The sequence below is a fragment of the Marinobacter sp. LQ44 genome, from assembly GCF_001447155.2.
GTDB lineage: Bacteria > Pseudomonadota > Gammaproteobacteria > Pseudomonadales > Oleiphilaceae > Marinobacter.
Map to the genome: position 1 here is coordinate 3,035,931 of NZ_CP014754.1, position 113,163 is coordinate 3,149,093.

The window sequence follows — 113,163 nt, forward strand, 5'->3', positions numbered from 1 at the left end:
GCAGGCTGTTCAGGTAACGCTGTCCTTGCTCGGTCGCCTGCAGGCGATCAGGGGTCAGCAGATGTTGTTTGCGCAATTGCTCAAGTTGTACCGCAACTGACGACAAGGGTAAACCTGTACGCTCAAGATACAGTTGTTCCGGTGTGCCCCGTTTCAGGCGTAACGCATTCATCATGAACTCCAGCGGCCGGTCCCCTGGTGCCAGCTCTTCGCTACCGGAGGTGCGCGAGCCGATCCTTTGCAGGTAGGCGTCTGGTTGCCGGGTTTTCCAGTACCGCAGAATCCGGCCGTCAGCCAGGCTGACTTTGCCGTGGGCGCCGGCACCCAGCGCCAGATAGTCGCCAAAGCTCCAGTAATTCAGGTTATGCCTGCTTTCCCGACCAGGTAAGCTCCAGGCCGAGATCTCGTAATCATCGAAGCCTGCTGACCGAAGGTGGGTCGCCCCCTGTTGATATATGTCCCAGAGCCGATCGTCGTCCGGCAGCGCCGGTGGTCGCGAGAAGAATTCGGTGTTCGGCTCAATGGTGAGTTGATACCAGGACAGGTGGGTTGGCCGGTGGGCCAGTGCGGCGTGCAGGTCGCTGACCGCCTGTTCCGGAGTTTGCCCCGGCAGACCGTGCATCAGATCGATGTTGAAATTGTCGAACCCGGCAGCCCGGGCGGATTCGATGGCCCGGTGAGCCATGGCCTGATCGTGGATGCGGCCAAGGGCCTGCAGGTGTTCCGGGTGAAAACTCTGTACCCCGATGGACAGTCGGTTGATGCCGGCTGCGCGGAAATTCTCGAAGCGGCCCGCTTCCAGCGTGCCGGGATTGGCTTCGAGGGTGATTTCCGCGTCGATTGAAAAGGCCAGACGCTGGCGGAGCTCGTCGAACAGCTGTTGATAGAAGGCTCCGCTCATCAGGGAAGGAGTACCGCCGCCGATAAAGACGGTTTCGATAGGTCGCCCCTGGATATAGAGCAGGTCCTGATCCAGATCCTCCAGAATGGCGTTCAGATAGGCTGTTTCCGGAATTTCCCCCTTGATGGCATGTGAATTGAAGTCACAGTAGGGGCATTTGCGCACGCACCAGGGCACGTGGATGTACAGGCTCAGTGGCGGGCAGACCGCAACCGGGGTGGCGGTCATGGGGTCACAGCTCCGCCTGAAGTTGTTCCAGCAGGCTGGCCAGGGCCCGGCCCCGATGGCTGATCCTGCCTTTCTGCTCCCGGGTCAGTTCGGCGGCACTGCAGTTGAATTCCGGAGCCAGAAACACCGGGTCATACCCGAAACCACCATCGCCGCGGGGCTCAGCCAGGATCTGCCCGGGCCAGCGGCCATGACAAATAATCGGTGTTGGGTCGTCGGCGTGGCGCAGGTACACCAGAACACAATGGAACTGGGCTCTGCGTTGTGCCGCGGGGATGTCCCTCAAGGCGTCCAGAAGAGCCGCCACGTTGTCAGCATCGGAAGCACCGTCGCCGGCGTACCGCGCCGAGCGCACGCCGGGTTCGCCGTTAAGGGCATCGACGGCCAGACCGCTGTCGTCAGCCAGGGCCGGCATGCCAGTTTCCCGGGCGGCATGGCGGGCTTTGAGAATGGCGTTCTCGACAAAAGTGACGGCGGGTTCTTCGGCTTCGCTCACACCCAGTTCTCCCTGGGCAATGGGTTGCAATCCCAGGGGGCTGAGCAGCTCTGTCAGTTCGGCAATCTTGCCCTTGTTGTTGCTGGCGATTACGAATCTCTGGCTCATGGCGTCAGTCGTTGAACAGAGTGTGAGAGAACCTGACGGGCAGGTCCCGGTCGTGGCCGGTGGGTCTTGCGGTAATGCTGAAGGTCATCAGGTCGCCAGGCCGGTGCTGGTATTGGGCGATAAAATACACCGCATCGCCCTCCTGAATGCGACGGAAGGCCAGAAAATTAACCTGCTGGATGTCGTTGGTCACCTGGCCCTGTACCTGCCCGCCAACCGGACGGATCTGGCCATGTTCACCTTCGGTCATAATGGAAATGTTGATAATGCCGATGCCACGGCTGCGTTGCAGGTTGTTGGCCCTGGCAACTTCGGGGTCAATGAAGGTGCTTGGAAAAACACTCCAATGTACCTGATAGTCACCGAAGTCCTCCTGGCCTGCCTGCACCTGAAAAGACATCAGCAGGCCAAGGGTGAGGGTCAGTAGGTGAGTGATGGAACGAGTCTTCATCATGGGGTCTCCCGCGTGATTCGATAGATGGCAATCTCCCCCAACAGGTTCGGCCAGAGCCTGGCCAGCCAGCTGTTCTGGTGCTGGCCGTCTACCACCCTGCGGCTCTTGATGCGAATGCCTTTCTGACGGCACAAGGCTTCAAAATCCTTGAACGTGCACAGCCGTATGTTGGGGGTGTTATACCATTTATACGGTAGTGCGTCGGATTCGGGCATACGGCCACTCAAAGCCAGTCCCCAGCGCAGGCGCCAATGGGCGAAGTTGGGGAAGGTGACGATGCCCTCGCGGCCGACCCGCAGCATCTCTTCGATCACTTTGTCTGGTCGCCGCACGGCTTGCAGTGCCTGGGTCATCAGAACCACGTCGAACATGCCGTCGTCAAAATTGTCCAGGCCCTGGGTGTCCAGGTTCTGCTCGATTACGCTCACCCCTTTCGCCATACAGGTGGTGATGTGGTCCGGGTTGATCTCCAGGCCGAAACCCGTGGCGCCTCGTTCGCGCTGAAGAAAGTCCAGCAGGGTGCCATTACCACAACCAAGGTCCAGCACATGGTGGCCCGGCTGAACCCATTGCTGGATGATTTCCAGATCCGGTCTCATGCGCCGACCTCCCGTGCAACCCTGTCCATATACGCGGTGAAAACGTCGGTGTATCTGGGGGTTGGAATCAGGAACGCATCATGACCCCAGGGGGCATCGATTTCGGCATAGCTGACCTTCTTACGGGCAGAGATCATGGCGTTCACCATCTCTTCGGAGCGTTCCGGCGAAAAGCGCCAGTCGGTGCTGAATGACAACACCAGGTACTCGCAGCTTGCCGGTGCCAGAGCCTTGGCCAGATCCCCGCCGGCGGCATAGGCCGGGTCGAAGTAGTCCAGGGCCCGGGTCATCAACAGGTAGGTGTTGGCATCAAAGCTTTCGGAGAAACGTTCGCCCTGATAGCGCAGATAGCTTTCTACCTGAAACTCGGCGTCGAACCCGAACTTGTAGGCCTCTTCCCGGAGCTCCCGGCCGAATTTCTCACCCATGGAGGCGTCAGACAGATACGTGATGTGACCGACCATACGGGCCAGCATCAGGCCCCGACGAGGCACCGCGCCGAAATCATAGTATCGGCCGTCATAGAACTCCCGGTCGGAGGTAATGGCCTGGCGGGCCACTTCATTGAAGGCGATATTCTGGGCACTGAGCCGGGGCGTGGAGGCAATCACCACCGAGTGACGCAACCGTTCCGGGTAATCCAGGCTCCACTGCAACGCCTGCATACCGCCCAGCGAGCCGCCAACCACCGCGGCCCACTGTTCAATGCCCAGGTGGTCAGCCAGACAGGCCTGGCTTTTCACCCAGTCGGCAACGGTAATCACCGGGAAGTCCGGGCCAAAGGGTTTGCCGGTTGCCGGGTTGGTGGAATTGGGGCCGGTGCTGCCGTGGCAGCCGCCCAGGTTGTTCAGGCTGACCACAAAAAAACGATTGGTATCGATGGGCTTGCCAGGGCCGATGCAGCTGTCCCACCAGCCTGGCTTTTTGTCTTCCATGCTGTGATAGCCTGCGGCATGGTGATGGCCACTGAGGGCATGGCAAATCAATACCGCGTTGCTGGCGCTCGGATTCAGGGTGCCGTAGGTCTCCACCACCAGATCGTAACTGTCCAGAAACTGGCCGCACGCCAGTTCGATCGGCGTGTCAAAGCGAATGGTTTGGGGGCTTACAAGGCCCACGGAGTCCGAGGGCAGGGAATCAGGCATGGCGGTGATGAGTTCCTGGTCCGGTCCACAAGTGTCTGGCCATTGGCCTTGGAGTGTTCAGAAAAACGCGACAGCAACGCAGTTTAAAGGCGGGTGGGGGTTGCTGCAACCGGCGCGTGGCTGTGGTGCCGGTTTCGGGGCCCGCGTGATGTTCGAGCGGGCCCCGGCCAGTCAGATGGCGCCTGAAATGTTGACCACTTTTTGCTGAATCATGGTGGGTGCCGGTTTGCGAATTTGCCGCATCATGGCATCGGCCAGTTCCAGCTGTTTACGCAGGTCGGCAATGGCATTATCCAGGCGCTGGCGCTCGGCGCGGCTGTCCCGGTCGCTTCGGACCATATCGCGCAGGCGGCGGATCTGGTGCTCTAGCAGCTGTTTCTGCTCCATGGAATACTGCATGATTGGCAGCAACGCTTCCTGGGGCCAGCGTTCGACATCCTTACGCACCCGGCCGTGAAGGGTGCGAGCTTCACCCACCATGACATTGAAGAAGCGGCGCACCAGCAGGGACTGTTCGGTCAGCAGGTTTTTCGGGCTGATGCGGAAACGCTTGGCCTTCTTGCGCAGTTCCCGAATGGCGATGACATGGCGGCCCGCCCGCAGCGGGATGGGCTCCAGGTGCCTGGCACGGGTGTCTTCGTTATAACGGCGGTAGATGGCTCCGACCATTTTCTCCGCCAGCCTGCCTTCGGCCAGCAGGTTGGTCAGGTCGCTTTCCAACAGTTCAAAGAAATGGTCCATGGCCCGGTTCATGCCGGCCGTCGTCCAGCTCTTGGACATGGTGTGACGAACTTTGGCAGCATGATTTTCAAAACGATCCTCGGCCACCAGGTTCTTCAGCATCTCCCCCTGGGAGTCCATGAGCCGGCGGGAGGAACGCAGGGTAATCAGCTTTTTGTAGTAGAAGTCATAGTCTTTCTGGGCGCGCTCTGCCAGCCGGCTGAGGGCGGCCTTGTCCATGGTGGCGCCGGCACAGGCCTGGCGTTCTTCTTCCAGTGATTCAAGCCGGTATTGCATGGCCGCCTGACTGTTTTGAAGCATGCCCAGAAGATCGTTGATCAGGTTCTGGGTAATCAACTGCTCCTTGTGCATCAGGATGCGCTGAATGATCAGTTGCTCGAGCTGGCCGATGTTGGAACGCCCGAACAGCTCGTTGTCTTTGCGTACCCGGGCCAGCAGTCCCTGTTTTGCCGACAGCGGAATCACGTCTTGCTGGCGTATGCTCAGATGTTCCGCAGTATAGGTGCGTACCCGCTCAATCGCATCGGTGGTGTGTTGCTCGCCCTGCAGGTCGTCCCACAGCACATCAATCTTGTTCAGCACGGCAAACCGGCCGGCCCGGTGGTCGGCGTGTTCGGTATCGATATGATCTTTCCAGATCGTCATATCGCTGGCGGTTACGCCGGTGTCTGCACTCAACACAAAAATGACCGCGTGAGCGCGGGGCAGCATACTGATGGTCAGCTCTGGCTCTGAGCCCAGCGCGTTCAGCCCCGGCGTGTCGAGGATGCGCAGACCACGCTCGAACAGCGGGTGGCGAATGCTGATCTGTGCGTTGCGCCAGGCGGGCACCAGTACGTTGCCAGGGTTGTTGCGATCGTGTTCGAGCATGGCTTCGTCAAAGCCCAGCTGGCGCGCCTCCTCCGGGCTCACGCTTTTGATGCGGGCAACTTCGGCCAGCACTTCGCGCATGACTTCAGGGTTGCGCTCGTCCAGCTCGTGTTTTACCCAGCGCTCAGGCTGCTTGCGCAGTTGCTGCAGGGAAAGTTCGCCGGTTCGGGTCTCGATGGGCAGAAGCAGCAGGTAGTTCTGGTTGGCGCTGCGATCAAAGAACAGCTCCGTGGGGCACATGGTGGTGCGGCCTGCCTGGGACGGCAGCATGCGCTGACCGTACTCCGAGAAAAACAGGGCATTGATCAGCTCGGTTTTGCCGCGGGAGTACTCGCCCACAAAGGCGATGGTCAGCTCATCTTCAATGAGCAGTTCAAGGCCATGGCGAATTCGGGTGCTGACGTCTTCCGAGAACAGATTGTTATCTTGCAGCCAGAGCCGGTACCGGCCAATCTGCCGTATTAGCTCTTTCTTCCAGTTGTGGTATGCCTCAACCTGCTGCGACAGAGTTCCCTGCGGGTTCATTGGATGTTCCTTCTGCGCGACTTCCGAGATTAAATGACGTTAATAGTAGCCTTTTTAATTAGTTGGATGGGGTGCACCAGTCGGCATTTTCTGCGGTAGGCCGGGCTCTGATGCAAAAAAGGCTTCAGAATCATATTGTTGACGCTGAAGCCTTTGGTGTTTCGAATTAGAGAAAACTGTAACTGAATGTATATCTGTGAGGCAGGTTACATTCCAAGGCCGATGGAACCGAGGCCCGCGGCGATCTTCATATGGTCAATGACCACAGAGATGACGTTCAGAATCAGGAATACAATGATTGGTGATAGATCCAGCCCGCCCATGGACGGCATGACGCTGCGCACCGGTCTCATCACCGGTTCGGTAATCTGCGCGACCAGCTGGATAGCCGGGTGGCTGCTTTGCGGGGCAATCCAACTGACCACCACCACGGCAATCACTGACCAGAAGTAGATTTTGACAATCAGGCTGAGCACATTCAAAACGGCCCAGACGAGCAGGGTAATCGGATTGATGCCGGGAATTCCGCCGTTCAGGGCCACCAGGATCAGGAAGAAGGTCATGGCCTGGATAATGACAGCAAGTACCAGCGCTGCCCCATCAATGCCGCCCCAGCCGGGAATGAAACGGCGCAGCGGGCGTAACGGCGGATTGGTGGCCTTCACCACAAACTGGGAAATCGGGTTATAGAAGTCGGCCCGGGCCAGCTGTAGCAGGAAGCGCAGCAGTACGATGGTCATGTAGAAGGTGGACGCGATCAGCAGGATCGTAATCACAATATCTGCCAGCATGTAGCTGTGTCTCCGTTAACGGTTACTGTTTATCTGCCAGTTCTTTGGACATTTCCCGGGAGCGATCAAACGCCGCGCCATAGGCCTTTTTCACAAGTTGCCGCAGGCCGCCGTCCTCAAAGGTATTCACTGCACGCTCGGTGGTGCCGCCGGGGGACATGACGTTGCGTTTGAGCTGCGCCGGGTCATCGTCGCTTCGGGCCGCCATTTCGGCCGCGCCCGCCATGGTCTGAATGGCGAGTGCCCGGGCGGTTTCAGGTGCAATACCGGCTTCGGTGGCGGCGCCTTCCAGGGCTTCAAGCATCAAGAAGAAATACGCCGGGCCGCTTCCGGACAGCGCGGTAACGCCGTGCAGCTGGTCTTCGTCGTCCACCCACAGCGCTGAGCCGATGCTTTCGAACATCGACTGTACCGATGCCTTCTGTGCGTCTTTGACCTGTGCGTTGGCAAACAGCCCGGCGGCACCCTTGCCAACCAGTGACGGTGTGTTGGGCATCACGCGAACCAGCGGCATGCCGCCGCCAAGCCAGGTGTCCAGAGTCTCAGCGGTCAGGCCTGCGGCGATGGAAACCATCAGCGGGCGGGTGTTCTGTACCACCGGGGCGATGTCGTGGCAGACATCCGCCATCACCTGGGGTTTGACGGCCAATACCACAATATCCGCCTGTTGGGCGCAGTACCGGTTGTCTGTGGTCACGCTGACACCAAACCGCTTCCGGATGGCTTGCAGGTGGCCATCGTCAGGGGCGCTTACCCAGATATTACCGGCCTGGTAGCCGTTCTCCAGCATGCCGCCGATGATGGCGCTGGCCATGTTGCCGGCACCGATGAAAGAAATCGTGGGTGATGTGCTCAAGGGTCACTCCAGGGCGTTGGTCAGTTAATTCATTGAATGCGATGATAACAGGAACCAGCAGTTTCAGCTCTGGCTGTGTTTGGGTGGCCGCGCACCGAAAAGAGCCGTGCCCACGCGAACCCAAGTTGCTCCCTCTGCGATGGCGATCTCGAGATCATCCGACATGCCCATCGACAGTGTGTCCATCGGACCGGCCTCAGGAAACCCCTGTTTAAGCTCCCGCAGGGTATTGGCCAGCTTGCGAAAGCTCATTCGCAGATCTGCCTCAGACTGGTCTGGATCGGGAATCGCCATTAGCCCACGCAATTTCACATTGGGCAAATCGCCGATCTCATCCACCAGTTCGGGCAGCTCGGCCAGTGTGCAGCCGGATTTGCTGTCCTCGTCATTGATGTTGACCTGAAGACAAAGATTTAATGGCGGTAAACCGGTAGGCCTTTGCTCGCTCAGCCGGCGGGCAATCTTTAGCCGATCAACGCTGTGTACCCAGGCGAACGTCTCGGCAATTTGCCGGGTTTTGTTGGACTGGATGGGGCCAATAAAGTGCCACTCAATCTGATCGACGTCCTTCAGGGCTTCAATCTTGTCGAGCGCCTCCTGAAGGTAGTTTTCACCAAAGGCGACCTGACCGGCATTGGCTGCGACCCTGAGTTCGTCCGGCCCGCGTGTCTTGCTGACTGCCAACAGGCGCACACTACCGGGGGCTCTGCCTGCCTTCAATGTTGCTTTTTGTATGCGTCGGGTTACGCTCCCGATGTTGTCTGCTATGCTGCTCATAGTGTGAGTTTGCCGCTTCTGGACTAAAAGAAAAAGCCCTCCGAGGAATCCTATGGATATTACTGAACTGCTTGCCTTTTCGGCGAAACAGGGCGCATCGGATTTGCACCTGTCAGCCGGTCTGCCCCCCATGATCCGTGTCGACGGCGACGTGCGCCGCATCAACCTGCCCCCGATGGAGCACAAAGAAGTGCACGGGTTGATCTACGACATCATGAACGACAAGCAGCGTAAGGATTACGAAGAGTTCCTGGAAACCGACTTCTCGTTCGAGGTGCCGGGTGTGGCCCGTTTCCGGGTAAACGCCTTCAACCAGAACCGTGGCGCCGGCGCTGTATTCCGGACCATCCCTTCGAAGGTTCTGACCATGGAAGATCTGGGCATGGGCCAGGTGTTCAAGGATATTTCGTCCGTACCCCGTGGCCTGGTGCTGGTTACCGGGCCCACCGGCTCCGGTAAGTCCACCACTCTGGCGGCGATGATGGACTATATCAACGACACCCGCTATGAACATATCCTGACCATCGAAGACCCGATCGAATTCGTGCACGATTCGAAAAAGTGCCTGGTCAACCAGCGGGAAGTGCACCGGGACACCCTGGGCTTCAACGAGGCTTTGCGCTCCGCCCTGCGGGAAGACCCGGACATCATCCTGGTAGGTGAGCTACGGGACCTGGAAACCATCCGCCTGGCCCTGACCGCCGCCGAAACCGGCCACCTGGTGTTCGGCACCCTGCACACCACCTCCGCCGCCAAGACCATCGACCGTGTGGTGGACGTGTTCCCAGCTGAGGAGAAGTCCATGGTTCGGTCGATGCTGTCCGAATCCTTGCAGGCGGTTATCTCCCAGACCCTGATGAAGAAAATGGGCGGCGGCCGGATTGCCGCCCACGAAATCATGATTGGCACCTCGGCCATCCGTAACCTGATCCGGGAAGACAAGATCGCCCAGATGTACTCGTCGATCCAGACCGGCGGTTCCCTGGGCATGCAGACGCTGGATCAATGCCTGGAGCGCCTGCTGCAGAAGGGTCTTATTTCCCGTGAAGCGGCACGGGCCAAGGCCAAGATGCCTGATAACTTTTAATTGGATTGCTCCTGGCCGTGTCGTTGGTGCCGGGAGCGGAAGGGGAGTTCATCAGACCCCCCGAATACAGTTTGACGGGTGGGGCGGGTGCAGCTTCCCGGGACTGTCTGCAGCATGGATGCTGCAGTCAAGCTTACATGGACGTATTTACAGCGTGTCCCGGGAAGCTGCACCCGCTCCACCCAGGCACCAAACAATGAAGACTGGGTAAAAAAATGGAATTCGAAAAACTGTTGCGGCTGATGGTGGAGAAAGGCGGTTCGGACCTGTTTATTACAGCGGGTGTACCGCCGAGCATGAAGGTGAACGGGAAAGTGCTCCCGGTCACCAAGAACGCGCTGACGCCGGAGCAGACGAGGGAGTTTGTCTACGGCGCCATGAACGACAAGCAGCGCGCCGAATTCGAAGAAACCCACGAATGTAACTTCGCCATCAGCGCCCGTGGTATTGGCCGCTTCCGGGTGTCCGCGTTTTTCCAGCGAAACCTGTGCGGCATGGTATTGCGACGGATTGAAGTGAAAATCCCTCAGATTGACGACCTGGCGCTGCCCGAGATTGTCAAAGACCTGGCCATGACCAAGCGTGGCCTGATCATGTTCGTGGGCGCCACCGGTACCGGTAAGTCCACCTCCCTGGCCGCAATGCTTGGGCACCGGAATCGCAACAGCCGTGGCCATATTATTTCCATCGAAGACCCGATCGAATTCGTACACCAGCACCAGGGCTGCATCGTCACCCAGCGGGAAGTGGGCATCGATACCGAAAGCTTTGAAGTTGCCCTGAAGAACACCCTGCGTCAGGCGCCGGACGTTATCCTGATTGGTGAGGTGCGCACCCGCCAGACCATGGAGTATTCGGTACAGTTCGCAGAAACCGGCCACCTCTGTCTGGCTACCCTGCACGCCAACAACGCCAACCAGGCCCTGGACCGGATCATCCAGTTCTTCCCGCCGGAACAGCACAACCAGATCTGGATGGACTTGTCCCTCAACCTAAGGGCGATCGTCGCGCAGCAGCTGGTGCCCACGCCGGATGGCAAAGGCCGCAAGGCAGTGATCGAAGTACTGATCAACACGCCCCTGGTGGCGGACCTAATTCGTAAAGCAGAGGTGCACAAGCTCAAAGAGTTGATGGCCAAGTCCAACGAATCCGGCATGCAGACGTTTGACCAGGCGTTGTACCGGCTGTACGCCGAAGGCTCCATTACCTATGAAGATGCCTTGGCTCACGCGGATTCCGCGAACGACCTGCGCCTGATGATCAAGCTCGGTGCCGATGCTCAAGGTGCAGACAAGCTGTCATCCTCGGTTGACAAGCTGACCATCCAGGGCGACTGATCAGAATCCGCGTTTTGCCCTCCTTGCAGGCGGCCCATTCAGGGTCGCCTTAATACCAAAGTCGTACTTTGTTAGTGCCTGCAACCAGTAGTTTTGGCATTTGAGGCCATTGTGGTGGCCTGCGTATACTCCGCGCGCGACTAACAAAGGAGACAGCATGCACAAGAACACCAATGCCCTCGTAAAGGCCGTTCGACTGGCAACCCTGGCAGCGATTGCTGCTCCGGTATCCGTTATGGCCGGTGGTTTTGCCCTCAATGAACAAAGCGCCAGTGCTATGGGTACCGCAAATGCCGGCGCGGCGGCCAACCCCGAGAATGCCACTATCGTATTCTTTAACCCCGCTGGCATGAGCCAGTTGTCTGGGACCAATATTTCGTTTGGTGCGGCTTACCTCGACATTGATGCAGAGGCAAAGGAAGGGGCGTCTGCCACTCGGATATCTGGTAATCCTGTAACCCCGGCTGGCCGGGGCGGCGATATTGCCGATGGTGCGTGGCTGCCAAATTTCTACCTGGCCCATGAGGTGAGTGATTCAGTAGACGTGGGTTTCGGTATCCATGCTCCCTATGGGCTGGCCGGTGACTACGAAGACGATTTTGTGGGGCGGTTTTTTGCGGACAAAACCGAGTTAACCGCCATTGCGTTTACACCCTCGGTCGCGGTTAATAATGGTCAGGGCCTGTCCATGGGCGCCGGCCTGAACATCATCTATGCTGAGGGCCGGCTTACCAGGAATCAGGATCTTGGGCCGAGTGCGGAGCCGCTCCCGGTCGGCGCAGAACCCTACGCTGACATAGAAGGCGATGATATTGGTGTGACCTTTCGCGTTGGTTTCCTGTACGAACTGTCTGACAAAACCCAGTTTGGCATGACGGCGCAGACCGGTACAGAACTCAACCTCAAGGGTGATATGGAGGTGACGGGTGTTCCCGTCCCGGGTATGCCTGGAGTAACAACAACTCTGAATGAAAAGGTTGAGGTACCCCTGGCGATTCCCGAGAGTATTACTGTGGGGGCGCGCCATAAACTGACAGACGATGTAACCCTGTTGGCGGGTGCGACATACTCTCGCTGGAGTCGCTTCGAGGAGCTGGACATTATCAGCCGTGACCCTGATGGCGAGATCGCGGGCGTTCCTGGTGCAGTGATTAGCCACACCACGGAAAAGTGGGGTAATACCTGGCAATTCAATGTTGGTGGGATATGGCAAGCTACCCCGGCCTGGGCTTTCAAGGCAGGCTATGCTTATGACGAATCGCCCGTTGGTGAGTACGTTACCGCTCGTATTCCTTCAACAGACCGTCACTGGCTGACACTGGGAACCCAGTGGAAAGACGTCAATAGTGGTTGGACAGTTGATGCAGCAATCGGCACCCTGATCTTCGATGGCAACGCCAACGTTGACGAAGTGTTCTATCAGCATGAGAACCCGACTCAGCAAGATCCGAGCTTTGGTGCATCCAACTACCAGGCCGAATACGACCTGAGCGCCTGGAGCGCCGCCATCGAGTTCAGCAAGGCGTTCTAAGCCGCTGATCCTCGGTGTGACCGGCCCGGCGCGTCCGGGTCAGCCAACGACCTGACCACGGTAGATAACCTGTTTCTTCCGTGGTCGGGCTTCTTCCCCGCCTATCGCCTCCTCTGAACCAGCAATCTCCTGCCCGCGATAAGTTTTGGCGGCTGCTGGCGCAGCGTCTATCTGCCCCAGCTCCGGCACCCTCTGTTTAAGAGCTTCCCATGTATGCACCAGATGTTTCGATCGGGTTTTGCCCGCGTATTCGGCCAGGTGCTCCGCCAAGTGGTCTTCGTTGAGGTGCAGTTTTACCCCGAATTCAGACTGAATCAGCCGGCGGCACTGTTGCACCAGTTTCAGGTGGGAAGGGTCGAATAACCAGTTGCGTTCATTCGCTACGGAATTCATGGAAAGGCCTCGCATTGCTGTCACGGCATAGGGCATCAGAGAGCCCAGACTCTCGGATCGTTGCAGATTTCGTGCCGTGATCGGGAGGCGCTTAAACGTAGCGGGAAGGCCGGGCAATTGGAAAAGGGTGCCCTGCTTTTGTGCCTTTTCGGTGAAAATGAACAAAAACAGGGCGGTATCAGGGAAGGGTGCAGCCCCTTAGTGGGCCTGATCCCAGTTGTCTCCGGTGCCGGCTTCCACCAGTAACGGTACGTCCAGTTTGGCGGCAGCCTGCATTCGCTGCACCAGGCCCTTGCGCACGGTCTCCAGAGCGTCTTCCCGCACTTCAATGATCAGTTCATCGTGCACCTGCATGGTCATACAGGCATCGTCAGCATGCTCCGAGCGCAGCCACTGGTCCACATCGATCATCGCCCGCTTGATGATATCGGCCGCGGTACCTTGCATGGGCGCGTTGATGGCGGTGCGCTCGGCAGCCTGTTGCAGCTGTTTGTTCCGGGCGTTAATCTCCGGCAGGTACAGGCGGCGGCCGAACAGGGTTTCCACGTAGCCATCGTCGTGGGCCTGTTTGCGGATGTTATCCATGTACTTGAGCACGCCCGGGTAACGCTCGAAGTAGCGATCAATGTATTCCTGGGCGGTCTTGCGATCCACTTCCAGCTGGCGGGCCAGGCCGAAGGCCGACATGCCGTAGATCAGGCCGAAGTTGATGGCCTTGGCGCTGCGGCGCTGGTCTGAAGTGACTTCAATCAGGCTGACTCCAAATACCTCGGAGGCGGTGGCCTTGTGAATGTCTTCGCCATGCTCGAAGGCCCTCAGCAGGCCCTTGTCACCGGACAGGTGCGCCATGATTCGCAGCTCGATCTGGGAATAGTCGGCGGCCAGCAGTTTGTAGCCCTCCGGTGCGATGAAGGCCTGGCGAATGCGGCGGCCTTCTGGAGTGCGGATCGGGATGTTCTGCAGGTTCGGCTCGGAGGACGACAGGCGCCCCGTGGCAGTCACCGCCTGGTGGTAAGAGGTATGGACGCGGCCGGTACGGTGATGAATTAGCTCCGGTAGTGTGTCGGTGTAAGTGGACTTCAACTTGCTCAGGCTGCGGTGCTCTACAATCAGTCGGGGCAGTTCGTGCTCGTGGGCCAGTTCCTGGAGCACCGGCTCGGCAGTGGAGGGCGCGCCCTTTGGAGTTTTCTTAATCACCCGCAGGCCGAACTTGTCGTACAGAATCGCCTGCAGCTGCTTGGTGGAGCCCAGGTTGAAGCTTTCCCCGGCCACCTTGTGGGCTTCTTTCTCCAGCTCCGCCATGCGCTCGGCCAGCTCCTGACTGTGCTGGCGCAGGGTGCTGGCGCTGATCAGGGTGCCCCGTTGTTCCATGCGGGACAACACCGGCACCAGCGGTAGGTCGATATCCCGGTACACGGATTCCAGCTTGCCGATTTCTTTCAGTTTCGGGCTCAGGGCCCGATGCAGGCGAAGGGTAATGTCTGCGTCTTCGGCGGCGTAGGGCCCGGCCTTTTCCAGATCAATCTGGTTAAAGGTGAGCTGTTTGGCGCCTTTGCCGGCGATAGACTCGTAGGTGATGGTCTGTTCGCCCAGATACTCCCGGGCCAGGCTGTCCATGTCGTGGCGCGTGGCCACGGAGTTGAGTACATAGGACTCCACCATGGTGTCGTCGCTGATGCCCTCCAGATAGATGCCATGGTTGGCGAGCACATTCTTGTCATACTTCAGGTTCTGGCCGATCTTGTTCACGTCCGGGTTTTCCAGCAGGGGTTTGAGCTGGTTAAGTACGTGATCGCGGTCCAGCTGATCCGGCGCACCCATGTAATCGTGGCCCAGCGGCACGTAGGCCGCCTCACCGGGGGTGATGGCAAAGGACACGCCGACGATTTCGGCGTCCATGTAGCGAAGGCTGGTGGTTTCAGTGTCGAAAGCGAATTGATCCGCAGCTTTCAGCCGCTGTAGCCAGGTATCCAGCTCGGCCTGGTCGGTAATCACAGAATACTGCTTCTCGACCGCTGGTTCGGGTTCTGATTTGGGGGAAGACTGGTTCTCGCTATTTTCTGAACCCGAATTCTCAAGCTCGGCAACCCAGCTACGGAATTCATATTCCTTGAACAGCTCGAGCAGGGAATGGTCGTCCTGTTCCCGCTCCTGCAGGTCTTCCAGTCCGAAGTCCAGATCGACATCCAGGCGGATGGTGGCCAGTTCCCGGCTCAGGGGCAGGGTGCCGGTGGCTTCCCGCAGGTATTCACCGATCTTGCCTTTGATTTCGTCCGCATGTTCTATCAGGTTGTCGAGATCGTGGTAGGTCTGCAGCCATTTCACCGCGGTTTTCGGGCCGCATTTGTTCACCCCGGGTATGTTGTCCACCTTGTCGCCCACCAGGGCGAGGTAATCGATGATTTGTTCCGGGCTCACCCCGAACTTGTCGATCACTCCCTCCCGATCCATGGCAGTTTCGGTCATGGTATTGATGAGGGTCACGTGATCGCTCACCAGTTGGGCCATGTCTTTGTCGCCGGTGGAAACCACCACGTCGATACCCTTGCTGGTGGCTTCGTAGGCCAGAGTGCCAATGACGTCATCGGCTTCCACGCCCGGCACAATTAATAGGGGCAGCCCCATGGCGCGGACGATGTCGTGGATCGGTTCAATCTGAACGGCCAGGTCTTCCGGCATGGGGGGGCGGTTGGCCTTATACTCTTCATACATGTCGTGGCGGAAGGTTTTGCCTTTGGCGTCAAACACCACCACCACCTTGGAGCCGGGAAAGTCCTGCTCAAGGCGCCGCAGCATGCTGATAACACCCTTGATGGCGCCGGTCGGATGGTTTTTGCTGGTGGTCAGTGGTGGCAGCGCATGGTAAGCGCGAAACAGGTAGGACGATCCGTCAACAAGAACCACGGGTGGGGTCTTTTTATCAGTCATATCAAAGCCGGTCCGGAATCTGATTGAAGCGTGGGTTGGCTTGTGCAACTCTAGCCAGAAAGATGAGCGAAAGGGTACCACGAAAATGAAACGAATCGCCTGTTCCGCCATGTTGGCTGGGCTTGTGTCTTTACCGGTGATGGCTCAGCAAGAAGGCTCACTGGATGCCACTCCGGTAGTCACGCCCCAGGAGCCCGTGGTTATTTCCGATTACCAGCCCCCGGAAGGCGGGCCGGAAATTGTGATCCGGCCGGGGGAGAATGAAGTGTTCTATGAATATCGCGTGAATGGCCAGCTTATGGAAATCAAGGTGGTGCCTAACGTAGGGCCCGAATACTATCTGGTGCCATCCGGTGGCGGCTGGATTCAGGACACTGAGTCTGACTTGCTGGTTCCTAGCTGGGTGATCTTCCGCTGGTAACCGACACCTTTGCTGTGCGCTCAGATCAAGTTGACTTCAACCGGGTCTGAACGCCGGCTTTCAAGCCCATCCACATCCACCGTTGTAATCGAGAATTCATAGGCGCCGGGGGGCATGCCCTCAAGGCGGTAACGGGTTGTGCTGGCATCGTTCAGCGGAATGATACTGAAATCATTCTTATGCTTCATCCGGTAATAGATGCGATACCCAGAGATTTGGCCAGGTGCCAGTGATGAGCCGTCTTCGCGGGTCATCGGTGGATTCCAGGCCAGAGTGCGTGGGCTGGCGGCGCTATCCGCAGAGTACTGGCTCTGCTTTGCCGCGGGCGATTGTCCCAGTGTGGCCAGGAGGTTTGATTGTGCCTGTTTCAGCCTGGCATCCGAGACTTCCGAGGCGCGCTGTGGGTCGAGTTTGCTGGCGCGAGTGTCTTCCTGACAGCCAGTGATCAGGGAGGCAAGGGCAATAGTCAGCAGGCAAAGCGCAGCCTGGCCGGGCAAGGGTGGCAGTAAAATTTTCATGGTCAACTCGCATACGGAGCCGTGGCGGGCTCTCTCGTTACTGGTCGTATGGAGCCTGAATAAAACCGGGAGACGGGCTACCTCAAACAAGGTGGGATTATGCCAGCCGCTACCTTTCGATCAAGTGAACTATCCGTAAAAACCGAAGATTGGTTTTAGTATGAACATTCTAATTTTTATCCGTACCTTGGTGGGTGAAAGTCACCAAAGGCACGCAGAAGCAAGGGCTTGTGGTGCCGAAACGATCCTAAAATCAAGGAGAACTACCATGGGTAAATTGAAATCCTACCAGGAACAACTGCAGGACATCGTTGAGAAGGGCATCAACGCCGCCGAAGAGCAGCAGAAGAAGCTGGCTTCCAAGCCGTTTGATTACGCAGAGAAGCTGGAAGCAGAAGCTCGCGAATACAGCGTAAAGACCCTGCGCAAGCGTTACACCGGATACTCCGAGAACCTGTTCGAGCAGCTGCGTAGCCTGAACAGCCGTTTCGGCAATTTTGCTGCCGAACTGGTTGCCAAGCTGGAAAAAGAAGCCGTTGAAGGTGCTGACGCTGTTTCCGGCGCCGCCGAAGACGTAGCGGAAGCTGCCCAGGATGCCAAGAAGTCAGTCACTGCCAAGAAGCCGGCCGCTCGCAAGCCAGCGGCTCGCAAGACGGCAGCCAAGAAGGAAACAGCGTCCGCCTGATCATAATGGCGAGCTCTAACCACAAAGGGCGCTCTGGTGAGCGCCCTTTGTCGTTTGCCCGGCGAAGCCGGCAAACCCGGCCATCTGAAAGAAGGTGGCGTCACCCCGACTGAGGGGAAGACAATCCGACTGGCAAGGGCGCCACTGGCCAACGGTGGGGTCTGAAGGAAGCCATAGGAAGTTAACGGTACACAACGCAAGTGAACCTGCTTCGGCAGGTCAGGTGGGCCAGCGTGCGAAATAACGCGACGCCCGATACTCAGTCAGACCTGGGCTGTGTTTGAGGGTGGCATCGTTAACAGGGAGCCGGTGCAGTAACCGGGGAAGCCTGACACCGAATCCGGCGTTGTCGGAGGCTGTGGCGCAAGGTGAAAGCCGAGGCCGCAGTTGGTGCGAGGTGGCAGATGAAGCCGTAGTAGTGAGGAAGTTCCGGCCTGAGAAGCCTGGTAACAGCGTGGAGGATAAAACCGGAATGACCGCTGACGGAGGTTCAGCGGACCGGTCAGGGTCAAAAGCTCTGATCGGATGCGAAGGGCGGAAGTCATTAACGAGAATGACGGACGACGAGTGAGAGGTGGACGCTGTGTTCACAAGCTGCCCGACGGGGCAGGGACGTGCACTGGGGTACTGCGGGAACGCAGTGGCTCTGGTGTTCTCCGAACAAGGGAGTAGAGCGATACCGTGGCGGCAGATTGCCTGAGCGCTAGCACCCGGGCGGATCGCTTGAAACACACCGGCAGCCAAGCCAACCCTCGAAGCCGTCATCGCGGAGATGAGCAGGCATGAGGAAATACTACAGTCTGTACGGGCAATTGCTGTCAAAACAGCGCCTGTATGAAGCCTTCAGACACATCAAACGCAACAAGGGCGCGGCCGGAATCGATGGGCAGAGCCTGAGTGGGTTTGAGGCGAATCTGGAGGTGGAGCTGTCGTGCCTGTTGCTCGAGCTGAAGGAAAAGCGCTATCGGGCGCAGCCAGTCAGACGCGTAGCCATCGCCAAGGATGACGGCGGTGAGCGTCTGCTGGGCATTCCGACGGTTCGGGACCGGGTTGTGCAACAGGCGCTGCGCCGTATTATCGAACCGATCTTCGAGCCGGATTTCCACCCGTCGAGTTACGGGTATCGTCCGGGACGCAGTGGTCACCACGCCATCGGCAAGGCGGAGTTGTTTATCCGCCGATACCGGCGTGACTGGGTTGTGGACATGGACCTGTCGAAATGCTTCGACACGCTCAACCATGACCTGATCATCCGCCAGTTCCGCCAACGGATCACGGACGGCAGTGTCCTGTCACTGCTGCGCCAGTTCCTGGAAAGTGGCGTGATGGTGGGATACCACCTCGAAGAGACGGAACTGGGAAGCCCTCAGGGTGGCGTGATCAGTCCGCTGATCGCAAACGCCTACCTGGACGCCTTCGACCAGTTCATGAAAGCGCGGGGGCACCGGATCGTCCGCTACGCGGACGACATCCTGATCCTGTGCGGCTCACGAGCGGGCGCGGAGAATGCGTTACGGGTGGCCCAACGCTATCTGGAAGAAGAGCTGAAGCTGACGGTGAACGTCACCAAGACCCACATCGCCCACAGCGATGAGGGGGTAAAGTTCCTGGGCGTGGTGATCTACACGAACTACACCCGCATCCAGGACAAGAAGGTGGTGAAACTCAAGCAGAAGCTGAAAGCGCTGACAAAGCGTAACCGGGGCATCGGGCTTGCGGCGATTATCCGCGAGCTGAATCCGGTGCTACGGGGCTTTGCCAACTACTTCCGGGTGGCGAACTGCGCGAGGGTGCTGAAGCAGGTGATGAGTTGGTTAAGGCGGCGCCTGCGCTGCATCCAGCTCAAGCAGTGGAAAAAGCCGAGTCGGCTGCATCGGAGGCTGAAACAGCTAGGTTACCAACCCCCGTTCCGGCATATCAAGATGCAAAGCTGGCGCAACGCGGCGTCCCCACTGGCCAGTCTGGCCCTGCCCAACACCTACCTGCACAATGACCTGAAGTTGATAGATCTTGCGAAGGTTAAAACCGGCATCACTGTCCCCGAGTTCGGGGTAAGTTAATGGCATGAGCCGTATACGTGGCCCGTATGTACGGTTCTGGGAGAGGGATGAGGCGGTAACGCCTCACCCTACTCGCTATTTCCGCCAGTACAAACGTTTATTCCGGCTCCAGGGGGAGTGTCCGCTCCTGGCCAGTAACGACTTCCAGTCTTTTTATATCCGCCTCAAATTCCTTTTTCATTGCACTGATGTCTTGCTGTTGGGCGGCAATTTCCCGTTCCACGTCGCGGATCTGTGACTCCAGCCGACGAATCCGTTCCAGGGTAGCTTCCGGAATATCCCTGCCGGCCCGCTCCATATCTGCCGCTCGGCTTTGCTCGTTATCAAGCTGGCTGGAAATCACGGAAATATTGCCTCGCTTTAACTGGATAATCCCTTCCAGCTCGCGAATCTTCCGATGCATGGCGCGAACAGCCTGGTCTGGATGGCTGAAGCGCTTCAACAGCTGGCGATCCTGCTGCTGTTGAATCTCGGCCTGGCGTTGGCGCTCTTTCTCCGCTTCCCGGGCAGCGATCTCTTCGGCTGTGGGGGCGGGCGGGATGGTCTCAATAACTCGGCCGTTGGTTCCGAGAATGTCGTAGCCGCGTTTGGTGGCTTCCTGCGGGATGGTATTGCTGATCACCAGCTGACCGTTGTCATCCGTGTAACGATACATATTGGCCTGCACACTGGCGGACAGCAGCAGTCCTGCTACGGCCAGGCTGGCAATAACCGTTGATTTGGACACACGGTGGTGCATGGTCAGACTCCGTAACGGTTCCGGTAGCTGGCCACTGTTTCCGCGTGGCCGGCAAACTCCGGATTGGACTTCAGGTAGTCCAGTACCTGCTCAAGACGAATAATGCTGACAACGGGGATGCCGAATTCCTGCTCCACTTCCTGAATGGCGGATAACTCGCCATTGCCTTTTTCCTGCCGGTCCAAGGCAATCAGCACGCCGGCAGGCTCCGCGCCAGCGGCACGAATGAGATCGATGGATTCGCGAATGGCGGTGCCGGCAGTGATTACGTCATCCACAATCAGTACCTTACCTTTTAGTGGGGCGCCGACAATATTGCCACCCTCACCATGATCTTTCTTTTCTTTGCGATTGAAGGCAAACGGTTTGCTGTTACCGTCTGTTGCAAGGGCCATGGCGGTCACCGTGGCCAACGGAATGCCCTTATAGGCGGGCCCGAAAATAATGTCATAATTCAGGCCGCTGCGTTCGATGGCTGCGGCATAGGCTTTGCTTAGCTGCAACAGGTCGTTTCCGGTATTGAATAGCCCGGCATTGAAAAAGTAGGGGCTGGTTCGGCCGGATTTGAGCGTGAACTCTCCAAAGCGCAGAACATTCCGCTCAATGGCAAACTCGATAAAATTTTGCTGATAGTCGTGCATGGCAAGGCTTCTGGCGGGGTTTGATCTTTAATTAAAGCGTAAAACCGGTATCATACACACAAACCGAATCAGGGAACATGTATGCGGGTAGTGACAATCAGCGTCAATGGTCTTGAACAGGCCGTTGAGAAGGGTTTTTTTGACTGGCTTGCCGAGCAGGACGCTGATGTCGTCTGTGTGCAGGACCACCGCATGCGTGCCTACGAAGTAGAAGACAAAAAACTGATTCCGGAAGGCTATGAGGCCTATTTTATTGATGGTGAGCTGAACGAACACGGTGGTGTCGGTATCTACACCCGCCATTTTCCGAAAGCCATCATGTACGGGTTTGCCAATGAGCAGGCAGACCGCGAGGGTCGTTTCATTCAGGCGGATTTCGACAAGGTCTCCGTGGCTTGCGTGCTGGCGCCCTGCGCCCTTGGCCGGGAGGACGAGCTGCTTGGCGAAGATGACCTGACTGTGCTCGATCACAAAGACGAGTTTATGGAAGCGTTCGGCCTGCATATGCAGAAGACCCTGCGTAAGCGCCGGCAGTTTATTTTCTGCGCCAACCTGCAGACCGCCCACCATGTGACGGACGCCAGCCCGCTGTACCACAAGACGGATTTCTCTGGTTTCCTGCCCCATGAGCGTGCATGGCTTGATCGTCTGTTTGATGAGATGGGCTGCGTTGATGGTTTCCGGGAAATCAACAAGCAGAGCAATCAGTTTACCTGGTGGCCAGAGCAAACCGAGGGTTCCCGCAAGAAGGCGGGTATTCGGGTGGATTACCAGCTGTTGACACCGGGTATTCGCAAGACCATCCGTGATGGCTGGATTGATGAAGACACCCGTTTCTCTGATCACGCGCCGGTGATCATGGATTATGATATTGAAATCGGCTTTTAAGCGTTGAGATAGTCGACCGCGTGTCCGGAGGGGGAAGCCTTTCCGGGACACGCTACGAGCACATCCCTGTGCGCTCCGCTCCGGCCATCCATGGCCGGAGAGGGTCCCGGAAAGGCTTCCCCCTCCGAACCCGCTAGTTCTCAATAGGCCGTCAGGCTTGCGCGCCGAGAGCTTCTTTCTGGATTTCAAACAACTGGTTAATCGCTGTCCTGGCCAGCGCAAGCATGGAGTCCAGCTCGGCCTGCTCGAACGGAGCGCCTTCCGCCGTTCCCTGGATTTCGATGAAGCCACCCTTATCCGTCATGATCACGTTCATATCAGTTTCTGCTTCGGAATCCTCCGGATAGTCCAGGTCCGCTACCGGCGTGCCTTTGTAAACGCCAACGGAGACCGCTGCCACCATTTGAACAAGTGGAGATTTTTTCAGGCGTTTGGTGGCGACCAGGTGGTTCAGGGCGTCTACCAATGCCACGCAGCCACCGGTGATGGCCGCTGTGCGGGTGCCGCCGTCGGCCTGGATAACGTCGCAGTCGATGGTGATGGTGTGTTCTCCCAGCGCTTCCAGGTCTACCGCGGCGCGCAGGCTGCGGCCGATCAGGCGCTGGATTTCCACGGTGCGGCCACCCTGTTTGCCGCGGGCGGCTTCGCGGCCCATGCGGCTGCCGGTAGAGCGGGGCAGCATGCCGTACTCGGCGGTGATCCAGCCTTTGCCTTCACCGCGCAGGAACGGTGGTACCTTGTTCTCAACGGAGGCGGTACAGATGACTTTCGTATCACCAAACTCTACCAGCACAGAGCCTTCGGCATGGCGGGTGTAGTTGCGGGTGATGCGGACGTCTCTGGGTTGCTCGGGCGTTCTGCCACTTGGTCGCATAGTGTGTCCTGTTTATGAAAATACATGTCCGGGCAGTGCCGGGCGGAATCGTTGAAAGGTCGGCGAGTATAACACGTAGCAAGCACGGGGCGGTGGGCTTGCCGGGTGATCTTTGGTCGGGTTCGCCGCCCGGGCAAATACCCTGTTAAACTCGATGCTTCTGTTCATCGGTTATGGAGCCAATATGATCCGCAGCATGACTGCTTTTGCCCGCAAGGATACCCAGGGTGACTGGGGTACGCTCACGTGTGAGATCCGTACCGTAAACCACCGCTACCTGGAGCCGTCTTTCCGTCTGCCGGAGGCGTTCCGGGAACTGGAGAACGGCTTTCGGGAAGAATTGCGCAACCAGGGGCTGAAGCGGGGCAAGGTGGATATTTCCATGCGCCTGCAGTCTGCCGAGAACGAGGTGCACAGCTTCGAGATCAGCGATGAGATGGCCAAGGCGGTGAACGAGGCAGCCAACCACATCAACCGCATTCTGGATAACCCGGCCCATATCAATGCACTGGATATTCTGCGTTGGCCAGGCGTGATGTCTTTGCCGGAGAAAGACTATAGCGCGGCAAAGGAAGCCGCTGCTGGCCTTTTCAAAGACACCGTGAAAGAGCTGATGACCGTTCGCGAACGGGAGGGCGAGCGACTGCGGCCGTTATTTGAAGATCGTCTGGCCACCATGGGCAAGCTGGTAGCAGAAGTGCGTGAGAAAATGCCGCAACTACTGGCCGCCCAGGATCAGAATCTGCGGGATCGCTTCGAAAAGGCAAAAGTGGAGTTGGAGCCGGAGCGCGTGGCTCAGGAAATGGTGATGCTGGCGCAAAAGAGTGATGTGGCCGAAGAGCTGGAACGGCTGGAGGCTCACATCAGTGAAGTGACCGACACCCTGAAAAACGATGATGCCATTGGCCGGCGCCTCGATTTCCTGATGCAGGAGCTGAACCGGGAAGCCAATACCCTCAGCAGCAAAAGCATTGATGCCGTGGTTACCCGCGCGGCGGTGGACCTGAAGGTGCTGATCGAGCAAATGCGGGAGCAGGTGCAAAACCTTGAATGATTGTCGCGGGCCGGAGTAGGCCGGCCCGTTTCTGCCTTATTCCTTCTCGGCCGGTTTAATGGCCACGAGATCGGTCCTCAGGTGAGTCAGAACTTTCTCCGCCGTATTGCCGACAACCTTGGCCGCCAGACCGGTTTTGCCGGTGGTGCCCATGACCACCATATCAGCCTTGATTTTATTGGCGACACTCGGGATCACTTTTTGTGCCGGGCCAGCGACAATGTGAACCTGCTCAGGGTTCAGGTGCCAGGTGTTGCGCAGGTGTTCGATTCTGGGCTTCAGTTCTTCCTCGCGCTTGCGTGTATGGGCGGCGGTATCAATGATGTCCAGATCGGCCAGCACCACCGACGTGTGTAGCGCATGCACCAGGTGCAGTTCGGTATCCATGGCCTTGGCCAGTCGCCAGGCATGATCAATAATCCGGTTGTTCAGGGCCCGTTTGACCGGCTTCTCCGAGCTCAGGTCAATGGCGGCCAGAATCGGGTGTGCTTTCTTCCATTTGTTGTCTGCCACCAGCATCACCGGCGCCGGGCACTCCCGAATCAGGTGCCAGTCGGTGGGTGTGTACAGGAAGGTCTCGGATCGGTGCCCGGTTTTCACTACGGTGCTGATATTCTCGCGTTGGCAATGCTCGTTAATCCATTGGTGAATCTGCTTGGCCCAGACCGTCTGGGCGACCACGCTCAGATCGTCGCAGTCTGCCAGTGCCAGCATTTTCTCCAGCCATTCCTGGCGTGATTCAATCAGTGCCTTGCGTGCATTGTTCTGAACCACCGGGTCGGAGGGGAGGGCGTCGAGATATTCATGCACGAAGGCCACGATTTCAAGGCTGGCACCGGTTGCCCGGGCCAGTTCGATTCCTCGGTCCAGTGCAGTCTGGTGCTTGTGTTTCGGGTCCATGATGATCAGGAGTTTGTCCATTCCGGGATTCCACTAATCGGCAGATTCAGGGAGAGGGGCTGATGGCCCCGGTGTCTGGGTTCAACACGCCATATTATCAGTAGAACGAGGCTCGGGATGCGCATATAAGTCAAACCCCGTATAATTCATCGCTTTCTCGCAGGCCCCTGGGGCTGCGCAAACTGTATTTGGAGTCAGTAGTCATGAGCCAGGCCGGTGAACAGGGTACCCTGTTTGTAATTTCCGCTCCCTCGGGTGCGGGCAAAACCAGCCTTGTCGCGGAAATGCTCCGTCAGGATTCGCAGCTGGGTGTGTCGGTGTCTCACACCACCCGGCCCATGCGCAGCGGCGAGCAGGATGGCGTGAACTACCACTTCGTCAGCCGCGACGAGTTCGAGGCGATGATTGCCGAGGGCGATTTCCTGGAGCACGCCGATGTTTTCGGTAATTACTACGGCACCTCTCATGTGTGGGTTCGCGAGACCCTGGCCACAGGGCAGGATGTCATCCTGGAAATTGACTGGCAGGGCGCCGAGCAAGTTCGCCGTTTGGTCCCCGAGTGCGTCAGTATCTTTATTGTGCCGCCCTCGGCGGAGGTGCTGCGCGAGCGCCTGATTGGCCGCGGCACCGATGCACCGGAGGTGATTGAGCGCCGATTGGCGGAGGCGGAAGAAGAGTGCCGGCACGCTGCTGAGTTTGACTACCTGGTGGTGAACGACGATTTCGGCGTGGCATTGGCCGACCTGTTGGCCATCACCCGCGCCCAGCGGCTGAAAATGTCGGTGCAACAGTTGCGCCACGGCAAATTGCTGGCGGGACTTTCCAGTCGGGGTTGAATCTGGTTTTCCCTGTATACAAATTGAACCGGGGGCAGTAAACTACGCGGTCTGCTAAATCAGTGATTCTTTTTTGTCGGGGAAGATAATGGCACGAGTTACCGTTGAAGATTGTCTGGAAAACGTTGATAACCGCTTCCAGCTGGTCATGCTGGCCACCAAGCGCGCCCGCCAGATTGCCACCAAAGGTTCAGAGCCAATGGTTGCTGAAGAGAATGACAAGCCGACGGTTATCGCCCTGCGTGAAATCGCCGAAGGTAAGGTTACTCGCGATCTGCTGACCGAAGACGACGACGAGTAACATCGCCGGCAGGAATGCGTACATTTACCTGTCAGTGATTGAGACCCATTGAAATCTGTCACCGCAGTTTTATAGTGTAGCTATAGAAACCTGCTGGAAGGACAAGGGAAGGCCCGGATGCATGCATTCGGGCTTTTTTGTTCCTGGCAAACAGAGACCACTGGAGGCGCGGTGTCGGAAGAGGCAACGGTTGAAGAACTGGCCAAAGAGCTCAGTTCGTATCTGGATACCAGTCGCATCAATCAGGTGCGGCGGGCTTACTATTACGCGGAGCAGGCCCATGAAGGCCAGATGCGTAAAAGTGGCGACCGTTATATTACTCACCCTCTGGCCGTAGCCCACATCCTTGCCGAGCTGAGGCTGGATCATCAAAGCCTGATGGCGGCCATGCTCCACGATGTTATTGAAGACACCGGAATTCCCAAAGATGCGCTGACCGAGCAGTTCGGTGAAGACGTCGCTGAGCTGGTGGATGGTGTATCGAAACTGACCCAGATTGAATTCCGCTCCCGGGCGGAGGCTCAGGCCGAGAACTTCCAGAAAATGACCCTGGCCATGGCCAAGGATATCCGGGTCATCCTGGTCAAACTGGCCGACCGCCTGCACAACATGCGCACGTTGGGGCCGATGCCCTATGAAAAGCGCCAGCGCATTGCCACCGAAACCCTGGATATCTATGCCCCGATTGCGAACCGGCTCGGGATGCATGCCATCTCCACAGAGCTGGAAGATCTTGGTTTTTCTTCACTGTACCCGATGCGGTCCAGGTACATTTCCAAGGCCGTCGATAAGCTGCGGGGCAGCCACCGGGAGATCATCGATGAGATTCGGGGCAAACTGCAGGAGAAGCTGGAAGAGCGTGGTCTGCCCGGGCGCATTCAGGGCCGGGAGAAACACCTGAACTCCATCTACAACAAGATGAAGTTCAAACAGAAATCCTTCCATGAAATCATGGATGTGTACGCGTTTCGCATCATCACAGACACGGAAGACGACTGTTACCGCATTCTGGGTGCCGTGCACAGCCTCTACAAACCGCTGCCGGGCCGCTTCAAAGACTACATTGCCATGCCCAAGGCCAACGGCTACCAGTCGTTGCACACAACCCTTTTCGGGATGCACGTCAACATCGAGATCCAGATCCGCACCGAGGAAATGGAGCATATCGCCAATAATGGGATTGCCGCGCACTGGATGTACAAAACCGACGATTCCGGAGTCACCAACATCAATCAGTCCAGGGTTGATCGATGGGTGAAAGGTTTGATGGAAATGCGGGAGCGGGCGGATGACTCCATGGAGTTCATCGAGCACGTTAAGGTGGATCTGTTCCCTGATGAGATCTATGTGTTCACCCCCAAAGGGCGCATCATGGAGTTGCCCAGCGGTGCGACATCGGTGGATTTTGCCTACGCCATTCACACCGATATCGGTAACGCTGCGGTTGCCTGCCGGATCAACCGCAATCTCGCCTCCCTCAGCCAGCCGCTGCAAAGTGGCCAGACCGTCGAGATCATCACCGCGCCCGGCGCCAAGCCGAACCCCGCCTGGTTGAGCTTTGTGGTCACCGGTAAGGCCCGCAGCAGCATTCGACATGTGTTGAAAACCCGCAAACGGGCAGAGTCCATCGAACTGGGCAGAACCCTGCTGAAGAAGTCCCTGAAAGGATTCGGTGCCAAACTGGCGGACATCAGCGACGCCCAGAAGCAGGCCGTGGTCAACCACAATCAGGTCAACAGTTTTGATGATCTGATTGGTGATATCGGGCTGGGCAATCGTATGGCCTACCTGGTGGCCCGGCAGTTGGTATCTGGCAACGAAGCCCTGGATGGTCCGGCCAATCTGGAGAATGTTGAGGTCGATAAACAGGGTGCGGTGACCATTCGTGGCACCGAAGGCATGCTGGTGCGCTTTGCCAACTGCTGCAAGCCGATTCCGGGCGACCCAGTGGTCGGCATGATGGATTCCGGCAACGGCATGGTCATTCATTCGGACACATGCTCCCGCCTGCCGGAAGACGACGAGGGCCGTGCCCGCCTGACCCACCTGAAATGGGCCAAAGACATTACCGATGAGTTCTCAGTGGAGCTGCGCGTAGAGCTGGAGCGCCAACGCGGTGTGATTGCAGAAATGGCCAACGCCGTTGCCATGGCCGATGGCAACATCGAGCGGATTAACGTGGAAGAGCAGAATGCCAAGTTCGGTATTGTCAGCCTGGTGGTTCACGTGAATGGCCGTAAACACCTGGCACGGGTGATGCGCCGGGTGCGCAACATTCGGGCGGTGACCCACATCAGCCGGGTTCGCCACTGACCAGACCGAGGTATGGTTGACAGTAGCCACGGCGAAGGGTGACGATTGGCGTTTTGAACGAGAGGAAACTACAGGTCATGACCAACAAATCTGTCATCCAGACTGAAAACGCCCCCCAGGCGATTGGTACATACTCCCAGGCGGTAAAAGCCGGGGACACCGTGTATTTGTCTGGCCAGATTCCGCTGGACCCGGAAACCATGGAAGTGGTCGCAGGTGACTTCGCCGCCAAGACCCGCCAGGTGTTTGAAAACCTGAAGGCCGTGTGCGAGGCCGCAGGCGGTGAGCTGAAAGACATCGTCAAACTGAACATTTACATGACCGACCTGGCCAACTTTGCCACCGTGAATGAAATCATGGCGACCTATTTCCAGGAACCCTACCCGGCACGGGCTGCCGTGGGCGTGGCAGCGTTGCCGAAAGGTGTGCCTGTGGAAATGGAAGCCGTGATGGTGCTCAGCTAAGGCCGTCGATGAGTTCCCGGTATCCTGCCTGGTAATCGGGGTACCGGAACTCAAAGCCGGTGGCCAGCAGGCGCTGATTGCTGCACCGCTTGCTTCCGGCTCTGCCGCCCTTACGGGCACCCTCCACTGGATCTTTACACGGCACCTGCTGCCGAACCCACGCTACCACGTCATCCAGCCGCACCGGCTCGCAATCACTACCAATGTAGAGATCGTCCAGTGGTTCTCCCTTTATGGCTTTTTCTGTCAGCCAGGCGACCGCCCGGGCCGCATCCTGCTCGTGAATCCGGTTGCTGAACGGCGCAGGGGGCTCTGGGTTCATTCGCCCTTCAAGAACCTCCTCCAGAAAGCGTTGCCGGCTGTGGCCGTAAATGCCGCTGAACCGGACCACGGTGGCCGGGTGAATACTGTTCAGGGCGGTCTGTTCGCCTTCGAGAATGAGTTGCCCGGTAACGCGGTTGGGCTTCGCCTCACTGCGTTCATCCACCCAGCTGTCATCGTTCTGGGCGTACACGCTGGTGCTGCTGATGAACAGGAGTCTGGTTAATGGTTTCGGACCCAGGGCATTGATCAGGTTCTGCAGTCCGGTGACGTAGGCATCCCGGTAACCCTGTTCGTCGTAGCTTGAGGGTGTCAGGCAATAGACCACCGCATCAATACTCTCTGGTAGCTTGCCTTTCAGCGTATCTGGCTGGGTCAGGTCGGCGCCTATGCCGGTAACTCCGGGTGGTACCTTGTGCGGGTTCCGGCGCAAGCCGAACACTTCAGCCGTCTCGGCCAGCAAGGAGGCTATATCGCCGCCCAGCTTGCCACAGCCCGCCACCAGGATGCGCGCTGAATGTTTGCGATCCGTCATTGCCATAGACAATTTCAATCCTTATGCTTTCGCTGATAAAGTATGTGAAACTTCGACCTGCACCCTGTGACCGGAGCTCACCATGACACTCACCGAGTTACGATACGTCGTTACGCTTGCCCGGGAAAGGCATTTTGGCCGCGCGGCAGAACGTTGTCACGTCAGCCAACCCACGTTGAGTGTGGCGGTTAAAAAGCTGGAAGATGAGCTCGGCATTCCGTTATTTGAACGGAGCAAAAGCAGTATCCGCGTGACGGAAGTGGGCCAGCGGATTATCGAGCAGGCCCAGCGGGTTCTGGATCAGGTGGGTGTCATCAAGGACATGGCCCAGGACGGTAAGAATCAGCTGAACTCACCGCTCAAGGTGGGTGCCATCTATACCATTGGTCCCTATCTGTTTCCGCACCTGTTGCCGGAGTTGCGCCGCGCTGCGCCGGAAATGCCGCTCTACATCGAAGAGAACTATACGGCCAACCTGCGCCAGAAACTCCGGCATTCCGATCTCGATGCCATCATCATCGCCTTGCCATTTGAAGAGCCGGAGGTGGTCACGCTGCCGCTGTATGATGAACCCTTCGTGGTGTTGCTGCCGGCGGACCACCCGCTGACGGCGAAAGACCAGATCACGGCGGAAGAGATGTCCAAAGAGCAGCTTCTGTTGTTAGGGCCGGGCCATTGTTTCCGGGACCAGGTGCTGGAATCCTGCCCGCCATTGGTTGATGCCATCACCAAGCGCACTGATAACGGCCAGCCTGAACTGGTTACTGAAGGCAGTTCTCTGGAAACCATCAGGCACATGGTGGCTTCCGGGTTAGGAATCACCGTGTTACCCCTGTCTGCCGCCACCGCCATCAAATACCAGGAAGATATCCTGGCGGTGCGCCCGTTTGCGCCGCCGGTACCCTTCCGTACGGTCGCCCTGGCCTGGCGCGTAACCTTCCCCCGCCCGAAAGCCATTGATGTGTTGTCGCTGGCGGCCAGCCAGTGCCGCGTAATGGAGAAGGCGAAAACCGCAACGCCGGTGGTTGCTGAGCGCGCCTGAGGGCTGTTATGACGTCACTGGACGACATTTCCGTTACCCAGCTCAAGGGCGTAGGAAGCGCCCTCGCGGGAACACTCGCCAAGCTGGGTATCCATTCCATTCAGGACCTCCTGTTTCATCTGCCCTATCGCTACGAAGACCGAACCCGCGTTGTCCCCATGGGCAGTTTGCGTATCGGCGACATTGCGGTGGTTGAAGGCGAAGTCATGAAGGCCGACCTGGTCATGGGGCGCCGTCGATCGCTTCAGGTTACCCTGCGCGATGACAGTGGTTTTCTGGTGATGCGGTTCTTCCACTTTAACGCGGCTCAGAAAAATCAGCTGACGGAAGGCGCTCGGGTTCGTTGTTTCGGCGAGGTTCGCCCCGGCCGGGCCGGTTATGAGTTCTATCACCCCGAGTACCAGGTCAATCCACCACCCATGCCAGCTGCTGGTGAGGCGACACTGACTCCGGTCTATCCACTGACCGAGGGCATTCAGCAGCCCCGGGTGCGAGGCCTGTGCCAGCAGGCCCTGGGGTACCTGGCCCGTTTCCCGATCAAGGACTGGTTGCCGCCATCGTTGTTGTCTGATTACCAGCTGCCGGGTATTTCCGAAGCGGTCAAACTGGTGCACTCCCCGCCTGCCAATGCCCCGGTGCATCTGCTGATGGAGGGTCGACACCCGGCCCAGCAGCGCCTGGTGATGGAGGAATTGCTGGCCCATCAACTCAGCCTGCTGCAGGTGCGTGAGCAGATTCAGGCCCGGGCGGCGCTACCACTGTTGCCAAACGGTGACTTGCCAGAGCAGTTTCTGGAGCAACTCCCGTTCAGCCTGACTGGCGCCCAGAAGCAGGTGATGAAGGAGATCCGGCAAGATCTCAGTCAGCGGGTGCCCATGCTGCGCCTGGTCCAGGGGGATGTTGGCTCGGGCAAGACCGTGGTGGCGGCTCTGGCAGCACTACAAGCCATTGGTTCGGGTGCCCAGGTAGCACTGATGGCACCGACCGAGATTCTGGCCGAGCAGCATTTCCGGAACTTCCAGGGTTGGCTTGCCCCTTTAGGAATTGAGCTTGCCTGGTTGTCTGGCAAGGTCAAGGGCAAGGCCCGGCAGGAGGCGCTGGCAGCGGTTGCCTCGGGCCAGGCGCAGGTGGCCATCGGCACCCATGCGCTGTTCCAGGACGAGGTCCAGTTCCATCGTCTGGCCCTGGTGATTGTTGATGAACAACACCGTTTTGGTGTGCACCAGCGCCTGGCGCTTCGTGAGAAGGGCGTCGGCGGTCAGTTGGCCCCCCATCAGTTGATCATGACCGCAACACCGATCCCCCGAACCCTGGCCATGAGCGCTTACGCCGACCTGGACACCTCAGTGATTGACGAACTGCCGCCCGGCCGGAAGCCGATAGAAACCGTTGTGCTGCCGGATACCCGCCGTAATGATATTGTTGAACGGGTGCGCACCGCCTGCCGTCAAGGTCGTCAGGCGTATTGGGTGTGCACGCTGATTGAGGAATCCGAAGCGCTGCAGTGCCAAGCCGCGGAGGTGACCGCGCAGGAACTGGCGGAACGATTACCGGATCTGAAAATCGGATTGGTCCACGGCCGGCTCAAAGCCGTAGATAAGGCCGGCGTAATGGAGCGCTTCAAAGACGGCGAACTGGATTTGCTGGTAGCCACCACCGTGATTGAGGTGGGGGTTGATGTGCCCAATGCGTCGCTGATCATCATTGAGAACCCAGAGCGCCTCGGGTTGGCGCAACTGCATCAGCTGAGGGGGCGTGTGGGCCGGGGGGAACAGGCCAGTTTCTGTGTATTGATGTACCACCCGCCGTTGTCGAATAACGGAAAAGCACGGTTGCAGGCGCTCAGAGACAGCCAGGACGGTTTCTTTATTGCCGAGAAAGACCTCGAGATTCGTGGCCCGGGTGAAGTTCTGGGTACCCGCCAGACAGGCCTGATGCAGTTCAGGCTTGCGGACTTTGAACGGGACAAAGGCTGGATTGAACCGGTCAAGGCGATGGCGCCGGCGCTCATGCGACAGCCAGCGATAGTATCCGCTCTGATCAGGCGGTGGCTCGGTGAGAATATTCGGTACGGCGAGGTGTGAGGCCGAAACATACTCTGTTGGTACATTGTGGCTTGGCCCACTTTCTGCCCAGAGTTTGCTTGAAATTAGCTGCACAATGCAGCCAAATAGGTATCAAACCTTCTTTTGGAGAAAGCTATGGAGCTCCCTGTTTCGGTTCAGCAAGCGCTTGGCGACAGCGCCGCAGGGGTGTCGCTGAGAAACGCGAACCAGGTTCAGCCGCAGCACTTGTTGCGTATGGTGCTGCTGAACGACAGCGAGGGTAACCTGCAGGCTATTTGCCGGCGGGATGATTTGCTGGATCTGGAAGCGCTGAACAAACAGCTTGGCCGTGATCTGAGAATGATGCAGCGTCGCGAGCAGGTCCGGGTGCGCCAGCGCTCAGGGCTGCAGGAACTGCCTGCCTTGCCATCATTGACCGGTTGGCCGACCGTGGTCGACCAACGGGTGGACGAACTGGAATCCGTGGCCCTGGAATTGGCGGATGAAAAGCTGGCAATCATGATGCCAGCGGTGGATTTTCACCAACTGACAGCCAAGGCCGAACGCCATGACTTTGCAGTGGATACCAGCACCATTTCTGTGAATCTCGACAATCACGGTGCTGATCGGGACCAATTGCATTCTGCGCTGAAAAAATTTACCGGCCTGCGCATTCAGCAACGGCTGGAGGATACCCTGGAATTGCCGCCACTGCCTGAGACCGCCCAGCGCATTATTCACCTTCGGGTAAACCCGAACGCGGTGATGGGTGACCTTGTGGATGTGGTAGAGAGTGATCCCAGCCTGGCAGCCCAGGTAGTAAGCTGGGCCTCGTCCTCGTTTTATGCCGCAGCGGGGCAGGTGCGCTCAGTTCACGATGCGGTGTCGCGGGTGCTGGGCTTTGATCTGGTGATGAACCTTGCCATGGGCCTGGCCCTGGGGCGGGCACTCAAACACCCGAAAGACCATCCGGATGGCTACGTGGATTACTGGCAGCAGGCCATCTGGCAGGCCCAATCGGCTGGCATTCTGGCGAGCATGATGCCCAGGGGCCGGCGCCCCATGTTTGGCCTGGCGTATCTGGCGGGCTTGCTGCACAACTTTGGCCACCTGGTGCTGGCCCAGGTGTTTCCTCCCCATTTCAAGCTGGTTTGCCGCTCCCTGGAAGTGAACCCGCATATCGATTCCAGCGTGATCGAGCATTACCTGCTGGGCATCACCCGTGAGCAGATCTCCGCCCAGCTGATGGAAAACTGGGGTATGCCGGACGAAGTAACCCTAGCTATTCGCTATCAAAAGAATCCCTCCTACGATGGCCCCCACAGCGATTACGCCCGATTGCTTTGGCTGGGGCGTCAGTTGCTGACGGAGCGAGGGGTGGCCCTTGGGGCGGGAAAGCTGGCTGACGCTTCCGTATACGAGGAGCTGGGTCTGGATCGCGAGGCTGTGGAGGAACAGTTCGATGAACTGGTCAACAGCAAAGACAGCATTATGGCCATGGCCGGCATGATGGGCCAGGGCTCGTAAAAAAGCCGGCCTTGAGAGGCCGGCGAATTCAACCGCTTTGCAGAGTCGTCCAAACTTATCAGGAGAAAACAACACAGGTTTCTGCCCCGGATGCATGGGAGCAGCGTCCTTGTTTAAAGTTAGACAAGCTGCGAGAAAAGGAAAGCACTGAACCCTGTTTCGCAATCCATGAGCGCAACGTCAGGTTTTCACGCAAAGCAAAACCGTTGATTTGCTTTGCGATATTATTCTGGGTTCCCGGATTCCGGTTACAAAAAATTACAAAATGGGGCTGCTCAATCGAAACGATGATGCCTTATGGCGGTTGCGGCCCGGCGCACCTCGTCTGAATGAGCCTGTTCGACGGCATGGCGCTCTTTATCCATCTTCTCGACAAACCGGGTGTCGGTGGCCTGCCGGGCCCGGTGAGTCGGCATGTGCTGAATCTTGTCGTGAACCTCCTGAAATACCCGGAACGGCGATTTTTCCAGCAGGTCCGGGGCAACGTGGTCCAACAGACCTTTCAGCCGAAGGCACGCCTCGGAGTACTCCACCTGGTCTTCCTCGACCGCCATAGCAATAATCCGGATGCTCTCGATCATCTCGTCCCGGCGTTTGGCCCGGAACTCCTCAGACTTCTTCTGGCGCAACCGATGTTCCGAAATCGCCCTGGCCTGGCGCCAGATGTAGAACAGCAGAATGCCGATGGCCGCCAGGCCAAGAACGATGATGACCAGCTGGAGCCCTCTGGGCATGATGTGTCTCCCTGTAGTGAATGGTTCAGGCCTGCTTGCGTTGCGCCTCAGTTTGCCAGACTTTGACACTCACTACCTGCCCATTCAACACGGAGGTGCCGGAAACCGGGTCCACATCGGCGTCGTTCAGCACATCGTTGATGCTGGCGCCAGCATGGGCCGCTGCCGTGGACTGGCCGGTGCCCGGGCGATGATGCCCCCAACCATGGGGGATGGACACCACGCCGGGCATGATATCTTCGGTCACTTCCACAGGCAGGACTACCGATCGGCCACCGGAGCCGATTTCCGCCTGCTGGCCATCAGCCAGCCCACGGGCCTTGGCATCGGCCGGGTGTATCATCATCGTACAACGGCTTTTGCCTTTCACCAGGCGCTGACTGTTGTGCATCCAGGAGTTATTACTGCGCACATGGCGCCGGCCGATCAGCTGCAAGTCATTGGTTTTGCCATGCTCCAGCAAGGCTTTCAGTCGCTCCACATCGGCAAGGTATCGGCGTGGTGCCAGCTGTATCTTGCCATCCCGGGTATACAGGCGCTCTGGCAGCGAGGGTTGCAGGGGGCCGAGATCAACGCCGCTGGGATAGTCTTTCAGCAGTGACAATGACAAACCCTTGGGTAAATCCTGCCAACGTCGATTCAGTGGGCTGAGTTTGGCCAGGCCCTTCAGCGGGTGGCGCTTGGGCAAGCTGTCAATGGCCAGGTCCAGTGCCGGCTGAATCAGCTTGCCTGCTTTGCCCAGGTTGGCACCGTAGGGGCCGGTACGCAGCATCGCGTCCAGAATCGGGTCTGGCCCCAGGGCTTTGAATGCCTTCCAGCCCAGCTCGGAGCGTAGCGGCAACCGTCCGCCTTTGCGGGCTTTTTCCAGGCGGTGGGCCAATTCCAGAAGGATCTGCCAGTCGTGGCGGGCGTCGGGTACCGGCTCAAACAGGGCTTCACTGTATTTGGCCACGTTACGCACAGCAAACATGCTGAAAATCAGATCGTAATGGCTGCGTTCAAGCGCGGCGGTGGGCGGCAGTATCACGTCGGCGTGCCGGGTGGTTTCGTTCAGGTAGTAATCCACCGACACCATAAACTCGAGACCTTCGAGGGCCTCGTCCAGCCGTTGGCCGTTAGGGTTCGACAGAACCGGGTTCCCGGCAACGGTTACGAATGCACGGATCTGCCCGTCGCCGGGGGTGAGCATTTCGTCGGCCATGGTGCTGGACGGGTACTCGCCGGCAAACTCCGGCAACCCGCGAACCCGGCTGTGTCGCTTGGCAAAGTGCCCATTCTGGCCGGACAGGGCACCCAGCGCCACCAGATCAACAGCGGGTTGGGTAAACAGAACACCGCCCGGAATATCCAGTTTGCCGGTCAGGATGTTGAGGCAGTAGGCCAGCCAGGTAGTGGTGGCGCCGAACGCCTGGGTGCTGGTGCCCATGCGGGTATACAGAGCGGCCTTGCGGGTGTTTGCCAGATCCCTGGCCAATTGACGAATGTCCTTGGCAGAAATGCCTGTGGCGTCCGAGACAGCCTCGGGGCTGAATCCCAGCGCAGCCAACCGCAGCAGGTCCATATCTTTCACCAGCCGCTCCGCCGCACCGGCATTGACCAGGTTTTCCGCAAACAGGGTATGTACCATGGCCATCAGCAGCAGGGCATCAGTGCCGGGGCGAACAAAGTGGAACTGGTCCGCGAGTTTGGCGGTTTCCGTGCGGCGGGGGTCGATCACAACCAGCTTGCCGCCGCGCTGTTTCAGGGCTTTGATCCGCCCGCGTACGTCCGGCACCGTCATCAGGCTGCCATTGGAAGCCATCGGGTTGCCGCCAATGCAGATGAACAGGTCGGTGTTGTCGATGTCCGGAATCGGGAACAGGATCTGGTGCCCGAACATTTCCAGGCTGGCCAGCATATGCGGAAGCTGGTCGTTGGAGGTGGCCGAGAACCGGTTCTGGGTGCCAATGGCATGCAAAAACGGCATGGTGGTCATCAAGGTGCCGTGGTTATGTACATTGGGGTTGCCCAGGTAAACGCCGATGCTGTTGCGGCCGTGGCGTTTACGAACGTCTGTGAGCCGCTCGGCCACCAGGTCAAAGGCTTCATCCCAGGACATCTCCTGCCAGCCGTCGGCGGTTTTACGGATCGGCTTGCGCAGACGCTCGGTATCCTCATGCAAATCCTGCAAGGCCACAGCTTTCGGGCAGATATGGCCCTGGCTGAGCGGGTCCTGCTCGTCACCCTTGATGGAGGCAATCTTGCCCTCTTTCACCTCAATGGCGACGCCACACATGGCCTCACAAAGATGACAGGTACGGTAGTGTGTGCCGTTTTGCATGGGGCTCTCCCGGAATTGTTGTTTTAGGTTTCAAGTTGCAACCAGATTATCAGGAAATGGCCGCCAGATAAAAGAACGGATGGCAAAGGACAGCTGACCTTTGTTCATAAAAAAGGCCAGTCCGGAGACTGGCCTTATCAGGCAGGGGCCTGGGTTAACGCTGAGCCGGTATTTCCTTTACCGGGTTGGAGATGAAGTTCAGGTAGACGCCTTGCGAGGGAATTTCCAGAGGAATGGATATGTCTCCTCTATCTACGCCCGTTGACGAGTCAGCGATGCAAGAGAATATTCCCTCGAACCCTCTCGCTTCTACACACGCGGCGTAGCTCAGGAAGCCTCCGACAAGAGGGATCTCAACATTGACATTAACATTGATAAGGGGAGCATTCTTGTTTCTCTGCTCCACCTGCATACGTCCATCATCAAAGAACACGATCGGGCCATCCAATTCCAGGGACAACGGCTTGCTATAAAGGTCATGCGAGAGCGCCTGCGCGAGCGGCAGCGACAGATTCGGCGCGTCCAGGGTCAGATCCGCCGTCGTCATGAACGTGGGCTGTCCGTCTTCGCCCTCAACAATCAAACCCTCAACCAGCCCCATCGGGTTGTCTTCGGTGGGCTCGCCGTAGGTCATGCGCAGAATCTGCGGGCCGGTTGCCTGTTCTCCGAAGCCATCCAGGAACACGCTTGCGGAGGTTGTGGCCAGCATGGTCGGATACAGCAGAACCCGAATAGCTTCCTCGCCGGTCTCCTCATTCAATACTACCGTTCCCACGATTTCGGTATTAAGACCGTAGGTCTGATAAATGAATTTGTTCTCCGGACACTCCTCCGAGGCTGAGCAGCCAACGCTGGCACCCACTGGAATACCGAGTGCGCTGGCCTGATTGCCAATAACACCCAACTTGGCAGCGTTTGCCGAGGGCAGGAAGCCGCCATTTGCTTCATCGACTTCATGTGCGAAGGGCTCCAGGCAATCGGTCGCGCCGGGCGAGGTGCAGTCAATCACATAGTTGGAGTTGGTGTCTCGCACGGGCAGGTTACGAAGCGGTGTGAACACAGTATTAACCGCTTCTGTACCCTGGAAATAGATCTCCATATTCGGGCCACCAACATCCTCGGGGTCAACCAGAACGTCGGTTTGCAGCGGATAGCCCTGCTCTGAGCAGATCGCAGACTCGCAATTCATGCCAGTGGCAGACGCCATGGTGTAACGGTAATAGCTGCCGGGCTCCCAACCTTCATCGGGATAGAACCGTATGCGCTGATTGTTCTTTTCCAGTCGACCGGCGACTTCCGCAAAGTCGCCGGCTTCGCCGCGTTTTTCCACTTTGAAAGTGTCACCTAAACGGATGCTGTCCAAGTTCATGGACTGAGAGAATACGACCGTAATCGGCCGATCCTCAGGCATGGTTGTAATCGGTAATATCTGACCAGCCGGGCCGTCGGGCGCTGCGTCCAGACATTGGCCGTGATTCGGGTTAGCTGAATCAAGATCAACGGGTGTAGTGGCACAGGGATAGCCGGGGTAGGTGGTCAGGGCAATCGGTGAGACAAACTCAACAGTGGTCTCGGGGTCATCCAAAGCTTCAAGAGTAAAATTCAGTGGCGCGAGTGCCACAGGGTTGCCCGCAAGGTCAGTGAGGCCGTTCACTTCTACAGAGTAAGGAACTCCGTGTTCAAGACCACCCTCAGGATTAAGCACCAGAGCGGTACCATCAAGACTGTGATCGAAGGCGACGGGTGTTCCGTCGGCTTTGAGCGTTACCCCGTTGCTAATAGATTCGGCATCCAGTGGTTCGTCAAAGAACAGAATCACTGGATCACCCGGCCGCTGCATCGATTGCCGGGTAGATGGGGTGGCGTTCTCAGGGCCTGGCATCCAGCTCACCAGTTGCGGCGGTGTGGTGTCCAGCTCCCGCAGCGTTTCTGCATCCAGGACTGAATCCACGTCTGTGGCGGCCTGCAAGTGGAAGGCAATAGTGGAATCGGTAAACTCCTGGCCCAGCAGGTTGGGCTCGACCATGCCGATGGCGTCGATGGTCAGTATGCCATTTTGTACAAGTGCAATCCCTCGCAGCTCCACACCCATCAGATCCTGTGAAAGCGAGGCATTGGGCTGCGCTTCCTCAGTGTTCATGGAAACGTCCATAAACAGGGTAATGTGGCGCGGGGCATTCTGGTTGTCAGTGTAGGGGTTCGGGCTGAGGTAACCGGAGGCATCCGACAACATGGTGACCTTGATGTTACCGGTGGTCTGCAGTTGTCCGGAGTCCGCATTCAGGATCGGCACCGCACCGCCGATCAGCACATCCAGGCTGGTGCTGTTCAGAACGCTGCCCTTGGGCACTCGCAGGGGCAGGGCCTCATCCGCCCTGAAGGCGGGGGCATAGGCCAGCTCCGCGAACAGATCGCCGGTTTGCTGTGACGGGCCTGCTACGCCTTGAAGCACCGAGTTCAGGGTAACGCCGTTAATGATCTGGCCATTGAGGATTGATCGCTGGGCAGACTCCTCGGATGCCCCTTGCGCGAGCCCGGAATCCACTGCCGCCTGCTGAAGCACCACGGTTGGGCCGGTGTCGCGGGGCTGGAAGCTGAATTCCTGGCTGAAGCGGTCACCCTCCGGGCCGTTGGTGAGGCTGGCCAGGTTGTTGAGTTTGAGTGTGTAAGTCTGGCCGGCTTCGAGAACATCGGCCTTGCTGCCGCAGTCTTTCGGATCTGCTGTGACGCAGGGATCAACCGTAATGCGGTTGCCTTTGACCAGAACGGTGGCCGGCACCGTCTGGTTATCTGAATTCAGCAGCTCAATGGTGCCGCCAAGTTTTTTCCAGTCCGGATGGACAGGGTGGGTCATGGCCAGGCGAAAGGTGGAGAAGTTCATGGCCTGGAAGGCGCTTCCCTGATCCGGCACCTGCCAGGCCACCCGGAAGGTTTCGTCGGTGTTGGTCAGGTTGGCGATAGCGGTAAAGTCACCCCGGGTGTCGAACTGGATACCCGGTTCGCCGACCGCATTAGGGGTAGCGACGGTGCGACCGCCCTCCGCTGCCAGCGGCTGTTCGAAGGTGACGGAATAGCGGGTCAGGATATCTAACCTGCCAGTGGGCTGGAGCTTCAGGCTTTTGCCACCGTCGATTTTCTCGACGGTAAAGTCCTGAGAAGTATCGCCAGAACTGACGCGGATTTTCTCACGGAGTGTGGCTTCATCATCGGTAATCGCATGTGAGAATCGCAGTACCAGCTCGGTTTTCGGACTCACATCGGCTTGTCCGTCCATCGGGAAAGAATACACCACAGAACCGGGCGCGGAGCGCTCACTCATGGTCTGTTCATCACTGCCGCCGCAGGCGGCGAGCAGAATTGCGGGAACGAGTGCCAGTGTCTTATTGTATTTCATGGCCTTCCTCTCCTCAGAACTTCAGGGTGATGGAGCCGCTGACGACGTGAACGTCACCGTCTGCTGTCACATCGGTTTCATTGCCATCAAAGTCGACCAGCGTGAAATCGCGTTTCTGCAGTTGCTGATACTGATAGCCCAGGTCCAGTCGCACCGGGTAAGCCAACAGGCGGGTCCGGTCATAGGTGGCGCTGATGCCAAGGCCAACGATGATTTTGTCGGTGTCCAGGTAGTTGAGTTCGGGATTACGCGTCGTTTTCAGCGGTGATTCTTCATAGGCAACACCACCTCGTACCGCGAAGTTCTTGTTCAACTGATATTCGCCGCCGAGGCGGGGAATGAGGATATCGTCAAACTGGATACGGTTGCCTGGAGCAACAGAGCTCTGGTCCTTGATCGTGTCGCTGGCGAAAATATCTTCGAGTTCCGACCAGTTCTGCTGCTCGATACTGCCGCCCACTCGCCAACCGTCGCCGACATACTGTGTGCCAATAGCGAAGGTTTCCGGCTGGAAGGAGTCGATGGTGGTCACCGCCAGGCTCAGGCCCGGGTCTGGAATGGTCTGGGTAACGATGATGTTGGAGTCCACGGTGGTGGAGGCCGATGACTTGGTGCGATAGGTGAACGCGGTCTCCCAGCCATCCAGGAAGCAGTTGCTGTCCGGGCAGAAGGTGCTGCCCAGATCGACACGGGTGCCCAGAATGGTTTTCATGGAAGGCTCTGCGCTGACCGCCAGGCGCTCACGGCTGGTTTCGCCACCGAGGGTGGAAACCGCATCCAGGTTGGCGGTGGCTTCCAGAGTGATTCTGACCGAAGCGCCGACGGAAATACCGCGCCAAATCGGAGTGGCGCCGCCGATATTCAGGAACAGAGGTTCACGGCCATACTGAAGGTACTGACCGGTTTCGCTGGTTTCGGAGCCGAAGGCCAGCATTTCCTTGCCGTATTTCTCCACGCCGGCCACGAAGCCCAGGTAGATCGGATGCTTGAAACGGGTCAGTGAGCCCAGATTGGTTTTCATGCCGATCAGCACGTGCTGGCTGGGCGAGCTGGAGACAATGTCGCCGTCGGCATTGGGGTTCTTCGAACGCAACTCCTGCTCTGCATGGAGTATGCCGCCTGTCAGCTCGCCGCGCTGGTCACTGGTCAGTGACGCGGGGTTGTAGTAAGTCGCGGACACCTGATCGTTGAACATGGAGAGCGATTGAGCAGTGCCCACGTCGACGGGCATTACGCCGTAGCTGGTACCCAGGTTGCCCATACTGGCGTGAGCATTGAAAGAAAGGCCGGCAGTTGTTGTGACAATGGCCAGGGACAGAGCCCGCAGGGCAAAGCGGTGAGAACCTATCATGTGTAAAGCTCCTTTTATTTTTGTCATTCAGGTGTTCATGCGCCGGCGATCATGCGAGCCGTTTTCGTATCTACACCTCTATACTGGATACTAGCCCGCTTGTCTTTTTAGGACGTTGGCCCGGATGACGTAAATTTACGTCGATTTGAACACACAATTTCCCACTTACATGGTTAGACAAAAGCAGAGGTCTGTGTAGATCAATTCGGGTCAGGTTTGTTGGGGATTTGTGAATGAATGCGACGCTTTGTATAAAAAAGGCCAGCGGGTGGCTGGCCATAAGGAAGGTTTGGTGGGGATAGCCCGCTTGCTTGAGCGGGCTGGCGCTTATTTCTGGGTATAGGGGGACAAGTAGTTCAGGTTCAGTTTGCCTGGCGGGATTTCCAGATGAATCCGGCTGTTGGCATCAACCGCGACATTGGCGATGCCTCCACAGATGTAGGTAAACGGCCAGAGCCCGCAGAGACCGCCAGTGTTCTGGCCGGTGATTTCGATATTACCTCGGGCGTCCACGTTAATGGGTACAGGGTCTGTGTTGCTCAACGATATCTGCATTCGGCCATCGTCAAGGAAGGAGACAGGGCCTCTTAGTCTCAGGTTGTTGATTTCATAACTGCGCAGGTTGTGAGTCAAGTTGGCCGGCCCAATGCTCGGGTTCAAGTAGGGCGCATCCAGGTAAACGTTTAGCGAAGTCTCAAACGTCAGTTGCCCGCTCTCGTCGTTGGAAATGAAACCTTTGGGTGGAGTTCGACCGGCTTCGCTGTCGTTATCGTATCGGATGCGCATCAGCATCGGGCCGGTGGGGATCTCTTCGTTCGGACTCAGGTCGACGCTCAGTATGAAATCCGGGAAGGCATCGATAAAGCTGGTGTCAATCCGGACCCAAACACTGCTGGAGGTTGTCGCCAATATCGACGGGTAGATATCAACTGGGATTATTGGTCCGTTATCGCCGTCATTAGCCTGGGGGCTGCCATAGACCAATGTATCGAGCATCGCGGTAAGATAAATGGATTGGTCGCTGGCACAGTCCAAACCAACCTGGCAGCCAATATTCGCATCAGTTACAACGGTTGTGCTGTTCAGCGGTGAAACGCCCGTTGCCCTCAGCCCCGCCGAATTACCGGTCGTTTCATCACCTGTGGCACCTTGCTCGGTTCCCTTCTGGTAGGTCAGGTCAGAGTTGGCATCTGCGGTTGGCAGATTACGCAAAGGCAAACTGACGGTTTGCGACGTCTCTGCCGTTGCAATGAAATGATTTACCAGGGCCTGTCCACCAAAGGTTCGATTGTTTCGATTCCGTGTGCCCTGGGTAAGCAGTTCGGTCTGCAACGGAAGGCCCGAAACAGAGCGGATGGCTTCGTTGCTGTTCAAGGTATAACGATACTGAACTCCAGGTTCCCAGCCTACGACTGGCGTAATAACCAGACTGCGAGGCGTGCGGGTAACATCGTATTCGCCGACAGGTACTGAAACCCAGATGCCATCCTGGAATGCCTCCAGAGAGAAGCCGGTGCCTGGAATCAGGGTGTCTGGGTCGATGTTCTGTGAAAATCGGACCACCAGAGGCTTATGACTTGCGTGCTCGGGAATCGGCAGCAGGTCGTCCGTTGTCTTGCCACCTGCGCATCGGCCTTGATGGCCCTGGCTCAGGTTGATCGCGGTTTTGGTGCAAGGGAAGCCGGGCATGGTCGCCAGCACCAGCGGTGATTGATCCCCTGGGGTTCCCGGCAGTGTCGGCGCAAGGTTGAAATTCAGAGTGGTAGAGCCAAGGCTGAGCCCGGCTGTGTCCTTGATGTTCTCGAGAATCAAGCTGTACTCGGTGCCATGAGCAAGTGCTACTTCAGGCTGAATAATCAGGACCGACCCGTTCAGAGAACGTTCGGCGGCAAGCTCGTTACCGCCCCCAAACAGTTTAACAGTGTCTTGATTAATGGTTCCCGGCAGTACAGGTTCCGAAAAGTAGACGATTAACGGGTCGCCGGGGCGCAATGTATCGGCGTAATCGTCGCCAGGTACCCAGCTTTTGATGAACGGTGCCTGAGTATCGGCAAAGTTCTCTGCCTTAGGCGCATCATTTGGGTTCCGATAGCCTTCAAGCCGGAAAGAAATCAGACCGGATGCCACATCCACGCCCATAACGTCTGGCTCGATTACGCCAACCGCTTCGATGGTCAGGGTGCCTTGCTCCACAATGGCGGTACCAACCAGATGCACGTGCAGAAGTTCCTGGGCCAACGCAGCATTGGCAACGGTGTTGCCGGTAATGAGCGCCATGTCGATAAAGAGCTCAACCATCCGTGGCGCATTCTCATCATCGGTGTAGGGGTTCGCCATCAGAAAACCATTGGCATCTGACAGGAAGCGCACTTCTATTGCCTCTGATGAAAAACCTGCGGGCAGGGCGCCCGCCACGTTGACATCCACATTGGAGCCGGTCATCAGGGTGCCCCGATCAATCCGCAGCGGTACGCTCTGTTTGTTGGCATCAAACCGCGGTATGTAGCCCAGCTCTGCGAAGACGGTTCCCTGCGCACGGGTACTGTTGTCCTGCCCCAAAAGAATTGAACGCAGGCCCACGGAGTTGAATCCCTCCCCGGACAGTGAAAGGTCTCCCAGCGTGGTTGTTGCGGTTTGTGGCATCCGTTCTCGCTCACCCTTGGGTGAACGGGAATCGAGCGGCTGGAAGGTCAGGGGGGTATCGTCTGAAAGGTTCAACGATGCCTGTGCCAGCATGCTGCGAATGTCGTCACTCAGGTGCAGGGAGTAGGTCTGGCTTGGGTCCAGATCTGATTCAGGGTCAACCGTGACTCGGTGACCACTGATATACAGCTGTGCTGCAACGGTTTCATCCTGGCCATCCAGCAATGCAATGGTGTCCCCGTAACGGACGGTTTGTTCATCCACCGGTTCGGTAAACTGAATCCGCAGGGTCGACATGTCCGTTGCAGGGTACCGATCATTGCCAGCAGGAATAACCCGAGCCAGGTCAAAGCCAGTGCCTTCGGCCTGGTCCAATAACGGGCCTGTAGTGGCTGGCGCGGTGGTGAATTCAATGCCGCCATCAGGCAGCGTCACCACATCACCGCCCACCCTCAGATCCGTATTGATCAGCGTATAACGGGTACCGGGTAACAGCGCCTGTGCAGGCCGCACCGCAAGCCCCCGGTTCTCTGAGGTCATCTTCGCGTCGGTCAGTGTAACAGTGTCACCGTGCTCACTTTTCAACTGAAGGCTTGCAGCGAGTTCAGCTTCCGGAGTGGCGATACCCTGGGTAAAGCGCAGGAAAATGGGGGTGCTGGTGGCGACTGCCGCTTGCCCCGCCATGGGGTAGCTGAAATACAGGTCGGCTTTTGCAATCTCTGATCTGTTGACGGTTTGCTCGTCCCTGCCGCAGCCTGCAACAACAGACGTGACCAGGGCCATTGCCAGAATGGAACGCTTCATACTACACCTCGTCAGAACTTGAAGGTCACAGAGCCCGCGACAACGTGCACGTCGCCATCGGTTTCGACGGTTTCATTGGCGGTTTCGCTACCAAACGGGGTTACCTGAAAATCCCGCTTCTGCAGTTGCTGGTACTGGTAGCCGAGATCAAACCGGACCGCATAGGCAAACAGGCGAGTGCGCTCGTATTCAGCGCTGACGCCCAGACCCACTACGATCTTGTCGTTGTCGAAGTAGTTGACCTCCGGATTCTGGGTGCTGCGAAGGGGCGATTCTTCATAAGAAACGCCCGCGGTGACAGCAAAGGCTCTGGTAAGCTGGTATTCACCGCCAATTCTGGGGACGAGAATGTCGTCAAAAGACATTCTCAACCCTTCACTGACACCGCTTTGATTCTTGATGGTGTCATTGGCGAAGACATCTTCAAGTTCCGACCACTTCTGATGTTCGAGACTGGCTCCAACACGCCAGCCATCACCCCGGTAATGCAGGCCGAAAGCAATGATCTCGGGCTGGAAGGAGTCAATGGTGGAGACAGCCAGAGGCAATCCCGGCTCGGGAATCACCTGGGGCACCACCACATTGGCGTCCACCGTGGTTTTGGTATTGGAGCGAGCGCGATAGGCGAGGGCCGTCTCGAAGCCGCTAACGATGCACGCCTGCTCCGGGCAGATCGTTTCACCAAGATCGACGTTGACGCTGGCAATGCCTTTGATAGACGGTTTTGCGCTCACCCCCAGCCGTTCCTGGCTGGTCTCTCCGGCGAGCGTAGAGCGTGCGTCGAGGCTGGCTTCAGCCTGAAGGGTAATCCGTGCGGCCACACCTGCATCAATTCCGCGCCAGATCTTGGTTGCCCCACCGATGTTCAGGAACAGAGGCTCGCGGCCGTATTGCAGAAACTGGCCGTCTTCCGAGGTTTCCGATTCAAACGCCAGCATTTCCTTTCCGTATTTCTCAACGCCCGCCACAAAGCCCAGATACAGCGGATGGCCGAAACGAGTCAGCGAGCCCAGATTGGTTTTCATGCCAACCAGTACGTGCTGGCTTGGGGAGTTGGACACCACATCACCATCCCGAGTGGGGCTGCTGGCGCGCAGCTCCTGCTCGGCATGCAGCAGGCCGGCGGTGAGCTCACCCCGGGGGTCCTTGGTCAGATAGGCTGGGTTGTAATAGGTGGCAGACACTTGTGTATTAAACATCGACAGTGCCTGTGCTGAGGCTATGTCACTGGGCATCACGCCATAGGTTGTGCCAAGGTTTCCCATGCTGGCAAACACGGGTAACGACAGGGATAGACTGATCGCCGAAACAGAGGCGCAGAGAATCCGCTTACCTGCGAAATCAAAGCCGTGCATTGTAATACTCCGTTGTTTTTTTTAGTCGCTTGTCGGTCTTGTGACCGATTTATCATTATCCTGTGATCATAAGCTGGACGGAGCATTGCGTGGTGTGGCTTTGGTGACAGGTAAAAAGGCGTCTGAGGGTCAAGCTTGATATAAGTTATTGCCTGGCATTGGGTTTACGAGCCAGCCCGAGAAGTGCGAGAGCGATCACGTTGTCCGTTTTGTGATGAGTTTCACGTATTTTGGGGCTTCAGCCGTGTGTTAGTGAGCGCGGTAATTCTGTTTGATGCGTAAAGAAACCTGACAGCGACTTCTATGGTGGGCCAGGATCAGCGTGGTCGCTAAAAACAAAGCCCCCCAAGAGGAGGGCTTTGAAGTGAGGGCAACGTTTCTAGCTGTTTATGCAGTGCGTTGCAGCTTCCGGCGAACCGTCAGCAATCCCAGTATGCCAAGACCAAGAAGGCCCAGCGTGCCCGGTTCGGGAACGGTAACGGTACCGCCGTTGAACTCAGTCAGATGGCTGAGCTGAAGATCTTCTTTGTCCTTGAAGTAGTCCAGAAGCCGGAACACGCCCCAATCCATGTTGGGCTCGTTCTTGAACAGAACGTGTGTGCGGGCGTCTTTCAACAGAAAGTAGGACGGTGTGGTCATCAGCTGAAACGCGACGATACCAGCGTCCTCGAGCGTTACCTGAAAATTGGCAGGCTCTGTTTTTCCAGCATACGTCAACGTGGTGCCCACAACACTTGATGCCCAGGTAGCCTCTGTGGCCGGGTTTGAAGGGCTTAGGCCGTCAATTTGGCCGAGAAACGTATCGACCCCTCCAACGTCTGTACCACCCGCGATGGTGTACGCAAAAGCACTGCCACTGACACTGAAGGCCAGTAACGCACTGAATAATACGGTTTTGATTTTCATGATGACACACTCCTTGAGATCAGCACCTGTCGGTGACCAACGGCACCCTGTATCGATCTTGCACTACCCATTCCTCAAGGGCGTGTAGTGTCGGGTTTCCATACGGATGTCATAGAGGATTAAGCAAGCGGTGGGCCAAGGTTTCAGGGCATTGATCGATATAAGATTTTTGTCTCTGTTCGTGCCAGGTGTGTAAAGTTATCTGACGTTGAGCAAGGCAGGCCTGTTTAGTGATTTGTCACGACGCTCCAACCAGCAGGTTGTCAGCGCCAGCCACGCTTGCCAGGGATCTGTTAGAGCCGTTCGGTTTGCGAAACGGCCAGCGTGAGCCCCTCGCCCTTAATCAGCTCAATGGAAAGATCAGGATTTATGTCCCGAAAAATATTCAGATGAGAAACTGGAGTGCTGGCGTTTTCGCTTCCATGAATGAGTTTCAAGGTCAGGTTCGGAGTTTCCAACAGATGGCCCCAATCCTGAATCATGATCCTGAGGTCCTCCAGGTACCCCGCCCCGAGTTGATTGACATAAAACCCATAGGCTGCAACTACCCCTTGTTTCAGGGAGTTTTTGCGAATCACATGTTCATCCGGCTCCACGCCCTCGAAAATCACTTTCGGCCACTGTTCAGGGCCGAGCTTTCTCATCCTCAGGATCAGCAGGCGAATCAATAACCTGGCCAGCCAGGGCGCGTGGCGGGCAGCTTGAATGAAGATGGCCTGATGAGCTGGCATGGCGTTGATCTGTTCCAGCTCCTTGAACGGTGGCGCGGCAGAGACAGAAACAACGCCGTTTATCTGGATGCCGGAGTGTTGCATGAGCGCAAGTGCCGGTATCAGGGCGACTTCGTGGGACAGAATGGTTACCTTGGAGATCGACAGGGAGCCAAGTACGGCGAGGATATCGTGGCACTGGCTTTCCAGTGGGTCTTCGGTTTTGTCCGATGGTTCGGTCCGGCCATAGCCGGCACGTTCAACGGCTATGACATCCAGACCAAACTGCGCGGCCAGTCGCCGCTCATCCGGAAAATCCCCGGCACCGAAAGACGGACCGTGCAGGAAAAGCACTGGCCGTCCGCCGGGTTTGCCAAATCTTCGCCAGCCAATCTGTCGTTGCTCGCGAAACAGCTCATGGATGCTCATGGGGTAATTGTCGTAGTGAACGGAAAGCAGATCCCCCTTTGTCGTCACGGTATCCATTGCAGTCGCTGCAGAGGCCGCCATAGTGGCGGCCTGCACCTGGCTTTTGGCACCGAGCTTTTGCAACAGACTTTTGATCTGTTGCCGCACGGTGGCCACGGAACTGCCTCGCTCCCCGGCGATCTCTTCTGACGAGCAGCCGCGAGACAGAAGCGCGAGGATATGCCGCTCGCTGGCGGACAGGCCGAACACGTCGGCAAACGCCAAATCGATGGATTCCGGCCAGTGTTGTTGCAAGGCATTTAGCACAAAGGTTTTCAGCTTCTGGTGGTACATGCCCACGAGAATCAAAGGCAGGGCATGCTCATCACTGCCTTTTCGATAGGCCTTAAGCAGCGTGGGACCCTGAGCAGTGGCAAGGCGTTCTTTGAACTGATGGAAAGCCTCCGGGCTGATGCCAAGAGCGACCAATCCATCACCGGATTGCATATCAAACAATTGGGCTGCGCCCACGTTGAGCGCGACCACCTGGCCAGACTCATTGAGCGCCAGGGCGGGCGCTGTGTGGTCGTTGACCAGTTTGTACAGCGGGTCGTGCCCGGTTGCACGCTCCTCTAGGTCATGCAGGGCGGTCGACAGCTCCAGCGCAAGTTCCGTAGGTAGGATGGCTTGCGAGCTGAGATCCGGTGCCAGGGCCACTATCAGGTCCGCAAACTCAGCCTTCCTGGCTGCCACTGCAGACACCAGTTCCTTGAGATTTTGTTTGTCTGGCATCTGTCTCCGCCGGATTTGTGTTATCGGTTAAACGAAACCGGGGCCTTACCGGATCACTTTATACCAGATGGTAGATGCTGCCCTGAGCTAGGCGTATTAATGTTAACCAAAAAATCAGGGGAGTCACGGGCAGGTGATCGCAGACTATGCAGAAATTTTCCAGCACCGGGGCGGCAGCTACCACCGAGCCATGTTAAATGTGCCCCATGCCCGGGTGCGTGAGTTTCAGCGGGCCGTTGAGCCGCTGGCTGCGGATCTCGCTGCTAATCCCATGCTGCGGGTAGCGGATGTGCCCGCCGGTGGTGAGTATCTTCAGTATTTCCTTCCCAATTCCATCATCTATCAGGGCTTTGACCCTGACGGATCCCCACGAAATAGATAAGAAAATCAGGATGATATGATTGAAAAGGCCTGCATGGGTCGGCATGTTGTTAATCGCCAAACCAACAATATGCCTAAGGAGACCCATGCAGGCCCCTCGATTCTTACATACTCTGCTGACCTCATCACTCCCCCTGGTCCATGCCAAGCGCCTGCAGGCGCTGCTCGACACGGTGGGTGCCCTGCTGGGCGAGCGCCGCCTGGGCTTGACCGCCCTGGGGCGTGCCTTGCCAGGGCCAGTGGCTACCAAGCACACCATCAAGCGAGTCGATCGGTTGCTGGGCAACCCTCACCTGCATCAGGAGCGTCCCCTGTTCTATTGGCTCGTGGCCAGCCTGCTGATTGGCCACATGACCCGCCCGCTGATTCTGGTGGACTGGTCGCCGATTGATGACCGTGGCAAACGGTTCTTGCTGCGCGCCGCGGTGCCCTTTGCCGGGCGCTCGCTGCCAATCTTCGAGAAAGTCCACCACAAGGATGGCTGCCAACACTGTGAGGCATACTTGTTGGCCGCTCTGGCCGAGATACTGCCTGACAACGCCACGCCGATCTTGGTCACCGATGCGGGCTTTCGTAATCCCTGGTTCGAGGCGGTTGAGGCACGTGGTTGGTACTACGTCGGCCGGGTGCGTAGCCCGGTTCGCTGCCAGCTGCCAGGGCAGGCGTGGCAACCTGTGTCAGACCTGTTTCCGCAAGCGACATCGGTACCGCGGGCGCTGGGTTCCGTGCAAATTGCTGAGAGCAATCCACTGACCACCCGCATGGTGCTCTACCATCGGCCGCCGCAGGGGCGCAAGCATCGCAACAAGCGCGGACAGGTCTCCCAGGACAGCCGCAGCCGGGCGATTGCCCAGCGCCAGAAGGAGCCCTGGGTGCTGGTCAGTAACCTACCGGCGCGCTCAACGCTGGCGGACAAGTTGGTGGCCATTTACCGGCAGCGCATGCAGATTGAAGAGGGCTTCCGCGACGTCAAGAGTCCCCAGTTCGGGCTGGGCTTCGGCATGCATCAGTCTCGCCAAGGCAAGCGGATCGAAATCCTGCTGCTGATCGCGATGCTGGCCAATGTCGTGGTGATGGTTGCCGGTCTTCAAGTCCGAGACAGCGGGCAACAGCGACGCTACCAGAGCAACACGATCCGTCATCGGAACGTTCTCTCCGTGTGGCGTTTGGGACTGGAGTGGCTGCGACGTCATTGTGTCGGTGCTGTCCCATGGCCCTCTTGGAAGACAGTTCTGACGAGCCTCCAAGGGGAAGTCAAAGAGCAGGCCTTATGCGATGGATAGCAAAGTTCGTGGGGATTCCTCAGGCTTTGACCCCAGCTCGGGCTTTAATAGCGACCTGTACGAAAGCTGCGGGCTGGCCGATTTACCCTTTGCTGATCAATCCATCGATGCACTTGTCAGCCTTGCAGGGCTGCACCATTGCTCGGATAAACGCCCGTTTCTGAATGCCAGTCACCGTGCGCTGGTGCCCCGGGGCATGCTGTCCATTCTTGATGTGCGAGCCGGTTCGTCCGAAGCCCAATTCCTGGATGAGTTTGTGGGTGAATACAATGGTATGGGGCATGAGGGCGACTATCTGGGGCCTGAGTTCGTGTTGCAGTGTGATACACAACACTGGGAGATCCTCTCGGCGGGGATGGTGGATTGTCACTGGCAATTCGTCAGCAAAACCGAGCTTTGTGATTTCTGTCGCGGCTTATTTCGTCTGCAGCGTGTCTCCAACACCATGATTCTGGACGCCGTTGCCCGGTACCTGAACTTCAGGGCAAGCACGGATTCACACGAAACTGTGCTGATGCCATGGCGCCTCTACCGTGTGGTAGCTCGCAAACGGTTTCCGAGCCAGAGGGAGCACTGAATGCCGTCCAGACCCGATTGGAACATGCAGCCGCCGGTTACTCGCTACCCTGGTGGCGCCGATACTACCCGCCAGCCGGGCTTCTGCGTGAATATCCGGCCACCTTCTAGGGAGGCTGAACCGCTGTCGCCGACCTTCGCTACCTTGCTTGAACGCGCATTTCCGGAACCAGCCTTTGGTAACTTACCGAAACCGCCGGCTCACCCGGTTGGGCCCGAGCCCTGGCTGGAATGGCTCGGGTATTGGTATCACCGGATGATTCGATACGCTGGTTTACCGGTATTCGAAATGCCAAAAGCACTGTCATCGCCGGACAAGCCCCAGTATTACCGGATGTATTGCCCGGCCTACGAGGGTACCGAGAACGCAAGCTTGTCACTTTTGAAGTGGCTGTTGACGGTTTCCATGGCGCCGCAAACCGACACCCTGATGCGTGAGGCAATGAACGGCCTTGATTCCCTGATGAAATCGCTGTCGGCCGGTGCACCAACCTCGGCCAATACCCTGCGCTTCCTCTTCGCGGCGTTTGAAGCACGGTTGCCCGTCGTCAGCCTTGGCCACCACATGTTCCAGATCGGCATCGGGGCATCCGGCGTTTGGCTGGACGGTTCGTTTACCTCTGGAACGTCGGTTATGTCGGCCAATCTGGTGCGCAATAAGGCGGCCACCAGCGACTTTCTGGCCAAAGCAGGTATTCCGGTTCCCTGGCAGGCACTGATCACGGAGGAGGCCCAGCTGAAGACCGTTGCCGAGGCTCTTGGGTTTCCATTGGTCTGCAAGCCGGCGGATCTGGACGGTGGCCAGGGCGTTCATCTGCATTTGGAAGACCTGCCTTCGCTGGCGAAGGCTTACCGGCAGTGCCGGGAGCTGAGTAAACAGGTGCTGACTCAGCCCCAGGTGCAGGGCCGGGATTACCGGTTAACGGTGCATGCGGGGGAGTGTGTCTGGGCCATCGAACGGGTTCCGGCTCGAGTGATTGGCAATGGCAAGGACACCGTGGCGGCCCTGATCGACCATGAAAACGCCCGGCCAGAGCGCTCAGGCACCGGTCACAGCCCGCTCAAACCACTGCCAGGTGTGCACTCCGCCAAAGACCTGTTGAAGGCTCAAAGCCTTAAGCCCACCAGCGTGCCTGAAAAGGGGCAGATCGTTGTCCTGTCGCATTTACCGAATGTCGCTGCCGGTGGTCAGCCAGTACCCATATTCTCTGAAGTGCACCCGGACAACGCCGAGCTGGCCGCCAGAGTGGCGCGCCTGTGCCGGCTGGACCTGGCCGGCATCGACCTGATTATGCCAGACATTCGCCGGTCCTGGCGTGATGCCGGCGCCTGGGTGATCGAAGTGAACGCGCAGCCGGATATTGGCCAGACCACCGCCGCCCACCTGTACGGCAAATTGCTCAAAAGGATGCTGCCGGAAACGCCTGTTGAGATTCGCTACGTTGAGGGCCGGGAGAATGATGCCTGGGGCAGGGGGGACAGGGTGAGTTGTCAGGGGCGTTTGTGGAATGGGCTGGCCTGGCAGCCATTGCCGGAGAAACAGGCAGAACGGGTGGCCTGGGCACGGCAGTGCCTTTTGGATGACCAATGCCAGGGTATCTGGCTGGATAAAGAGAGTTGGACGTGGTTCAGGCAAGCCGCCACGGATCTTGCGATCCGGTGACGGCTTTAGAAAGGCTAATGTCAGATCGGGTTGAAGTACTCTGCGCCACCGAGACCGGGTAATGGAATAAATTTGGTTGGGCCATTATTGCCATTGCGACAGGCCGCATCGTGGCTGTCGGTGGATATGGCTGCTGCTGGGTCACGGTCCGTTTGCGTGTTGTTCTCATCCACATGCACGCGAGTCGTTTCCTGCGAATTGCCGTCCAACAGGAAACTGACACCCGCTACCAGGGGTGCGCTGGGTGTAGAGGAATAGCCAATGGTGGCATTGGTTGGGCAATCCAGCCGCGCTTGGTCTGATCTGCCTCGCAAGAAGCTCGCTTCGTCTCCAACAAACTCGAAGTCTGCAGTAATGAACTTATCATTGCCACCGTTCGACAGGGTTTCGATAAAGAGCGTTTCGGCATCCTCACCACTACCGAATACGATAGAGGTAGTTTCGGCATTTTCATCACCGCGGTAGGGTGATTCGACATACAACTTGTAGATGTCATCTGGCGTGTTGTTACCCAACTCAGTCGGGGCTACGAAAACAGACGCAAAGTTGTTGAATTTCACCTGCGATGCCGTGCCACCATTGGGTGTGGTAATGATTCTCAGGCTCGGCGCATCAAAGGCATACATGCCTTTAAAGTTATTATCGGCTAAGCGCTGTTTGAAAAACCGGCTACGATTTGGATTGGCGTACTCAAAACTGTTCAGCGCATTTTGTTGTGCTTGGGAAAACTCTCCAAAGACGTGAGTGTCGGTAAAACCAAACGCTAAATTGTAGTTATTGTTGTTAAGGGTGATGTCGACCGGCGTGCTTTCTTCACGACCGCCGTTGCCGAAACTGAAGACAAGTTACTTGCCAAAACCTACCGAGATAACTTTTCCACTCTTTGGCTCTACCAACAATTCATCGCCATCCCAATTAAAAAGCTTTACGTTATCATCCTTGGCAACGATTGATGTATATGGACTATCATCATACACATGCTTCCGTTTTTCGATCACCCAAGCAATACTCCCATCCTCCCTGACTCCAAATACGTTCTCGTTAAAATACGCACCCGGATCAGGTTCAATTCGGACTACAAGGATAGCGTCAAACACTACCACTTCTGCTATTGGCCATTGAAACGGCACCTCAATACCCGATGGTTTTATTTTCAATACGTTCTTCGTAGCTGAATAATTAATCGTCATGGTAATGGCCTCATGTTTTGGAACGCAGAAGATGGAAGTCGCTGTAACAATTCGTATTGAATTGCACCACCTGAACCCCAGTCAGGTTGCGCCCCAACTGTCCCTACTCGAATATTAGTTCCTGGGGGAACATGAACATCAGACACAAAATTCGGTAGTTCTGGTAGCGCAAACTTATCTTGTATTTGCAGAGGTGTTAACCCTTCGATTTCCTGTTGGCGCATCATCCATGATCTAGCTTGGTTACCCTCGCCATGCACACGTGCAAATACCCTTTCTTGCTCAAGGACAATATCCCTAGCGCGTGTACCTTCCGCATAAGGAGGAAGGTTTCCTTTTGCAAGATGGGGAGCGTTTGCTTCGTCAGCTGACAATGGCCCTGTCAGATTTTTGTTTAGAACACCCTCTCCACCACCAATGCTCTTTTGAAAAACCAAATACAACGGCTCAATCCCACTATCCTTCGGAAAACTTACGATCAGCTCGACCTGATCCTCAAACGGCCGCTGGTATCCGGGTGGCGAGTGTTCCTGGCCATCCTCCTTAATCGGTGTCACCAGAATGCTGTAGGGATCAATACCGGAATCCGCCGGGTATTCGGTGCTCACTACCGGGCGGTGGCCGCTGTCATCCGGGTACCACACGAGGGTGAAGTCGTCATCAACCACCACTTCAAAATTCTCGCCCTTGAGCTCTGCGTGAGCAACCGGAACCCGGTCTTTGTATCCGGTGCTGTCATTAACGTGATAACCAGCCACCCGGAGGTTTCCGGTGGCATCCACGTGCAGATGAAAACGCACCCGAATGGCCGCCTCAGCCATTTCAAGGAGTTCTTCCTCGGTGTACAGGGTGCTGTCGCCCAGCTTGGATGGCCAGAGTGCCAAAAGTACTGTGCTGGCAGCCGTACTCATTACGCTGGCACCAATACGCGCCGCCATAGCCCAGCCTTTTGCCAGTCTCATTGCCGAGCCGGAGATCAGGCCCAGCGGCCGCAAGCCGTTTGCACCGGGGCTGGTGACGGTGGCGGGGGCAAGCATCGCAAGGGTGCCGAAGTTGCTGGCTTTTTCCTCGCCCTCATTACTGTCGGTATCCCCGGAGGGCCGGGTGCAGGACTTGGCAAACACTTTGGGGCCCAAGGGCGGAAGCCCAAAGTTTTCCGAGATCACCACCGGCGGGGGTAGAGGCTCGGGGGGTGGCTCAATCACCGGGCGTTCCGGCGTGTAGTCGAGCTTGGGCGGTGGTGGCAGGCTATCGGAATGAGCGTAGGCGGTGCCTCTGGAAGGAAACGCTTGCCGGTCACCAAAGCGTTTTTCGAAGGCCGTGACGGCATTCTCTGCAATGGCTGCAGAGGTGCTTTCCGTGGGAACAATGCGCCCGGATACCAACCTGAAAACAGGAACCGCAGGGATCTCTTTGAGCAACACCAACTCGCCACTGGCAAGCTGGTCTCTTAATCGGGCAGGGGTGAAACTGGAACTCGGAAGGTAGCTGGCCAGCTCCTTATCGGAGTATTGGTCCCAGCCACCCTCGATCATCAACGCTTCGTGAAGCGCAAGCGAGTGCGGGTCTGCTATTTTGGTCACGTCCGTGTTTCCACAAAGTATTAATCGGCACAATCCATGCCTGAAGTGTTAGTAAATCTACCGGAATTGCCAGTCAAATCCAAGCCAGCATTGAGTAGGTTATGGGGGCAATGGGAGACCGTTCTTACTTATCGATGGGCTCAGGTCGCGATCTGGCCTTCAGCGCCCTTTGGCAGCAATGTCTTGGGGCGCTGTCGTTTGTGTTCGCTGTGGGCTGGCACAGGCGATGACCGGGAGGCCGCCAGCGGCGGTGGTGGGTAATCGTGCCGCTTGCGCCAGCTGCGCTACACCTTGATCGGGCCGAACATTCCGGTGTAGATGAGCGAGTTCCAAATCTTCTTGATGGCCTGCCCAGTCTCTTGGTTGACGAATAGTGAGGAACGGGCACCGTGGGGGCTGCCTAGCAGGTAGTAGCGCATTGACTCCCAGGTTTCTGCCAATTCGGACCACCTCCAGCAGGGAAGCTCCTGTTCAAGTATCAGGGGCATCGCTATGGAGAGGGGTATGGTTCCGTCCATATTGAGCGCCCTATTCCATTCACACTTCACCAGGACGGGAGTTGCGTCAGGCATGTACAGCTTCACGTCTAGCTTTTCGGCCGTGATATTGGCCACAGGGTGGGGTGGTAATGCGTTCACTGACTCAATGACTTTCTCGGCCTTCCCGCTTGCAGTGTAGGGGCAAGTGATGAAGCCGTTGCGGAAGAGCCGGGTATGGTCAAGGCCGTTGTAGCCACATTGGGCGCTTGGTGTGGTCTCTGGGATACGACTGTCGTGGTTACAGACCAGTGGGTGCCAAGTCGGGTAGGTGTCAACAACCGGACCAAGCTCATCCACGATGTCCATGAGCGCTTCCCTACTGCGCATCCTGACGGACTCATCGGAGTCTCTTGGCCTTGGTACAAGGTAGGCTTCTACTTGCTCGTACCCGATGCGTGCTGCTTCGTCTGCTCTAAATGCCATGGTTCACCTCTCAATCATGAGTGCTCTCGCGCGGTATATGGTATCTTTGCATGAAAAAAGAATTTCATGCAAGGCTTCAGTGGTTCGTGTGTCATGACGGCGATGTAATCGCATGTAAGCATGGCGCAGCGGCTTAAATTTCAGGCAAAGAAAAAGCCCCAGACCGCTTGGTGTGGAGCTTTGTGTGGTGGGCCCACCTGGACTCGAGCCAGCGACCAAAATTCAAGTGCGGCCGATTCAACGAATCCGACGCCCCCTTAGTCCAGGGCCCTTCGGCCTAAATGGTATCTTCAGGCAGCGGTTTTATCGAGACCGCGCTTATAGTGCCGGGTTTGGAAGGGGAGTAGGGCTTTCATAAACGGCCTGAGATCGTGATCGAGCCCCCAGGATTGGGCCAGCCCGTCGACACGGGCCCGGGACAAACGTTCAGGAAGGCTCGCCTTCGCATCAGAGGCGACGGTTTGCAGTTCCTTCTTCTGTTCGGCACTCAGGCAGTTGAACCTGGATAAACGGTCAACCAGATAGCCGGCCAGGCGTCGCTCTTCCAGGGGCAACCCTGAAAGCGTCGGGACATAGCCCTGATGCCAGACTTCAAGGGCTGCTTTTACAACCTCTTGGTCTGTCACACGGTCGAGTCCTTTGTGTGCGACGTTAAGTAAGGAAGTCATGAAATGTCCGCGTTGATCACTTTGTATACGTTTTTATAACGTGGGTGATATTCCCTGTCAATCTGTCGAGGTTACCTGGAAAGTACTTACGGGCCTCCTCGGCGCGGTATTTGAACTCCTCGATGGAGAGTCCATGGTCAAACAGCGTGTGTATATCGTCGATGTCCTGGTCTCCATAGCGCCCGAGTTTCGAAATAGCCAGGTCCACTTTTTGAACCAGGTAGACCCAGACCGGTGAGTCTTCCTCGTTCCGGTTAAGCCAAATGGCGTCTTCCTGGTAATCCTCATGTAGCGGCGCGAGGGTCGGAGTGAAATTCGGATCGAATACGATAGAGGAAGGGCCGGTTTCCGGATCATCAAAAAAGACTTCATCCAGGGCAAGAACCAGCTCATTGGGAGAAATCCTGTCCATCGCTTCGAGCTCTATATCCAGGTCACTGCTACCACGAGCGTTAGTATGGAGATGGAGAGCACAGCCGCCGAAAATATACGCCTTACAGCTACCAGGCTTGGCCCCTCGGTCTTCCAGGAAGTCAGCCAGGTTATCGAACATTTCGAAAATGGCCTTCGCCATTGGTGTGTCCCTGTATATTTCGGTCATGGATACCCCCGTATATCAGCCTGGAAGCATAACAGAACCTCAGAGTCGTATCGTCTAGGTTAGCCGTAAAAAGCGCCGCTGACGTTTGGTTGACACCTAACGGGGAGAGGGTTATCGGAAGTGGTAATGACACCATAATGTGGCCGCAGTTTGTCACCATAAATTGGCCGCGTTGAACCGAGGTTGTTTGCTAACGACGCCAGTTCCAACGTGGCGCTTTTAAACAAAAGCGAACGTTCGCGCACCTCGGTTCGATAAATCTGCCTATCTTTTCGTAGTGTCCGCAGTGACGGGGTAGAGCCTCAAGAGGTCGATTGGTTCAGAAGCTAATCCCTTTGGCTTTTTGTTCCAATGTCTCCCTCATGTAGAGATGCAATGAGCGGGCACGCGATGCTGTCCGGCCGTGCGTGGCATTGACTGACCATGTCGCTCAGAGCCTTCTCAATTTTGACCAGCCTTTCGATCTTTTCACGCACATCCTTCAGCTTGTGCTCGGCGAGCGCACTGGCTTCCTGACAGTGAGTGCCATCTTCCAACCTTAAAAGGTCGCCGACCTCGTCGAGACTGAAACCCAGCTGCTGCGCCGTTTTAACAAATGTCAGCCGATCAATATCGGCGGAACCGTAGCGTCGAATACCACCTAGAGGTCGTTTGGGTTCCGACAACAGACCTCGCCGCTGGTAATAGCGGATCGTCTCGACATTTACATTGGCCGCCTTGGCCAAGCCGCCAATAGTCAGTGAACTGGCTTTAACCGACATACTGCTTGACTCCGTACTTGACTACGGAAGTAACCTTATCGCATCGAGTCCATGGGCAACAGGTGTCAGCGTCATGTCGAAATTCAAATCTAAATCCGGAGGTGCTTCTCTCGCTGTCGGGGGCATGGCTGGACTTCTCGCCTCGGCGTGCTGTCTCGGGCCATTGGTACTTATCACTCTGGGCGTTTCCGGTGCCTGGATCGGCAACCTGACAGCTTTGGAGCCCTATCGACCGCTGTTCATTGGCGCGGCCACCGTCGCCATGTTCTTTGCCTGGCGACGAATCTATCGCCCTGTAGAGCAATGCTCACCCGGTGAAACGTGTGCGATCCCTCAAGTCCGAAAGACCTATAAGGTGATCTTTTGGGTAGTTACGGCTCTGGTACTGGTCGCATTAGTGTTCCCTTACATTTTGCCTCTATTCTACTAAACGGAGATTTTTCTCATGCGTAAACAGTTTGTACTTGCCATGTTCCTCACTTTGCTCAGCATGTCCTCCTGGGCTGCGTCTCAAACAGTAACTCTCTCGGTGCCTGACATGACCTGTGCCGCGTGTCCGATCACCGTCAAGTTGGCCTTAAGTAAGGTGGAAGGGGTGTCGCAAGTTTCCGTGAGCTACCCTGATCGAGAAGCCGTCGTCACCTTTAACGATGCGCTCACTTCCATAGAGGCGCTCACCGAGGCCACGAGCGACGCTGGTTACCCCTCCACTCCCACGGCCTCAGAGGCGACTCCGGAGGGGCAATGAAGAATCCGAAGAACCTGCTCAGGGTCGGCATAGTAGGGTAGGGACTATTCTGGTTGCACTATGCTGCTTCACACCGATTCTGGTCATTTTGATGGCCACCGTGGGACTGGCCGCCCTGACGGGCTATCTCGACTATGTGCTTCTTCCGGCACTGGCGGTATTCATCGGCCTGACGGTTTATGCGTTCTGGCGGAAAAAGCACTATGACGCCAGCTACGAGAGCAACTTCAAAGCTCCAAGGAGTTTCCCGAGTGAAAAATGACAACAAACTGCATATTGCGGTAATCGGCAGTGGTGGTGCCGCCATGGCGGCTGCCCTGAAGGCAACAGAGCGCGGTGCCCGCGTCACCCTGATTGAACGTGGGACTGTCGGCGGCACCTGCGTAAATGTTGGCTGCGTGCCCTCGAAGATTATGATTCGTGCAGCACATATCGCGCACCTGCGAAAAGAAAGCCCGTTTGACGCGGGCATCAGTGCTGAGGCTCCTCAGGTAGACCGAGCAAAACTGCTTCAGCAACAGCAGGCACGAGTGGAGGAGCTGCGTGACACCAAGTACGAAAAGATACTTCGAGAACACAAGGACATCACAGTCCTGAACGGTGAGGCCCGGTTTGTCGATACCAATAGCCTGGTAGTCACGCTGGCTGAGGGTGGTGAAAAACCGGTTCATTTTGATCGCGCCTTTATTGGAACCGGAGCCAGACCGGCAGAGCCGCCAATAACGGGGCTGGCAGACACTCCTTACCTGACATCAACCAGTGCCTTGGCGCTGGATACCGTTCCCAAACGGCTGATCGTGATTGGTGCCGGTTTCGTTTCCTTGGAATTGGCTCAGGCATTCGACAGACTCGGCAGCAAGGTTACCGTTTTAGCCCGGAGCCGTGTGTTGTCCAGCGAAGATCCTACGATCGGAGAGGCCATAGAGGCGGCTTTTAAACGGGAAGGGATTGAGGTGCTTCGCCAGACCACGCCCAGCAACGTGGACTATAGCGACAACGAGTTTATCGTCGAGACGCCTGCCGGCACCTTGCGAGCCGACCAACTACTGGTGGCGACCGGTCGAACGCCCAATACCGAGGCCCTGAACCTGGCGAGCATTGGCGTGGAAACTTCACGCGGCGCAATTCAGGTGGATGAGCATCTGCAAACCACGGTCACCGGAATATACGCTGCTGGTGACTGCACCAATCAACCGCAGTTTGTCTATGTCGCAGCTGCCGCAGGCAGCCGAGCCGCCGTCAACATGACGGGAGGCGAGGCCAAACTCGACCTCAGTGCCATGCCCGGGGTCATGTTCACCGATCCTCAAGTCGCCACCGTTGGCCTCACTGAAGCCGAAGCAGTTGCTCGGGGTTATAGCGTGGACACCAGGCTGCTCGACTTGGAAAACGTGCCGCGTGCGCTAGTAAACTTTGACACCCATGGATTTATTAAAATGGTAGCAGAGCGCAGCACAGGCCGTTTGCTCGGGGTGCAGGTTGTCGCAGCGGAAGGCGGTGAAATTATCCAAACGGCAGTGATGGCGTTACGAGCAGGTTTGACCGTTCAGGAAATCGGCGATGACTTGTTCCCTTATCTGACCATGGTTGAAGGACTCAAACTCTGTGCGCAAACGTTCACCAAGGATGTAAAGCAGTTGTCCTGCTGTGCCGGTTAATCGCTCCGGCTCTGGTCAACGCGAGCACTGTCCAAAATTTGAACGTTCGCTTTGTGACCTTAACGTAACGCCGATTATGCGCAGTGTACTTGGGAGACCACCAGAGCCTGAAGCGGGTTCCAGGGCACGTCCTTGTGCCGACTTCGTTATTTTTTCTTCCGAGACGGTTTACTCTTTTCACCGACGGTTTCCCGCGGGTGTTTCTTGGCAAAGGTCTCGGTTACATAACGGCCTGTTACAGCGCTTCGGTATTTTTTGGACATGCGTCACCTCACATCAATGAAAAGATTCTAGCGATGCCCAGGGATGCCCTCGGCATCATCCTCATTTAGCGGTTTGGCCAACTCCGGAAATGGGCGCAAACACGCTGAAGCGTGCCGTTGACCATTCGGAAGTAGGCTCGAACGTAGACAGCGGGTCTGATGACCATGGCTGATCTCCTGTACGAGATAGCCAGTGAGGTGACGGTAAGAGGCGTTACGATCACGGGACGATAGATCCAAAGGGTATTGGCATACAAGCGTCTCGTTTTGTACTATTCTCAACCCATCAGTCTTACTGGCTGTGTGGATATAGGTAGGGGGTTATTCTTGGCGGAAGGCCCCTACCGCTTGGTAAAACCTCAGGGCTTCGGTCCTGGGGTTTTTTATCGCCTAAAGAAAGGCGATGGACTGATGATACTTGCCTTTGGCCACTTCGTCAGCCTACTTACCAAACAGACTCACAATATTGTGTTATCCAATATTTTCATTAAAAAAACATATGGTTATATTGATTTTTCTAATTTCTATTTAAAAAATCAATGAGTACTGCCAAGTACAATAGGATGAATGATTGGGCGGCAAGTTTTTCTGCCGTTTCAGACCGGTCTTCGATGATGTGAGGGTGCTCCTTTAATGCGACTAGGAGGGGTCAGACATCGGCAGATCCTGATACGGTAATGAGAAGCATCGGCCAGAAAGGCCGGAGAATAGTCAGGGCAGGATTCAAGCCTTTCGTCGGTCGCAGGCTACTGAGCATGTATATAAGGGCGGGGTACTGCCCGACTCCAACGCCATTATCAGGCCCTTACCTATGAATGGACCGCCAGGCCGATTCCGCAAACTGTTCCCGATACTCGAGGGGTGACGTCTGGATCCGCCCGGAAAGCCAGGCCCTGCAAAAGTTCTCCGCCGGCCCGATGATCAGAGATGGAAGCAATTCCTGGCATTGAATAATCTCATTCGCGCCGGAATCCAGCCTGAATAACACCTCCCTCAGCTCACGGTAGTTTTCAATATTGCGCTCTCTGAGTTGCTGCTGATGTGGCCCTTTAGCCACAGCGGATCGTGCCTGAAAAAGGAAACGAGCCCACTCCGGGTAACTCGTTACCCAGTCCACATAACTTTTAACGATAACGTGGACAGCTTCTTTCAGTGTTTCCACCGTCTCCAGAGCTGATGTCAGTTTCGCTCTCTGATTATCCTGCGCACAGAAGAATAGGGCGCTCAGAATGCCTTCTTTGTTTCCGAAATGATGGTAGATAGCACCAACACTGGCGCCACACCGAACCTTGATGGTGTCGATGGTCGTGGCTTCCACGCCAAGCTCATTGAAGCAAGCCAGGGCGTTCTCAAGAATGTTCCGCTTCAGCGCAGATCTGCGCCCTGGGAACGGCTTTTCGAGAATATCGTCGTCAGGCATAAAGGGCTCTTGCTCATTCCTGTATCGATTAATACGGCAGTTTACTCCTTGACAGCCCCTCCATAAACAGAACATTATTCTTTTACAGAATATTATTCTGTTTAGTAACTTGTCGCTACCAAATATCATGGAGATCACGATTTATGAGCCAAGCACTCGCAGCATTCAACGCCTTTGGTGCCGAAAGTTTTTCCAGCATGATGTGTCAGCAAGCGCCTTACTTCAGCACTATCCAGCCAACGCTTGTCGAATTGAAGCAAGGCTACGCCGAGGCGAAGGTGCCATTCAGGAAGGAAATCACAAACCACCTGGGAACGGTCCACGCCATTGCCATGTGCAACGCCGCCGAGTTAGTCGCTGGCCTGATGACTGATGCGACAATTCCGAGCGGTGCCCGATGGATTCCTCAGTCAATGAGCGTGAATTACCTGGCCAAAGCGAAAACCGACCTGCGCGCGATCGCAAACGGAGAAGGAATTGACTGGGATAGTGCGGGGCAAAAAATCGTTCCGGTTTCTGTCATCGACGAAGACGGGCAAACGGTATTCACTGCAGAAATCACCATGAACGTAAAACTGGGGTAATAGATATTTGAATGCCGGGTTTATGGCCCGGCAGCCTCTCTAAAATATGCATCCATAATGAAGCGTACGCCGTATAACCCCTCACGATTTGATGGGGGAAAAACCATGATAAAAGCAGTTCTGCAAACCGCCACATTTCTTGGCGCAATTTCTTGTTTTGGGTTGGTAAATGCGACGGAGACGAGAACCCCTCTGGTTCCGCTTCCCTCTGTCGTTGATTTTACCGATGGCGATGGCTGGGGTGTTGGGCTTGGCCTGGGCGTTGAGTATGAGACGGCTTATGAGGGTTCAGACGAGTTCGAGCTTGAGGTCGATCCGGCTGGGGGTGTTCAGTGGCGAACGGGTGACCACCTTTTTTTCTGGGCAGGTGAGGCCATTGGGTGGCGAACACTGGCCAGGGATGCCTGGTTGATTCAAGCCTCGGTAGGCTACGAAGAAGGCCGGGAAGAGGGTGATTCCGAGGATGGCAGACTGGATGGCCTGGGTGAATCAAGTTCTGGAGCGGCAGTGTTGCTTGAGGTGCGTCACGCTCTTGCAGAAAACTGGCGTTACTTCCTTGATGGTCGTGTTTCAGCGGGAGAGATCGGTACGTTGGGGGTTTTCGGCGCAGGAACCTGCCTTGCTTGCCAGCCTGATGGCACTGGATGGGAAATTGGCGCGGCTGCAACGTTCCACGATGGCAAGTTAGCCAACCGGGACTTTGGTGTGAACACCCGGCAATCGATAGATTCAGGTCTTCCAGAAACCGACGTTGATAGCGGGTATCGTTCGACGGGGGTCAATGTTAATTACCGGAACTACCTGAACAAGAACTGGCAGATCTTCGGCGAAGCTCTTTACGAAGTTTATGGGAGTGACGTCTCAGATAGCCCGATATCCCGGAATGATTATGAAGCGGAGATTGGTGTTGGCTTCATTTATGTTTTTTGATGCGCCTTAATAGAATGATGGTACCAATTCAGCCGAAGGCGAAACTGGAAATGAATACAACGCAAAGCAGGCCGTCAGCCTGCTTTGCGTCTGCGTGAAGATAGGAATTAGTGCCCCTGCCCTCCAGCAGCGCCATGCACGCCCTCTATATAGTGAATGTAATTGACGTAGTCAGCGACAAAGGCACGCCCCTTATCGCCGCTTTGATCAGCCATGGCCCTTGCACGCTGAGCCTCATGATAACGCTCACGAATACCGTTCTCGATCTTGCGGGTTATATTTGCCACGAGGCGATCAATTTGCCCGTTTTCCAACGCCGCATCCGCCGCCATTAAACCCGGATCAATCTGTCCGGAAGGCTTGATGCCGGTAAAGGGTGCGCCTTCGGAGGCACGATGAACCTCAACGAGCGTCGAGAACAGATGCTGATCGGCAATGTTTTTCGCAGTTTCGCTTTGCCCGCGGACTTGGCGCACATCGGCGAATACCCTTTTGATTTCGGCCTCATCCTTTGCCGGCACCCATTTGAGCAAGGGCTTAACATTGCCTGACTCCAGTGCCGCACGGGCTTCGGTAATCACGGGACCGTCCAGAGCATCACAATGAGCTTGGGCGCTACCGGCAAACATCAGGCTGAAGATTGCTGCGGCCACTGCGGGAACAGCGGTTTTGCGTAATTTGGTTTTCATACATGACCTCTTCATATTGCGTTGAGCTTCACGAGCACCGGGTTTGGTGGCGTTTCGCAATCAGAGTACGGAAGGGAGGCCAAAGAATCGTTCGCAAGTACGAAACCGAACCGATTCCATGGTTTGGAAATAAAATATATAATTCAAAAGGATAGAGGTTTCAGTATCGGGTGAGAGCGTACTCGAACGCCGGGTAGCCAGGTTCAGGATCGTGGCTAGGGTCGGATATCGCCCTGCAGGGCTCGTCGGCGATATTCACTGGGGGTAAATCCTGTCTCTTTCTTGAAAGCAGTGTTGAATACGGACTTCGAGTTGAAGCCAGAGTCATACATAGTTTGCAGAATATTTGCCTGATTGGCTGCATCGGCCAGGCGCGATTTCGCCTCGTCGATGCGATAGCGACTGACGAACTCAAAGAAATTGCAGCCAAAGCCTTGGTTAATGGCCCGTGAAACCTCTCTTGAAGGGGCGCCCAATTTCCGTGAAAGTTGTTCCAGGGTCAGGTTGGGGTGCAAGTGGGGCTTTTCCTGGTGCATTAACTGTTGGAGCCTGACCTTTAAAGTTTGATCAAACTGCGGCGTGGGCTCTTCTTCCAGCAAGGCGGCCTGGTCTGCTGCCAATCCAGAGAAAACAACGGGTTGGCGAAGAGAGTTTATCATCAGAAAATTGATGAAAATGAAGCCCGTTACAGCGCCAGCGCCGGCCACCCACTCGGTTCCAGGCACGCTTCTAAACACATGCGCCGCAAGGCAGTAAAACATGCTTACGGTCCAGGCCACTGCATAGCCGATCAGAAGCGTCCGTAACCACGCAAGTTGTTTGTTTTCAATACTCGAGAAAATCTGTCGAATACCAAGGCCGAAACGGTTGATCGCACGAATCGTCGTGCACAGGTAGCCCAGAAAGACCGCGTGAATAGCGACTGCAAGAAGGGGAGAGGTAAGTACGCCCGGGTGGTCCCGTTCAAGCAGAATCTGAATTTTGGTCTCGCTCGGCTGCAAATAATACTCAACCAGAAAAATTGCGCCGACCACCCAGAAGAGCAACGTGTGCACGAGATGCTTCCCGCGTAACCGGAAGTTCTGATACATCAGCGATTGCGCATATAGATAGAGCGTGCCTGCTTGCAGAAGCCCGATGAGTGTCCCGAGGTAGGCGAAGTTTGGGTGCTGGAACGCAAGCCCGCTGCCATAGAGGAAGATCTCTCCCAACCCGGCGGCGAAGAACACCAGAGTGGCAACCAGGAGTCGGTTAGATATGAGCCCACTGTTGGATGGAAGTAGGAGAAAAACGGCAAGAGCCAGCGATTGAATGATGCTCGTCAGCAGCACAATGTCGGTGAGTGTCAGATACATGCCAGATTCAGCTCCGCTTCAAAACCATCCTGCCGTCCTGTTGCCGGCGATCTGAGATGCAGGGTCATGCCGGCACCTTTAGCAATCGCATCGGCAATCGCGAGGCCCAGGCCAGAACCTGCAGCGTCCGTTTTGGCGCGTGCAAACCGGTTTCTTAAAAGAGCGAGCTGTTCCGGTGGCACTCTTGCACCGCCATTGCAGACCCTTAAAACCCCATTATCGTTCAGGTTGATCTTCACCGGCTCGCTACGGGAACCATGCTTAAGGGCATTCTCGATCAGGTTACGCACCAGGATGGCGAAGGCATCGGGATCAAGAAAGGAGTTCACTTCGCGCTCCGGCAGGGATAAAACAACTCGCCCGGGTGCCTGGGCCTCAAAATCCCGGGCAATCATCGCGAGGATGGGCACAAGATCCTGCTGGCTTTGTGAGAGTGCACCGCCACCTTCTGCTTTTGCCAACTCGAGCAGTTTTCCGGACAGCACCGAGAGACTGCGTAACGCTTCTTCAATTTCTGCAACATCATTCTTGAGATAATCATCGGGCATTCTGGTTTTCAGTCGCTGCACTTTGGCAAGCGCTGTTGCCAGGGGAGTTCGCAATTCATGGGCACTGTTGGCGGTAAAGCTGCGTTCTGATTCGAGAGCACGATGCAAACGCTCAAGCAGCCGGTTGATGGCACCGGCGATTGGTTCAAATTCACGGGGTAACTGCTCTTCTACAACAGGGGACAGATCTCCCGCGCCGCGGGATTCAATGTCTTGCTGAAAATCGACCACCTTACGAAGGGAAAGCCGGACAATCCACCAGACACCCAACAGGCTGACCGGAATCAGCACCAGTAAAGGCAACAGTAAGGCTAATCCCGCCTCCAGAGCGGATTCACGCCGGTGCGCCAAGGGTTCGGCCACTTCAAGATAGATGGTATTGCTGACTGCAGATACGCCATATAGCCGGTGGGTCAGAGTATCTGAAAACCCTTCCGCGGGGGTCCTGCTAAACACGCCAGGGTCGGCATCGTGGGACTGGAGCAGAATATTTCCAGCTTCGTCCCGTACCAGATAGGTCAGGTATTCGTCATGGTCTTTCAGGGCTGGGGCCTTTTGATTGCCCGCGCCGTTCTCACGGTTCAGGATGTCGGTGACCGCCAGTGGCAGTATGCGCTGGGCGGTTTCTTCCAGGGCACTGTCGAAGACCTCGTTCATTTCATGCTGTGCCACCAGTCCCGAAGCGGTCACGCCCAACAGCCAGAGTAGGGTGACACCGAGTGTCAGGCCGATACCGAGTGTTTTTTGCAGGCTGGTTCTAGTGGTCATGTGTTTCCAGGCGATAGCCCATTCCCCTGACGGTTACGATAGCGTCCCGCCCCAGCTTTTTACGCAGACGGCTGACATAAACTTCGATGGTGTTACTTTCGATTTCGGCCCCGAAAGCGTATAGACGATCCTCCAGTTGCGATCGCGATAACAGCATTCCGGGTCGCTGGATAAAGCCCTCAAACAATGCCCACTCCCGTGCCGTAAGTTCTACCGGCAGGCCGTTGCGACTGATGCGGTGATCGCCAAGATCAATCATCAGCTCGCCCACTTGTATGATCGGGCTTGGATTGCCGCGATATCGGCGAGCCACCGCGGCCACGCGGGCCGACAACTCCGAAAGATCAAAGGGTTTGACCAGGTAGTCGTCAGCACCGGCATTCAATCCTTCAATCCGGTCAGACACCTGATCCCTGGCGGTCAGAATGATCACCGGTGTTGTTATTCCGGTAGCCCGGATCGTTCGCAAAAAGCCGAAGCCATGGCCGTCGGGCAGCATCAGGTCCAGCAGAATCAGGTCGTAGGCTGTGGTCCTGATACTCGCCTCAGCAAAGCGCAGAGTTTGCACCCAGTCCACGGCGTGGCCGTCGTCCGCAATCTGATCCCGGACCGCCTCGCCCAATCCCGCCGTATCCTCCACCAAAAGAACCCGCATTGTTCACCTCTGACCCAGCCCTGAAATCAAGATACTACAGCTCGAACCTGACAACAGCCTGAATGGTCAATAACGCTTCGATCTCTCTTCACCGACCTTCAGCTGGCTGTCAGGTTTGGGCGCTAGCCTTCGGGGGAATATTCCAGGTACCGATCGCAGGAGATGTGATGATGCGGATGATTTTTCCTTTCGTTGTGTTGGTTTTGGGCCTATGGGCCTGGAACCTCTTTGCAGGTCCTGGGGCCGGTTCTCCCTGGGCAGTCTATGACCAGAGCCTGCTGCTCAGTGGGCTGTTATCCATTGCTCTGATGTCACTAGCCATGATGTTGGCACTGCGCCCAGCCTGGTTGGAGAGACCGCTGGGCGGGTTGGATCAGATCTATCGCACCCACAAATGGGCGGGCATTCTGGCAGTGGTATTCGCCGCCGCCCATTGGCTGATTGAAATGGGTGACGATGTAATAGAGTCGGTGTTCGGAAAAGCCGGCAAGCTGCACGATCAGGATTATTCCGGGTTCATCGACACCATGCGCGATGCGGCGGAAGAGGTAGGGGAGTTCGCCATCTATCTGCTGTTCGCCATGCTGCTGATCACCTTGTTGCGCAAGTTCCCCTACAAATACTGGCGCTATTTGCATCGCGGCATGCCGGTGCTTTATCTGTTGCTCGCTTTCCACGCGGCGTGGCTTACTCCGCTGCAATGGTGGCAGCAGCCAATCGGTGTGCTGATGGCCATTTTGCTCTTTGGCGGCAGCATCGCCAGCGGGCTATCCCTGACCGGCAGAGTTGGTCGTCGTCGCCAGGTTCGCGGCATGGTCACCGCGATCAAAACACCAGACCGGGACGTCACCGAAGTTACCTGCCACATGGGGCCGGCATGGCCCGGTCACCGTGCGGGGCAATTCGCCTTTGTGACCTTCGACCGACTAGAGGGCGCGCACCCGTTCACGATTGCCAGTGCCGATAGGGAAAATGGCACGGTTACGTTCATCATTAAATCGCTCGGCGACTTCACCCGCAATCTGAGCCAAAAAATCAGCGTGGGGCAAACCGTAAATATAGAAGGCCCTTACGGCTGTTTTAACTTCGATCGCCGCAACCGCAAATCCCACCAGATCTGGATAGCCGGTGGCATCGGGATCACGCCGTTTCTGGCCTGGCTCGAAGCTCTAAGCAGCGCCACCGACGCCACCGTGCCTGAAGCCGATCTGCATTACTGCACGCGCAACGCCGGCCAGGATCCCATGGTGGATCGACTTCGGGCGCTTTGCGATGGCTTTCCCGGGATACACCTCGAGATTCATGACAGCAGCAAGGGGCAGAGGTTGTCTGCCGAGACGTTGTCTACCAACGGACGCTCGGCAGCAGGCGCAGAGGTCTGGTTCTGCGGCCCGGCAGGGCTGGGGGAAGCCATTAGAAACGGCTTGCGGGCAGCACCCTTCCGCCTGACTCGCTTCCATAAAGAAGCTTTTCAGTTCCGCTGAAATGGCCTCGTTTGTTCAGGTCGTTGTCAGGTTAGCGCCTTAGAGTGGATTTAACACAACCAGCAGGAGAGACACCATGAAGACCAAACCCATTATTCTGAGCCTGTCTTTGTTACTTCTGAGCGGTACCGCAGTGGCCGATGACGACTGCGATGATCCGGTGGCGAGTTGGCAGCCCCGTGAAAATCTGCGTGAAAAGCTGGAAGCCGAAGGCTGGACAGTTCACCGAATAAAGGTTGACGACGGTTGTTATGAAGTCCGGGGCCTCGATGCCGATGGGGTCAGGGCAGAAGCCTCTTTCGCGCCCGCTTCATTGACCATGATGAAATGGGAGCGTGAAGACAGTGACGATGAGGAGAGGGACCGCGGCAACAGGAAAAATGGACAGGACAATCCCAAAAGTCAGGCGCCACGCAACGGCATCGTCAAGGGGCGTCCCACGGTTACCGTTGAGTAACTGAGCGAATTTGCCCTGTTCCTTTAACGTTCATCAGGTTTTTGGAGACCATTTATGAAAACGTTTGTTCTCACTTGCAGCCTTTTCGCCGCCTTGGCTTTACCGGTATTCGCCCAGGCCCGTGACGTGACCTTCACTACGGAACTACAGAATTACGGCGGCGATGGAGCCTATCTGGCGCTGTATCTTACCGATGCCGCCGGAGAGTATCAGGGTACCCTTTGGGTTTCCGGGAAGAAATCTAAATACTACAAACACCTGGGAGGCTGGGCCCGGGGCAGTGGGCTTGATCCTGCAGAGTATGACGGCTTGACTGGCGCCAGTGTTACCAGTGGCCGCACGCTGAAAGTGACTCTGAACCTCGATGATTCGCTGATCGACAACGGCTATGAGGTTCGAGTCGACTCTGCTGTTGAAGATATGCGCGATATCAGAGCCGATGTGATAGCCCCCCTGACCACCGAAGGGTCCGGAAAGCCGGTTTCAGGACGTGGTTACGTGCGCGCTCTGACCTACGAGCTTCAATAATTCACCAGGAGCATCGGCTATTATGTTGCGCAAGTTCCACAGTTTACCGGGTTTGCTTGCAGGCGTGTTCCTGATCGTTCTCTCGGTCACGGGAGCTGTGTTGGCTTTGGCTCCGACGCTGGATAGAGTGTCAGCGGTCATTCCGGCTTCCGGTGAAGTCAGTATTGCCGAGCTGGCAGACCGGGTCGTTGCTCACTATCCCGGGACTGAGCAGATCGTGCGAGAGCCTTCTGGCAAGGTCATTGTCTATTACAGCCGTGACGGCCAGGCCGGTGCGGATCTGGTGAATCCGGTAACAGGTGAGGGCACGCCCTACGAACCTTCCGCATTCTTTGGCTGGATCAAGGATCTGCATCGTGCGTTTATGCTGGATGATGCCGGTAGAGCGCTGGCCGGCGTATTGGCTGTTTTGATGGTGCTTCTGTGTCTTTCGGGAATATTTTTGATAGCCCGGCGTACCGGGGGTTGGAAGAATATATTAAGACCGCTTTCCGGCTCAGGCGGGAAACGAATCCATGCCGAGCTGGCCCGGTTTGCCGTGCTCGGCCTACTGTTATCCGCACTGACCGGTAGCTATATGTCGGCACAGCGCTTTGGTTTGCTGCCGGAAGCGCCTGACACAGGGCCAGGGTTTCCGGCTGAGGTCTCGGGCGGGCAACCATCGCCTGTGGGCACCTTAAAAGCGCTAGGCAATTTCGATCTTGGCGAACTCCGGGAACTGGTGTTTCCCTATCCCGGTGATCCGCAGGACGTCTATTCGCTGTCAACCGCCGGCGGCTCCGGATTCGTGGACCAGGCTACGGGCGAGTTGCTGCAGTTCCAGCCGCGCTCTGACAGCGGCGTATTGCAGGACTGGATTGTACGTTTGCACACCGGTGAAGGCCTATGGTGGCTTGGCCTGATTCTTGGCGCTGCGGCACTGACTGTGCCAGCTCTCTCGATAACAGGTGCAACCATCTGGTGGCAGCGTCGCCGGTCTTCAGGGCAGCTTCCTGACAACGCCGATGCCGCTCAGGCGGATACAATTATTCTGGTCGGCTCCGAAGGTAATGCCACCTGGGGATTTGCCCGGGAACTCCATAGCAGCCTGAATAAGGCCGGTTTCCGCGTGCATTGCAGCGAGATGAATGCCCTGGCTAAGCAGTATCCGCAGGCTTCCAGGCTGTTCGTGCTGACTTCGACATACGGCGATGGTGATGCACCCGCATCGGCCCGGCAGTTTATGGCCAGGCTCAAAGAATTCCGGGCTGAGAAGAACCTGCGATACACGGTACTGGGTTTTGGTGACCGGCAGTTTCCGAACTTCTGTCAGTTTGCCTTGTCGGTGGATACTGCGCTCGCCGGTAAAGGCGTCAGCCGTTTGCACGCCATTGAACTGATTGATCGGTGTTCTGCCTCGCAATTCAGTGAGTGGGGAAACCGGGTTGGTGAGGTTATCGGTACTCCGCTTTTCTTGAACTACTGTGCATTGCAGCCAGCAACGGTCAAACTGGAACTGGTAGAAAGGGCGGATTACGGGATTGCGGTTCAGGCGCCCACCAGTATCTTCCGGTTCAAACCGGCGGAGCAGGGCGGATGGCTAACGGCTTCTCCAAGAAGATTTAAAGCGCTGCCACCGTTCGAGGCGGGAGACCTTTTGGGGGTTATTCCCCCACACGGTCAACCCCCGCGGTTCTACTCGCTCGCGTCCTCGGCAAATGACGAAATTGTTGAGATATGCGTCCGTAAGCAGGCCGGCGGTCTTTGCTCCGGTTATTTGCATGACCTCAAGCCGGGTGATTGTATCGATGGCTTCATCCGCCCCAATCCAGGCTTTCGGCCAGCTACAGGTAGCCAGCCAGTTATCCTAATCGGTGCAGGTGCCGGCATTGGTCCGTTAACCGGTTTCATCAGAAACAATACCAGTTGCAACCCTATGTATCTGTACTGGGGCGGTCGCGATGCCAGGTCAGATTTTCTCTACCAACCTGAGCTTGGGCGCTATCTTGAGGATCATCGACTGAGCGGGCTGAACACAGCCTTCTCAAGAACAGACGAGCGCGCCTACGTGCAGGATAAGCTCAAACAGGATGAATTAGCCGTGCGACAGATGGTTAACACCGGTGCGCAGATACTGGTCTGTGGTGGCCGGGATATGGCGGCGGCTGTGCGGCAGGTTATAGAAGACATTCTCAAACCCTTGCACATCGATATTGAAACTCTGAGAGGCCAGGGACGTTATCTTGAAGATGTATATTGACAGATAAAGTGACAAGGTCGAACTGAGCCTATAATCCCAAAGCACCAAATCGCGTCCTGAACAGGAAGCTGAAAGATGCCATCCACAGAAAATGAAAGACTGCTCAGCGAGCACCAGCCTAATGCCGTTCGTGCACGGCTTGCTGGTCCCGTTAAGGCCTCGACGCTACCAGATGCTGTGCTTGGCGGCATCGATGGCTGCGTTACAACGTTTGCGGTTGTATCGGGTGCGTTCGGCGCAGGTTTCTCGCCACAGGTTGCGTTGGTACTCGGCTTTGCAAACCTGATTGCAGACGGCTTCAGCATGGCGGTAAGTAATTACGAAGCGGGCCAGGCGCAGTTGAATCAGATCAAATTTGCTGAACGCACAGAACGTGAACATATCCGTGCTGTGCCAGAAGGTGAACGTGAGGAAATTCGCCAGCTGTTTCAGGCGAAGGGATTCGACGGCGAATTGCTGGAGCAAGTAGTGGAGGCTATCAGTCGTAATCCCGATGTGTGGGTAGCAACCATGTTGCGAGAAGAGTACGGACTCTCGGGTGCCGGACTCAGCCCACGCCGAGCCGCGTTGACTACCTTCGCCGCATTTTTGTCGGTTGGTGCTTTACCTTTACTGCCTTATGCCATCCCGGGTATGGAGAGTCAGATTCAGTTCCTGACGAGTCTTGGTTTGGCAGGCGTCGTCTTCTTGGGTATCGGAATGCTTAAAAGTATCGTCTATGGCTTACCAGCAATGCGATCAGGACTCCGGACTTTGATCATGGGTACGGCCGCAGCGGGGCTGGCGTTTGCTACTGGGCATTTTGCGCAGGGGTTATTGGGGGGTTAGTTCTTCAGCGGTGAATAGACAATTTAACATAATATTCCCCTAAGAGCTGATATTCATTCGCGTACCCGCTATTGGAATTAACGGCGGATTTCTCGCTCTGTTCGCCCAATGAGTGTAGTTGCAGAATTGAATTTTTAAAGCACAATTCATGCTGAAATGAAAATTATTTAGCAAGGGCCAGTCGTCGACTAATTACTGCGCAACTTTATGAATTGTGGAAAAAATGGTGTCGATATCATTGATGCCAAAGGCTTAGCGTACAATTTTTTCCGTTTCGTGAACTGACCCCACCATTGCTCTGAATCCTGGGTGCTGCTGTATGTGAGGCGCTGGCTAACGGCACCGATGCAGACGAAAGATGGTAAGCAGGAACGACGGAACGTTGGCACACCACAAGGTGGCCCGTTATCGCCAGTTCTGGCAAACCTGTTTCTGCATTATGCATTGGATCGTTGGCTGACCGTTCGTCATCCGGATATCCCATTCTGCCGATATGCAGATGACGGAATACTGCGTTGTCGAAGTGAGCGTGAGGCTCAGTATCTGCATTCCCAGCTAGATATGCGTGAGGTGGACCCAATAGCTATTCACAGAGATGCCCAACAAACGAGTATACTGGCCTGTGTTTGTCCAGGCTGCTCGGATAAATCACCATCAGCTCCTTGCTAAGGCCAGGCTCACTCACGGGAATAGCCACCAGACTTCCATTTTGGACCTCCTCCCGTACAGAACTTTCAAGCACCAACGATGCGCCAAGTCCGACCTTAACCGCTTGCTTGACGGCTTCGGTGCTACCCAGCTGCATAGATACCGTCGGAAATGGCCCATGCTCACCGAAGTAGGTCGCCAAAAGCCGGCCAGTGCCGGTGCCGGGTTCGCCGCCGATCAGAGCCATGTTAGACAGCGTATCGCGGTCGATATCGGTTCGACGGGCTAACGGGTGACCAGGCGGAACGATTAGAACAACGGGCTCGTTACGCCACGCCTGAGCATGGAATCCGGGTAGATCATGCCACCACTCCATAATCGCCACGTCCAGCTCACCGTCCGATAAATGCCGTGCAATAGTCGGATTGGAATCTATTACCACATCCACCTCGGGCCCTACGCCCAGCTCCTTGTAACGACGGATGTAGGGCTGGAGCATATAAATCCCAATATTGGAGCTCGCCCCAACGCGAAGTCGAGCCTCCATAATGGAAGATCTCGCCTGCTCCTCCAGCCGGAGCAGACTTCGGGCAAAAGGCAACAAGGTTAAGGCAGCCCGGGTTGGCTCACAGCCAGAGCGCCCCCTGTGGACCAATAAAACGCCAAGTTGGTTTTCGAGTTTTTGAAGGTGCTGGGACAGTGTGGGTTGTGCGATGTCCAACTGGCGGGCTGCGGCCTGAAACCCGTTGTGGTCCAGCACCGCCACGAAACTCTTCAGCCAGACAAGATTCAGCATGGGCCGCTCTCGCGGCCACTGGGATCATTGATCGCATCACCCGGCCGCTCACCCCGAAGCACTTGCAGAATGTTCCGAGCAGCGCGTTGCTCGATAGCCAGACGCACCTGGCTGACTGCCGATCCGATGTGAGCAGTAAACAGCGTGTTGGGGTGGGCCCTGAGCCCCTGGGCGATCTCCCTCGGACGATCTTCTCTCGCCCAATCTTCCATCTCAAACACATCAGCGGCGTACCCCCCCAACTGACCGGATTGAAGCGCTTGCAGAACACTACCCTCATCCACCACAGATCCACGGCAGGGATTGATAAGGAATGCGCCCGGTTTCATTCCTGTTAGCGTTTCGCGATTAATGGTGTGGAGGGTTTGCTCATTGAGCGCCAGTGCCAGGATCACAATATCTGACTGGGCCAGCAGCATCTTGAGGGGAGTATGGGACAAACCCAGTGCCTGCTCATGCTGCACGGGTAAACGTTCCGGCTGGGAATAGATTAAATCCGCTCCCCATCCGTTCAGGCGCTGCGCCACCGCTTGGCCGATAGCCCCCATACCCACAATACCAATCCGTGAGCCTTCGATCCCCTGCCCATAGAAGCGTGGTGTCCAGCCAGTAAATTCACCGGATCGAACGAAGTGGTCCGCCGCCTTGACTTGTCGGGTGAGACTGATCGTCAGCCCGACCGTTAGCTCTGCAGTAGGCACGGTTAGCAAATCCGGTACAAATGTCAGCCAAACCCCATGACGCGTGCAGGCATCCACATCAAAGTTGTCATAGCCTTTCAGGGCTGCACCAATCACCTTCAAGCGCGGACACCCCTGTAGGAACTCCACTCCAACTCGGTCTGGCATGAACGCCATCATCGCATCAGCGTCTGCAACGCGCGCAGCCACTTCCTCCTGGGGCAACGTGGCGCCGGATTGGTTGGTGACCAGCTCGCAATCTTGGGCAAGTTCATCCAGAACACTGTCATGGATCTTATGGGTTATCACAACCTTGGGTTTCATCGACGTTCCTTATTTGAATTTCTTACGAAGGCGGCCACTGAGACTGTCCACGACGGTGACCATCAACAAGATGACAATGAGAATGGCGCTGACTTCCTGATACTGCATGATTCTCAGCGAGCCCATCAATTCGAAGCCAATACCACCGGCACCCACCATGCCCATTACGGTCGAGGCACGGAAATTGTATTCCCAGCGATAAATGGACACGTCCGCGAATTGAGGAAGTACTTGTGGCAGCACGGCGTGATAGAGCACCTGCAAGCGAGTAGCGCCGGCAGCATCGGCCGCTTCCACTGGCGCCTCATCTACATGCTCAATCGCTTCGGCAAAAAACTTTCCAACCATGCCAATGGAGTGAAGACCGAGCGCCAGTACGCCAGGCAACGCCCCAAAACCAACAGCAGCCACGAAGATGATGCCCATGATCAGTTCCGGGACTGAACGCAAACCGTTTAAAAGGGTTCGAGTTACTTGGAACACCACCGGATGTGGAGAGGTGTTGCGCGCAGCCAGGAATGCCAGTGGCACAGACAAGGTTACTGCAATGGCAGTACCGGCAATGCTCATCGCAAGCGTGTCGATTAACGGCGACACCCAGCTGGCCACATTGGTGAAGTCAGGTGGAAGAGATTCGCCAATGAGTGTGCCTATGGCTGGCACGCCATTGGCAAGTGTATTGAAATTGAGCAGCCCTACGTACCAACTTGCGACAAAAATGATGAGCAGCACTAACAGCGACTGTCCGAGTTTTTTCCGCCAGCCTTTCGCGTGCTCATCCAGCACGGAGGCCGACGGGGCCGGCGACAGAGTCGCCGGTTCCGTCGTTGTATAGTTCATGGGGCACTCCTCACATTTTTGCGAAATCAAGATTGAGCAGGACACCCATAGCGCGGATGACATCGTAATCTTCGTCGGTAATTGCCGCGAATCCCTCAGCCTTCAGGTTGTCGAGAATCTCCGGGTCATCGATCTGCAGAAAGGCTTTCTGAATGTTGCTCTTCAGCTCAGGGGCCAGGTTCGAACGCATGGCCCAGGGGTATTGAGGAAAGTCACCGCTGTAGCCCAGCACTTTGACCTTGCTCCGATCAATCAAACCGCGGTCCATCACATGCTCGAAGATAACTTCGGACAACCCTCCGGCGTCGGCATTGCCATTGGCGACGTTAACCGCAACAGCGTCATGGCTACCGACGAAATGAGCCTCATAGTCCTTTCCGGCTTCGAGCTCTGCCTTCTCAAGGAGTACGGTCTTGGGGATCAGGTGGCTGGAAGTGGATGCGCGGTCACCGTAGGCCATTTTCTTGCCTTTGATATCCGCGAAGGAGCCAACGCCAGAGTCCGCATTGGCAATAATGATGGAGCGATAAGTCGGCTTCCCGTCTACCACCATGGCGGCAAAGGGTTCAATGTCACTCTTACTCTTGGCCATCACATAGGACAACGGACCAAAGTAAGCCAGGTCAATTCGGCCAAAACGCATGGCTTCGATCATGGAGGAGTAATCGGTGGTAACAATCAGTTCTACTTCCTTACCAAGAGTGGTTTCCAGGTAATCCTTCAAAGGTTGGTTTCGCTTGATCAGTTCTGACGCGTTCTCATCCGGCAGCAAGGCAACTTTCAAAAGATCAGGGTCTGTATCTGCGGCATGGGCTGACCAATGGATGCCGAGCATCATTATCAGAGCCAGCAAAGAGTGAATCATTGTCTTCATTGTGCTATCTCTCCAGTACGTCTGTCGTTATCGGGGTGGTCTTAGGTTTATGGATGGCTGGTTTGCCTTCCGCAGCTACCACGCTGGGTGAACGGTGGTAAATCTCGTCCAGGTGTTTCGATTTCAGGTTTTCAGGAGCATCGTCAAAAACGATATGAGCGTTCGAAAGGCCGATGATCCGGTCTGCAAAACGCTGGGCGTATTCCAATTGGTGCAAGGAAATAACCGCGGTGATTCCATCTTCCTGACAAATATCGCGCAGTAGGCCGAGTACCTTTTCAGAAGTGGCCGGATCCAGGCTGGCAACGGGCTCATCGGCAAGAATCATGGATGGTTGCTGCACCAATGCTCTGGCGATTCCAACCCGCTGCTGCTGGCCGCCGGACAACTGATCTACTCGGGAAAGCGCTTTGTCAGCCAGACCTACGCGGTCGAGGCATTGCAGAGCCAACTCCAGGTCCTGCCGGGGCAGGGGAAGCAGGCTTCGCCAAGTACCGTGATACGCAAGTCTGCCTGTCAGCACATTCTGTAACGCGGTGTATCGTTCGATCAGCTGGTGATGCTGGAACACCATGGCGGTGCGGCTGCGGTGCTGTCGCAGGATTCTACGGTTGGTCAGTTCACCAAACTCGCCAGACACAACCTTCCCGGTTGTGGGCTTAACCAGGTGATTCAGTGAACGAAGCAGAGTGGATTTACCCGCGCCTGAAAGTCCCAGTAGCACGGTGAATTCGCCCTTGTGAAAGTGAACGTTGGTGGGTTTGAGCGCGAGGACGTTTCCCGGGTAGGTTACGCCCATACTCTCGACTCGAAGCATCACATTGGTTGATTGAGTTGGGGCCACAGGATCACCTTTTGCAATAAATAAGCTCGCCGTATTGCGAGTTACAATTGAACGATAAAGCTGAGAGATGACACCGTCGTGTCACTGACGTGACAGTTTGATGAAGTGCTTTTGGTTCGCAAGGATTTTCCGAAGGGCTCTGTGAAATACATGGAGCTCAGCCAAAGTGGAACGAGCCACCCAGGAGCTTAAGCAACAAAAATTGCGTTCCACCGTCAGTCGGCGAATCTCACGGTACAGTTCGTCCGTGCTGAGTTCATCGAATTGCTTACCGACTATACTCTTGCCTTCGAGGAGGTCGGACGCGCTCTCCAATAGGTCGCGCTTCCAGGTGCTGACTATGGTGGGGTGGATCTGGAAACGGGCAGCAATTCAAGGTGTGGCCTTAAGGGTGGGCAAGGACAGCCTTGCACTTACTAATTCGAAATAAAGTAAGCGAACATTACCCGGAGATATAAGCCAAATCCGGATGGCCAAAAAACGATTTCAATAGTCGTGGCAATTTTTGCAAACGTCGAAGCTGCCGGTAAACAGTGCTCCGAAGTTGTTCTTTGCTGTTAATGATCTTTTTACCGACGTGATGGTATTTGATATAGCCCCAAACAGACTCGTCAGGATTCAGCTCCGGCGAGTACGGCGGCAGGAAGAACAACCTGAGCTTGCCGTCGAGACTCTCAACATAGTCTCGAACCCGACGAGCATGATGAACCGGGTGGTTATCGAGGATCAGGAAAACCGGCTTGTCAACGTCTTGCACCAGAGCCTTGAGGAAACCAAGAAACGCATCGGTGTTCATGTTGCCCTGAATGGTCTTAAAGCGAAGCTCGCCGCGAGGCGAGATGGCCGAGATCAGATTGATGCTGAAGCGACTGCCCGTATTACGGATGATCGGAGTTTCACCCCTGGGTGCCCAGGTGGTGCCACTGTGATAATCAGACCGAATGCTGGCTTCATCGCCGAAATAGATGGTGGCGCCGACTTTTTTTGCTTCCTTGCGAATTTCCGGGTAGGTCTCTTCTTTCCATTGTTTCACGGCCTCTGGCTTTTGCTGGTAGGCCCGATGCAGGGGTTTCTGAGGCGTCAGCCCCAGGTTTCGAAGCAGACGACCGACCGAGACATCGCTTAACCGGACGTTGAACTTTTGCCGGATGAGCTCACGCACTCGGCCCCGAGTCCACAGGGCAAAATCAAACTTCAACTGGTCCGGCGTAAAGGTCGTTATCCAGATATACAGCTCCCGGATCTGAGCACCGCTCAGTTTCTTGGGACGACCGGAAATCTGCTTGGCCTTGAGCGCGTCAAAGCCACCCTCGCGGTAGGCAGCCAGCCATTCATAGATTCGTGCTCGGCTCATCCCCAGCGCTTTGATGACGACTTCTGGACTCTCGCCATCCATGACCCGTTGAACGGCGCGAACGCGAATGGCTTCTAATGTTTTGTGATCAAGTTTACGACCGTCATCGTGGCGCATGTGTGTAAATATCCGATAAGCTTGGCGAACGGAGCCTACATTATAAATGATGTTCGCTTACTTTCGAACCCATTAGTAATTCGCATAAACTTACTCTGGGTAAATTTCAACCAGCTCAATTTCCAATTTCGATTTAGCTAACCAACAGAATCGTCGTCAAGGCTCAAGTGAAACATACATATATTAACTCATGAGGCTTATTCTGCAGTAATGAATTTTGTATCAAGTTTCCGGCCAAAAATAGTATGGCCAGTCACGAAAACACGACTGGCCACGTTTTTTCCCGAGAAGCAAGCTTCGCTTATAGCCCTACCTGCCTTGAGCGTACTAGGACTCACTTGAATCTGCTATTCCCGCCTCCTTCATCTGCTTGTGTAATTTTTGATGTTTCAGGCGGAGTTCTTGCCTGTCAACGGTTTCCACGGTCTTGTTCGGATAGCTCCTTGCCTCGTTAATCCTGTCGGCTAAGCCAGAATCGGCGTAGGCAAAGGAACTAAACAGTGCTGTCATTGCTATGGCTGTAATGATGCTCTTCATGACGAACTCCTTGATTTGTTGCTCCAGGCCCATGCAACTGGGCCTCTAGTAGATACCGCTGATGCCCACCAGCGGTATTTCTGTTATCATTTGCTGTACGTTACCTTCTGCTCCATTTGTTTCTTCTCTAAAGCACGATGGTAGGCTCGTCCTTCTTCACTTATCATCTGTCTTCGCGCCTCCATTCCAACTTCTGACAATCCATAGCGTGTCATTTCTTTGTGGAGTCGCTGCTGCGGCGAATACTATTAATGATTTCATAATTTCACCTCCTGTTTGGTTGATGGTTTCATTAGATCATTAGCTCCTGAAACCTGACTGAAAAAACAAAAAAAGTTTATTAACGATTTGATAACAAGTTGACCGCTACAGAGAGGCCAAACCCGGGGCTAACCCGGTGTAGTTCACCAACCCTTTCGGATGGTTGCCAATGTGAAGCGGCAACAGACACTAGTGGGCGACAGGGACAAACGACGGGTCATCAAAGTACTTGTCGTAGGCGTCCAGCGCGCCAATGACCTGTACAGCACCATCGCGGGGAGAGTCGGCGCTGCTGCCGGCCATTTTCTCGGCGCCAGCCATCAGCTGGGCGATGATCATGTGCAGTTGCGCGTCGGCAGCCGGCGGTAGCTGGCAGTTGGCGACCATGTAGGCAACGCCGTCATTGACTCGCTTGGCCAGTGGCACATAATCCTCCGCTGCCAGGCGGTCTTCGTGAATGACCTGCAGTGACTCACGCATGGCTTGACCGATCTCGCCCATGGCCTTGCTCAATGGGGCGTCAATGGCCCACTGCTCGCCATTGTTCAGGTGCAGTTCAAAGGGAGCATCGCCGTGGTCGTGTTGATGAATGGCCGCGCCGTCGCTGGCCAGGCTGAGGCCGGAAAACAGCAGTCCGGCGGCTAGGGCAAAGGGTAGGGCAATCGGGGAAAGTCTGATGGGCATGGTCGGTCTCCATTCTGAGTATTGGCCAGCCAGCTGTTGCGACCGGCTTCATTCAGGCTAACGACGCTGGCGCTGGTTTTGTTCCCTTTGCCGATCAACTTATTCGTTATGCAGTGTTTCCACGTCCGATCGCTGGGGCGACTGACGCATTAGCAAACGGGCCAGGTGCTGGCGCTGGCTGGCGTCGAGAATCTCCCGCTCACGCAACAACTGTTCTATGACCAGTTGTTGCTGCCGGTTCTGCAGCTCGGCCAGCGTGCTCTGCGCGGCACGGATGAGCTCGGCGTCCAGCTGTTCGGCAAAGATGTGGTCGATCAACTGGTTGCGCTGCTGCTGTATGGCCAGCGTGGAGGTATTGAGTTCGAGCGTGAAGGGCGCTTCGATGTCTTGCCATTGGCGCTGTTGTCGGTCATCCAGCTGGAGCTCGCGCACCAGCAGCGGGGTGCCGGATGCGCTCGCTCGCTCGGCCAGCTGTTGCCAGCCAAGCGCGGCCAGTACCCCCAGATTGAACAGCAGGGAGGCTATCAGCGCCAGGCGCAGGGTGGCTGTGTTCATCGCGGGTTCCCCTTGAGATAGCAGAGTTCGGGTTGGCGGCACAGGGCGCCGGGTGGCGTACTGTCTAGGATTGCCAGCGCCGCGAAGGTCGGCTCGCGGTTATCGATGGCTGGTGAGTTCAGGCCATTACCAATCAACAGTCCCAGCACCAGTGCCGCGGCTGCGGCCATGCCCGACCACAGACGCTGGCGTCGCAGATGGCGCGTGCCCGGCTGCTGGCGCTGCGGCAGTCGATCGAGAAGGCCGGTCATGTTCAGTTCCGGCTCGAAGGCCGGCAGTCGCTGCATATCCTGGCTCAACTCGCGCAGGGCCCGGTACTGATCCTGGCAGCGCGGGCAGCCGAGCAGGTGGCTGCTTATGTGCGCGGTGCTGGCGCCATCCAGTTCCTCGTCCAGATGGGCTGACAACTCGCTGATGTCCGGATGTTCAGTCATCGCTGTCTCCTGTGAGTGTACGGCGCGCCTGCAGCAGTGCCGAGCGGGCGCGGGCCAGGGGTGACTTCACCGTGCCTTCGCTGATCTCAAGTGCTGCGGCTATTTCCTGATAGGAAAGCCCCTCCAGCTCACGCAGTAGCAGCACTTCGCGTTGGGCCAGGGCCAGCCCGGTCAGCAGTTGCTCCAGTTGAGCTATCCTGCGGCCGCCTTCCAGCTGCCGCAGGGGCGATGGCGCAGGATCGATCAGTGCGTCATCTTCCGGCAGCGGCTCAGGCTCACGATGTGTGCGACGCAGCACATCGATGCAGGCATTGCGGGCGATGCGTAACAACCAGGTCTCGAAGCGGGCATCCGGTCGCCAGTCGGGCAGGGCGTGCCAGACCTTGATAAAGGTATCCTGGGTGATATCCAGCGCATTGTCCGGATTGCCACACAAACGCCGGACGAATGAAAACACCCGCCCCTGGTGTTGTTGCACCAGCCGGCCGAATGCCTGGCGGTCACCGGCCTGTGCCTGGCGGATCAGTTCTCCGTCAGTTCCGTGCATGTGGTCCCCTGGAAAGTGCCTGGCCTGTCTAACGTTGCCGCACCGGAAAATGTTCCATCTGCGGTGATTCTGTGGAATTTATCACTTTAAATTCTGGAGGTGCATTTAATGCCTCCAAGTTTTTATAAATAAAATATGGCGCCAAGATAAACAGAAAGAGTAATGATAAAAAAACCTTTTTGTTCATATATGACACCTAACGAGGCTGTAGAAAAAACCCGATTTCGAGCCATCCCTACCGCCTGATTCCTATAATTTTTATCTCGGTCGCCAACTGACCGAGGATCCCGGTTTCACCAGCAAAGGGCCCTGGCGCAGTTCCAAGACGCCGGGCATCCAGCTGGCGCTGTCCAATGCGTACCTGAAAGCCGAGGGACTGGCATCACTGCGCGATGGATGGATCAAGCTTCACCATTCCCGGTGAAACGCCCTGTGCGGACCCGCATGCAGGGTGTTGTGGGAGCTGGGGGATAAATACCCCCGGCTACCCGATTATGTGACGTTGCGGGCCACCTAAGCCGCGCCGTGGCATCCCACCTCTTGCGGCCGTCTTGCTTTTCGGCGGGAGGCCATTTTGCAAATTACCGACCGAATATCTTCGGAGCATCCTGACCAATTGCGCCAACAACTGCGCTCGATCCGATGGCGCATCTCTGCGTCCGGCCTAACTTCTCAGCAAAATATAAACACTACATCACCCTGTCATCCAGCCTGCGTCCGAGCATCGGCACCCCTTTCTGCCCCTGTCCAAACCTCTGAGCAATTGTTAAGCTGTATATGCGTACAGCATCAAGGGATTGCATCATGCCATTGGCCAGGATGGCCGCGCCTGCTCCGACGCGCCCCTACGAGCGCCACCGGCCAGAAGAAACGCTGCTCTATCAACTCATCGAAACCCATTACCCCGCGTTTCGTGCCCAGCTCGAAGCTCAAGGACAAACGCTGCCTGCCTTCGTTAAGCAGGAGTTCGACGAGTTCCTCAAATGCGGTCGGCTTGATTACGGATTCTTGCGGGTGTGCTGCGAAGATTGCAAGCATGAACGCCTGGTTGCTTTCAGTTGCAAACGACGGGGGTTCTGCCCGAGTTGCGGTGCTCGGCGAATGGCGGAGTCCGCCGCCTTGCTGGTTGATGAAGTGCTGCCGAAAGAGCCCATCCGGCAGTGGGTGCTGAGTTTCCCCTACGAATTGCGTTTTCTGCTTGCCCAGCAACCCGCCATGATGGGCAAAGTGCTGGAGATCGTCTATCGCACGGTGGCCACCCACTTGGTCAAGAAGGCCGGGTTCAACAAGCGTACTGCCCATACCGGGGCTGTCACCCTGATTCAACGCTTCGGCTCTGCACTGAACTTGAACATTCATTTTCACATGCTGTTTCTCGACGGCGTTTACGCGGAGGACAAATACGGCGTCATGCGCTTTCACCGCGTCAAAGCCCCCGCGATAGAGGAACTCAGCTCTCTGGTGCATCAGCTCTCTCATCGCGTCACTCGGGTTCTGGAGAAAAAAGGCTGGCTGCAACGTGACGATGAAAACACCTATTTACTTCTGGATGCCATCGATCAGGAGGATGATGCCCTCGGCCAGTTGCAAGGGCATTCGATCACTTACCGCATCGCAATGGGGCCGCAGAAAGGACGCAAGGTGTTCACCTTGCAAAGCCTGCCACCCCGTCTGGATACCCCCAGAGTATCAGACCGTGTGGCCAAACAAGCGGGATTTTCCTTGCACGCCGGAGTCATGGCCGAAGCCCACCAACGTGACGTGCTGGAACGGCTGTGCCGCTACATTTCTCGGCCCGCGGTGTCGGAAAAGCGGCTGGCGCTCACCAGCAATGGCAAAGTTCGCTATGAACTGAAGACGCCGTACCGTGATGGCACCACGCATGTGTTTTTCGATCCCCTGGATTTCATGGCGCGGCTAGCGGCGCTGGTGCCGAAACCGCGTGTGAACCTGACGCGGTTCCACGGTATTTTCGCCCCCAACAGTAAACATCGGGCGCTGATCACGCCAGCAAAAAGAGGCAAGGGGAGGAAACTTGCGAAACAGGGATGCTCAGAAAAGACCATTGCCGAACGCCGCAAAGCCATGACCTGGATGCAACGATTGAAGCGCGTTTTCAACATCGACATAGAAAAGTGCGAGCTTTGCGGCGGGCACGTCAAGGTGGTCTCCTGTATCGAAGACCCTGCCGTGATCGAGAAGATTCTGCAACATCTGGCGATGAAGGAATCGCTGCCGTTACCCCGCGTCCATGAAGCGAGGGCGCCGCCGGATCAGGCGGCGCTGTTCCAGCTCTAAACCACCACTCCTTCTCCTTCACCAACGACTTGCCCCAACACGGCAGGATGAGACGCGCCTGCTGGGTGCATCTTTCAAGAAAACCGATGAAAAACCGACCGCCAATACCTACGCTACCGAACGGAAAAGGCTGAATTCTGGCTCCGAAAGGACCTTTGGGCCGTTCATGCACGGATTTCATATGATAGGATTTCAGCGAAAAGGCGCTTTATTTGTCCTATACCCCCAGAGCCGCATAACTTTCACCGCCCTGAACCACGGTGACCGAGCGCCAGCCACTGTAGGCCAGACGAAACTGGTAGAGCAGGTGTGGAAAGGCCTTGGACTGAATCGTAATCGGGTTATCGGGGTGGGTAAAATCAGAGAACCCCTGCTGTGCGACAACGGCCTGTTGGCGAAAAATGACCTCTCGCTCCGGCCCATGCAGTGCTCGCCATTGCTTCACCCGGCGTTGCAGTGTGCGCAAAATGGTCTGGTCGTAGTGCTCAGGGTACTGCTCTTGCAAGTAATCAAGCAGTGTTGTTCCGGTTAAATCCGGCTTGGCTTTTAGCAAGGGGAGCAACTCTGTCTCCCAAACGGCCTCCAGTGGGTCTTCTCGGGTGCGCCACTGACGCTCGGTGTTAGCGCGGGGGTTTTGTGTTGACGTCTCGATGCGTCGTCCGGATCGAACGGAAATGCCCGCCTTGGCGGCAGCCACTTCCTGGCTTGCGCCATTTTGTCGGTGCTGCATGAACAGCTCCTCTTGTCGGTTGGTTATGTGTTGGCCTGGCACCCATTGCTCCACCATGGAAAACAAGGGGCCAATTGTTACACCCAACCGGCCAAGATAATTGTCGCTAACCGGTCATCCTAATTGTCGCCGAACAGTCAGACCCAGGTAGAGAATATAGCTGGCTATGCCAATGGTGATCGCGGGATCAACCCAGCGCATGTCGTAGAGCAGGATAAGGGCTCCACCTACAACAACCGCTATTGACGCAAACGCATCAGACAAGTTGTGTAAAACAACGCATGAATATTAACGCTGCCCTTCTGCATTGAGTAGGTCAGCAGCGCGCTCAACGCGTCCATTATCAGTGCAACAATGTAAGTCGGACTACCCAACACCCCTTGAGTTCCAGCGGATCTGGGAACCGCATGACACCCTCGTATATCAGGTAGGGCCCTATCATGATCAAGGTGGTGTATTTAACAGCGCAACACCTACCTTTATTCGCCCGTAGCCGAAGGTCAGCTTTTATTAAGCCGGGCGACGCGCAATCTTACGGGCCGCGAACGCGATAATCAGCGATGCCATGTCCCAGAAGTTATGTATAGCATCGGCAATCAGCGCCAAACTGCCGGCAAAGTCCTTTCCGCGATCTGGACGAGAGTCAGGATGCCGTTTGCCCAGATGGCTACTGCAACCCGTTTATGCTTGGTTTCAGGGGGAATGTGAACTAGCTGTATACTGAAAAAGTGTGCTTTACCTCATATAGGTTTCGAAGTAATGCGGGAAGAAGCGTTAATTGGTTGCTTCCAATGTTCGCATTGCGACCCGAGCGACCAATTTATGGAATCAATCTAAGGCAACCTTATGGTTTCGTGACCATCAAGAGCTGCGTAACAACGGAACAGCGGCCAAAACTCCCGACATAAGTCACCATAATGTGGCCGTTCCGGCCAACTTATGGTGGCATGACCAGGAAGTGATGTAACTGCTTGAAGTATGGTGGGCCCACCTGGACTCGAACCAGGGACCAAAGGATTATGAGTCCTCTGCTCTAACCAACTGAGCTATAGGCCCTAAAAGGGAAGCGGGCGCCATTATACCCACGAGGGGTGGCGCCCGCTACTGTCTTGCGGATTAACCGTTGCCCTGGTCGTCAATAAAGCCGCGCAGGTGATCGGAGCGGGAAGGGTGGCGCAGTTTGCGCAGGGCCTTGGCTTCGATCTGACGGATACGCTCCCGGGTTACGTCGAACTGTTTGCCGACTTCTTCCAGGGTGTGGTCGGTGTTCATTTCAATACCAAAGCGCATGCGCAAGACTTTGGATTCGCGAGCGGTCAGCCCGGCCAGCACCGAGCGGGTCGCCTCGCGCAGGCCTTCGGCAGTGGCGGAATCCACCGGCGACAGGGCCTGGATATCTTCGATGAAATCGCCCAGATGGCTGTCTTCATCGTCGCCAATCGGGGTTTCCATGGAGATCGGCTCTTTGGCGATCTTCAGTACCTTGCGGATCTTGTCTTCCGGCATGTCCATGCGCTCGCCCAGCTCTTCCGGCGTGGGCTCGCGGCCCATTTCCTGCAGCATCTGGCGGGAGATACGGTTGAGCTTGTTGATGGTCTCAATCATATGCACCGGAATCCGGATGGTACGGGCCTGGTCCGCGATGGAGCGGGTAATGGCCTGGCGAATCCACCAGGTGGCATAGGTAGAGAACTTATAGCCGCGACGGTATTCAAACTTGTCCACGGCCTTCATCAGGCCGATGTTGCCTTCCTGAATCAGGTCCAGGAACTGCAGGCCACGGTTGGTGTATTTCTTGGCGATGGAAATTACCAGTCGCAGGTTAGCCTCGACCATTTCTTTCTTGGCGCGGCGGGCCTTGGCTTCGCCGATGGACACCCGACGGTTGATTTCCTTGATGTCGACTACGTCCAGATCCACTTCGGTCTGGACGTTCTGGATGCGCTTCTGCAGGCGCACGATCTCGTCGATGCGTTCACCAATGGCGGCGGCGTATGGCTTCTTGGTGGCCGCGATTTCTTTCGCCCATTCCAGGTCGGTCTCGTTGCCCGGGAACCATTTGATGAAATCTTTGCGCGGCATTTTGCAGTCGCGTACGCAGATCTGCATGATGGCCCGTTCGTTCTCCCGCACCAGATCGTTGGTGGAGCGAACCACGTTCACCAGTTCGTCAAACGCCTTGTTGCCCAGCTTGAATGGTGCAAACACCTGGCCCAGTTCGTTCAGGGCTTCCTGGGTTTTCTTGTGGCTGCGGCCGTGCTTGGCCAGGGCTTTGTCGGCGGCATCCAGTTTTTCTTTCAGCAACTCAAAACGCAGGCGGGTTTCTTCCGGGTCCGGACCGTTATCGGTTTCTTCCTCGGTTGAAGTGTCGTCGTCATCATCGCTGCTGTCGCTGTCGTCAGCAGAGGTGTCTTCACTGGTGTCTTCGCCCATGAACGGCTCGGCGTCGTCCGGGTCCAGGAAGCCGGTAACGATGTCGCTGATGCGGCCTTCGTTCTCGATGATGCGATCGTAAGCCTGAATCACGGTGCCGGCGGTGCCGGGGAAGTGGGCTACGGCCGCCATGACGTCGCGAATGCCTTCCTCAATGCGCTTGGCGATGACGATTTCGCCTTCGCGGGTCAGCAGTTCAACGGTACCCATTTCACGCATGTACATGCGTACGGGGTCGGTGGTGCGGCCGGCATCGGTTTCTACGGCGGCGAGAGCGGCGGCGGCTTCAGCAGCGGCGGCTTCGTCGGCGGTGGAGTCGCCTTCGGTCATCAACAGGGTATCGGCGTCGGGTGTTTCTTCGCACACCTGGATACCCATGTCGTTGATCATCCGGATAATGTCTTCAACCTGATCCGGATCTGCGATATCTTCCGGTAGGTGGTCGTTTACCTCGGCGTAAGTCAGGTAACCTTGTTCCTTGCCTCGTGCGATGAGGTCTTTCAAACGTGATTTCTGCGAATTGCCTGACATAGACACCCTGTGAACTCGCTTTTAAAGAGGAAAAAAGTTAAACAGCCATTATAGCTGCCGCGTATCTGCTGTGCCACCGAATGGTTAGATGGTGATCAGTGGCGTCAGTTTCAAGTGGTCATGCCCCAGCAACGGGATTTAACGCAGGATTCAATCTACGTTGCCCTTGCTGAGCGTTCTCAGCTCTTCCCGCTGTTCCGGGGTGAGCGTGGCCAGGTTCCGGAGCAGGGTTGCCAGTCTTTGCTGGCGCGCGGCCTCTTCGTTCGGGCTCAGCAGTTCTCTGGCGGCTGCCAGTATGCTGTCCCGGGCCGGTATATGCTCCAGTCCATCAAACAGGTTGTAGAACCTGTCTCTGGCCTGTTTGTCCGTTGCCAGTCCCGCGACTAATGCTTTGCGGGTACTGATATTCTGTTCCATCAGCCAGCGGGCGAATCGCCCGGCCTGCTCCAGCTGGCGGTTGCTGTCAGCCAATGCTTTGACTTCCGCCGCCATTTCCGGTGCTTCCAGTAGTGCCAGGCAAAGCGTGCTGTCTTTGCTCAGCTTCACATCTATGCGTTCTTCTGTCGGCCGGCTCTGCCGCTCGCCGCGCCATCCGCGGGCTTTGAAATCATTGCCTTTGGGCCGCTCCTGCCAGGGCTTCCGGCCGCCACACAGACGCATCATTTCGTGCCACATGGCGTCCCGCAGTGTGCTGCGGGGCATTTTGTTCAGAAGCGGTTCTGCCCGGGCTCTCAGTTCGCCCCGGTGTTCCGGCAGCTCCAGGTTCAAACCTTCGCTCTGCCGGTCGAACAGGTAACGTGACAGGGGCGTTGCCGCCTCAATCCGCTGTCTGAAGGCGTCTGCGCCTTCCTTCCGGATCAGTGTGTCCGGGTCTTCACCCTGTGGCAGCATCAGAAACTGCAGGTGCAGGCCGTCGGCCATCAGTTCCAGGGCGTTCTCCATGGCGCGGTCTGCAGCACGGAAACCGGCCTGGTCGCCATCAAAGCAGAACACAATGTGCCGGACTTGCCTTAGCAGGGCGCTCAGGCTGTCCTGGTTGGTTGCGGTGCCCAGGGTTGCCACTGCATCGTGTATGCCGTTCTGGGCCAGCGCGATCACGTCCATATAGCCTTCAACCACCAGCAGTTTGTCCAGCTGGCGGATGGCTTGCCGGGCCTCATAAAGGCCGTAGATCTCCCGGCTTTTATGAAACACATCCGACTCCGGGGAGTTGATGTATTTGGCCTTGTCGTCTCCGAGGGTGCGGCCGCCAAAGGCCACCGTTTTGCCCCGGGTGTTCCGGATCGGAAACATCACCCGATTGCGGAACAGATCTCTTGGCCGGCCGTACTTGTCTGAAACCGTTTTGGTTTCCAGTAACGGCTCTTTCAGATCTTTCGGCGCGGCGTCAAAAAGCGCCGTTCCGGTGCCGGGCGCAAAGCCGATCTGGTACTGCTCGATGATGGCATCGTCCAGGCCGCGCTGTTTCAGGTAGTCCCGGGCGTAAGCGCCTTGCTGGCTGCCCAGGGCCGAGTGGTAGAAGCGGCTGGCGAAATCCAGGGCGTCGGTCAGGGTTCTGGCCTGTTGCATTTCCTGTCGCGCAGCGCGGTCATAAGGCACTTCCAGCCCGGCCCGTTTCGCCAGTTCTTCTACGGCTTCGGTAAAGCCCAGACCGTCGAATTCGCGGATAAAGCTGATGGCATCGCCATGAGCGCCGCACCCGAAGCAGTGGTAAAAGCCTTTGTCTGGACGAACGTTAAACGACGGTGTTTTTTCGTCGTGAAACGGACAACAGGCCTTGTAATTGGCGCCAGCCTTTTTGAGGGTGATGCGGCTACCGATCAGTTCTGCCAGATCAATCCGATCAAGCAGGTCTTCAACAAATCGTTGAGGGATCAGTCCGCTCATGGTGGCTCCACTTCAGTCGGGGTGCCTGATACAAACCGGTATTCACCATAGCCAAAAATGCCGCCGAAGCCAGGCCTCGGCGGCATTTTCAGTTTGCCGGAGAAGGCGAAACGCCGTTCCGGCAATCAGTCTTGCTGTCGATGCGCGCTGAACTCAGTACAGACGCTCGAACTTACGCTGCTCACGCTGAAGCTTCTTGAGATGACGCTTAACGGCGGCAGCTGCTTTACGCTTACGAACAGCGGTCGGCTTCTCGTAGTGCTCACGACGACGTACTTCAGACAGTACACCGGCCTTCTCGCAGGAACGCTTGAAGCGACGCAGTGCTACATCAAACGGCTCATTCTCTTTCACTTTAACAGCTGGCATTCGAAAATCACCTACCTGATAGATTCGGTTTCAATTGGTTCCGCGGGCCTTGGCCATGCGGGCTCGATACCTGGTCAGATTGGCTAAAACTCGACCAGTGCATAATTTAGGGCGGCAATGATAGCCGCTGGATATGTTCAGGTCAATGACTGTTCAATGAAACTGCCGGAGCCTTTCGGGTTTCTGCTAAAATGCCGCCAGTTCCTCATTCCCATTTCGGACGCGGCCCAGACTATGCTGATTCTTGGTATTGAAACCTCCTGTGACGAAACCGGCGTTGCCCTGTATGACACCGAGCAGGGCTTGCTGGCCCACGCGCTGTTCAGCCAGATTGCTATGCATGCGGATTATGGCGGGGTAGTGCCTGAGCTGGCGTCCCGTGACCATGTTCGCAAACTGTTGCCGCTGTGTGACCAGGTATTGGCCAAGGCTGGCAGGGATCGTAGCGATCTTGAAGGGATAGCCTACACCGCCGGCCCCGGGCTGGTTGGGGCGCTGATGGTGGGTGGTTCCGTGGCCCATGCTCTGGGTTTCGCGCTGGGCATTCCGGTGCTGGGTGTTCACCACATGGAAGGGCATTTGCTGGCGCCAATGTTGGAAGACAACCCGCCAGCGTTTCCTTTTGTTGCTCTGCTGGTGTCCGGTGGCCACACCCAGCTGGTCCGGGTGGATGGTATCGGACAGTACCAGATGCTGGGAGAGTCGGTGGATGATGCTGCCGGCGAAGCCTTTGATAAAACCGCCAAGATGCTCGGGCTGGATTACCCGGGAGGCCCCCGGGTAGCAGCCTTGGCGGAAAAGGGCCGCGAGGGGATCTACCGTTTCCCCCGGCCAATGACGGATCGTCCCGGGCTGGATTTCAGCTTCAGCGGCTTGAAAACGTTTACCCTGAACACGGTGAACGATGCGAAAGATAACGATGCCTTCGATGAGCAGGTAAAAGCAGACATCGCCCTGGCATTTGAGGCGGCGGTAGTGGATACCCTGACTATCAAGTGCCGGAGGGCGTTGGAGCAAACCGGTTGCAAGCGCCTGGTTATTGCCGGTGGAGTAAGCGCCAACAAGCGGCTGCGGGCAGGGCTGGAAAAGATGACCGCGAAACTCAATGGCTCGGTGTTTTACGCCCGCCCGGAGTTCTGTACCGACAACGGCGCGATGATTGCGTATGCCGGTGCCCAGCGGCTCAAGAGCGGTCAAAGGGACGGTGAGCGCATTGTGTCTGTGCCGCGCTGGCCGATGAATACCTTGCCGCCGGTTAACGAGCCGCGGGCGAACGGCCTGGTTGATTAACCCGGCCGGGCTTCAGAGCCCGGTTTCCCGACCCTGGGCGAGGCGGATCAGGTTGTTGCGGTGGCGCACAACGATCAGCAGGGTCAGCAGCCCGAACAGTGGCAGGGTTTCCGGCTCAATCAGCGCGCTGATAACCGGCCCACTGGTAACCGCCACCAGGGAGGCCAGTGCTGAAATGCGCCAGCGCCACATGATCAGCAGCCAAAGCAGCGCCATGATACCGGTGGTCACCGGCGCCAACGCCAAACCGGCCCCGAGTGCTGTGGCCACGCCCTTGCCGCCTTTGAAACGATAGAACAAGGGAATCATGTGGCCGGTGACCGCGCACAGTGCCACCATGGCCTGAACCAGTATCGACATACCCGCAACGTGTGATAGCCACACTGGCAGCCAGCCTTTGAAGGCATCCAGTACCAGTGTAGCCACCGCCGGTTGCCAGCCACCGGCCCGGTATACGTTGGTGGCGCCGGGGTTGCCGGAGCCCAGGGCTCTTGGGTCAGGCAGGCGCCAGAGCCTGCATACCGGGATGGCAAACAGCACGGAGCCGGCCAGGTAGGCGCCGAAGCAGAGTGCGACAATCAGAACTGGGTTACTGGTCAGGTTCATGGCCATATCACGGGCGCGCAGACGGCGCCGGGTGTTCTGTGAGAAAATGCCCGCCCTGAAGCTCAGTACACAGGCAAACTCCCACACTATCGTTTGCCTGCACATTATTCAATCAGCCTTGAGTGGAACACACTGGGAGTCCGGTTTGGCAGAAGGTTTGGTAGACACAGTGCTCATCGAGGGCCTGGCAGTGGACACCGTGATCGGCGTTTACGATTGGGAGAGGGAAGTCACCCAGCGGATACTGGTGGATCTTGAAATGGCCTGGGACAACCGTGCGCCCGGGGCCAGCGACAATGTCGCCGATGCACTGGATTACGCGGCCGTTAGTGAGCGGGTGAGTGAATGCCTGCAAACCCTGAAACCCCAGCTGCTGGAACGGGCAGCGGAGGAGATTGCTGCGCTGTTGCAGTCGGAATTTGGTGTTCGCTGGCTACGGCTGACCCTGAACAAGCCCGGGGCCGTGCCGGCTGCGCGCTCCGTGGGCGTCCGGATTGTGCGGGGAACGCGGGCATGAGCCGGGTTTACATCAGTGTTGGTACTAACATCGAGCGATACCGCCATGTCACTGTGGCACTGGACGCGCTGGCAGGGTGGTTTGGAGATTTGACCATCTCGCCGGTTTACGAGAGTGAATCCGTCGGTTTTGAAGGTTCCGATTTCCTCAATCTGGTGGTGGGAATCGACACCGGGCTTTCGGTGGGAGAGCTGTCCCGCCGGTTCAAGCAGTTGGAAGCCGACAACGGCCGAGCCCGATCTGCGCCCAAATTCAGCCCTCGAACCCTGGATCTGGATATATTGACCTATGATGATTCTGTCGGGGTGGTCGACGGTGTCGAGCTGCCGAGGGCGGAGATTCTCAAGAACGCTTTCGTGTTGCGGCCGCTGGCAGACATTGCCGGGGCGGAAATGCATCCGGCCTGCCGGCAAACTTACCAGCAGCTCTGGCAGGACTACCAGCGTGACCAGCAGCTCTGGCCGGTCGACTTCAGCTGGCAGGGGCGCCAGATTTCACGGGCGGTTGGCTGACCTGAATAGCCGGATCATCTGGTCGGTGGCACTGTCGCCGGCGGTGCCTTCGAATTTATCCCCGAGCAGCCGGGGCAGGATCTGGTTGCCAATCTGCTTGCCCAGTTCCACGCCCCACTGATCAAAGCAATCGATATCCCAGATCACGCTTTGCACGAAGGTGCGGTGCTCATACAGCGCGATCACGGCCCCAAGGGTTGTCGGGGTAATCTTTTCCATCACCAGAATATTGCTGGGTTTATTGCCCGGGATTTCCTTGTGGGGCGCCAGTGCCTGCGCCGTGTCTTGGTCCATGCCCGCCTGTAACAGTTCCTGCTCCGCCTCGGCCCGGGTTTTCCCGGCCATCATCGCGCTGGCCTGGCTCAGGCAGTTGGCAAACAGGGTAGCGTGGTGATGTTCCACCGGGTTGTGAGACTGTAAAGGGATGATGAAGTCAGCCGGGATCAGCCGTGTGCCCTGGTGAATCAGCTGGTGGTAAGCGTGCTGGCCATTGGCGCCAACGCCGCCCCACAGGATTGGCCCGGTCTGGTAATCCACCGCGTTGCCGTTCTGGGTTACCCGCTTACCATTACTTTCCATATCCAGCTGTTGCAAGTGCTCAGGCAGATGCTTGAGGTATTCGTCATACGGTAGAACGGCGTGGCTCTGTGCATCCCAGAAGTTGTTGTACCAGACGCTCAGCATGGCCATGATCACTGGCAGGTTGCTGGCTGCTGGCTGTTCACGGAAGTGACAGTCCATCGCGTGAGCGCCCTCAAGCAGCGCCCGGAAGTGCTCCATGCCGATGGTCAGGGCAATGGGCAGGCCTATGGCCGACCAGAGTGAGTAGCGGCCCCCTACCCAGTCCCACATGGGGAAGATGTTGGTGCGGTCGATGCCAAACCGGATGGCTTCGTCCACGTTGGCGGTCACAGCCAGGAAATGCCGGGCCACCGCGGGCTTACTGCCGCTCTTATCGAGAAACCATTGGCGGGCCAGCAGGCTGTTATCCAGGGTTTCCTGGGTACGGAACGACTTCGACTGCACCAGGAATAAGGTGGTTTCCGGGTTCAGCGACCTCAAGGTTTCTGCGATGTCGGTGCCGTCGATGTTGGCGACAAAGTGGCAGTTCAGCTGGCCGTGCCAGAAAGGTTTCAGGGCTTCCACCACCAGTTTCGGGCCGAGGAACGAGCCGCCGATACCGATGCTCACCACGTCGGTAAAGGGTTTGTTGGTATAACCGGTATGGCGGCCCTCGGTGATGGCAGACACCAGCTCTGCCATTCTGTCGAGTGTGGCGTGTACTTCCGGAATAATGTTTTCACCGTGTACCCGAACGTCCTGGCCGCGGGGTTGGCGCAATGCCGTGTGCAGGGCGGGGCGGTTTTCCGTTCGATTGACGATGCCGCCATCAAACAGCGCATTTCGCTGCTGCACCAGGCCACAGGCCTGGGCCAGGTCCATCAGCGCGTTGAAGGTGGCATCGGTAAGCCGATTGCGGGAGAAGTCCAGGGTCAGACCGGCGCCGCTCACCAGGTACCGCTGGGCTCGCTGCGGGTCGTCCCTGAACAGATCCCGTATCGGCGTTCCGGCCAGCTGATCCTTGAATTGGGCCAGAACCCGCCATTCCGGAAGGTGAGTCAGTGGTGCCGGTTTGTCGAGCATCAGAGGTTCCTTGTCTGTTCGCCGCCGGACAGTCTTCAGGCGGTGGTTCCTGGTGTTATCGGGTGACGCTAAGGTTGTCGATTAGCCGGGTGGTCCCTAAAAACGCCGCGACCAGGAGTGTCAGCTCCCGATCTGATTCGATGGCAGGTTTCAGCGTCTGGCTATTCACAATGTTGAAATAGTCCGGGCGTAGCCCGGCCTTGGCCAGCGTGTCGTTCGCTTCCCGTGCCAGATCGTCAAAATCGGAGCGGCCCTGTTCCAGTTGCGCAGCCACGTTGGTCAACGTCTGATACACCACCGGCGCAATGGCTCTTTCCTCTTCATTGAGATAACCGTTCCGTGAGCTTTTCGCCAGCCCGTCCTCTTCGCGAACAGTGGGGGCGCCAATAATTTCAACCGGGATCATCAGGTCCCGGGTCAGTTTGCGGATGACGGCCAATTGCTGGAAATCTTTCTCGCCGAACACTGCCAGGTCGGGCTGAACCATGTTGAACAGCATGGTGACGACCGTTGCCACACCCTCGAAGTGCCCTGGCCGGCTGGCACCGCAGTGCCCTTCGCTGATTTCCGGCACAACCACTTTAGTTTGTCGGGCCAGACCTTCGGGGTAAATCTCGTCCGCCGAAGGCGCGAACACCAGGGTGTTGCCAGCGGCGGCCAGCTTGTCCTGGTCGTCGGCGAGTGTGCGGGGGTAAGTGTCCAGGTCTTCGTTGGCGCCGAACTGCATCGGATTGACAAAAATGCTGGTGACAACGATATCCGCTGCCTCTGCCGCCTTCCGTACCAGCGAAACGTGGCCCTCGTGCAGATTGCCCATGGTGGGCACCAGGCCAATGGTTTTACCCTGCTGCCGGTAGCTGCGCAGAATGGTTCGGAGCTCTTTGAGTGAATGTACGGTTCTCATGCCTTGAACGTATGCTCCTCGGCCGGAAATGAACGCGCCTTGACGGCCTGGGCGTAGGCGGCGATGGCCTCCGGAATAGAGTTGGTTTCCGCCAGGAAGTTCTTCACGAAGCGGGGTTTGCGGCCGGTGGTGATGCCCAGCATATCGTGCAGCACCAGTACCTGGCCGTCGGTGTCTGCGCCTGCGCCAATGCCGATCACCGGGGCCCGGACGGCCTGGGTGATGCGGGCCGCCAGAGGGGCGGGTACGCATTCCAGAAGGATGACATCGGCGCCGGCCGATTCCAGCTCGCAGGCATGCTCGATCATGGCTTCGGCAGCCTTTTCGTCACGGCCCTGAACCTTGTAGCCGCCAAACTTGTTGACGAATTGTGGCGTCAGCCCCAGGTGGGCGCACACCGGCACACCGCGCTCGCTAAGCGCTTCGATGGTGTCTTTCATCCAGTCGGTGCCTTCAAGCTTGACCATGTGGGCGCCGGCGCGCATGAGTTCTGCGGCGTTTTCCAGGGCATCGGTCACGGTGCCGTACGACATAAAGGGCATATCGGCCATGATCAGTGATCCCTGGTTGCCTTTGGCAACGCAGCTGGTGTGGTAAACCATCTGTTCCATTGTGACCGGCAGGGTGCTGTCATGCCCCTGCAGGACCATGCCCAGCGAATCACCAATCAGGATAACGTCAACGCCGGCCTCACTGACCACATGTGCGAAGGTGGCATCGTAGGAGGTCAGGGCCGAGAAGGCTTCGCCCTTTTGCTTGTATTCCCTCAGGGTATTGATGGTAACTGCCATAAGATCCTTGCCTTTTGGGTGGATGGGCCGGTTCTGGCTCGGGGTCGTCCGAGCTCAGAGCGATAGATTAATGCCGGGGTATATCGGACACAAGAGTAGCATGGGAGTCTGGCTTGGGGTCAGTGACTTCCGGCCTTTGGGGGCAATAATCGAAGCTGGTTGTCCGGGCATGCTTGTCGCAGTGTTTCAATGCTTCGGCCATCGGGCAGCACCAGCTCGGGATTCAGATCGAGCAGGGGCTGCAGCACGAAGTCCCGGTTGGCCAGCTCGGCATGGGGTACGGTCAGTCGCTCGTCGTGGATGCTGTCGTTGCCGTAAAGCAGCAGGTCAAGGTCCAGGGTTCGGGGCCCCCAGTGGCGCAGTCGCTCCCGGCCGTGAGCCTGTTCGATGGCTTGAAGATGATCCAGTAACTGGTGCGGCGTCAGCTCCGTGGACAATTGCACGGCGCCATTCACGAAGTCCGGTTGATCCTGGGGGCCAACCGGCCGGCTGGCATAGAAGGCAGACTGTGCCAGCAAGGTGGTGTCGGGCAGGCTGGCCAGTTCAGCAACCGCGCGTGCCAGCTGTGCGGTTGGGTCTTCCTGATTGCTGCCCAGCCCAACATAGGCCACGACAGTCATGCTTGCGGTGGCCTTTTGACCGGGCTGCGTTTGCGGCGCCGTTTGCGCGGGGCGTTGGCGGAGTCCAGCTCAGACAGCATTTTTTCCTGCCCCCGTTCGTCCAGGCGCTGGAATTCTGTCCACCAGTCGCCGAGGCCCGGTTCGATCTCGCCGGCGGACTCACGTACCAGCAGGAAATCGTAGGCTGCCCGGAAGCGCGGGTGGGTCAGCGTGCCAAAAGCCCGCTTGCCCTGGCGCCTGGGCAGGCGCATCTGCAGTTCCCAGATCTCTTTCATCGGGCCTGAGAAGCGTTTCGGAATGGCCGTGGCCTGCACCTGCCGGCCAATGACTTTGCCGATGGCGCCATGAAGGGCGGGCTGCACCGGGTCGCCATTATCCTGGCGGCGGCGCCATTCCACTTGTAGGGCCGGCCAGAGCATGGCGGCAAACAGGAAGTAAGGAGTGACGGATTTGCCCTGGGCAATCCGGGCGTCGGTATTGCGCAGTGCCTGGCGAATGAGTTCGTCGGATTCCCCGGCGTCGATGGCCTTGGCGGTTTCCGGGAACAAGGGCGCCAGTAGCCCGTACTCGCTGAGCAAGTCGTAGGTAGCTTCGCCATGGCCCGCCGAGAACAGCTTGAGCACTTCATCAAATAGCCGGGCCGATGGGATGTGAGTCAGCAGTGGCGCCAGTTCCCGGATGGGAGCTTCGGTGTCCGGTTCAATTTCGAAACCCAGTTTGGCGGCAAAGCGGATGGCGCGAAGCATGCGAACCGGGTCTTCACGGTAGCGGGTTTCCGGGTCACCGATCAGGCGGATCTGGCGATTTTTCAGATCGTCAACGCCGTTGGCGTAGTCGATGATGGTGAAGTTGCGGATGCAGTAGTAAAGCGCGTTGATGGTGAAGTCACGGCGCAGGGCGTCTTCTTCCTGGTTGCCGTAGACATTGTCGCGCAACAGCAGGCCATGCTCACTGGTTCTGTGCTCGTCGGCTGCCGGTTCGTCTTCGGTGTCCCGGGCGTTGCCCCTGAAAGTGGTCACCTCGATGATTTCCCGGCCGAATACCACATGCACAATCCGGAACCGGCGCCCGATCAGTCGGGAATTCCGGAACAGGTCGTGAACTTCCTCAGGGGTAGCATCGGTGGCAATGTCGAAATCCTTTGGCTGTCCGCCCAGGAGGATGTCGCGCACGCCGCCACCCACCAGATACGCTTCATAGCCGGCTTTGTTGAGCCGATGCAGGACTTTTCGTGCGGGCTCGCTGATCATCGAGCGGGACACGGTGTGCTGATCCCGGGGGATCTCCTGCCGCTGGTAGCGTCGGGCTTTCTTTTTCCCGTTGCCGGGAATGAAGGAGCGTAGTTTTTCTACAAGTCGTTTAGGCATGAAATTCCGTGATTGCGATGCGCAAAGACGGGGATTTTAACGGTTTGCGCAGGAATTGCACATGTTTAGGCAGAAACGGAAATAGAGAAGTTGATTTTTGTTCAGGGGGTGGGGCGGTCAGGATGAGTCTGTAGGCCAGATAATCAAAAGGCGGATTCGTTTCCACGAACCCGCCCTGAAAGCGTTGACGATCTGCATTGTTTTTGTTGTTGCCGGGATTCTTTTTGATTTTTCTACCCCACCGTGTTGTCCCAACAGTAAGGACATCAAATAACGCAAACGGAAAGCTTTGAATACATAGAGCGGTCAGGAGCAAAATGCGGGCTATGTTGGTAGGTGCAGTGCCGCTTCAGGAGCGATTCTTCTCTACATCTACAACTCGCACATGCCTGGGGACCACTAAAAAGCAAAGTACCCAAAACACTCAGTTCGCTTGCATCCTGTTTTTGTTTTTGTTGCTGGATGCTCATGCAGCTTTTTGTTTTTGTTTTGCCGCTGCGTTGTCACTTTTGTTTTTGTTGTTGTGCGCTAATAAGGGTGCGAAGGCTGTGCCAGTTTTTGAAAATCTTTAATTAACAGTGGGTTAGGTTTTTGTGAGAAATAAGTGTTACCCCGTATACGTCTAAAGTGTTACCCGCCTCGCGTAACCTGAGTCGGAAGTGTTACCTTGGGGAACGCCTGGTAACAAATGATTTTGGATTCATTTCTTTGTTCAGGAACTTTTCTTGCGGGGAATACCCAAACGCTGGCGCCGTTCCCACAGAGATTTCCGGCTGATGCCCAGCTTCTGGGCCAGCTCGGTTTCGCTCATCCGGTCCTGGTTCTCCAGCACAAAATGCTGAAAGTAGTCTTCCAGAGACAGGTCGTTGGCGGAGTCTGGCTCACGGGTGCGGGTCTGCTCGTTGTTGCCTTCTACCAGGGTTTCCGGAATGTACTCGTCACTACCCTCGTTATCGAGGTCCAGCACTGCGGGGGTAATGATGTCGCCGTCGGTGAGAATGGAGGCCCGTTCGATGGCATTTTCCAGCTCCCGCACGTTACCTGGCCAGCGGCACCGCTCCAGCGCCTGCATGGCCTCCGGGCTGAGACTGAGCTCCGGCCGTCCTAGCTTCTCTGCCTGCCGCTTAAGGAAACGGCGGGCCAGGCCCAGAATGTCTGACCGGCGTTCTCGCAGGGGCGGAATTCGGATTTGCATTACGTTAAGCCGGTAATACAGGTCTTCCCGGAATTCTCCGGTGCGGGTCATTGCTTTCAGGTTACGGTGGGTTGCGGCTATCATGCGCACATCCACTTTCCGGCTCTGGGTAGAGCCGACCTTGCGGATCTCGCTTTCCTGCAGCACTCGCAACAGCCGGGCCTGGGCTTCTGCCGGCAGTTCGCCGATCTCATCAAGGAACAGGCTGCCGCCATCGGCGGCCTCAATCAGACCGGTGCGGGCGGAAACCGCACCGGTGAATGCGCCTTTCTCATGGCCGAACAGCTCCGATTCAATCAGGCTCTCGGGAATGGCCGCGCAGTTCACTGAAATCAACGGTTTGGTGGCCCTGGGGCTGAGCAGATGCAGAGCCCTGGCCGCCAGTTCCTTGCCGGTGCCGGACTCGCCCTGTATCAGGACGGTGGTCTCGGTCGGGGCCACCTTGCGAATCAGAGTGAACACTTTCTGCATGGGTTCGCACCGGCCATACATGATGGCTGCCGGGTCGGACTCGGTCGCCTGGTGCTGCCCGGTGTTCTCGCCGCTGGCAGACTGATCCGGCTGTGCACTCTGGCGGGCCAGGATGTTCTCCACGGCTGCAAGCATTTCATCGTGATCAAAGGGCTTGGCAATGTAGTCCACGGCGCCAAGTTTCATGGAGTCCACCGCGGAGCGCAGACTGGCATAGCTGGTCATGATCAGCACCGGGGTGTTGGGCGCCCGGTTGATCATCTCGGTACCCGCGGCGCCGGGCAGGCGCAGATCGGTGATGATCAGGTCAAAGCCGTCCGGTTCCAGGTTGTCCGCTTCCTCTACGGAGACGGCATCCGCCACTTCGTAACCGGCGTGCTGCAGCAGCTTGCGGACCGCGGAGCGGATGATGTCTTCATCTTCAACTATCAGAATACGGGGCATATCGCGTTCACGACCTTTCGTTCGGGGTGCTGTTGCCGGTATCGGTGTCTGGCTCGTAGGCGGGCAGGCGTAACCTTACACAGGTTCCCCGCTGGCGTTCGGTATCTGCCGGGCTTTCCACCTGTACGTTGCCATAGTGTTCTTCAACAATGCTATACACCAGTGAAAGCCCAAGGCCCGTACCTTTGTTCGGTGCTTTGGTGGTGTAAAACGGTTCAAAGATATGGTCCAGCTGGTCAGCGGGAATGCCGGTGCCTTCGTCAATCACTTCGATGATAGCGGAGTAGCCATCGCCCTTTCCACTGACCCGGATGGTACCGCCGTCTGGCGAGGCATCCCGGGCGTTGGCCAGGAGGTTGACGAAGACCTGCACCAGGCGTTGCTCATCCCCCAGTATCTGCAGGTTTTCCGGGCACTCGTTCCGGTACTGGATGCCCATGCCCTTGTCACTCAGCGACAACAGGTTGATGGATTCTTCCACGCAGCGGTGGATGCTGACCGGCTCATAGCGGTTGGCATGGGCGTGGTTGCCGGTTCGGGCAAAGTTCATCAGTGACTGCAATATGGCGGAGATGCGTCGGGTTTGCTGCTGTATCTGGTCTGCGGTTTCCAGGATGGACGGGTCGTCGGTTTCCAGTTTCAGGTTCTGGGCCAGCGACGAAATACCGGTGACCGGGTTGCCAATCTCGTGCGCAACACCGGCGGCCAGTCGGCCCACGGAGGCCAGCCGTTCACTGTGCATCAGCTCGTCTTCCAGTAATCGGGTTTCGGTCTGGTCTTCCACCAGAATGATCGAGCCACCTTCCGGATGGTCCGGCCCGCTCAGGGCAGCCTTATGAAGGTTCAGCCAGTGGGGCTTGCCCCGCAGGTCGAGCCGGTGCTTGTAACGGTGCAGGTCGTCGCCCCGGTTGAAGTCGTCCAGCAGGGTATGCCAGTGCTCCGGCAGGGCCATCAGTTTGGCGCCGACCACCTCGTCGGCAGAAATGCCAGTGAGCGATTCGATGGCGTGGTTCCACATCAGGATTTCGCCATCCTCACCGACAGAGCAGGCGGGTATCGGCAGGTTCTGCAGGGTCTGCCGGTAGTGGCGCCGCAAGTTGTCGAGCTCCCCGGCCAGGCCGGTAAGCTGGTTCTGGTAGTCGCCCAGCGCCCGCTCCACATAGCGGATGTCCTGGCCGGTGCCGCCGTGGGTCAGGGGTTTGAAGCCCAGATGGCGTTTGACAATATCCCTGGCTACGGCGGGGCCCAGCAAGCCCGACAGGTTGATTTCAACCTGATCCCGCAGGCGCCTGAGCTGGTAGGGGCGAAACTCCACGTTGGGCAGCTTTAATTGCCCCAGTGCACGCTCTACTTCCCGTCGGGCCACGGTCGGGCCCAGCGGGTCGGTCAGATGTTGAACGAAGTCGTTGGAGGATGTTGCCAGCAGTTCCCTGCGCTGTGGGCGAGACAGCGCACCCAGGGAGCAGGCCTGTGCCGCGCTGGTTTCTTCCGGAGACGCGGGGCTCAGGATTGAGACCAGTGCAAACACCGAAATGTTGGCCGTCAGGCTGATGAAAGTGAACAGGTGCCAATTGTCATAACCCGGGGTGACCGGAAGATCCAGCCAGGACAGCAGGTCGGCGGCGTAGGAAAACGGCAGCACCAGGGTGGTCATCCAGATGGCCAGGCCGGTCAGCAGTCCGGCGATCAGACCGCGCCGGTTGCCCTCCGGCCAGTAGATAACGCCGAGGGCGCCTGGTAGCAGCTGCAAGGTGCCGGAGAGCGAGATGGCTCCGAGGATGGACAGGTCCAGGTTCTGGCCAATGGTTTCGTGGAACAGCAGCGCCAGAAACAGGATAACGGCAATGAGCAGGCGTTTTACCCACTGCAGCCATTGATAGATGTCGCCCTGGTCTTTGGGAGTTTTCAGGGGCAGCACAACATGGTTGAGAACCATGCCCGACAGCGCCAGGGTGCTGACGATCATCAGCCCGCTGGCGGCGGAAAGCCCTGCGATATACATCAACAGTGTTAGCGCCGGGCTCTCCAGTGCCTGGGCCACCCCGATACTGAAAAACGCCTGGGGCACAACAACACCCAGGGCCTGGCCGGCCCAGACAATCAGGGGCACTGGCAGGCCAAGCAGTAGCAGATACAGGGGCAGGCCCCAGCTGGCTTTCGCCAGGGCCCTTGGCGAGGGGTTCTCGCTGAAGGTCATATGGTACATGTGCGGGAGGACCAGCGCGGCGGCAAACGACATCAGCAGCAGGGCCCGCCAGCTGCCATCATTGATCGCCATGGTCATGGTTGCCTCGGGGTGTGAGGCCCGGGCCAACCATTCTTCAAGCCCGTCGGTGCCGCCAAACACTCCAAACAATACCACACCACCCAGTACCAGCAGGGCAACCACCTTGACCAGGGAGTCAAAGGCGATGGCCAGCACCAGCCCCTGATGGTTGCCAGAGCTCTGGTGCCGGCGTGCGCCAAAGAGCATGGTGAACAGCACGACGATCAGGCTGAACATCACGCTGATGGCTTTGGGCGAGGTGTCAGGCGCGAGCAGGGACGCCGATACCGCAACAGCCTGAATCTGCATGCTCAGCAGCGCCAGAATGGCGGCGGCTGAGCAGAGTGTCACCAGGGTGCCGGCCCACTGGCTGCGATAACGATAGGCAAAGAGGTCAGCCAGGGACGTCAGTTGATAAGCGCGGCCGATGCGCAAGATCGGGTTCAGCAACACCGGCGCCAGCAGAAAGGCCCCGGAGATACCCAGATAGTAAGCCAGAAAGCCGTAACCGGATTCCGCCGCCATGCCGATGGCGCCGTAGACTGCCCAGATGCCGGCGTAGACGCCAAGGCTCAGGGTATAAACCAGAGGATGCCGTACCCACTGACGCAGCAGGGTGCCCCGCTCGGTACTCCAGGCAATGCCGAACAACAGAATCAGGTACAGGAGGCTGGCCAGTAGCAGGCCGCTGGCGCTAAAACTCATTGGGGTCTCGCCGCCATTCAAGCCAGAAACCGATGGCAATCAGGCCACCCCAGATCACATAGGGGCTATACCAGGCGTTGTCTGGTGAGGTCCACCAGTCCAGGATGTTGGGAGAAAAAATATAAATGGCCAGTACCAGCAAAAAGACCAGGCGGTAGATATACATCGGCTCAGTGGTCCGGACGCAAGTGTGTGTTTGGGGTTATACCACGGGCCTGCCGGGATGTCAGGGGGATGGCGTGCCGGCGCCAGTTTTCCCGGCCCCAGGCGAGCACATCGTCCACCGTTGCCTGCACAAGCGCGGGCGGAGGCTGTTGGCCAAGGGCTGCCAGTGCGTTGACCAGGTTGGCGGCGGGCTGCTGATCATCCAGTGCCGGAGCGTGGGTCTGTTTGCTCAGCTTCTGGCCCTGATCGTTCACGACGACCGGTATATGCAGCCACTGTGGTGACTGGGCACCAAGAGCCCGGAAAATCTGTTGCTGCTGGGCGGTCATGTCCAGTAAGTCGGAGCCCCGCACCACGTGGCTGATGTTCTGGTCTATATCGTCCACCACCACGGCCAGTTGGTAGGCGTAGAAGCCTTCCTTGCGCAGTAGCACCGGGTCGTCCAGCTCTGCAGCTACTCGCTGTTGTTGCTCGCCCAGCAGCAGATCCTGCCAGTGGCTGACTTCGTCGGTCAGGGCAAATCGAATGGCGTAGGGGGTATCTCCAGGTGCTGGATGGCCATCTCGGCAGTGGTCCGGATGATAACCGCCGTGCTTTTGGAGCAGTTTTCGGGAGCACCGGCACCGATAGGCTTTATGCCGCGCCAGAAGCTGGCCAATGGCGGCCTGGTAGGCGTCGTGACGCCGGGACTGAAATCGCACCGGTTCGTCGGGAAGCAGGCCGTGGCAATCCAGGGAATGGAGAATCCGGCCGGTGGCCTCGGGGGGCTCCCTCAGCGGGTCCAGGTCTTCGATGCGAACCAGCCAGTCGCCACCGGCAGTGCGGGCTTCCAGCCAACTGGCCAGGGCAGTTACAAGAGAGCCGAAATGCAGCGGTCCTGTCGGGGAAGGGGCAAAACGCCCACGGTACCGTGGTTGCTCCATAGAGACTCAGCAAGCCGGCAGCTCATGCGGCCGGCTATCGGTGGGGCTCAGATGCCGGTCTGGCGCTCGCGGATTTCCGCCAGGGTCTTGCAGTCAATGCACAGGGTGGCCGTCGGGCGCGCTTCCAAACGACGAATGCCGATCTCCACGCCGCACTGATCGCAGAAACCGTAGTCGTCTTTGTCGATGCGGTCGATGGTTTGGTCGATCTTTTTGATCAGCTTGCGCTCGCGATCCCGGGTGCGCAGTTCCAGGCTGAATTCTTCTTCCTGGGTTGCACGGTCACTGGGATCCGCGTAATTTGCGGCGTCTTCCTGCATGTGGTGCATGGTGCGGTCCACTTCTTCCATCAGCTCCTGTTTCCACTGCAGGAGCAGATTTTTGAAGTGCTGCAGCATGTCAGCACTCATGTAGTCTTCACCCTTTTTCATTTCATAAGGGGTGAAATTGGTAAAACGTTCGCGTGGTTGTTCTGCAGTGTTTGCCATTGAACCCGGCCTCTTGTTTGTACTACTACAAGAACGCTTTGCTTCCGCCGCGCCAGCACGGTTGCTGCGCGGTTTAACCCTGGATAAAAGCATTCGTCCTGAAACGGGAATTTGCGGAAAATAGCAGATTAGTCTCAGGGTGGCCAGCCTTGTGACAACGACTTTTTGCGGAGAGCACATGAAGTTTGCTGAACCTTTGGTGGAAGGGCGCCTGATTCGACGCTACAAACGCTTCCTTGCCGATGTGCGATTGCCCAATGGCGAGGAAGTGACGGCGCACTGCCCGAACACCGGCTCTATGCTGGGTTGCCAGCCCGATAACGCCAGGGTCTGGCTGAGCCGTAGCGATAATCCCAAGCGCAAGTTGAAGTATACCTGGGAGCTGGTGGAAACCGCCCCTGCGGTATTTGCCTGCGTGAATACCGCCCGCCCCAACGCCCAGGCTCGGGAGGCCATTGAAGCCGGGCGGGTGCCGGAGCTGGCCGGTTACTTAGAATGCCGGGCCGAGGTGCGTTACGGTGATGAGAAAAGCCGGATCGATTTGCTGTTGTCGGGTCATCCGGCACGGCCAGACGCCTGGGTGGAGGTGAAGAATGTCACGCTGGCAGAGGGATCGAACGGGTATTTCCCGGATGCGGTGACCGAACGGGGTCAGAAGCACCTGAGGGAACTGATGGCGCAGGTGGGAAAAGGCGACCGGGCGGTTCTGTTGTTCGTGGTCAACCACACCGGGATCGACGTTGTGCGCCCAGCGGATCACATTGACGCCCGTTACGGTGAGTTACTGCGTCAGGCGCAGGCCGCAGGGGTTGAGGTATTGGCTTATCGTGCCGCGCTTGCAGGGCCGGACGGCAATCCGGGTGGCAGGCTGGAGCTGACCGAAGCGGTGCCGTTCAGTCTCCGAGCCTGACTTCGATATGGTCACCCTGCTGGCGCACCTCCAGGGCGGTCAAGGCATCGCCCTGGCAGGGCCCGGCAATGCACTCGCCGGTGCCGGGCTTGAACAGCGCGCCATGAGTCGAGCACTGGATAAACAGGTTGTCGGCGTCCATGAATTTACCTGGCATCCAGTTCAGTTCAATGCCCAGGTGGGGGCAGATGTTCAGGTAGGCTTTCGGCTCGTTACCATCCAGAAACACAAAGCCAGTCAGGGGCATGCCTTCCGGTTCACGGGCCTTCTGTTTCAGTCGGAATTCAATAAACCGGCCTGGAACCAGCTCCGTTGCAGGACAAACGGTCTGCCAGGGATGGTTCTGTTCCGTCATTTCGGCAGCAGGGCGTAGCGCATCCGGGTGCCGTGATTCAAAGACATCACGATTTCGTCGGCCTCCAGGCGATGGGGAAAATAGCAGCCGGAGATCTTGGCACTGGCGATGCTGGCACCCTCCATCCGGGATTTGGAAAAATCGATGCCGCGCAGGTCTGCGCCCCGGAAGTAAGCGTGCCGTAAATCCAACCCTTTGGCGTCCAGGCCGCGTAAATCCAGCCCCCGGAAGTCGCCATGGGCAAAACTGGGCAGCTCGCTCAGTTTTGCTTTCTCAGCATTGAACGCCTTGATGTCTTCGCTGCGCAGAATTTCATACAGCGGGTGATCAATCTGATGCAGTTCGTGTTCCTGAATGTCGTCCATCTCACACCTCGAATGGAATGATGCCAAGCGTATGCAGGTAAGTTTAGACGCTTTGGCTCGGTGACAAGCCAAAGTGCTGCCGAATTCGGTCTGCGACCGCTTCAGCTACATGCTCCTGGTCGGTATGCAGGTGCACGGTGTGGGTTTTCTCCTCCACCGTCAGTGGCTCGAACCAGCTTTGCTGTGCATCCAGCAGTTCTTCGGTGGCTTCCGAGGCATCGCCTTTGCGTTTGCGCACCCACTCCCGCCTAAGGTGTTCCGGGGCCTCGCAGTGCAGCAGGGCAAAGGGCACGCCCTGGGTCTCGGCGACCTTGGCGAAGAGCGTGCGTTCGCGCTCTTTCAGGCAGGCTGCATCCACGATGACGGAAAGCCCGGAGGCCAGCAGGTCCTGGGCCAGATTGGCGAGGTGCTGATAAGTCTGTTCGGTGACTTCCGGGCTGTACAGGTCCGTGCCAACGCCGGATTTGCTGTCGTCCAGCGGTCCGAGGCCGTGCAGCCGTTTGCGCTCAACATCTGAGCGCAGTCTGATCAGGTTCAGCTCACCGGCCATGGCAGCACTGACGCAGGTTTTGCCACTGGCCGACAGACCGGTGGTGGCCAGCAGGTAATGGTTTGGGATCTCGCCGTAATCTTCCGCCAATTGGGCGTAATCCCGGTATCGTTGCATCAGGCCGGCTCTTTCGTCCTCGCCCAGGCTTGGGTTAGCCATGGTGAACAGGGCGATTTTGGCCCGGACCATCGCCCGGTAAGCCTTGTAGAGCGGGAGCAGGGCCAGAGCTTCGAAATCGCCCCGGTATTCCAGATAGCTGTTCAGCACCAGGTTGGCCAGCAGCGGTTCCCGGCGGGATTCCAGGTCCATCAGCAGAAACGCCAGATCGTTGATGACATCAATCCAGCGGAACGGCTCATTGAATTCGATGCAGTCGAACACCGTGACCTGATCGTTGAACACCGTAATATTGGCCAGGTGCAAGTCGCCATGGCATTCCCGCACCATGCCCTTGGCCCTGCGGCTGGTAATCAGCTCCCGGTGCCGTTCGAAGGTGGTCCGGGTCCATTCTTCCAGGTTGTCCAGTTGCAGCAGCAGGGTGTTGTCGTCCAGCATCGGGCGAATCTGCTCGAAGTTTTCCTGCATCGCGGCGTACACCGCGTCCGGGGTGCCCAGGGGTTTATCGTCGGCAACGGCAGGCAAGCTATCGTGGAACAGCGCTACCTGGCGGGCCAGGTTGGTGAGCATCTCCGGTGGCAGGTCGCCGCGCTCCTGGCGCTTGTCGAACAGCTGGTCCTGGTCGAACTGGCGCATGCGGATGGCGTATTCAAAGGCTTCTCCCTCACCGCCGATGACAGGTTGCTCTGGTGTGCCGGTGATGGGCAGCACCTCCAGGTAAAGCTCGGATGCCAGGCGGCTGTTGAGTCGGAGTTCTTCCTCGCAGAAGTGCTTGCGGCGCGCCAGAGTGGAGAAGTCCAGAAAGCCGAAATCCATCGGTTTTTTGATCTTGTAGGCGTAGCTGCCGGTCAGCAACACTTGTGAAATGTGGGTTTCAATCACTTGAAAGCCCTGTACCGGGTGGTCATACAGCTCCGGGTTTTGCAGTGCCTTGATCAGTGTTTCCGATGGGGTCGCGCTCACGGTATGCTCCTGGTTCCCTGAACTCATTGATTTTTATCGCTCTGTTCTGATTGGCCTACTATAACGGGCGGATTACAGAAATAACACACAACAGACCTGCCGAAGGGACCGCCGGCTTCGTTATAATCCGGCCATGACCAAATCTCGTTCCCCCCGTAAAAAATCGTCCAAATCCAGGCCGGCGGCCAAACGCAGCGGTTTCTGGCGTTTTCTGTTTCGCGTCGGGGCCCTGGGGCTGGTGCTTCTGGCCGGCTGGATGGTGTATCTGGATGCGGTCGTAACCTCTCGTTTTGAGGGCCGCCGTTTCGAAGTGCCGTCCCGTGTCTACGCTCGGCCGTTAGAGCTTTATGATGGCGCAAGCGTGAGCGCGGCAGGTCTTGCTCGTGAGCTGGAACTGGCAGGATACCGGGCTGGGGACGGCGTTCGGGCTGGGACGTATCAGCGAAATGGCGGGCGGTTTCTGATCAGCGCCCGTGGTTTTCGTTTCCCCGACGGTGAAGAGCCCAGGCGCCGGCTTTCACTGGTGGTGTCGGGAGACCGTGTTCAGTCGTTTTCGGTGGTCGCTGGCCCGGATTCTCCGATTGTCCGGCTGGAGCCCGCTCGGATTGGCGGTATTTACCCCTCTCACCGGGAGGACCGGGTGCTGGTTCGGCTGGATGAGGTACCGGAACTGTTGCCCCTTGGCCTGATGGCCATCGAAGATCGCCAGTTTTACGAGCATCACGGCGTTGCGCCCCTGTCTATTGCCCGGGCCATGCTGGCCAATATTAAAGCCGGGCAGATTGTGCAGGGTGGCAGTACCCTGACGCAGCAACTGGTGAAGAACTTTTTCCTGACCCGTGACCAGACCCTGGTACGCAAAGGTAACGAAGCCTTGATGTCGATTCTGCTGGAGTGGCACTACGAGAAAGACGACATTCTGGAAACCTACCTGAATGAGGTTTATCTCGGACAGGCCGGTAACCGCAGCATCAATGGCGTTGGCCTGGCCAGCCAGTTTTTCTTTGGCGAACCCCTGAAAGACCTGGACGTTCATCAGATCGCCCTGTTGATCGGTATGGTCAAAGGCCCCAGTTACTACAATCCGCGCCGACACCCGGAGCGCGCCAAGGCTCGGCGAGACCTGGTACTGACGGAAATGGCCGAAGCCGGGCTGATCAACGCTGACGAGTTGGCCCGAGCCACCCGCCAGCCCTTGGGGGTGAGCGCCCGGCCGTCCTATACCGACAACCGTTACCCGGCGTATATAGATCTGGTGCGCCGGCATCTGGCGCGGGATTACCGGGAAGAAGACCTGCAAAGCGAAGGTTTGCGCATCTTCACGACCCTGGACCCGGCGGTTCAGGATGCGTCGGAAAAGGCGGTTCGCGATACCTTGCCGAGACTTGCCCGTGGTGACACCCGCGAGGCTCTGGAGGCGGCCCTGGTGGTCACTGCCAAGGACACCGGCGAGGTGTTGGCGTTGGTAGGCGGTAAAGACCCGGAGTTTGCCGGTTTCAACCGTGCGGTGGACGCCCGCCGGCCCATTGGCTCGCTGATCAAACCCTTCACCTACCTGGCGGCCTTGGAGCAGGCCGACCGGTATACCCTGATTACACCGGTTCAGGACCGCGCCTTTACCCTGGAGTTTGACGACGGGCGGTTGTGGCAGCCCAAGAACTTTGACGGTGAGGAACGTGGTGAGGTGCCCCTGCACCTGGCCCTGTCCCGATCCTACAACCTCCCGGCGGTGCGGGTTGGGCTGGATGTCGGTATCCCGCGTGTGCAACAAGTGTTACGGGCGTTTGGAGTAACCACACCGATCTCAGACTATCCCTCGTTGCTTCTGGGGTCTATGTCGTTGACGCCGGCGGAAGTGGCCCAGCTCTATCAGGGGCTGGCCACCTCCGGTTTCAACACACCCTTGCGGACCATTCGGGAAGTGACCGATGCCCACAACGAGCCATTGTCTCGCTACAACCTGAAGGTCGACCGGGTTGCCGATCCCGCTGCCGTGCACCTGGTGCAGTACGCCATGCAGGAAACCATGCAGGAGGGCACCGGCCGCTCCGCTTACCTTAAGCTACCAGATCGGCTTACCCTGGCCGGAAAGACCGGCACAACAGACCAGGGCCGGGACTCCTGGTTCGCCGGTTTCAGTGGTGACTATCTGGCAGTCGCCTGGGTTGGGCGAGACGATAACGGCCCCACGGTATTGACCGGCGCTTCTGGTGCCCTGCCGGTGTGGTCTGCAATGATGGCTCAGCTGCCACAGCATGGCTTTTCCCCAGTCATGCCGGACGGTGTCCAGTATCATTGGGTCAATGCCCGGGAGCAGGCATTGACCGGAGAGGGATGTGAAGACGCCCGTCTGGTGCCATTTATCGCCGGCAGTGAGCCCCGGCAGCGTCTGGATTGCGAAGGTCAGTTTGGGCGGCAAATACGCAGTTGGTTTGAAGGATTGTTCCGATGAATAAAACAACGATTACCCGCGCCGGTTGCCTGGCCATGGCTCTCGGCCTGGCCGGTTGCGCCGGCGGTCCCGGTGGTGGCTCCATCTATGTACCTATGGGAGGCGACGATCGCTCGAGTGCACCGGAACCGCCACGAAGCGCGGAACCGCAAAACGAGACTGAACCCCAGGTATGGCGCAAGAGCGAGCAGCCCCAGGTGCGCGAGCCGGAGGCGCCCGCCACTCGTTCGCCCAGTTATCGGGAGTCCGGTGACGAGCTGCCGGCCGCGGCGGTCAGCCTGATCCGTGATGCCGACCAGCGCCTGGCGCAGGGGGATTCTGCCGGTGCTATCGCCCGCCTGGAGCGGGCACAACGCATAGCGCCGCGTTCCTCAGAGGTTTATTTCAAGCTGGCGGAAGCCTATGTGTCTGGTGACAATCTGGGGGCGGCCGAACAGTTCACCCTGAAAGGTCTGTCGCTGGCGGGTAACGATTCGAGGATGCAGCGTTCGGGTTGGTTGCTGCTGGCGGATATTCGCCGGGCCAGGGGTAATGTGGCCGGGGCCGATCAGGCTGAGGCCCGTGCCGGGGCGTTGTGATAGAAGAATGCCAGGAGAGCAAAGGCCGTCCCTGGCCTTTGCGTCAATGCTG

105 protein-coding genes, 1 tRNA gene and 1 pseudogene (1 of these 107 cut by a window edge) are annotated in these 113,163 nt (G+C 57.1%); 38 read left to right on the forward strand and 69 right to left on the reverse strand.

The genetic code is table 11. The features are described 5' to 3' along the window. From hemW to ASQ50_RS13915, 9 genes are all read right to left on the reverse strand, one after another. Positions 1-1,129 carry the 5' portion of a radical SAM family heme chaperone HemW gene (gene hemW / locus ASQ50_RS13875; protein WP_058091355.1) on the reverse strand. The gene continues 17 nt to the left of window position 1, outside the view, so 1,129 of the gene's 1,146 nt are visible here — the first part of the coding sequence; it begins with the start codon at positions 1,127-1,129; its stop codon lies beyond the left edge, outside the window. 4 nt (positions 1,130-1,133) lie between these two features. After that, complete coding sequence (rdgB, locus tag ASQ50_RS13880) at positions 1,134-1,733, reverse strand: RdgB/HAM1 family non-canonical purine NTP pyrophosphatase (protein ID WP_058091356.1); 600 nt, start codon at positions 1,731-1,733, stop codon at positions 1,134-1,136. A gap of 4 nt (positions 1,734-1,737) precedes the next feature. Continuing rightward, a complete protein-coding gene (locus ASQ50_RS13885) occupies positions 1,738-2,187 on the reverse strand; it encodes a DUF4426 domain-containing protein (RefSeq protein ID WP_058091357.1) in 450 nt (149 codons plus the stop codon). Then, the gene (gene metW, locus ASQ50_RS13890) at positions 2,184-2,786 is read right to left on the reverse strand and encodes a methionine biosynthesis protein MetW (RefSeq protein WP_058091358.1); all 603 of its coding nucleotides are present in this window, start codon (positions 2,784-2,786) and stop codon (positions 2,184-2,186) included. The genes ASQ50_RS13885 and metW overlap by 4 nt, the downstream gene beginning before the upstream one ends. Further along, entirely contained in the window at positions 2,783-3,931 is a 1,149-nt protein-coding gene (metX, locus tag ASQ50_RS13895; RefSeq protein ID WP_058091359.1) for a homoserine O-succinyltransferase MetX, read from the reverse strand. Before metX ends, metW begins: the two co-directional genes overlap by 4 nt. Positions 3,932-4,102: 171 nt before the next feature. Beyond that, a complete protein-coding gene (locus tag ASQ50_RS13900) occupies positions 4,103-6,067 on the reverse strand; it encodes a dynamin family protein (protein WP_058091360.1) in 1,965 nt (654 codons plus the stop codon). A 206-nt stretch (positions 6,068-6,273) separates the two neighbouring features. Beyond that, complete coding sequence (locus tag ASQ50_RS13905) at positions 6,274-6,858, reverse strand: YggT family protein (protein ID WP_058091361.1); 585 nt, start codon at positions 6,856-6,858, stop codon at positions 6,274-6,276. Positions 6,859-6,880: 22 nt separating this feature from the next. Beyond that, complete coding sequence (gene proC / locus ASQ50_RS13910) at positions 6,881-7,714, reverse strand: pyrroline-5-carboxylate reductase (protein ID WP_058091362.1); 834 nt, start codon at positions 7,712-7,714, stop codon at positions 6,881-6,883. Between the two features lie 63 nt (positions 7,715-7,777). After that, on the reverse strand, positions 7,778-8,491 hold the full coding sequence (locus ASQ50_RS13915) for a YggS family pyridoxal phosphate-dependent enzyme (protein ID WP_058091363.1): 714 nt from the start codon (positions 8,489-8,491) through the stop codon (positions 7,778-7,780). A gap of 52 nt (positions 8,492-8,543) precedes the next feature. On the opposite strand from ASQ50_RS13915, the gene ASQ50_RS13920 reads away from it, so the two are divergent. From ASQ50_RS13920 to ASQ50_RS13930, 3 genes are all read left to right on the forward strand, one after another. After that, positions 8,544-9,578 (forward strand): type IV pilus twitching motility protein PilT, encoded by a 1,035-nt coding sequence (locus tag ASQ50_RS13920; protein WP_058091364.1) that lies wholly within the window; start codon positions 8,544-8,546, stop codon positions 9,576-9,578. A 215-nt stretch (positions 9,579-9,793) separates the two neighbouring features. Beyond that, on the forward strand, positions 9,794-10,915 hold the full coding sequence (locus ASQ50_RS13925; protein ID WP_058091365.1) for a PilT/PilU family type 4a pilus ATPase: 1,122 nt from the start codon (positions 9,794-9,796) through the stop codon (positions 10,913-10,915). Positions 10,916-11,072: 157 nt separating this feature from the next. Next, complete coding sequence (locus ASQ50_RS13930) at positions 11,073-12,446, forward strand: OmpP1/FadL family transporter (protein WP_082888495.1); 1,374 nt, start codon at positions 11,073-11,075, stop codon at positions 12,444-12,446. Between the two features lie 39 nt (positions 12,447-12,485). On the opposite strand, the gene ASQ50_RS13935 is transcribed toward ASQ50_RS13930, so the two are convergent. Then, on the reverse strand, positions 12,486-12,839 hold the full coding sequence (locus ASQ50_RS13935; RefSeq protein WP_058091372.1) for a hypothetical protein: 354 nt from the start codon (positions 12,837-12,839) through the stop codon (positions 12,486-12,488). Between the two features lie 198 nt (positions 12,840-13,037). Continuing rightward, entirely contained in the window at positions 13,038-15,767 is a 2,730-nt protein-coding gene (polA, locus tag ASQ50_RS13940; protein WP_058091373.1) for a DNA polymerase I, read from the reverse strand. Positions 15,768-15,852: 85 nt separating this feature from the next. On the opposite strand from polA, the gene ASQ50_RS13945 reads away from it, so the two are divergent. Then, complete coding sequence (locus tag ASQ50_RS13945) at positions 15,853-16,188, forward strand: DUF2782 domain-containing protein (RefSeq protein WP_058091366.1); 336 nt, start codon at positions 15,853-15,855, stop codon at positions 16,186-16,188. A 20-nt stretch (positions 16,189-16,208) separates the two neighbouring features. On the opposite strand, the gene ASQ50_RS13950 is transcribed toward ASQ50_RS13945, so the two are convergent. Beyond that, the gene (locus ASQ50_RS13950) at positions 16,209-16,706 is read right to left on the reverse strand and encodes a fibronectin type III domain-containing protein (protein WP_156510016.1); all 498 of its coding nucleotides are present in this window, start codon (positions 16,704-16,706) and stop codon (positions 16,209-16,211) included. 268 nt (positions 16,707-16,974) lie between these two features. On the opposite strand from ASQ50_RS13950, the gene ASQ50_RS13955 reads away from it, so the two are divergent. After that, on the forward strand, positions 16,975-17,391 hold the full coding sequence (locus tag ASQ50_RS13955; RefSeq protein ID WP_058091367.1) for a hypothetical protein: 417 nt from the start codon (positions 16,975-16,977) through the stop codon (positions 17,389-17,391). 782 nt (positions 17,392-18,173) lie between these two features. Then, positions 18,174-19,451: a group II intron reverse transcriptase/maturase gene (gene ltrA, locus ASQ50_RS13960; RefSeq protein WP_068351537.1), complete on the forward strand. Its 1,278-nt coding sequence runs from the start codon at positions 18,174-18,176 to the stop codon at positions 19,449-19,451. A 97-nt stretch (positions 19,452-19,548) separates the two neighbouring features. On the opposite strand, the gene ASQ50_RS13965 is transcribed toward ltrA, so the two are convergent. Continuing rightward, complete coding sequence (locus ASQ50_RS13965; RefSeq protein ID WP_058091999.1) at positions 19,549-20,190, reverse strand: DUF4124 domain-containing protein; 642 nt, start codon at positions 20,188-20,190, stop codon at positions 19,549-19,551. Positions 20,191-20,192: 2 nt separating this feature from the next. Next, positions 20,193-20,831, reverse strand: coding sequence for an orotate phosphoribosyltransferase (gene pyrE / locus ASQ50_RS13970; RefSeq protein WP_058091998.1), 639 nt, complete (start codon positions 20,829-20,831; stop codon positions 20,193-20,195). 81 nt (positions 20,832-20,912) lie between these two features. On the opposite strand from pyrE, the gene ASQ50_RS13975 reads away from it, so the two are divergent. Further along, on the forward strand, positions 20,913-21,719 hold the full coding sequence (locus ASQ50_RS13975) for an exodeoxyribonuclease III (protein ID WP_058091997.1): 807 nt from the start codon (positions 20,913-20,915) through the stop codon (positions 21,717-21,719). A gap of 151 nt (positions 21,720-21,870) precedes the next feature. Here the strand turns inward: ASQ50_RS13975 and rph are convergent, their stop codons facing one another. Continuing rightward, on the reverse strand, positions 21,871-22,593 hold the full coding sequence (gene rph / locus ASQ50_RS13980) for a ribonuclease PH (RefSeq protein WP_058091996.1): 723 nt from the start codon (positions 22,591-22,593) through the stop codon (positions 21,871-21,873). 184 nt (positions 22,594-22,777) lie between these two features. Here rph and ASQ50_RS13985 point away from each other — a divergent pair, with 184 nt between their 5' ends. Next, positions 22,778-23,647: a YicC/YloC family endoribonuclease gene (locus ASQ50_RS13985; RefSeq protein WP_058091995.1), complete on the forward strand. Its 870-nt coding sequence runs from the start codon at positions 22,778-22,780 to the stop codon at positions 23,645-23,647. A 36-nt stretch (positions 23,648-23,683) separates the two neighbouring features. On the opposite strand, the gene ASQ50_RS13990 is transcribed toward ASQ50_RS13985, so the two are convergent. Further along, positions 23,684-24,568, reverse strand: a complete 885-nt coding sequence (locus ASQ50_RS13990) for a universal stress protein (protein ID WP_068351540.1) — start codon at positions 24,566-24,568, stop codon at positions 23,684-23,686. A 182-nt stretch (positions 24,569-24,750) separates the two neighbouring features. Here ASQ50_RS13990 and gmk point away from each other — a divergent pair, with 182 nt between their 5' ends. From gmk to ASQ50_RS14010, 4 genes are all read left to right on the forward strand, one after another. Next, positions 24,751-25,383 carry a guanylate kinase gene (gene gmk, locus ASQ50_RS13995; protein ID WP_058091994.1) on the forward strand — a complete coding sequence of 211 codons (633 nt, stop codon included), beginning with the start codon at positions 24,751-24,753 and terminating at the stop codon, positions 25,381-25,383. Positions 25,384-25,471: 88 nt separating this feature from the next. Then, the gene (rpoZ, locus tag ASQ50_RS14000; RefSeq protein WP_058091993.1) at positions 25,472-25,684 is read left to right on the forward strand and encodes a DNA-directed RNA polymerase subunit omega; all 213 of its coding nucleotides are present in this window, start codon (positions 25,472-25,474) and stop codon (positions 25,682-25,684) included. Between the two features lie 171 nt (positions 25,685-25,855). After that, entirely contained in the window at positions 25,856-27,997 is a 2,142-nt protein-coding gene (locus tag ASQ50_RS14005; RefSeq protein ID WP_058091992.1) for a RelA/SpoT family protein, read from the forward strand. A gap of 77 nt (positions 27,998-28,074) precedes the next feature. Beyond that, positions 28,075-28,461 carry a RidA family protein gene (locus ASQ50_RS14010; protein ID WP_011784170.1) on the forward strand — a complete coding sequence of 129 codons (387 nt, stop codon included), beginning with the start codon at positions 28,075-28,077 and terminating at the stop codon, positions 28,459-28,461. On the opposite strand, the gene ASQ50_RS14015 is transcribed toward ASQ50_RS14010, so the two are convergent. Continuing rightward, on the reverse strand, positions 28,454-29,323 hold the full coding sequence (locus ASQ50_RS14015) for an NAD-dependent epimerase/dehydratase family protein (RefSeq protein WP_058091991.1): 870 nt from the start codon (positions 29,321-29,323) through the stop codon (positions 28,454-28,456). The two genes, ASQ50_RS14010 and ASQ50_RS14015, sit on opposite strands and share 8 nt — an antisense overlap. Positions 29,324-29,399: 76 nt before the next feature. On the opposite strand from ASQ50_RS14015, the gene ASQ50_RS14020 reads away from it, so the two are divergent. The 3 genes from ASQ50_RS14020 (at position 29,400) to ASQ50_RS14030 (ending at position 33,931) form a co-directional block, all read left to right on the forward strand. Continuing rightward, complete coding sequence (locus ASQ50_RS14020) at positions 29,400-30,359, forward strand: hydrogen peroxide-inducible genes activator (protein ID WP_058091990.1); 960 nt, start codon at positions 29,400-29,402, stop codon at positions 30,357-30,359. An 8-nt stretch (positions 30,360-30,367) separates the two neighbouring features. After that, positions 30,368-32,443 (forward strand): ATP-dependent DNA helicase RecG, encoded by a 2,076-nt coding sequence (gene recG / locus ASQ50_RS14025; protein WP_058091989.1) that lies wholly within the window; start codon positions 30,368-30,370, stop codon positions 32,441-32,443. A 117-nt stretch (positions 32,444-32,560) separates the two neighbouring features. Next, the gene (locus ASQ50_RS14030) at positions 32,561-33,931 is read left to right on the forward strand and encodes an HDOD domain-containing protein (protein WP_058091988.1); all 1,371 of its coding nucleotides are present in this window, start codon (positions 32,561-32,563) and stop codon (positions 33,929-33,931) included. A 275-nt stretch (positions 33,932-34,206) separates the two neighbouring features. On the opposite strand, the gene ASQ50_RS14035 is transcribed toward ASQ50_RS14030, so the two are convergent. From ASQ50_RS14035 to ASQ50_RS14070, 8 genes are all read right to left on the reverse strand, one after another. Then, positions 34,207-34,665, reverse strand: coding sequence for a DUF2489 domain-containing protein (locus ASQ50_RS14035; RefSeq protein ID WP_058091987.1), 459 nt, complete (start codon positions 34,663-34,665; stop codon positions 34,207-34,209). Positions 34,666-34,690: 25 nt separating this feature from the next. Further along, positions 34,691-36,985 carry a molybdopterin oxidoreductase family protein gene (locus ASQ50_RS14040; RefSeq protein WP_058091986.1) on the reverse strand — a complete coding sequence of 765 codons (2,295 nt, stop codon included), beginning with the start codon at positions 36,983-36,985 and terminating at the stop codon, positions 34,691-34,693. Between the two features lie 154 nt (positions 36,986-37,139). Further along, positions 37,140-40,379 (reverse strand): Ig-like domain-containing protein, encoded by a 3,240-nt coding sequence (locus ASQ50_RS14045; protein WP_058091985.1) that lies wholly within the window; start codon positions 40,377-40,379, stop codon positions 37,140-37,142. A 13-nt stretch (positions 40,380-40,392) separates the two neighbouring features. Next, the gene (gene aupA, locus ASQ50_RS14050; RefSeq protein WP_058091984.1) at positions 40,393-41,730 is read right to left on the reverse strand and encodes an alkane uptake protein AupA; all 1,338 of its coding nucleotides are present in this window, start codon (positions 41,728-41,730) and stop codon (positions 40,393-40,395) included. 327 nt (positions 41,731-42,057) lie between these two features. Next, positions 42,058-45,177, reverse strand: coding sequence for an Ig-like domain-containing protein (locus ASQ50_RS14055; RefSeq protein ID WP_058091983.1), 3,120 nt, complete (start codon positions 45,175-45,177; stop codon positions 42,058-42,060). A gap of 11 nt (positions 45,178-45,188) precedes the next feature. Beyond that, on the reverse strand, positions 45,189-46,532 hold the full coding sequence (gene aupA, locus ASQ50_RS14060) for an alkane uptake protein AupA (RefSeq protein ID WP_058091982.1): 1,344 nt from the start codon (positions 46,530-46,532) through the stop codon (positions 45,189-45,191). Between the two features lie 387 nt (positions 46,533-46,919). Further along, entirely contained in the window at positions 46,920-47,438 is a 519-nt protein-coding gene (locus ASQ50_RS21465) for a PEP-CTERM sorting domain-containing protein (protein ID WP_058091981.1), read from the reverse strand. Positions 47,439-47,731: 293 nt separating this feature from the next. After that, positions 47,732-49,348 carry a LuxR C-terminal-related transcriptional regulator gene (locus ASQ50_RS14070; protein ID WP_058091980.1) on the reverse strand — a complete coding sequence of 539 codons (1,617 nt, stop codon included), beginning with the start codon at positions 49,346-49,348 and terminating at the stop codon, positions 47,732-47,734. Positions 49,349-49,481: 133 nt separating this feature from the next. Between ASQ50_RS14070 and ASQ50_RS21080 the strand changes: the two genes are divergently transcribed. The 4 genes from ASQ50_RS21080 (at position 49,482) to ASQ50_RS14090 (ending at position 53,251) form a co-directional block, all read left to right on the forward strand. Further along, positions 49,482-49,730, forward strand: coding sequence for a hypothetical protein (locus ASQ50_RS21080; protein WP_156510017.1), 249 nt, complete (start codon positions 49,482-49,484; stop codon positions 49,728-49,730). Positions 49,731-49,815: 85 nt separating this feature from the next. Continuing rightward, positions 49,816-51,012, forward strand: a complete 1,197-nt coding sequence (locus ASQ50_RS14080) for an IS4 family transposase (RefSeq protein ID WP_058092936.1) — start codon at positions 49,816-49,818, stop codon at positions 51,010-51,012. Beyond that, positions 51,005-51,589 carry a class I SAM-dependent methyltransferase gene (locus ASQ50_RS14085; RefSeq protein ID WP_058090671.1) on the forward strand — a complete coding sequence of 195 codons (585 nt, stop codon included), beginning with the start codon at positions 51,005-51,007 and terminating at the stop codon, positions 51,587-51,589. The genes ASQ50_RS14080 and ASQ50_RS14085 overlap by 8 nt, the downstream gene beginning before the upstream one ends. Continuing rightward, entirely contained in the window at positions 51,590-53,251 is a 1,662-nt protein-coding gene (locus ASQ50_RS14090; protein WP_058090672.1) for a hypothetical protein, read from the forward strand. A 20-nt stretch (positions 53,252-53,271) separates the two neighbouring features. On the opposite strand, the gene ASQ50_RS14095 is transcribed toward ASQ50_RS14090, so the two are convergent. The 7 genes from ASQ50_RS14095 to merR all read right to left on the reverse strand — a co-directional run bounded on the left by ASQ50_RS14095 (position 53,272) and on the right by merR (position 59,016). Next, the gene (locus ASQ50_RS14095; protein WP_058090673.1) at positions 53,272-53,877 is read right to left on the reverse strand and encodes a hypothetical protein; all 606 of its coding nucleotides are present in this window, start codon (positions 53,875-53,877) and stop codon (positions 53,272-53,274) included. Positions 53,878-54,096: 219 nt separating this feature from the next. Beyond that, positions 54,097-54,441, reverse strand: a complete 345-nt coding sequence (locus ASQ50_RS14100) for a hypothetical protein (RefSeq protein WP_058090674.1) — start codon at positions 54,439-54,441, stop codon at positions 54,097-54,099. Beyond that, positions 54,438-56,024: an S-type pyocin domain-containing protein gene (locus ASQ50_RS14105; protein ID WP_058090675.1), complete on the reverse strand. Its 1,587-nt coding sequence runs from the start codon at positions 56,022-56,024 to the stop codon at positions 54,438-54,440. Before ASQ50_RS14105 ends, ASQ50_RS14100 begins: the two co-directional genes overlap by 4 nt. Positions 56,025-56,308: 284 nt before the next feature. Then, positions 56,309-56,986, reverse strand: coding sequence for a hypothetical protein (locus tag ASQ50_RS14110; protein ID WP_058090676.1), 678 nt, complete (start codon positions 56,984-56,986; stop codon positions 56,309-56,311). Between the two features lie 290 nt (positions 56,987-57,276). Next, positions 57,277-57,612, reverse strand: coding sequence for a hypothetical protein (locus ASQ50_RS14115; RefSeq protein ID WP_058090677.1), 336 nt, complete (start codon positions 57,610-57,612; stop codon positions 57,277-57,279). A 58-nt stretch (positions 57,613-57,670) separates the two neighbouring features. Further along, positions 57,671-58,228: a DUF6036 family nucleotidyltransferase gene (locus ASQ50_RS14120; RefSeq protein ID WP_156510018.1), complete on the reverse strand. Its 558-nt coding sequence runs from the start codon at positions 58,226-58,228 to the stop codon at positions 57,671-57,673. A 353-nt stretch (positions 58,229-58,581) separates the two neighbouring features. Beyond that, on the reverse strand, positions 58,582-59,016 hold the full coding sequence (gene merR, locus ASQ50_RS14125; RefSeq protein WP_011783479.1) for an Hg(II)-responsive transcriptional regulator: 435 nt from the start codon (positions 59,014-59,016) through the stop codon (positions 58,582-58,584). Between the two features lie 73 nt (positions 59,017-59,089). On the opposite strand from merR, the gene merT reads away from it, so the two are divergent. The 4 genes and pseudogenes from merT (at position 59,090) to merA (ending at position 61,422) form a co-directional block, all read left to right on the forward strand. After that, the gene (gene merT / locus ASQ50_RS14130) at positions 59,090-59,446 is read left to right on the forward strand and encodes a mercuric ion transporter MerT (protein WP_011783480.1); all 357 of its coding nucleotides are present in this window, start codon (positions 59,090-59,092) and stop codon (positions 59,444-59,446) included. Positions 59,447-59,461: 15 nt separating this feature from the next. Then, a complete protein-coding gene (gene merP / locus ASQ50_RS14135; RefSeq protein WP_011783481.1) occupies positions 59,462-59,764 on the forward strand; it encodes a mercury resistance system periplasmic binding protein MerP in 303 nt (100 codons plus the stop codon). Beyond that, positions 59,761-60,026: pseudogene (gene merF, locus ASQ50_RS14140) on the forward strand (mercury resistance system transport protein MerF). Before merP ends, merF begins: the two are co-directional and overlap by 4 nt. Then, positions 59,968-61,422 carry a mercury(II) reductase gene (merA, locus tag ASQ50_RS14145; protein ID WP_206769573.1) on the forward strand — a complete coding sequence of 485 codons (1,455 nt, stop codon included), beginning with the start codon at positions 59,968-59,970 and terminating at the stop codon, positions 61,420-61,422. The pseudogene merF and the gene merA overlap by 59 nt, the downstream one beginning before the upstream one ends. A gap of 1,068 nt (positions 61,423-62,490) precedes the next feature. On the opposite strand, the gene ASQ50_RS14150 is transcribed toward merA, so the two are convergent. After that, positions 62,491-63,105: a TetR/AcrR family transcriptional regulator gene (locus ASQ50_RS14150; protein WP_058090679.1), complete on the reverse strand. Its 615-nt coding sequence runs from the start codon at positions 63,103-63,105 to the stop codon at positions 62,491-62,493. A 143-nt stretch (positions 63,106-63,248) separates the two neighbouring features. Here ASQ50_RS14150 and ASQ50_RS14155 point away from each other — a divergent pair, with 143 nt between their 5' ends. Both ASQ50_RS14155 and ASQ50_RS14160 read left to right on the forward strand, forming a co-directional pair. Beyond that, positions 63,249-63,689, forward strand: coding sequence for a hotdog fold domain-containing protein (locus ASQ50_RS14155; protein WP_022989543.1), 441 nt, complete (start codon positions 63,249-63,251; stop codon positions 63,687-63,689). A 105-nt stretch (positions 63,690-63,794) separates the two neighbouring features. Beyond that, the gene (locus ASQ50_RS14160) at positions 63,795-64,619 is read left to right on the forward strand and encodes a MipA/OmpV family protein (protein WP_058090680.1); all 825 of its coding nucleotides are present in this window, start codon (positions 63,795-63,797) and stop codon (positions 64,617-64,619) included. A gap of 107 nt (positions 64,620-64,726) precedes the next feature. On the opposite strand, the gene ASQ50_RS14165 is transcribed toward ASQ50_RS14160, so the two are convergent. From ASQ50_RS14165 to ASQ50_RS14180, 4 genes are all read right to left on the reverse strand, one after another. Beyond that, positions 64,727-65,308 carry a DUF6448 family protein gene (locus ASQ50_RS14165; RefSeq protein WP_022989541.1) on the reverse strand — a complete coding sequence of 194 codons (582 nt, stop codon included), beginning with the start codon at positions 65,306-65,308 and terminating at the stop codon, positions 64,727-64,729. Positions 65,309-65,523: 215 nt separating this feature from the next. Next, positions 65,524-66,663, reverse strand: coding sequence for a helix-turn-helix domain-containing protein (locus ASQ50_RS14170; RefSeq protein WP_022989540.1), 1,140 nt, complete (start codon positions 66,661-66,663; stop codon positions 65,524-65,526). Then, entirely contained in the window at positions 66,654-67,979 is a 1,326-nt protein-coding gene (locus ASQ50_RS14175) for an ATP-binding protein (protein ID WP_011786649.1), read from the reverse strand. The genes ASQ50_RS14170 and ASQ50_RS14175 overlap by 10 nt, the downstream gene beginning before the upstream one ends. Beyond that, positions 67,969-68,634, reverse strand: a complete 666-nt coding sequence (locus tag ASQ50_RS14180) for a response regulator transcription factor (RefSeq protein ID WP_011786648.1) — start codon at positions 68,632-68,634, stop codon at positions 67,969-67,971. Before ASQ50_RS14180 ends, ASQ50_RS14175 begins: the two co-directional genes overlap by 11 nt. Positions 68,635-68,801: 167 nt before the next feature. Between ASQ50_RS14180 and ASQ50_RS14185 the strand changes: the two genes are divergently transcribed. From ASQ50_RS14185 to ASQ50_RS20605, 6 genes are all read left to right on the forward strand, one after another. Next, complete coding sequence (locus ASQ50_RS14185) at positions 68,802-70,118, forward strand: ferric reductase-like transmembrane domain-containing protein (RefSeq protein WP_011784786.1); 1,317 nt, start codon at positions 68,802-68,804, stop codon at positions 70,116-70,118. A gap of 76 nt (positions 70,119-70,194) precedes the next feature. Continuing rightward, on the forward strand, positions 70,195-70,575 hold the full coding sequence (locus ASQ50_RS14190; RefSeq protein WP_011784787.1) for a PepSY domain-containing protein: 381 nt from the start codon (positions 70,195-70,197) through the stop codon (positions 70,573-70,575). A gap of 54 nt (positions 70,576-70,629) precedes the next feature. Continuing rightward, the gene (locus ASQ50_RS14195; protein WP_011784788.1) at positions 70,630-71,103 is read left to right on the forward strand and encodes a DUF2271 domain-containing protein; all 474 of its coding nucleotides are present in this window, start codon (positions 70,630-70,632) and stop codon (positions 71,101-71,103) included. Between the two features lie 22 nt (positions 71,104-71,125). Continuing rightward, the gene (locus ASQ50_RS14200) at positions 71,126-73,342 is read left to right on the forward strand and encodes a PepSY domain-containing protein (RefSeq protein WP_022989539.1); all 2,217 of its coding nucleotides are present in this window, start codon (positions 71,126-71,128) and stop codon (positions 73,340-73,342) included. 75 nt (positions 73,343-73,417) lie between these two features. Further along, positions 73,418-74,170 (forward strand): VIT1/CCC1 transporter family protein, encoded by a 753-nt coding sequence (locus ASQ50_RS14205; RefSeq protein ID WP_011784790.1) that lies wholly within the window; start codon positions 73,418-73,420, stop codon positions 74,168-74,170. Positions 74,171-74,491: 321 nt separating this feature from the next. After that, on the forward strand, positions 74,492-74,839 hold the full coding sequence (locus tag ASQ50_RS20605) for a reverse transcriptase domain-containing protein (protein WP_227513362.1): 348 nt from the start codon (positions 74,492-74,494) through the stop codon (positions 74,837-74,839). Here ASQ50_RS20605 and ASQ50_RS14210 read toward each other — a convergent pair. The 11 genes from ASQ50_RS14210 to ASQ50_RS14265 all read right to left on the reverse strand — a co-directional run bounded on the left by ASQ50_RS14210 (position 74,754) and on the right by ASQ50_RS14265 (position 83,665). Next, positions 74,754-75,614 carry a LysR family transcriptional regulator gene (locus tag ASQ50_RS14210; protein ID WP_011783503.1) on the reverse strand — a complete coding sequence of 287 codons (861 nt, stop codon included), beginning with the start codon at positions 75,612-75,614 and terminating at the stop codon, positions 74,754-74,756. The two genes, ASQ50_RS20605 and ASQ50_RS14210, sit on opposite strands and share 86 nt — an antisense overlap. After that, on the reverse strand, positions 75,608-76,618 hold the full coding sequence (locus ASQ50_RS14215) for a phosphonate dehydrogenase (RefSeq protein WP_011783502.1): 1,011 nt from the start codon (positions 76,616-76,618) through the stop codon (positions 75,608-75,610). Before ASQ50_RS14215 ends, ASQ50_RS14210 begins: the two co-directional genes overlap by 7 nt. 9 nt (positions 76,619-76,627) lie before the next feature. Beyond that, on the reverse strand, positions 76,628-77,458 hold the full coding sequence (phnE, locus tag ASQ50_RS14220) for a phosphonate ABC transporter, permease protein PhnE (protein ID WP_011783501.1): 831 nt from the start codon (positions 77,456-77,458) through the stop codon (positions 76,628-76,630). A gap of 10 nt (positions 77,459-77,468) precedes the next feature. Continuing rightward, complete coding sequence (phnD, locus tag ASQ50_RS14225; protein WP_011783500.1) at positions 77,469-78,332, reverse strand: phosphate/phosphite/phosphonate ABC transporter substrate-binding protein; 864 nt, start codon at positions 78,330-78,332, stop codon at positions 77,469-77,471. Positions 78,333-78,336: 4 nt separating this feature from the next. Next, entirely contained in the window at positions 78,337-79,176 is an 840-nt protein-coding gene (gene phnC, locus ASQ50_RS14230) for a phosphonate ABC transporter ATP-binding protein (protein WP_011783499.1), read from the reverse strand. 442 nt (positions 79,177-79,618) lie between these two features. Further along, positions 79,619-80,647: an IS630 family transposase gene (locus ASQ50_RS14240; protein WP_054645368.1), complete on the reverse strand. Its 1,029-nt coding sequence runs from the start codon at positions 80,645-80,647 to the stop codon at positions 79,619-79,621. Between the two features lie 327 nt (positions 80,648-80,974). Beyond that, complete coding sequence (locus ASQ50_RS14245; RefSeq protein WP_156510020.1) at positions 80,975-81,184, reverse strand: hypothetical protein; 210 nt, start codon at positions 81,182-81,184, stop codon at positions 80,975-80,977. 450 nt (positions 81,185-81,634) lie between these two features. Continuing rightward, positions 81,635-82,129, reverse strand: a complete 495-nt coding sequence (locus ASQ50_RS14250) for a hypothetical protein (RefSeq protein WP_058090682.1) — start codon at positions 82,127-82,129, stop codon at positions 81,635-81,637. A 99-nt stretch (positions 82,130-82,228) separates the two neighbouring features. Continuing rightward, on the reverse strand, positions 82,229-82,684 hold the full coding sequence (locus tag ASQ50_RS14255; RefSeq protein WP_058090683.1) for a periplasmic heavy metal sensor: 456 nt from the start codon (positions 82,682-82,684) through the stop codon (positions 82,229-82,231). Beyond that, positions 82,681-83,118, reverse strand: coding sequence for an anti-sigma factor family protein (locus ASQ50_RS14260; RefSeq protein ID WP_058090684.1), 438 nt, complete (start codon positions 83,116-83,118; stop codon positions 82,681-82,683). The genes ASQ50_RS14255 and ASQ50_RS14260 overlap by 4 nt, the downstream gene beginning before the upstream one ends. Then, positions 83,111-83,665, reverse strand: a complete 555-nt coding sequence (locus ASQ50_RS14265; RefSeq protein WP_058090685.1) for an RNA polymerase sigma factor — start codon at positions 83,663-83,665, stop codon at positions 83,111-83,113. The genes ASQ50_RS14260 and ASQ50_RS14265 overlap by 8 nt, the downstream gene beginning before the upstream one ends. 804 nt (positions 83,666-84,469) lie before the next feature. On the opposite strand from ASQ50_RS14265, the gene ASQ50_RS14270 reads away from it, so the two are divergent. Then, entirely contained in the window at positions 84,470-85,963 is a 1,494-nt protein-coding gene (locus ASQ50_RS14270; protein ID WP_058090686.1) for an IS91 family transposase, read from the forward strand. 217 nt (positions 85,964-86,180) lie between these two features. On the opposite strand, the gene ASQ50_RS14275 is transcribed toward ASQ50_RS14270, so the two are convergent. From ASQ50_RS14275 to rpsU, 7 genes are all read right to left on the reverse strand, one after another. Continuing rightward, complete coding sequence (locus ASQ50_RS14275; RefSeq protein ID WP_227513176.1) at positions 86,181-86,693, reverse strand: hypothetical protein; 513 nt, start codon at positions 86,691-86,693, stop codon at positions 86,181-86,183. 114 nt (positions 86,694-86,807) lie between these two features. Continuing rightward, positions 86,808-86,957 (reverse strand): cation transporter, encoded by a 150-nt coding sequence (locus ASQ50_RS21470; RefSeq protein WP_227513177.1) that lies wholly within the window; start codon positions 86,955-86,957, stop codon positions 86,808-86,810. 246 nt (positions 86,958-87,203) lie between these two features. Continuing rightward, positions 87,204-87,260, reverse strand: a complete 57-nt coding sequence (locus ASQ50_RS21655) for a hypothetical protein (RefSeq protein ID WP_264754055.1) — start codon at positions 87,258-87,260, stop codon at positions 87,204-87,206. A gap of 412 nt (positions 87,261-87,672) precedes the next feature. Further along, a tRNA-Ile gene (locus tag ASQ50_RS14280) sits at positions 87,673-87,749 on the reverse strand. A 60-nt stretch (positions 87,750-87,809) separates the two neighbouring features. Next, positions 87,810-89,657, reverse strand: coding sequence for an RNA polymerase sigma factor RpoD (gene rpoD, locus ASQ50_RS14285; protein ID WP_058090688.1), 1,848 nt, complete (start codon positions 89,655-89,657; stop codon positions 87,810-87,812). 150 nt (positions 89,658-89,807) lie between these two features. Beyond that, complete coding sequence (gene dnaG / locus ASQ50_RS14290) at positions 89,808-91,544, reverse strand: DNA primase (RefSeq protein WP_058090689.1); 1,737 nt, start codon at positions 91,542-91,544, stop codon at positions 89,808-89,810. Between the two features lie 153 nt (positions 91,545-91,697). After that, positions 91,698-91,913, reverse strand: coding sequence for a 30S ribosomal protein S21 (gene rpsU / locus ASQ50_RS14295; protein WP_007153483.1), 216 nt, complete (start codon positions 91,911-91,913; stop codon positions 91,698-91,700). A 234-nt stretch (positions 91,914-92,147) separates the two neighbouring features. On the opposite strand from rpsU, the gene tsaD reads away from it, so the two are divergent. Next, positions 92,148-93,203, forward strand: a complete 1,056-nt coding sequence (gene tsaD / locus ASQ50_RS14300) for a tRNA (adenosine(37)-N6)-threonylcarbamoyltransferase complex transferase subunit TsaD (protein ID WP_058090723.1) — start codon at positions 92,148-92,150, stop codon at positions 93,201-93,203. A gap of 12 nt (positions 93,204-93,215) precedes the next feature. On the opposite strand, the gene plsY is transcribed toward tsaD, so the two are convergent. Continuing rightward, positions 93,216-93,809, reverse strand: coding sequence for a glycerol-3-phosphate 1-O-acyltransferase PlsY (plsY, locus tag ASQ50_RS14305; RefSeq protein WP_058090724.1), 594 nt, complete (start codon positions 93,807-93,809; stop codon positions 93,216-93,218). Between the two features lie 145 nt (positions 93,810-93,954). On the opposite strand from plsY, the gene folB reads away from it, so the two are divergent. Together folB and folK (ASQ50_RS14315) are read left to right on the forward strand one after the other, a co-directional pair. Further along, complete coding sequence (gene folB / locus ASQ50_RS14310) at positions 93,955-94,326, forward strand: dihydroneopterin aldolase (protein ID WP_058090691.1); 372 nt, start codon at positions 93,955-93,957, stop codon at positions 94,324-94,326. Continuing rightward, the gene (folK, locus tag ASQ50_RS14315; protein ID WP_058090692.1) at positions 94,323-94,838 is read left to right on the forward strand and encodes a 2-amino-4-hydroxy-6-hydroxymethyldihydropteridine diphosphokinase; all 516 of its coding nucleotides are present in this window, start codon (positions 94,323-94,325) and stop codon (positions 94,836-94,838) included. Before folB ends, folK (ASQ50_RS14315) begins: the two co-directional genes overlap by 4 nt. Here folK (ASQ50_RS14315) and pgi read toward each other — a convergent pair. The 10 genes from pgi to dksA form a co-directional block, all read right to left on the reverse strand. Next, a complete protein-coding gene (gene pgi / locus ASQ50_RS14320; RefSeq protein WP_058090693.1) occupies positions 94,821-96,482 on the reverse strand; it encodes a glucose-6-phosphate isomerase in 1,662 nt (553 codons plus the stop codon). The two genes, folK (ASQ50_RS14315) and pgi, sit on opposite strands and share 18 nt — an antisense overlap. 55 nt (positions 96,483-96,537) lie before the next feature. Continuing rightward, complete coding sequence (panC, locus tag ASQ50_RS14325) at positions 96,538-97,386, reverse strand: pantoate--beta-alanine ligase (protein ID WP_058090694.1); 849 nt, start codon at positions 97,384-97,386, stop codon at positions 96,538-96,540. After that, positions 97,383-98,177 carry a 3-methyl-2-oxobutanoate hydroxymethyltransferase gene (gene panB / locus ASQ50_RS14330; protein ID WP_058090695.1) on the reverse strand — a complete coding sequence of 265 codons (795 nt, stop codon included), beginning with the start codon at positions 98,175-98,177 and terminating at the stop codon, positions 97,383-97,385. The genes panC and panB overlap by 4 nt, the downstream gene beginning before the upstream one ends. 119 nt (positions 98,178-98,296) lie before the next feature. Next, positions 98,297-98,797, reverse strand: a complete 501-nt coding sequence (folK, locus tag ASQ50_RS14335) for a 2-amino-4-hydroxy-6-hydroxymethyldihydropteridine diphosphokinase (RefSeq protein WP_058090696.1) — start codon at positions 98,795-98,797, stop codon at positions 98,297-98,299. Continuing rightward, complete coding sequence (pcnB, locus tag ASQ50_RS14340; protein ID WP_058090697.1) at positions 98,794-100,164, reverse strand: polynucleotide adenylyltransferase PcnB; 1,371 nt, start codon at positions 100,162-100,164, stop codon at positions 98,794-98,796. The genes folK (ASQ50_RS14335) and pcnB overlap by 4 nt, the downstream gene beginning before the upstream one ends. A gap of 712 nt (positions 100,165-100,876) precedes the next feature. Beyond that, positions 100,877-102,274 (reverse strand): sigma-54-dependent transcriptional regulator, encoded by a 1,398-nt coding sequence (locus tag ASQ50_RS14350; RefSeq protein ID WP_058090699.1) that lies wholly within the window; start codon positions 102,272-102,274, stop codon positions 100,877-100,879. Between the two features lie 7 nt (positions 102,275-102,281). Further along, the gene (locus ASQ50_RS14355; protein WP_058090700.1) at positions 102,282-105,245 is read right to left on the reverse strand and encodes an ATP-binding protein; all 2,964 of its coding nucleotides are present in this window, start codon (positions 105,243-105,245) and stop codon (positions 102,282-102,284) included. Further along, the gene (locus ASQ50_RS21240) at positions 105,235-105,411 is read right to left on the reverse strand and encodes a hypothetical protein (RefSeq protein WP_058090701.1); all 177 of its coding nucleotides are present in this window, start codon (positions 105,409-105,411) and stop codon (positions 105,235-105,237) included. Before ASQ50_RS21240 ends, ASQ50_RS14355 begins: the two co-directional genes overlap by 11 nt. A gap of 4 nt (positions 105,412-105,415) precedes the next feature. Continuing rightward, a complete protein-coding gene (gene gluQRS / locus ASQ50_RS14360) occupies positions 105,416-106,333 on the reverse strand; it encodes a tRNA glutamyl-Q(34) synthetase GluQRS (protein ID WP_058090702.1) in 918 nt (305 codons plus the stop codon). Positions 106,334-106,380: 47 nt separating this feature from the next. Further along, positions 106,381-106,821, reverse strand: a complete 441-nt coding sequence (gene dksA, locus ASQ50_RS14365) for an RNA polymerase-binding protein DksA (RefSeq protein ID WP_058090703.1) — start codon at positions 106,819-106,821, stop codon at positions 106,381-106,383. Positions 106,822-106,999: 178 nt separating this feature from the next. Between dksA and sfsA the strand changes: the two genes are divergently transcribed. Next, positions 107,000-107,731, forward strand: coding sequence for a DNA/RNA nuclease SfsA (gene sfsA, locus ASQ50_RS14370; RefSeq protein WP_058090704.1), 732 nt, complete (start codon positions 107,000-107,002; stop codon positions 107,729-107,731). Here the strand turns inward: sfsA and ASQ50_RS14375 are convergent. The 3 genes from ASQ50_RS14375 to ASQ50_RS14385 are packed head-to-tail and all read right to left on the reverse strand — an operon-like array spanning position 107,715 to position 110,081. After that, the gene (locus tag ASQ50_RS14375; RefSeq protein ID WP_058090705.1) at positions 107,715-108,086 is read right to left on the reverse strand and encodes a Rieske (2Fe-2S) protein; all 372 of its coding nucleotides are present in this window, start codon (positions 108,084-108,086) and stop codon (positions 107,715-107,717) included. The two genes, sfsA and ASQ50_RS14375, sit on opposite strands and share 17 nt — an antisense overlap. Continuing rightward, positions 108,083-108,451, reverse strand: a complete 369-nt coding sequence (locus ASQ50_RS14380) for a pentapeptide repeat-containing protein (protein ID WP_058090706.1) — start codon at positions 108,449-108,451, stop codon at positions 108,083-108,085. Before ASQ50_RS14380 ends, ASQ50_RS14375 begins: the two co-directional genes overlap by 4 nt. Before the next feature lie 43 nt (positions 108,452-108,494). Next, on the reverse strand, positions 108,495-110,081 hold the full coding sequence (locus ASQ50_RS14385) for an AAA family ATPase (RefSeq protein WP_197492694.1): 1,587 nt from the start codon (positions 110,079-110,081) through the stop codon (positions 108,495-108,497). A gap of 133 nt (positions 110,082-110,214) precedes the next feature. On the opposite strand from ASQ50_RS14385, the gene mrcB reads away from it, so the two are divergent. Together mrcB and ASQ50_RS14395 are read left to right on the forward strand one after the other, a co-directional pair. Beyond that, a complete protein-coding gene (gene mrcB / locus ASQ50_RS14390) occupies positions 110,215-112,533 on the forward strand; it encodes a penicillin-binding protein 1B (RefSeq protein WP_058090708.1) in 2,319 nt (772 codons plus the stop codon). After that, positions 112,530-113,111 carry a tetratricopeptide repeat protein gene (locus tag ASQ50_RS14395; protein ID WP_058090709.1) on the forward strand — a complete coding sequence of 194 codons (582 nt, stop codon included), beginning with the start codon at positions 112,530-112,532 and terminating at the stop codon, positions 113,109-113,111. Before mrcB ends, ASQ50_RS14395 begins: the two co-directional genes overlap by 4 nt. Positions 113,112-113,163 lie beyond the last annotated feature (52 nt).

What these genes read in the sequence shown, in the direction of transcription:
- rdgB (WP_058091356.1), bottom strand. Translation starts at nt 1,733, where the DNA reads ATGAGCCAGAGATTCGTAATCGCCAGCAACAACAAGGGCAAGATTGCC.
- ASQ50_RS13885 (WP_058091357.1), bottom strand. Translation starts at nt 2,187, where the DNA reads ATGATGAAGACTCGTTCCATCACTCACCTACTGACCCTCACCCTTGGC.
- metW (WP_058091358.1), bottom strand. Translation starts at nt 2,786, where the DNA reads ATGAGACCGGATCTGGAAATCATCCAGCAATGGGTTCAGCCGGGCCAC.
- metX (WP_058091359.1), bottom strand. Translation starts at nt 3,931, where the DNA reads ATGCCTGATTCCCTGCCCTCGGACTCCGTGGGCCTTGTAAGCCCCCAA.
- ASQ50_RS13900 (WP_058091360.1), bottom strand. Translation starts at nt 6,067, where the DNA reads ATGAACCCGCAGGGAACTCTGTCGCAGCAGGTTGAGGCATACCACAAC.
- ASQ50_RS13905 (WP_058091361.1), bottom strand. Translation starts at nt 6,858, where the DNA reads ATGCTGGCAGATATTGTGATTACGATCCTGCTGATCGCGTCCACCTTC.
- ASQ50_RS13915 (WP_058091363.1), bottom strand. Translation starts at nt 8,491, where the DNA reads ATGAGCAGCATAGCAGACAACATCGGGAGCGTAACCCGACGCATACAA.
- ASQ50_RS13920 (WP_058091364.1), top strand. Translation starts at nt 8,544, where the DNA reads ATGGATATTACTGAACTGCTTGCCTTTTCGGCGAAACAGGGCGCATCG.
- ASQ50_RS13925 (WP_058091365.1), top strand. Translation starts at nt 9,794, where the DNA reads ATGGAATTCGAAAAACTGTTGCGGCTGATGGTGGAGAAAGGCGGTTCG.
- ASQ50_RS13930 (WP_082888495.1), top strand. Translation starts at nt 11,073, where the DNA reads ATGCACAAGAACACCAATGCCCTCGTAAAGGCCGTTCGACTGGCAACC.
- ASQ50_RS13935 (WP_058091372.1), bottom strand. Translation starts at nt 12,839, where the DNA reads ATGAATTCCGTAGCGAATGAACGCAACTGGTTATTCGACCCTTCCCAC.
- polA (WP_058091373.1), bottom strand. Translation starts at nt 15,767, where the DNA reads ATGACTGATAAAAAGACCCCACCCGTGGTTCTTGTTGACGGATCGTCC.
- ASQ50_RS13945 (WP_058091366.1), top strand. Translation starts at nt 15,853, where the DNA reads ATGAAACGAATCGCCTGTTCCGCCATGTTGGCTGGGCTTGTGTCTTTA.
- ASQ50_RS13950 (WP_156510016.1), bottom strand. Translation starts at nt 16,706, where the DNA reads ATGAAAATTTTACTGCCACCCTTGCCCGGCCAGGCTGCGCTTTGCCTG.
- ASQ50_RS13955 (WP_058091367.1), top strand. Translation starts at nt 16,975, where the DNA reads ATGGGTAAATTGAAATCCTACCAGGAACAACTGCAGGACATCGTTGAG.
- ltrA (WP_068351537.1), top strand. Translation starts at nt 18,174, where the DNA reads ATGAGGAAATACTACAGTCTGTACGGGCAATTGCTGTCAAAACAGCGC.
- ASQ50_RS13965 (WP_058091999.1), bottom strand. Translation starts at nt 20,190, where the DNA reads ATGCACCACCGTGTGTCCAAATCAACGGTTATTGCCAGCCTGGCCGTA.
- pyrE (WP_058091998.1), bottom strand. Translation starts at nt 20,831, where the DNA reads ATGCACGACTATCAGCAAAATTTTATCGAGTTTGCCATTGAGCGGAAT.
- ASQ50_RS13975 (WP_058091997.1), top strand. Translation starts at nt 20,913, where the DNA reads ATGCGGGTAGTGACAATCAGCGTCAATGGTCTTGAACAGGCCGTTGAG.
- rph (WP_058091996.1), bottom strand. Translation starts at nt 22,593, where the DNA reads ATGCGACCAAGTGGCAGAACGCCCGAGCAACCCAGAGACGTCCGCATC.
- ASQ50_RS13985 (WP_058091995.1), top strand. Translation starts at nt 22,778, where the DNA reads ATGATCCGCAGCATGACTGCTTTTGCCCGCAAGGATACCCAGGGTGAC.
- ASQ50_RS13990 (WP_068351540.1), bottom strand. Translation starts at nt 24,568, where the DNA reads ATGGACAAACTCCTGATCATCATGGACCCGAAACACAAGCACCAGACT.
- gmk (WP_058091994.1), top strand. Translation starts at nt 24,751, where the DNA reads ATGAGCCAGGCCGGTGAACAGGGTACCCTGTTTGTAATTTCCGCTCCC.
- rpoZ (WP_058091993.1), top strand. Translation starts at nt 25,472, where the DNA reads ATGGCACGAGTTACCGTTGAAGATTGTCTGGAAAACGTTGATAACCGC.
- ASQ50_RS14010 (WP_011784170.1), top strand. Translation starts at nt 28,075, where the DNA reads ATGACCAACAAATCTGTCATCCAGACTGAAAACGCCCCCCAGGCGATT.
- ASQ50_RS14015 (WP_058091991.1), bottom strand. Translation starts at nt 29,323, where the DNA reads ATGGCAATGACGGATCGCAAACATTCAGCGCGCATCCTGGTGGCGGGC.
- ASQ50_RS14020 (WP_058091990.1), top strand. Translation starts at nt 29,400, where the DNA reads ATGACACTCACCGAGTTACGATACGTCGTTACGCTTGCCCGGGAAAGG.
- recG (WP_058091989.1), top strand. Translation starts at nt 30,368, where the DNA reads ATGACGTCACTGGACGACATTTCCGTTACCCAGCTCAAGGGCGTAGGA.
- ASQ50_RS14030 (WP_058091988.1), top strand. Translation starts at nt 32,561, where the DNA reads ATGGAGCTCCCTGTTTCGGTTCAGCAAGCGCTTGGCGACAGCGCCGCA.
- ASQ50_RS14035 (WP_058091987.1), bottom strand. Translation starts at nt 34,665, where the DNA reads ATGCCCAGAGGGCTCCAGCTGGTCATCATCGTTCTTGGCCTGGCGGCC.
- ASQ50_RS14040 (WP_058091986.1), bottom strand. Translation starts at nt 36,985, where the DNA reads ATGCAAAACGGCACACACTACCGTACCTGTCATCTTTGTGAGGCCATG.
- ASQ50_RS14045 (WP_058091985.1), bottom strand. Translation starts at nt 40,379, where the DNA reads ATGAAATACAATAAGACACTGGCACTCGTTCCCGCAATTCTGCTCGCC.
- aupA (WP_058091984.1), bottom strand. Translation starts at nt 41,730, where the DNA reads ATGATAGGTTCTCACCGCTTTGCCCTGCGGGCTCTGTCCCTGGCCATT.
- ASQ50_RS14055 (WP_058091983.1), bottom strand. Translation starts at nt 45,177, where the DNA reads ATGAAGCGTTCCATTCTGGCAATGGCCCTGGTCACGTCTGTTGTTGCA.
- aupA (WP_058091982.1), bottom strand. Translation starts at nt 46,532, where the DNA reads ATGCACGGCTTTGATTTCGCAGGTAAGCGGATTCTCTGCGCCTCTGTT.
- ASQ50_RS21465 (WP_058091981.1), bottom strand. Translation starts at nt 47,438, where the DNA reads ATGAAAATCAAAACCGTATTATTCAGTGCGTTACTGGCCTTCAGTGTC.
- ASQ50_RS14070 (WP_058091980.1), bottom strand. Translation starts at nt 49,348, where the DNA reads ATGCCAGACAAACAAAATCTCAAGGAACTGGTGTCTGCAGTGGCAGCC.
- ASQ50_RS14080 (WP_058092936.1), top strand. Translation starts at nt 49,816, where the DNA reads ATGCAGGCCCCTCGATTCTTACATACTCTGCTGACCTCATCACTCCCC.
- ASQ50_RS14085 (WP_058090671.1), top strand. Translation starts at nt 51,005, where the DNA reads ATGGATAGCAAAGTTCGTGGGGATTCCTCAGGCTTTGACCCCAGCTCG.
- ASQ50_RS14090 (WP_058090672.1), top strand. Translation starts at nt 51,590, where the DNA reads ATGCCGTCCAGACCCGATTGGAACATGCAGCCGCCGGTTACTCGCTAC.
- ASQ50_RS14095 (WP_058090673.1), bottom strand. Translation starts at nt 53,877, where the DNA reads ATGTATGCCTTTGATGCGCCGAGCCTGAGAATCATTACCACACCCAAT.
- ASQ50_RS14100 (WP_058090674.1), bottom strand. Translation starts at nt 54,441, where the DNA reads ATGACGATTAATTATTCAGCTACGAAGAACGTATTGAAAATAAAACCA.
- ASQ50_RS14110 (WP_058090676.1), bottom strand. Translation starts at nt 56,986, where the DNA reads ATGGCATTTAGAGCAGACGAAGCAGCACGCATCGGGTACGAGCAAGTA.
- ASQ50_RS14120 (WP_156510018.1), bottom strand. Translation starts at nt 58,228, where the DNA reads ATGGCGAAGGCCATTTTCGAAATGTTCGATAACCTGGCTGACTTCCTG.
- merR (WP_011783479.1), bottom strand. Translation starts at nt 59,016, where the DNA reads ATGTCGGTTAAAGCCAGTTCACTGACTATTGGCGGCTTGGCCAAGGCG.
- merT (WP_011783480.1), top strand. Translation starts at nt 59,090, where the DNA reads ATGTCGAAATTCAAATCTAAATCCGGAGGTGCTTCTCTCGCTGTCGGG.
- merP (WP_011783481.1), top strand. Translation starts at nt 59,462, where the DNA reads ATGCGTAAACAGTTTGTACTTGCCATGTTCCTCACTTTGCTCAGCATG.
- merA (WP_206769573.1), top strand. Translation starts at nt 59,968, where the DNA reads ATGACGCCAGCTACGAGAGCAACTTCAAAGCTCCAAGGAGTTTCCCGA.
- ASQ50_RS14150 (WP_058090679.1), bottom strand. Translation starts at nt 63,105, where the DNA reads ATGCCTGACGACGATATTCTCGAAAAGCCGTTCCCAGGGCGCAGATCT.
- ASQ50_RS14155 (WP_022989543.1), top strand. Translation starts at nt 63,249, where the DNA reads ATGAGCCAAGCACTCGCAGCATTCAACGCCTTTGGTGCCGAAAGTTTT.
- ASQ50_RS14160 (WP_058090680.1), top strand. Translation starts at nt 63,795, where the DNA reads ATGATAAAAGCAGTTCTGCAAACCGCCACATTTCTTGGCGCAATTTCT.
- ASQ50_RS14165 (WP_022989541.1), bottom strand. Translation starts at nt 65,308, where the DNA reads ATGAAAACCAAATTACGCAAAACCGCTGTTCCCGCAGTGGCCGCAGCA.
- ASQ50_RS14170 (WP_022989540.1), bottom strand. Translation starts at nt 66,663, where the DNA reads ATGTATCTGACACTCACCGACATTGTGCTGCTGACGAGCATCATTCAA.
- ASQ50_RS14175 (WP_011786649.1), bottom strand. Translation starts at nt 67,979, where the DNA reads ATGACCACTAGAACCAGCCTGCAAAAAACACTCGGTATCGGCCTGACA.
- ASQ50_RS14180 (WP_011786648.1), bottom strand. Translation starts at nt 68,634, where the DNA reads ATGCGGGTTCTTTTGGTGGAGGATACGGCGGGATTGGGCGAGGCGGTC.
- ASQ50_RS14185 (WP_011784786.1), top strand. Translation starts at nt 68,802, where the DNA reads ATGATGCGGATGATTTTTCCTTTCGTTGTGTTGGTTTTGGGCCTATGG.
- ASQ50_RS14190 (WP_011784787.1), top strand. Translation starts at nt 70,195, where the DNA reads ATGAAGACCAAACCCATTATTCTGAGCCTGTCTTTGTTACTTCTGAGC.
- ASQ50_RS14195 (WP_011784788.1), top strand. Translation starts at nt 70,630, where the DNA reads ATGAAAACGTTTGTTCTCACTTGCAGCCTTTTCGCCGCCTTGGCTTTA.
- ASQ50_RS14200 (WP_022989539.1), top strand. Translation starts at nt 71,126, where the DNA reads ATGTTGCGCAAGTTCCACAGTTTACCGGGTTTGCTTGCAGGCGTGTTC.
- ASQ50_RS14205 (WP_011784790.1), top strand. Translation starts at nt 73,418, where the DNA reads ATGCCATCCACAGAAAATGAAAGACTGCTCAGCGAGCACCAGCCTAAT.
- ASQ50_RS14210 (WP_011783503.1), bottom strand. Translation starts at nt 75,614, where the DNA reads ATGCTGAATCTTGTCTGGCTGAAGAGTTTCGTGGCGGTGCTGGACCAC.
- ASQ50_RS14215 (WP_011783502.1), bottom strand. Translation starts at nt 76,618, where the DNA reads ATGAAACCCAAGGTTGTGATAACCCATAAGATCCATGACAGTGTTCTG.
- phnE (WP_011783501.1), bottom strand. Translation starts at nt 77,458, where the DNA reads ATGAACTATACAACGACGGAACCGGCGACTCTGTCGCCGGCCCCGTCG.
- phnD (WP_011783500.1), bottom strand. Translation starts at nt 78,332, where the DNA reads ATGAAGACAATGATTCACTCTTTGCTGGCTCTGATAATGATGCTCGGC.
- ASQ50_RS14240 (WP_054645368.1), bottom strand. Translation starts at nt 80,647, where the DNA reads ATGCGCCACGATGACGGTCGTAAACTTGATCACAAAACATTAGAAGCC.
- ASQ50_RS14245 (WP_156510020.1), bottom strand. Translation starts at nt 81,184, where the DNA reads ATGAAGAGCATCATTACAGCCATAGCAATGACAGCACTGTTTAGTTCC.
- ASQ50_RS14250 (WP_058090682.1), bottom strand. Translation starts at nt 82,129, where the DNA reads ATGCCCATCAGACTTTCCCCGATTGCCCTACCCTTTGCCCTAGCCGCC.
- ASQ50_RS14255 (WP_058090683.1), bottom strand. Translation starts at nt 82,684, where the DNA reads ATGAACACAGCCACCCTGCGCCTGGCGCTGATAGCCTCCCTGCTGTTC.
- ASQ50_RS14260 (WP_058090684.1), bottom strand. Translation starts at nt 83,118, where the DNA reads ATGACTGAACATCCGGACATCAGCGAGTTGTCAGCCCATCTGGACGAG.
- ASQ50_RS14265 (WP_058090685.1), bottom strand. Translation starts at nt 83,665, where the DNA reads ATGCACGGAACTGACGGAGAACTGATCCGCCAGGCACAGGCCGGTGAC.
- ASQ50_RS14270 (WP_058090686.1), top strand. Translation starts at nt 84,470, where the DNA reads ATGCCATTGGCCAGGATGGCCGCGCCTGCTCCGACGCGCCCCTACGAG.
- ASQ50_RS14275 (WP_227513176.1), bottom strand. Translation starts at nt 86,693, where the DNA reads ATGCAGCACCGACAAAATGGCGCAAGCCAGGAAGTGGCTGCCGCCAAG.
- rpoD (WP_058090688.1), bottom strand. Translation starts at nt 89,657, where the DNA reads ATGTCAGGCAATTCGCAGAAATCACGTTTGAAAGACCTCATCGCACGA.
- dnaG (WP_058090689.1), bottom strand. Translation starts at nt 91,544, where the DNA reads ATGAGCGGACTGATCCCTCAACGATTTGTTGAAGACCTGCTTGATCGG.
- rpsU (WP_007153483.1), bottom strand. Translation starts at nt 91,913, where the DNA reads ATGCCAGCTGTTAAAGTGAAAGAGAATGAGCCGTTTGATGTAGCACTG.
- tsaD (WP_058090723.1), top strand. Translation starts at nt 92,148, where the DNA reads ATGCTGATTCTTGGTATTGAAACCTCCTGTGACGAAACCGGCGTTGCC.
- plsY (WP_058090724.1), bottom strand. Translation starts at nt 93,809, where the DNA reads ATGAACCTGACCAGTAACCCAGTTCTGATTGTCGCACTCTGCTTCGGC.
- folK (WP_058090692.1), top strand. Translation starts at nt 94,323, where the DNA reads ATGAGCCGGGTTTACATCAGTGTTGGTACTAACATCGAGCGATACCGC.
- pgi (WP_058090693.1), bottom strand. Translation starts at nt 96,482, where the DNA reads ATGCTCGACAAACCGGCACCACTGACTCACCTTCCGGAATGGCGGGTT.
- panC (WP_058090694.1), bottom strand. Translation starts at nt 97,386, where the DNA reads ATGAGAACCGTACATTCACTCAAAGAGCTCCGAACCATTCTGCGCAGC.
- panB (WP_058090695.1), bottom strand. Translation starts at nt 98,177, where the DNA reads ATGGCAGTTACCATCAATACCCTGAGGGAATACAAGCAAAAGGGCGAA.
- folK (WP_058090696.1), bottom strand. Translation starts at nt 98,797, where the DNA reads ATGACTGTCGTGGCCTATGTTGGGCTGGGCAGCAATCAGGAAGACCCA.
- pcnB (WP_058090697.1), bottom strand. Translation starts at nt 100,164, where the DNA reads ATGCCTAAACGACTTGTAGAAAAACTACGCTCCTTCATTCCCGGCAAC.
- ASQ50_RS14350 (WP_058090699.1), bottom strand. Translation starts at nt 102,274, where the DNA reads ATGCCCCGTATTCTGATAGTTGAAGATGAAGACATCATCCGCTCCGCG.
- ASQ50_RS14355 (WP_058090700.1), bottom strand. Translation starts at nt 105,245, where the DNA reads ATGAGTTTTAGCGCCAGCGGCCTGCTACTGGCCAGCCTCCTGTACCTG.
- ASQ50_RS21240 (WP_058090701.1), bottom strand. Translation starts at nt 105,411, where the DNA reads ATGTATATCTACCGCCTGGTCTTTTTGCTGGTACTGGCCATTTATATT.
- gluQRS (WP_058090702.1), bottom strand. Translation starts at nt 106,333, where the DNA reads ATGGAGCAACCACGGTACCGTGGGCGTTTTGCCCCTTCCCCGACAGGA.
- dksA (WP_058090703.1), bottom strand. Translation starts at nt 106,821, where the DNA reads ATGGCAAACACTGCAGAACAACCACGCGAACGTTTTACCAATTTCACC.
- sfsA (WP_058090704.1), top strand. Translation starts at nt 107,000, where the DNA reads ATGAAGTTTGCTGAACCTTTGGTGGAAGGGCGCCTGATTCGACGCTAC.
- ASQ50_RS14375 (WP_058090705.1), bottom strand. Translation starts at nt 108,086, where the DNA reads ATGACGGAACAGAACCATCCCTGGCAGACCGTTTGTCCTGCAACGGAG.
- ASQ50_RS14380 (WP_058090706.1), bottom strand. Translation starts at nt 108,451, where the DNA reads ATGGACGACATTCAGGAACACGAACTGCATCAGATTGATCACCCGCTG.
- mrcB (WP_058090708.1), top strand. Translation starts at nt 110,215, where the DNA reads ATGACCAAATCTCGTTCCCCCCGTAAAAAATCGTCCAAATCCAGGCCG.
- ASQ50_RS14395 (WP_058090709.1), top strand. Translation starts at nt 112,530, where the DNA reads ATGAATAAAACAACGATTACCCGCGCCGGTTGCCTGGCCATGGCTCTC.